We start from the raw sequence: 115,343 nt of genomic DNA on the forward strand, positions 1-115,343 counted from the left end.
ACCTACCGGACCCGTTCATACCGTCCGACGCGTGTCGCAGCGCGTCGGACGCTGCATGGAGTCGTCCGGTGTCCGTATTGTGAGTGACCGCACGACCCGGACGACCACGACCGGTCGACTACCCCGAAGGAGGATGCACCGTGCAGGGGCTGATTCTGCAGCTGACCCGAGCGGGATTCCTCCTCCTGCTCTGGTTGTTCGTGTGGGCGGTGTTGCGCACGCTCCGGTCCGACATCTATGCCGGCGCCGCGCGCCCGCTCCCTCGCTACTCCCCCAAGCAGTCGGTGCTGCCGACGCTGAGCCGTAACAAGACCGCCAAGTATCTGGTGGTCACGCAAGGCGCGCTGGCGGGCACCAGGATCACGCTCGGCACCCAGCCGGTTCTCATCGGCCGTGCCGACGACTCCACACTCGTGCTGACCGACGACTACGCATCCACGCGCCATGCGCGGTTGTCACCCCGAGGTTCCGACTGGTATGTCGAAGACCTGGGGTCGACGAACGGCACATATCTCGACCGCGCGAAGGTCACCACCGCCGTCCGTGTCCCACTCGGAACCCCGGTTCGGGTGGGCAAGACCGTGATCGAGCTCCGCCCGTGACCCTCGTACTCCGTTATGCCGCCCGCAGCGATCGCGGCCTCGTGCGCTCCAACAACGAGGACTCCGTCTACGCCGGTGCCCGCCTGCTCGCCCTCGCCGACGGCATGGGTGGGCACGCAGCAGGTGAGGTCGCCTCGCAACTGATGATCGCGGCGCTCGCCCATCTCGACGACGACGAGCCCGGCGGCGACCTTCTCGGCAAGCTCGCTGCGGCTGTCCGCGAAGGCAATGCCTCGATCGCCGATCAGGTGGAGGAAGAGCCCGAACTCGACGGCATGGGCACGACGCTCACGGCCATCCTGTTCGCAGGCAGCAAGCTCGGACTCGCGCACATCGGTGACTCCCGCGCGTATCTGCTGCGCGACGATCAGCTCACCCAGATCACCCGCGACGACACCTTCGTGCAGTCACTGGTGGACGAGGGCCGCATCACCCCGGAGCAGGCACACACGCACCCGCAGCGGTCGTTGATCATGCGGGCGCTGACCGGCAGCGAGGTCGAACCCACCCTCACCGTGCGTGAGGCCCGCGCCGGCGACCGCTACCTCGTGTGCTCCGACGGCCTGTCCGACGTCGTCAGCGACGAGACGATCGCCGACACCATGCGGCAGGGCACGCACGACGAGTGCGCCGACCGGCTCATCGAACTGGCGCTGCGCAGCGGCGGTCCCGACAACGTGACCGTCGTCGTCGCCGACGTCATCGATCTCGACTACGGCCAGTCGCATCCGATCGTCGCCGGTGCCGCATCGGCGGACGACGACGAGGACACTCCCCCGCCGAACACCGCAGCGGGTCGTGCCGCCGCGATGCGCCCGCCGCGCGCCACCCCCAAGCGGGTCATCAACAAGGCCCCGGAGCCGGCACCGAAGAAGAAGCGCAGCCGCCTGTGGTGGCCGGTCGCCGCCATCGTGGTGATCGCGGTGCTGGTCGGCGGTCTGTTCGTCGGCCGGCAGCTGATCCGCAACAACTATTACGTCGGCGCCGACGACGGTCGCGTGACCGTGCTGCGTGGCATCCCCGGCGACGTCTTCGGCTACTCGCTGCAGGAGGCGGCGCGCGTCGGGTGCATCACCGACGAGGGCGATCTCACGCTCGTCGATCCGAACAGCGCGTCGTGCCGGGTGATGCTCGTCGACGATCTGTGGCCCGCCGCCCGCGAGCAGGTCCGTGCCGGCCTTCCGTCGGGTTCGATCGACGACACCCGCGAGCAGATGCAGCGGCTCGCCGAACTGGATCTGCTTCCGGTGTGCACCCCGGAAGAACCTGCACCCGCCCCCGGCGAACCCGCCCCGGCCCCGGGAGAGCCGACGACGGCGCCCGGACCGAACGGCACCCCGACCACCGAGACACCTGCGGTGCAGCCTCCGCCGCCCGGCGAGCCCACGCCGCAACCGGGTGAGCCCGCCCCGGCCTCGCAACCCGGTGAACCCGCTCCGAACACGGAACCGGCTCCCGAACCCGCGCCCCAGATTCCCGGTCAGAACTGCAGGGTGGGCGCCTGATGTCGGTGTCCCATGGTGTGGGGGCCTTCCCGAGTCCTCCGGGAGGTTTCGCTCCGGCTCCGGTCCAGTCGACTCGGCGCAACACCGAACTGGCCCTGATCGTCGCGGCCATCGGTGTGACGACGGTGTCGCTGATGCTCGTCGAGGTCTCGATGGAGCAAGCACTCACCCTCGACCTGCTCAAGTACGGGGTGACCTTCGCGGCGCTGTTCCTCGCCGCGCACCTCGCGGTCCGGCGCTTCGCGAAGTACGCCGACCCCTTGCTGCTGCCGATCGTCGCGCTGCTCAACGGTCTCGGGCTCGTGCTCATCCACCGGCTCGACCTGTCCGACCAGGAGAACGCCCGCTACATGGGCCTGCCGCCGCCGTCGCCCGATGCGACGCAGCAGGTGCTGTGGACGGCGCTCGGCATCGGGTTGTTCATCGTCGTCCTCGTGTTCCTGCACGATTACCGGCTGCTCGCGCGCTTCAGCTACACGCTCGGTCTCGTCGGTTTGGTGGCACTCGCGATCCCGGCGCTGCTGCCGAGCCGCTTCTCCGAGGTCAACGGCGCGAAGATCTGGATCCGGCTGCCCGGTTTCAGCATCCAGCCCGGTGAGTTCGCGAAGATCCTGCTGATCATCTTCTTCGCGTCGGTCCTCGTGGCGAAACGCGATCTGTTCACCACCGCCGGCAAGCACTTCCTCGGCATGGACTTCCCCCGGGCCCGCGATCTCGGTCCGATCCTGGCGGCCTGGATCATCTCGATCGGCGTAATGGTCTTCGAGAAGGACCTCGGCACGTCGCTGCTGCTGTTCACCACGGTGCTGGTGATGCTCTACATCGCGACCGAACGCGTCGGCTGGCTGATCATCGGGTTCTCGCTGCTCGCCGTCGGCTTCTACGCGGCGTATCAGATGTTCGGCCACGTGCGGGTGCGCGTGGAGACGTGGCTCGATCCGCTCGCCGACTACAACAACACTGGCTACCAGATCTCCCAGTCCCTGTTCGGTCTCGCGACCGGCGGGGTCGCCGGCACCGGCCTGGGCAGCGGACGGCCGGGACAGGTGCCGTTCGCGAAGACCGACTTCATCGTCGCGGCGATCGGTGAGGAGCTGGGCCTGATCGGTCTCGCCGCCATCCTGCTGCTGTTCCTGATTCTCGTCGTCCGCGGCATGCGCACTGCACTGGCGGTGCGCGACAGCTTCGGCAAGCTGCTCGCCGCCGGCCTGTCGTTCACCCTCGCCGTCCAGCTGTTCGTGGTGGTCGGCGGGGTCACGAAGTTGATTCCCCTGACCGGTCTGACCACACCGTTCGTGTCCTACGGTGGCTCGTCTCTGCTCGCAAACTATCTGCTCCTGGCTCTGCTGATGAAGATCTCGCACGCTGCCCGCCAACCCGCGATCCCCCGTAAGAAGGCGCCCACGCCCATCGCCGAGGCCCGGACCGAAATGATGGGGCGCGAATGAACGGTCCGCTCCGCAAGGTCGCGATGGCCGTGATGTTCATGGTCGTCGCGTTGCTCGCAAACGCCACCTATGTGCAGGTCATCAAGGCCGATGATCTCCGTACCGATCCGCGCAATTCGCGTGTGCTGATCGACGAGTACTCCCGCCAGCGCGGACAGATCGCCGCGGCCGGACAGGCCCTGGCGGTGTCGGTACCCACCGACAGTCGCTACAAGTACCTGCGCGAATACCCGGCACCGCCGACCCAGCCGATGAGCCCGCTGGCCTATGCGCCGGTGACGGGCTTCTACTCGATGCAGTACGGCAGCACCGGACTCGAACGCTCCGAGGACTCGCTGCTCAACGGTTCCGACAGCCTGCTGTTCGGCCGTCGCCTGTTCGACCTGGTGTCGGGTCGCAATCCGCGCGGCGGCAACGTCGTGTCGACGATCGACCCGGTCGTGCAGCAGGTGGCCTACGACGAGCTGACCGCGAAGGGTTACACGGGCTCGGTGGTCGCGATCGAGCCGAGCACCGGCAGGATCCTCGCGATGGTGAGCACGCCGAGCTACGACCCCAACCGACTGTCGGGGCACGACGGCGCCGCCACCTCCCAGGCCTGGGACGAGCTGAACGCCGATCCCGACAAGCCGATGCTCAACCGCGCGATCTCCCAGACCTATCCTCCGGGCTCGACGTTCAAGGTCGTGGTGACCGCCGCCGCGCTCGAGAACGGGGTCACCCCCGACACGCAGTTCACCGCGGCACCGCAGATCACCCTGCCCGACACCGCGACCACCCTCGAAAACTACGGCGGGGCGGCGTGCGGCGACGCACCGACGGTGACGCTGCGGGAAGCCTTCGCGCGGTCGTGCAACACGGCCTTCGTCGAGATGGGCATCGACGACGGGCGTGAGGCCCTGGTCGACCAGTCGGAGAAGCTCGGTATCGGGGAGACCCTCGACATCCCGTTGCCCGTCGCGGCGAGCACCGTCGGCCCCATCCCGGACGGCGCGGCGCTCGGCCAGTCGAGCATCGGTCAGCGCGACGTGGCGCTCACTCCGCTGCAGAACGCGTCGATCGCCGCGACGATCGCCAACGGCGGGGTCCGCATGAAGCCGTATCTCGTCGACCGTCGGCAGGGCCCCGACCTGTCGGTGCTCGCGGAGACCAAGCCCGAGTCGCTCGGTCAGGCCATCTCGCCGGAGGTCTCCGCGACCCTCACCGATCTGATGATCGGCGCCGAGAACAACGCCGGCGGCGGCGGCGCGATCCAGGGTGTGCAGATCGCGTCGAAGACGGGCACTGCGGAGCACGGCAACGATCCGCGGAACACTCCGCCGCACACCTGGTACATCGCGTTCGCACCCGCACAACAACCCCGCATCGCTGTGGCGGTGCTCGTGGAGGACGGCGGCGACCGAGCTCTCGCCGCGACCGGCGGCTCGGTGGCCGCCCCGATCGGACGGGCCGTGATCTCGGCCGGATTACAGGGAGGCTGACATGGCTCTGAGCAGCGGCGCCATGATCGCCGACCGTTACCGTCTCCAGCGACTCATCGCGACCGGCGGAATGGGTCAGGTGTGGGAAGGACTCGACACCCGGCTCGACCGGCGGGTCGCGGTGAAGGTCCTCAAAGCCGAATTGTCCGGCGACGAGGACTTCCTCGCCCGGTTCCGGTTCGAGGCGCGCACCACCGCGCAGCTCAACCATCCCGGCATCGCCGGGGTGTTCGACTACGGCGAGACCACTGACGCCGAAAACCAGTCCATCGCGTATCTGGTGATGGAACTGGTACACGGCGAACCGCTCAACGCCGTCCTGTCGCGGCTGGGACGCCTGTCGCTGCCGCACGCACTCGACATGCTGGAGCAGACCGGACGCGCGTTGCAGGCGGCACACAACGCCGGCGTGGTGCACCGCGACGTCAAGCCCGGCAATATCCTCATCACCCCGACGGGTCAGGTGAAGATCACCGACTTCGGTATCGCGAAGGCGGTCGATGCATCCCCGGTCACCCGCACCGGCATGGTGATGGGCACCGCGCAGTACATCGCACCCGAGCAGGCACTGGGCCAGGAGGCCACGTCCGCGAGCGACGTGTACTCGCTGGCGGTCGTCGGTTACGAAGTGTTGTCGGGTCGACGTCCGTTCCTCGGCGACAGCGTGGTGACGGTCGCGATGAAGCACGTCCAGGAGACCCCGGCACCCCTGCCGACGGATCTTCCGGTCGAGGTGCGCGAACTCATCGAGATCGCGATGTCGAAGGACCCCGCCTACCGCTACGCGAACGGTGGCGAGTTCGCGAACGCCGTCGCCGCGGTGCGGTCGGGCCGGCCCGTGCCGCCGCCCGGCAACGTGCCGCCCGTGACCAGCGCCAACCGGGTTCTTCCGCCCGGCGTGCCCGGGACCACTGCCCCGACCTCCGCGACCCGCGCCCTGCATCCGACCCAGCAGTACGACCAGACCGCGTACTCGTCGGTGCCGCGCTCGGCTCAGCCGCCCACCGCCGGACGCCCGCCGGTGGCGGGTCCGCCGACCTCGGGTGCGCCCGCCGACGACGGCGGCCGGCGTATGCCGAGCCCCACCGCGCTGGCCTGGGCCGCGGGGGCAGCCGTCGTACTCGCCCTCGTGACCCTGGTCATCGTGCTGTTCGGCGGCGACGACGAGGAACCCGCACGCGCTCCGTCGCCGACGACACAGCTCACCACGACGCGCGCGACCACCACCACGACGACCCGGCCGCCGCAGACCACCACGACGACCTTCGTGCCGTTGCCACCGCCGGTCGAGACGGAGACCTTCGTCCCCACTCCGACGCCGACCACGACGGTGCAGCCGACGACCACGGTGGAACCGACGATCGTGCCACCCACGACCACGCAGCCCACCACCACGGCGGAGCCGACGACCACGGCACCGACGACCACCGCGGAGGACACGGGTGGTGGCGACGGCGGTACGGGCGGCGCGGAGGGTGACGGCGACGGCGAGACCGACCCCGAGGCCGCAAGTGGAGGGGACGACAATTCATCCGCAACCAGCAACGGTACGAACAACCAAGGAACGTCATGACCACACCCCGCAAGCTCTCCTCCCGCTACGAGCTGGGTGAGATCCTCGGCTTCGGCGGTATGTCCGAGGTGCACCTCGCGCGGGATCTGCGGCTCGGCCGGGATGTGGCCATCAAGGTGTTGCGTGCCGATCTTGCACGCGACCCCACGTTCTACCTGCGTTTCCGACGCGAGGCGCAGAACGCTGCTGCGCTGAACCATCCGGCGATCGTCGCCGTCTACGACACCGGTGAGGCCGAGACCGAGGCCGGACCGCTGCCCTACATCGTCATGGAGTACGTCGAGGGCGACACGCTGCGCGATCTTGTGCGCGCCGACGGACCGATGACCCCCAAGCGGGCGATGGAGATCATCGCCGACGTGTGCGCGGCCCTGGACTTCAGCCACCGCAACATGATCGTGCACCGCGACGTGAAGCCGGCCAACGTCATGATCAACAAGGCGGGCGCGGTGAAGGTCATGGACTTCGGCATCGCCCGGGCCATCTCCGACGCCGCGAGCCCGATGACGCAGACCGCCGCGGTGATCGGCACCGCGCAGTACCTCTCGCCCGAGCAGGCACGCGGTGAGCAGGTCGACGCCCGGTCGGACGTCTACTCGGTGGGTTGCGTCCTGTTCGAGATCCTCACCGGCGAGCCCCCGTTCAAGGGCGACTCGCCCGTCGCGGTGGCCTACCAGCATGTGCGGGAGGATCCGCCGCTGCCGTCGTCGGTGAATTCGTCCGTGCCGCCCGAGCTCGACTCGGTGATCCTCAAGGCGATGGCGAAGAACCCCGCGAACCGTTACCAGTCGGCCGCGGAGATGCGCAGCGATCTGATCCGAGTGCTGAGCGGACAGCGTCCGAGCGCACCGATGGTGATGACCGACGAGGACCGCACCACGCTGATCGACTCCGTCGACAACAACAACGGTCGGTACAGCCGCGTCGCGCCCGCCGGTGCGGCCGGGGCGCCCGCCGCCGATTCCGGTGGCGGTTCGGTTCTCAAGAAGGTGCTGCTCGGGATCGCCGCGGTGGCGGTCGTCGGCGTGGTCGGCGTCTTCCTGTGGTCGCTCGGACCCGGTTCGACAGCCGCCCAGGTCGCGGTTCCCGACGTCCGCAACGTCTCCGCCGAGGTCGCCGAGAGTCAGCTGCAGAACGCCGGCTTCCGGGTTTCGATCCAGCAGAAGAGCGATCCGGTGGTGGCGAACGGCAACGTCATCAACACCCGTCCCGTGCCCGGGAGTCAGGCCGAGGAAGGCTCGACCGTGACGCTCGAGGTGTCGAGCGGACCGGAGCAGGTGCAGATCCCACGGCTGGAAGGGATGACGCAGGAACGCGCGGCCCAGGAGCTGTCCGCCGTCGGTCTGCGGCTCGACCCGAACGTCGGCCGCGCTCCGTCGGCCGCCGACGACGAGGATCTCGTCGTCGAGCAGAGCCCCGATGCAGGCGCGAGCGTCGACCGCGACAGTCCGATCATCATCACGCTGGGGTCCGGCCCCGAGCTGGTGCGCGTCCCCAACGTGGTGGGCCAGACCGTCGAGGTGGCGAGCGACAACATCGAAGGCGCCGGATTCACGGTCGTCGTCGAGCAGATCGACTCCAGCGAGACCGAGGGCACCGTCGTGTCGACGAGTCCCGCCGGTGGCGCCTCCACCGAACAGGGTTCGACGGTGACGGTGCGGGTGTCCAACGGTGACCGCATCGAGATGCCCGTCATCACCAACCGTTCGGTCTCCGACGCGCTCTCCGCGTTGCGCAGCGCCGGTTGGACGGGCAACGCCTCCCAGCTCCAGCAGACGCGCGAGGCGACGCTCGACGTCGATCTCGTCGGCACGGTGATCACGCAGGCACAGCCGCCGGGTTCGGAGATCTCGAAGAACCAGCCCATCACCGTGGGAGTCGGTGTGCTCGGTATCCGCTGAGCAGCTCGTGAATCACGAAAGGCGCCGGTCCCCGAAGGGATCGGCGCCTTTCTCGTCGAACAGGGCCGGCTCAGGCGGCTCCACCGTCGAGCGCCCGGGCCATCTGCGCCTCGAGCCGCGCCACGAGCGCCTCGTCGGGGGCTTCACCGCAGGCTGTGAGCCAGTTCGCGAGCATCCGATGACCGCCCTGCGTGAGCACCGACTCCGGGTGGAACTGCACACCGTGGATCGGCAGCTCGGCGTGACGCAGGGCCATGACGATCCCGGTCTCCGTATGGCCGGTCGGCTCGAGTTCGGCGGGCATCGTCTCCGGCAGCACGGTCAGCGAGTGGTAGCGGGTCGCGGTGAACGGATTCGGCAGGCCGGCGAGCACACCCGCACCGGTGTGGCGGACCAGGCTGGTCTTGCCGTGCAGCAGTTCGGGGGCGCGGTCGACGGTCGCGCCGAACGCGACGCCGATCGACTGGTGGCCGAGGCACACGCCGAGCAGCGGGGTGCCGGTGTCGGCACACGCCTTGACCAGGTCGATGCTCACCCCGGCGCGTTCGGGAGTGCCCGGGCCGGGGCTGAGCAGGATGCCGTCGTACTCGCTCGCGACCCGCGTGAGAGCACCCGGTGCGGTGAGCTGCTCGTCGTCGTTGCGCCACACGTCGGCCGTCGTTCCGAGCTGACCCAGATACTGGACCAGGTTGAAGACGAAGCTGTCGTAGTTGTCGACGACGAGAATGCGCATGGGACGAGGGTACTCAGTGCTTCGATGAGGGCGACCCGCCCGGGTGCTCCGAAGAGGGCGACCCGCCCGGTGCCCCGAAGAGGGCGACCCGCCCGGTGCCCGGCTCAGCGCGCGGACGACCCACCGGTGTAGGCGGGAACCGACAGATCGGGCGACGCCTGCTGCCCGTAGCCGAGTTGATAACGCGCCGCGTACTGCTTGTAGATGCGGATACCGGGTTCGGCGTCGAGCGCGGCCTGCAGCCGCGCCGGGTCGCCGAGCGCGGTGACGACATAGGGCGGCGAATAGGTGCGTCCGTGCAGCAGCAGCGTGTTGCCGATACAGCGAGGCGCGGAGGTCGCGACGATCCGCTGGTCCTGCATGGCGACGGCCTCGGCACCGCCTGCCCACATCGCGTTGAGCACGCTCTGCACGTCCTGCTGGTGCACCACGAGATCGTCGGGTGACGCACCGGACGGATAACGCCCGTTCGCGTCGCGTGGTGCGTCTGTGAGGGTCACGGTCACGCCCGGGCCTCGCCGGGCCACGAGACCGGCCGGGTCCTCGATCGAAGACAGGTCGTCGAGCACCGCGGCGACGTCCTCATCCGTCACCGCGGCGCGGTTCTGGAGTTCGTCGATGCGGGCGGTGAGATCGTCGCGTGTGGCGGACAGCTCGTCGGCCTTCTCCTGCGCGGCGCGGACAAGATCGGACAGTCGCGGGGAATCGCCGGCGCGCAGTTCGTCGCCGTCGGACACTCCGCGGGTGGTGCCCACCAGCAGACCGGCCACGAGGCAGACGACGAGGGTCGCGACACCCCACACGGGTGCGCGCAGTCGTCGTCCCGACACGTCGTACCTCCGATCCTGGCCTTACGTTAGCGTTATCTCAACAGGTAGCCGACCGACCACTCCATCCGTATGCGACGGGTGGAGTCGTGAGAACGAGGACATCATGCCCAAGTCGAAGGTTCGCAAGAAGGACGTCTCCGCGACCCGGACGGTGAGCCGCACACCGGTGAAGGTCAAGGCCGGGCCGTCGAGCGCGTTGTACGTGACGGTGATGCTCGGCCTGATGGTCATCGGACTGCTGTGGCTGATCGTGTACTACCTCGCGGCCGAGCAGATCACCTGGATGAACGATCTCGGTGCCTGGAACTTCCTGATCGGCTTCGGGTTCATGGTCGTCGGTCTGATCATGACGATGAGATGGCGCTGACTTCCCATCCCACGGGTTACACCGATGTTATTCATCCCCACCTGGGGATAACACTGTGCACAACCCGCTGATCGGTCCCGCACGAGGACGCTGAAGAGGACGCGAATGCACCACGACACATCGCTGCGATGGTCGACCCCGCCCGCCGCGGTCGCGGCCCTGTCGGTCGCCGGTATCGCCCTCGCCGTCACGGCGGCGGTCGCGGTTCCCGACGCGGCCGGTCGCGTGCTGGTGGGTTTCGCGGCGACGCTCGTCCTCGTGACGGTCGCGCTAGCACTGCGGCAGCGTCCGCGTCTCGAGGTGCTACCGGGAGGGGCGGGGATCGCGACGATGCGGCTGACGGGTCGTCGCGAGTTCCCACGCGCGGCCCTGCACCGCGTGCGGATCGTCGAATACCCGCGGTTCGGGCGGCGCGTGCCGATGCTCGAGATCGACACGGTCGACCCCGCGACCGGCACCGAGAGCCTGATGATCTTCGGCCGGTGGGATCTGGGCACCGACCCGAGGACCGTCCATGCGGCCCTCGCGGTGCGCGATCTGGCGCCCGATCAGACGCCCAGCTGAGCGCGTAGCCGCAGCACGGCGAGCACGATCGCGACCAGCGTCACCACGACGACGGCGACCAGCGCGATCCATCCGGTGCGCACGATGCGTTCCCGGTCGTTGCCGGCACCGAGATATTGCGGGGCGTACAACAGGGCCGCGGTCGCGGCGGCACCGGCGACGAGACCACCCAGGTGACCCCACAGCGAGATGCCCGGGATCGTGATGCTGATGATCACGTTGAGGCCGACGATGGTGAGCACGGGTGCCGGGCTCCGGCGCAGACGCAGCAGGATGACGGCCTGCGCTCCGAGCAGGCCGAAGACCGCTCCCGATGCACCGGCGGTGACCGCACCGGTTTCCATGAACAGGACCGCGGCGGATCCGCCGAGGATCGACACGAGATAGACCGAGAGGTAGCGGACGCGTCCGAGCACGAGTTCGGTGTCGCGGCCGATCACCCACAGGGCGAACATGTTGACGGCCAGGTGGACCGGGCCGAAGTGCAGGAAGCCGCTGCCGAGGATCCGGATGTATTCGTCCTGCGCGGCGATGAGGGGCGGCCACAGCGCCCAGTCGAGGAACAGGGCCGAACCCTGCTCGTTGTTCAGCACGCTCGCCGACTGCGCGGCGGTGATGCCGAAGACGAGCACGTTCAGCGCGATGAGCACGTACGTCACGATCGGCGACGGCCGATCCGAACGAACGGGCGCGCCGGCGATCGTGCGGGCACGCGGTACCGACCGTTCGGCTGCGGCGACGCAGTCCACGCAGTGCTGTCCGACCGAGGCGTCGCGCAGGCACTCGGGGCACGAGGGGCGGCCGCACCGGGAACAGGCGAGAAGGGTGGGACGGTCGGGGTGGCGAACGCACCGCGGCTGGGGCTGCGGGCCACCACCCTCGGGCACGGAGCCCCAGCCGGGGTTCGTCATGGGAACTCTCTCAGGCGATGGTGATGCTGTTGATCACGACGTCGTCGACCGGGCGGTCCGCGCGGTCGGTGGCGGTGGTGGCGATCGCGTCGACGACCTTCTTCGAGTCGGCATCGACGACCTCACCGAAGATGGTGTGGCGGCGGTTGAGATGCGGGGTCGGTCCGACGGTGATGAAGAACTGCGAGCCGTTGGTGCCCGGGCCTGCGTTCGCCATCGCGAGCAGGTAGCCGCGGTCGAACTGCAGCTCGGGGTGGAACTCGTCGCCGAACTGGTAGCCCGGCCCGCCGCGGCCGGTGCCGGTAGGGTCGCCGCCCTGGATCATGAAGCCGTCGATGACGCGGTGGAAGACCGCGCCGTCGTAGAACGGGCCGCTGGTCTCGCCCTTGGCGTTCTGGGTCTTGTACTCCTTGGTGCCCTCGGCGAGGCCGACGAAGTTCTCGACCGTCTTCGGCGCATGGTTGCCGAAGAGAGCAATCACGATGTCGCCGCGGTTCGTGTGGAGCGTGGCCGTTGCTGTCTGATGCGGTGAAGTCACTCCACCATGGTGCCATTGCCCGCCTCCCGGGCAGGACAGGCGGCGCAGGACACGCGCTCCGGTCGCGGGGGCAGGTGCCCGCCGATGTGGAAGAGTGGACTCATGAGCAAGCTGATTCATGCCGAGACCGACGACGTGTGGCTTCCCGCCTTCGTGCGTCGCCACGACGAATCCGGCAATCTCGCGGGTGCTCTCCGCGTGGCCGGCGAGGGCGCTGTCGCACTCGCGCAGGGCTCGAGTGCTGCCGGACTGTTCGCGGCCCGCAAGGGTCTGGACGTCGCGGGCGGACTGCTCACGGCAGCGCGACGCACCGCGGCCGCGCGGTGCGCCACGAAATCGGCGGCGAGGCCCGAGCGCACGGGTAGGCGGACCGGTCTCGTCATCGCGGGCGCGGTTGCCGTCGCCGCGGCCGGAGGGGTCGTGCTCTACCGGCGACGCCGGCCGGCCCACCCTCCGATCGCTCCGGAACCGCCGCGCGTGCGGCCTGTGGAGTCGCAGGAGCCGACGGCCGGCTCGAAGCCTGTCTCCCCCGAGTCCACCGACGCGTCGGGCGACTGACCACCGGACCCGGCGGAAGCATTCTCCGTTCGGCCGAATTCTCGTTCTGCCGAACGGATCTCATAGTCGACGATGACGCACGCCGCACAGTAGAGCACGCCCAGCAGAGTGAGTAGGACGGGGACGAAGGCCAGGAATTCCATGGCCACCTCCGTTCCGATCCGCGGTGAGGATCGGCGAGTGACGGGCGGGCGCGTCGTCGATGACGATTCGAGCGTAGGCGCGCCCGGAAGAGCCGGCACGTCCCGAGCGGCCTCCCCCGCAGTGATCTCGTTCACATACCCACCGCTTCATGATCGACTTACCGGAATCTGTGATAAGCGACACATCCGGGTGCATACTCACCAGTAGGCACGCGACCCGGAGGCAGTCATGGCAGACAGCGCCGATGTCCGAACCCCACAGGTCACCGAGCGGCAGGCCCGGGAAGTGGCCGAGCAGGCCCGCGAAACCGAATGGAACAAGCCGTCCTTCGCGAAGGAACTGTTCCTCGGACGTCTCACCCTCGACCTCGTCCACCCCTTCCCACGCCCGACGCCCGACGAGGACGCCCGCACCGAGGAGTTCCTCACCCGACTCCGCGCGGCGTGCCGCTCGATGGACGGCACCCGCATCGAACGCGACTCGCGGATACCCGACGAGTACGTGCGCGAACTGGCCGAACTCGGCTGCTTCGGCATGAAGATCCCCGAGGAGTACGGAGGTCTCGACCTGTCGCAGGTCGCCTACAACCGGGCCCTGACGGTCGTCGCCGGGGTGCATCCCACCATCGGTGCGCTGCTGTCGGCCCATCAGTCGATCGGTGTGCCGGAACCACTGAAACTCGCCGGCACCCCCGAACAGAAGCAACGCTTCCTGCCACGATGCGCGCGCGGCGCCATCTCGGCCTTCCTGCTCACCGAACCCGACGTCGGTTCCGACCCCGCCCGACTCGCATCCACCGCCACCCCGATCGAGGACGGGAACGCCTACGAACTCGAGGGCGTCAAGCTGTGGACGACCAACGGGGTGGTCGCGGAACTACTCGTCGTCATGGCCCGCGTCCCGAAGAGCGAGGGTCACCGCGGAGGGATCTCTGCATTCGTCGTCGAGGCGGACTCCCCCGGCATCACCGTCGAACGCCGCAACGCCTTCATGGGATTGCGCGGTATCGAGAACGGCGTGACCCGGCTGCACGCAGTGCGGGTCCCGAAGGAGAACCTCATCGGGCGCGAGGGCGACGGCCTGAAGATCGCGCTGACGACGCTCAACGCGGGCCGGCTCGCCATTCCCGCGATGTGCGCGGGTGGCGGGAAGTGGGCGTTGAAGATCGCCCGCGAATGGTCGTCGGCGCGAGTCCAGTGGGGTAAGCCCGTCGGTGAGCACGAGGCCGTCGCCGCGAAGATCTCGTTCATCGCAGCGACCACCTACGCACTCGAGTCCGTCGTGGAACTGTCGGGACAGATGAACGACGAGCAGCGCAACGACATCCGCATCGAGGCCGCCCTGGCGAAACTGTGGGCGAGCGAGATGGGGTGTCTCATCGCCGACGAACTCGTGCAGATCCGCGGGGGCCGCGGTTACGAAACCGCCGAGTCGCTCGCAGCGCGCGGTGAACGAGCCGTTCCCGCAGAACAACTCGTCCGCGACCTGCGAATCAACCGCATCTTCGAAGGGTCGAGCGAGATCATGCGTCTGCTCGTCGCCCGCGAGGCGGTCGACGCCCATCTGCGTGCCGCCGGCGAACTCGCCGACCCCGACTCGACGGGCAAGGCCAAGGCCCAGGCCGCGGTACGAGCGAGCGGATTCTACGCCCGGTGGCTACCGAAGCTTGTCGCCGGTAAAGGACAACTACCACGGACCTACAGCGAATTCGGTTCCCTGGCACCACATCTGAGATACATAGAACGCAGTTCGCGCAAGCTCGCCCGCTCGACCTTCTACGGGATGGCCCGCTGGCAGGCCGGACTCGAGAAACGGGAGAACTTCCTCGGACGGATCGTCGATATCGGAGCCGAGCTGTTCGCCGCGACCGCCGTGTGTGTACGCGCCGAACGGCAACGCGTCGACGGACATCCCGGAGCCGATGCGGCCTTCGAACTGGCCGACGCCTTCTGCCGGCAGTCGCGGCTGCGGGTGGAGAGATTGTTCGACGCCCTGTGGACGAACACCGATTCCGAGGACCGGTACACCGCGGCCGGCGTTCTCGAGGGCAGATACGAGTGGCTCGAGCGTGGTGTGCTCGATCCGAGCGAAGGCACCGGTCCGTGGATCGCACGCTGGGAACCCGGTCCGTCGTCGGAGACGAACGTCGCGCGCCGGATCATCGACACCCGCCACTCGGTATAGATCCTTCGTACGGATCCGGCCCGCACCCCGGGAGGGAGTGCGGGCCGGATCGGCCGTGAATCGATCGGAGTGTCAGAAGGTTCCGCAGTTGGACGGTGCGGGCTCACCGCGCAGTCGCGCCTCGATGTACGTGACGGAGTCGGGCAGCCCGGCGATCATGGGCACCGCGTGGTTGATGACGAAGCCGGGGAGGATGGGCGGCGTCGTGTTGGGCAGGAACTGTACTGTCGCGCCCTTGTCGCACCAGTCCAGCGCCAACTCCCGGCCCTGACCGTAGGGGACGGTGTCGTCCTGCGTGCCGTGCTGGAGCAGGACGGGCACGGACGGGGTGCGCTTGCCGATGCGCTGTTCCTCGAGGATCTTCTGGACCTGGGGAAGTCGGTCGAGCACGACGTCGAGAGGCTCACCCGTGCGGGTGTAGTCGCCGGTGCGCTGGAAGGCGAAGTTCGCGACCGTCTCCGGGACGCACTGGTTCGCCACCGCGGCGAGCATCTCCCGGCCGCGATCGCTGACCTCGGCGTCGATCTCGTCGCGCAGTTCCGGGTACGCCTCGCCCAGACCGTTGATCGTGTAACCGATCGCTCCGGTGAGCAGCGTGCCGTCGATCTGCTTCAGCGTTGCCACGAGATCGGCGGGGGGAGCACCCACATAGGCACCGACGAGGTTCAGTTCGGGGGCGTATTCGGGAGCGAGCTCGACCGCCGCGCCCGACGCGCCACCGCCCTGCGAGTATCCGAACAGGCCGATCGGGCTGTTCTCGGTCACCGAGGCGTTCTCGAGCTTCAGTGCCGCACGGACCGAGTCCAGGACGGCATGAGCCTCGGCGGCCCGGTTCACGTAGGTGTGGTGCCCGGGTGTACCGAGCCCGTCGTAGTCGGTGACGACCACGGCGATGCCGCGCAGCAGCAACGCGTTGATCGACAGCACCTCGTACTCGGTGAAGAAGTCGAGAGGCGGGTTGTAGTTCACGAGCGCCCCGAGGTTCCGCGACGGCGCGCACTGATCACCCTGACCGTGGGTACCGATGGCCAGGGCGACGAGCGGCCGGTCGCCGGAACCGTTCCACGGCGTCGACGGCTCGATGTAGGTGCCGCTCACCGCGTTGGGAGCACCCTTGGCGTCGTTGCTTCGGTACAACAGCGTGGTGCCCTGGCCGGGGAAGACCCCCTCGGCGACCGGCACGCGCAGCGCCAGATCGGACGGTGCCGTGCGCAGGATGTCGCCGGGAGCACCCGTCGGCAGCGGATCGGGCGGGAGATAGAAGTCCGTCTCGGCTCCCGCTGTCGCCGCGCTTCCGAGAAGACCACCCGCAAGGACGGTCGTCGTCACCACCGCGGCCATCCACTTCCGAGCACGCCCCACCATGTTGTTCCTCCACCTGGATCCACCGGAGCCGTGTGTCCCTCGTCACGGCGGTACGGACTGTAACACGCACTTACCGGTAAGTAAGGTCGGCACTTCCCTCCCTGTCTGCCACAATCGTTCTTCGCGCCCGAAGCGGTGCATTTGTCCGGCGCACCCGGAGCGAGTCGGGTCCTCGGCAGCAAGACGGACGAGCAGGCTCTCGAAGAAGGGAAGACATGGCGATCGGTGTCGGACTCCGGATCGGGCGAGTCGTGTCCACAGCGGTCATCGCATCCAACGAACCCGGCACTCCCGACCCCGTCGTACTCGCGCGCGACACGGTCCTGCACGTCGACCACGACGGCACCACGTCGCTCGGTAGTGTCGCGCACGGAGACGAAGCACGCACCATCGCGGGCTTCCTCACTCGGGTCGGCGACGCCTCGGGCATCACCGCCAGTGACGGCCGCATGTACCGCGCCGAGGATGCGATGGCGACCGCCATCCACTGCCTGTTGCGGGAGTGCCACCCCCTGCCGACCTTCGGCGGCATGGACAGGGACAGCGATCCCGGTTACGCCGCGACCTACCCGTCGCACTGGGATCCGAACACCGTCGCGACGCTGCGCGCGGCCCTGGACTACGCGGATCTACGGCACGTCGATCTCGTGTCGGACGCCCAGGCGGCCGCTGCGTGGTACGCATCCGAGATCTCCGAGACCCCAGGGCAACTCGTAGGTGTCTTCCATCTCGACGATGGTGGTTCGACCGTCACCCTCGTCCGCTCGGGCGAGCCCGCCGGCAAGGCCTATCGCACCCCCGCCCAGGGTGCTCCGTCTCCGGCGGCCCAACTCGCCACGGCCCTCGGATCGTTCGGCTGGATGCCGAGCAATCTCGAGGCCGTCGTCGTCATGGGCGACGGTCTCGTCGCACGCGACCGCAGCCACATCCAGGAGATCGCGAACAGTCTCGCCACGAAGCTCACGGTGCGCAGCCTCGTAGGGCCGGGCCCGGAACAGACGGCGGCACTCGGCGCCGCGATCCTCTCGGCCGGGTTCACTCCCGCCCGCGAGACCAACAAGACCCGGATCGGGCTTCCGCCCTCCTACGACGAAACCGACGTACTCACCGGCGGTCTCGCGCGGCTGCGCGAACTCGAGGAGAAACATCTCGTGGCCGAGAGCACCGCGAAGGACCGCATGGCAGCGAGGGAGAAGGCCGCACCCGTTCCGGTGCTCACCGCCGACACCGCGGACGACGAGAAGACCGGCAACACGAGAACGGTCGTCATCGGAGTGATCGCCGTCCTCGTGCTGATCGCGATCCTCGTCGGCGTACTGCTCTGATCGAACCCCGCTCAGTCCGCCGGGGTGCGGTCGGGCGCGGGAACCGCCGCGAGTGCGGCGGCGTCCTCCTCCCCGAATCGGTCCTCGAGCACGGCGGGGGTGAAATCGAGATCGATCTCCTCCAGCGGACGGCCGCGCGCGGATTCGATTGCGCCGAGCCGTCTCCGGGCTCGGTCGGCGGCGTAGGAGATGAACTCGTCGTTGTCGAGACCGTAGGGTTGTTCGTCGAACTGCTCGTTCTGCCACTGGATCATGCCGGTCGCGAGAGGAAGCAATTCCTCCATGCGCTGCAACACGACGTTCCAGTTCGAGTCGTCCGCTGCCACGTGTCGACGGCAGGTGAAGGTTCCCCAGGCCATGTGCCGGCGCTCGTCGGACCCGATGCGGCGGATGATCTCCTGCATCCCCGGCAGGATCCCGAGCTTCGTGCACACCTGTTGCCACGCGTAGTAGCCCGTGAGCGCCAGACTGCCCTCGATGACGTGGTTGTAGGTGACGCTCGCCCGGACCTGGTTGGCCGGGGAGGGATCGCGTTCGAGGACCCGGAGACATCGAGGCAGTTCCTCGTAGAACAACCGCCGGTAGTAGGGATTCTCGGCGACGAACGGGTGCAGGTCGGACGTCAGTCCTACGGTGTCCATCCAGCGACGGAAGACCTGGACGTGCTTGGCTTCCTCGTAGCAGAACTGGGTCAGGTACATCTCGTCACCCAACCGGCCCTCCGATTCCATCGCGCGGAGGAACGGAAGGATGTCCTGCGTGACGGCCTCCTCGCCGGCGACGAACAACGCGACCAGATAGGTCGAACTGCGGCGTTGTTCGGAGTTGAGCGACGCCCAGTCCTCGGCGTCATGGGAGAAGTCGATGTCCATCGGGTCCCAGTGCGCTGCGTTGCCCTTCGCGAAGAGCCGGAGCGGGAAGGCGTCCCAGTTCAGGCCGCCTTCCCGCAGCGACGCGAAACCCTGACGTATCTGTGTAATCTCGGTCACATCATCGAGGCTAGACCTCGATTCCACATACGTCGCCGTCTTGTCTCAGACACCCAGCAGTCTGTCGCCGGGATACCCCTCCGGACCGAATCCCGGTGGGACGAGGAATACCGCCGACCCGATCGGGGTGATCCACGGATTCAGCGCGTCGTGCTCGGCGAGGCGCTGCTGCACCGGGACGAACTGACGGTCCACGTCCACCTGGTAGGCGGCGAACAACAGACCGGCGCCGTCCTGGTCGTCGTAGTTGTAACCCCGTCGCAGGAACTGCTCGTCGCCGGTGCGGGGACGTGCCCGCGCAACGTGCGATTCCGGCGGGATCACCGGGATACCGAACCGATCGGTGGCCTCGAAGTCGGCGTCGTCGCCTTCCTCGGAACCCGTCAGCGGGGCTCCGTTCGACAGTCGGCGGCCGACGGCGAGTTCACGAGCGGGGCGATCCAGCTCGTCCCACGTGTCGAGTTCCATGCGAATCCGGCGCAGAACCAGCGACGTGCCACCGGCCATCCACGGCGGGTCGCCCGGATTCCACACCTGACGGTCGAAGTCCGGGCTGTGTGGAACGGGATTGACGGTGCCGTCGACCTGTCCCATGAGGTTGCGCATCGTCGTGCCGTCGGGTCGCGTGCCGGCAGCCCGCCGGAATCCGCGCTGGACCCAGCGGATCGTCGCCAGCGACCTCACGCTCTTCGTGAGCGTGCGGACGGCGTGCGAGACCGTCACCGGGTCGTCGGCGCAGACCTGTAACAGCAGGTCGCCGCCCGACCACCGTTCCTCGAGCCGGTCGATCGGGAAGGCCGGCAGCGGCTTCAGCCATGCCGGTCGCAGGTCGGTCAGCCCCGCGGCGTCGAAGACCGCGGGACCGTAGCCGACCGTGACGGTCAGACGGGCCGGGTCGACGGCGAGTTCGGGTTCGGTGTCGCCCAGCGCCGGTGTCCCAATGGTGAGCCGCCGCGAATCCTCGGCCCATACCCGCATGATCCCGACGAGACCGTCACGGTCGACACCGTCGACGAGATCCAGCGCCACGAACGACGCGAACGACTGCGCGGAGGTGTCGATACCCGCCTGGTGGGGGCCGTGGATCCCGACGGTCCGCCCGCCGATCGGCTCGGGAACGCGGGATGCGACCGCCACCCCACCGCCGACCGCGCCGAGTCCCGCCGCACCCAGTGCGGCGGCCCCGCCGCCGAGCAGAGTGCGCCTACTGAACGTGGCCACCGTGCATCGCTTCCTCGGACGGCACGTACTCCTCCTGCGCCCCGGCGAAGTCGCGGACCTGGGCGGTGAACTCCTCGGTGGAACCGTCCGCGAACTCGAGCGTGACGCTCACCGCACTGCCGGGCCGGAGGGGTTCGACGAGGTCCATGAGCATGAGGTGATCGCCGCCGGGAGCGAGAGTGTGGGTCGTGCCGGCAGGGATGACGAGCCCGTCGCCCATCTCCTGCATGACCATCGACGTTCCTTCGGCGGACACCATCTCGTGCAGTTCCGTGGATGCGGAGGACGGGCTGGAGGCGCCCACGATGTGCACGTCGCCGCTGTCGGTGTTCTCGATCTCGGCGAAGGCGCCGGTCATCCCGGTGTCGGATGCCTTCACCCAGGCATCGGAGATGACGACGGCGTCCGCCGAGGTCGTGGGGGCGGTATCGGATCCGCAGGCGGTCGCGAGCAGTGCCGTCGCGACGACTGCGGTACAGAGCAGTGTCTTCTTCATGATTCTCCGTGATCGGTGGTGGCCGTCGGGCACACCGGACGAACGGTCGCCGACGACGGCGACCGACAGGGGACCTATCGGAGAACTGCGGGCGGCCCGCGGGATCCCACTCCACCGACGAGCCGGACTCCCGGACCCACGCGGGGACGGTCGGTGATGCGGATGGATTCCGCGACGGTCACGGGCAGCGCGCGGAACAGCGCGGGGATCATCCGGCACAGAGCCGTGAGGGCGACCTCGCAGCTCCTCTCTGCGCCCCGGACGAGCAGGGCTGCCACTGCGACGGCCACGGCGTGTGCGACGAGCATCCCGGGTGCCGGGGTGTGCAGGTGACCGTCGTGCAGTCCGAGCACGAGGTGTCCTGCAATCTGGCCGAGGACGAGGAGCAGCGGCACCGGGAGCCGGGTCTCCGCGGCGAGCATCCCTGAGGCGACCGCGAGCCCGGCGAGGAAGACCAGAGCGTCCTGCTGCGGCACGGCACCGCCGGCAACTGCGTGCGCGGCGATGCTCAGGGTTGCCGAGAGTCCGCACACGAAGACCGCGCGTACGCGCCTCACGGTCTCCACATCGACGGCCATGTGGCCAGAATACTTCCCTCACCTGCGATTACTACTCGATGTAGTAACCATCACCAAAGATAACGACAGCGCGTCGGTAAGATATCGACGTGCCGTCGAAAAGATCGAGGGCACATGTCCGGTCCAGCCCACGAAGGACTCCACATGTTTCTTGCCATGCGCGAACTGTGGTTCGCGCGCACCCGCTTCCTGTTGATGGGCGCCGTCGTCGCGCTCATCTCGATCCTCATGGTGATCCTGTCCGGCCTGTCGTCCGGTCTCGTCGTCGACGGCGTCTCCGCACTGCAGCGCACACCGGTCCAGGCATTCGCCTTCGCCGAAGGAACCAAGACCGACTCCGCGTTCTCCCGGTCCGTGGTCACGGAAGACCAGGCAGACACCTGGCGTGCCCGCCCGGACGTCGCTCGAGCCGAACTGTTCGGCAACACCATCGTCAACGCGAAGACCGACGGAGGGGTCCCCGTCGACCTCACGCTCTTCGGCATCCGGCCAGGCTCGTTCCTCGAACCCTCGGTCGCCGAAGGTGCACCGCTCGGCGGTGACACCGATGTCGTCCTCAGCGACAGCGCCCGCGACACCGGCGTCGAACTCGGCGACACGATCGTCGTCGATCGTCTCGGTACCCGGCTGAACGTCGTCGGGTTCACCTCGGACAAGCGCACCTTCGGTCACGTCGACGTCGCCTACCTGCCGCTGAACACCTGGCAGGAAATCCACGCCGGGGTCCGCCTCGGTGAGCAGGTCCCTCCGAGCGCGTACACCGAAGCCAGCGTGGTCGCGATCGAGGGTGTGGACGGAGCACTGCCCGACCTCGCCGCCGGCGACGCGGAGGCCGGCACAGCGTCGAAGACCCTGGAGGAATCGTTCGACTCCTCCCCCGGCTACAGCGCCGAGATGATGACGATGTCGATGATCACCGCCTTCCTCTACGCGATCTCAGCCCTCGTCGTGGGAGCGTTCTTCACGATCTGGACCGTGCAGCGCAGCCGTGAGATCGCCGTCCTCCGAGCCATGGGTGCCTCCACCGGATTCCTCCTGCGCGACGCCCTCCTGCAGGCCGTGATCGTGCTCGTCGGCTCGGTCGCCTTCGGTGTGCTCGTCGGTCTCGGCCTCGGGTCGGGTCTCGAGGGCAGCGGCATGCCGTTCGTTCTCGAATCCGGCCCCATCCTTCAAGGTGCCGTCCTGCTCGTCGTCCTCGGCCTGCTCGGCGCCGCCCTTGCCGTGGTCCGCATCGTCCGTGTCGATCCGCTCGCCGCCCTGGGAGAGAACAGATGACCGTCACCACCTCCACCGGTCTTGCACTGTCCGACGTCTGCCTGTCCTTCGGCGACGGCGACAGCACGGTCCGCGCCCTCGATCACGTCGACCTGGACGTCGGGTCGGGTGAACTCGTCGCCATCGTCGGGCCGTCCGGTGCCGGCAAGTCGAGTCTGCTGGCGGTCGCCGGTAGCCTCAGCCGACCCACGTCCGGCACGGTGAGCGTCGACGGCATCGACGTGACCGCGCTCGACCCGCGGGCGACGGCGAAGCTGCGCCGGGAACGGGTCGGCTTCGTGTTCCAGTCCGGCAACCTCCTCCCCGCACTGACCGCACGCGATCAGCTGCTCCTCGTCGAGAAGATCGCTGGACGCCCCGGACGGAACCCCGACGAGCTGCTCGCCTCGGTGGGCATGGAACACCGCGCCCACCGGCGGCCCGGGCAGCTCTCGGGCGGTGAGCGTCAACGTGTCGGCATCGCGCGGGCCCTGATGGCCGAACCGTCGTTGTTGCTCGTCGACGAACCCACCGCCGCACTCGATCGGAAACGCAGCCACGAGATCGTCGAGCTGCTGGCACGGGAAACCCATACCAGTGGAGTGGCTACGATCGTGGTCACCCATGACCACGACATCCTGCGGCACTGCGACCGCGTGCTCGAGATGGTCGACGGAAGACTTCGACCGCACGACTGAACGGTCGACAGCTGAACGAGGAGGGCCGGCGGTGCCGAAGATTTCCGCAGCGACGGTCGCGGAGCATCGTGCCGCGCAGCGTCGTGCCCTCCTCGACGCGGCGCTCGAACTCCTCGCCGAGAAACCGGAGCAGGCACCCTCGCTCGGCGATGTCGCCCGTCGTGCGGGTCTGGCCCGGTCGAGCGTCTACAACTACTTCGATTCGCGCGACGACCTGCTGCACGCGGTCGTCGTCGACATGTTCCCTCGCTGGAACACGCGCGTGGTCGAGGCGATGGATAAGGTGTCCGATCCGGCGGAGCGGGTGCTGACGTACATCGATGTCAATCTGCAGCTCGTCGCCGAGGGCGAGCACGCGATCGTCGGTGCGCTCGCCACCTTCACGCCTCAGGCGTTCAGCGACGAGAGCATGCACGCCATGCATCAGGACTTGGTCCTCCCCCTCGTCGAAGCGCTGCAGGCCCTCGGAGTCGCGGATCCCGAACTCGATGCCGAGCTCGTCACCGCGCTCGTGCACAAGGGAACGGAACTGATCGAGGCCGGTCGTGGACTCGACGACGTACGCGTCTCGATCCGGCGGGTTCTCACCATCGCACTGGCCTGATGTTTCACGTGAAACGGCGCACCGGTTAGGGACCGTTCACGATCCCCTCGGGATCGGAAGTTCCCTCAGTGGATCACCCCCGTCGACGAACAGGCGCGCATCCGGACGCGTCGCAGCAGCTATCCGCTCCAGAGCCGCCCTGCCCGCAGAGGGATGCCGACCGTCCAGCGCACCGACCCGGACCGCGAAGACGAGATCGAACGGCGCCTCGTCGTCGGCCGGGACGAAATCCTCCACGGCGACACAGCGCGCACGCAACCGGCCCGCAGCGATCAGAGCTCCCGACGACGAGGTCAACCGGTCGATCGCCGCCCGGGACCGGTCGATGGCGAGGATGTGCCCGGTGGTCAACCGGTCGGCGATCGCACGCGCTGCAGCCCCGGGTCCACAGCCGATCTCCAGCACCCTCAGGTGCGGCTCCAGAGGTAGGGCAGCGACGATCTCGGCGAGTCGCGGCGAGAGGCGGGAAGTCACCCTTCGAGTGTGGAATGTGGGCACACGGGCCGGGGCAGCAAAAGAGAAAGGGCGCTTCCGAAAGATCGGAAACGCCCTTACCTGTATTCATGTGATTGTGGAGCCTAGGAGATTCGAACTCCTGACATCTGCCTTGCAAAGGCAGCGCTCTACCAACTGAGCTAAGGCCCCGTCCGCCGCTTCAGCGACTGGGAACCACGTGCCATTCGTCTTCGCTCCGAAGCATGCGAGCGATTCCGAGAACGATCAGAATCCCGGTTCCCACGAGCGCGAGAACCTTCATTCCGATCATCCTTCCGGCACGGGAGTGGGCCTAGGAGGACTTGAACCTCCGACCTCTTCGTTATCAGCGAAGCGCTCTAACCGCCTGAGCTATAGGCCCTCGAACCGAGATGGAACACTACCCCACCGGGGCCGCCGGAAACAAATCGCCTCGGCGGGGCAGCGTTCCTGCAGGTCAATCCGGGTCGGCGAGGGTCGCCTGAACACCACCGACGAGATCGGTGCAGAGGTTGTAGATGAACGCGCCGAGGGTCGCGAGAGCCGTCAGCAGCACCGTGTTGGCGATGCCGATGATCGTCGCGTAGCCGAACACCTGGCCGGCCGAGACGAGCGCACCACTACCGGAGTCGGAGACGATGTCGGTGAACGCACTGTTGAGGCGTTCCCACACCCCCATACCGGCCAGCACGCCGTAGAGCAGGCCCACCGCGATCATCCATACGAAGAACAGCGACACCGAGATCACCGACGAGATCTTCAGCATCGACCACGGGTCGATACGGCGGATCTGGACGGTGGCCCGCAGCGGTCCGGTAGCAGGGATCGCCGTGGGAACCGCAGTCGTGGCGGCGGTCGCGCTCACCTGAGGGGTCTCCCCCGTGCTCGGCGAGCCGGACGACGGATGTTTCACGGCGGACAGATCCGGCAGATCCTTGGCGAGATCCTTGCGCTCGATGTGCCGGGTAGGGCCGTCGATGACCGCCGACTTCGCCTTCACCGCGGCAGCCCGATCCGCCTTCGCCGCGGCGACCCGGTCGGCCGCCGCGCGAGCGGCGTCTCCAGTACCGGCCGGGCGAGCCCCTCCGGTGGCCTTGGGAGCGGCCGTACCCGTCACGACGGGACGCGTCGACGGATTCGTACCGCCGGCCGCAGCGCCCTTACCCGCCGACGCAGCGGGACGCTGAGACGATCCGCCCTGTTCGGAGAGGCCGGGGCCGACACCGGGAACGTTCGTCTGCGGAGCGTTCTGCGGGGCACCCGACTGCGCCGAGGCCGTTCCCCGCTGCCAGGGAGGGGTCGGGCCGCCGGAGCGAGGCATCTGCCCTGTGCGCCCCTGACCGTCGGCCGCGGATGCACCACCGGACTTCGGGGCGTCGCCCTGAACAGACTTCTCCGGGGCCGCATTCGACGGCGCCTCGGCGGCCTTCTGCGCGGGTGCCGCATCTGCCGGGGGACGCGGCTGCGCCGGCGCTTCCGCTGTCGGACCGGACGAGCCCTGCGCCGGTACCCCGGTTGTCTGAGACGGGCGATTCCCCGGCGCCGGTTTCTGCTCCGGTGCCGGGCCCCGCTGCTCGCCCGGCTTCTCGGGCTTCACCTCGTTCTCTGTACGGTCCTCCGGCTTCCGACCGGGTTGCCCGCGATCGGCCCCGTTCGGTCCCTGGGGAGTGCTCACTTACGACTCCTTAGCTCCGGCTGCGTCGGCTTCGTCCGGCTCGTCGGCGTTGCGCGCGATCGCGAGCAATGTATCGCCCTCGGCCAGATTCATGAGCCGCACGCCCTTGGTCTGACGGCCTGCCTTGCGCACCTGCTTCGCCGCAGTACGGATGACACCGCCGCTCGAGGTGATGGCGTACAACTCGTCGTCGTCCTCGACGATGCGTGCGCCGACAAGGGTGCCACGTTTCCGGTCGTACTGGATCGTCAGGACGCCCTTACCGCCGCGACCCTGCACCGGGTAGTCCTCCATCGCGGTGCGCTTCGCGTAACCGCCGGAGGTTGCGACCAACAGATAAGTGCCTTCCTTGACGACGTTGAGCGAGAGCAACTTGTCGTCACCGTTGAACCGCATGCCCTGCACACCGGACGTCGCACGGCCCATCGGGCGGAGCGCCTCGTCGGTGGCCGAGAAGCGGATCGACTGGCCCTGCTCCGACACGAGCAGCAGGTCGTCGTCGGCGGAGCACAGCACGGCGCCCACCATCTCGTCGTCACCGCGCAGGTTGATCGCGACGATGCCACCCGAACGGTTGGAGTCGAAGTCCGACAGGCGCGACTTCTTCACCAGACCGTTGCGGGTCGCGAGCACCAGGTAGGGCGCGTCCTCGTAGGTCTTGAGACGAATGACGCCCTGGATGCGCTCGTCGGGCTGGAACGCCAGCAGGTTTGCGACGTGCTGACCACGCGCCGTGCGGTTGGTCTCGGGCAGCTCGTACGCCTTGGCCCGGTACACCCGGCCCTTGGTCGTGAAGAACAGCAGCCAGTCGTGGGTGGACGTCACGAAGAAGTGCTTGACGATGTCGTCCTGCTTGAGCTCGGCGCCCCTGACGCCCTTACCGCCGCGCTTCTGCGAACGATAGAGGTCGGTGCGCGTGCGCTTGGCGTAGCCGGTCTCGGTGATGGTGACGACGACGTCCTCGCGTGCGATGAGATCCTCGTCGTTGACGTCACCGTCGGCTGCGACCAGCCGCGTACGACGATCATCGCCGTACTTGTCGACGATCTCCTTCAGCTCGTCGCGGACGATCGCGCGCTGCCGCTCGGGCTTGGCGAGGATGTCCTTGTAGTCCTCGATCTCGCGCTCGATCTCGGCGAGGTCGTCGACGATCTTCTGCCGCTCGAGAGCGGCGAGGCGACGGAGCTGCATCGCAAGGATCGCGTCGGCCTGGATCTCGTCGACGTCGAGCAGGCGCATGAGGCCTTCACGAGCGATGTCGACGGTCTCGGACGCACGGATCATTGCGATGACCTCGTCGAGCGCGTCCAAGGCCTTGACGAGGCCACGCAGGATGTGGGCGCGTTCCTCGGCCTTGCGCAGCAGGTAGCGGGTGCGCCGGACGATGACTTCGACCTGGTGGTTGACGTACAACCGGATCATCTGGTCGAGGCGCAGCGTGCGCGGCACCCCGTCGACGATCGACAGCATGTTGCAGCCGAAGCTGGTCTGCAGCTGCGTGTGCTTGTACAGGTTGTTGAGGACGACCTTTGCGACGGCGTCGCGACGCACCGTGACGACGATGCGCATACCCACACGATCCGAGGACTCGTCGTGAATGTCGGAGATGCCGGCGATCTTGCCATCCCTGACCTGCTCGGCGATCGAGGTGATCAGGTTGTCCGGGTTGACCATGTACGGCAACTCGGTGATCACGATGGTGTTGCGGCCCTTGGCGTCCTCTTCGATCTCGACGACGCCGCGCATCTTCACCGAGCCACGACCGGTCGTGTACGCGTCGTGGATGCCCTGGCTGCCGGTGATGAGGCCGGCGGTCGGGAAGTCCGGTCCCTTGATCCGTTCCATCACGGCCGCAAGCGTGGTCTCTTCGTCGGCCTCGAAGTTCTCGAGCGCCCAGTAGATCGCCTCGGCGACTTCACGAAGGTTGTGCGGCGGAATGTTGGTGGCCATACCCACCGCAATGCCACCCGAACCGTTGATCAACAGGTTGGGGATACGGCTGGGGAGAACCGTGGGTTCCTGCGTGCGGCCGTCGTAGTTCGGCTGGAAATCGACCGTCTCGTGGTCGATCTCCCGCAGCATCTCCATCGCGAGCGGCGTGAGTCGGCACTCGGTGTACCGCATGGCGGCCGCGCCGTCGTTGCCGCGGGAACCGAAGTTGCCCTGGCCGTCGACAAGCGGATAACGCATCGACCACGGCTGGGCCAGTCGCACCAGCGTGTCGTAGATCGACGCGTCGCCGTGCGGGTGGTAGTTGCCCATGGTCTCGGCGACCGCGCGCGCCGACTTCACATACCCGCGATCGGGGCGGAAGCCGTTGTCGAACATCGCGTAGAGCACGCGACGGTGCACCGGTTTGAGACCGTCACGCACGTCGGGCAGAGCACGGCCCACGATCACGCTCATCGCGTAATCGATGTAGCTGCTCTGCATCTCCTGCTGGATGTCGACGGGCTCGATGCGGTCGTGCCCCGGCCCCTCCGGAGGCAACGTGGTGTCGGTCATGAGCTCCTTCTTCTACTCGGCTCGCACGCCCGGCTCCGGCCTTCGGCCCGACGGACGTCTCGCAACCACACGAGTCTATAGGTGCAGGTCAGCTGGTGCCGAGAAGGACAGGCACTTCACATGCCGAGATCTGTCCGGAACCGAGCTCTCACATGTGGGATCCGGTGACGGGGTCGCGGTCCACCTGCCGTTCCACCTCCGACGCCCACTGCTCGAGCCGGGCGTCGCGCACGGCGTCCTCCGGGTCGGAGGCGAGCAGCAGCGCTGTGATCGGCACGGCCAGGACGATGATGCCGAGAACGAACGCCGGGAAGAGCAGCGACATCACGGTCATGCCTTCCGGCGCGGGCATGCTCGGATCGAGAGTGACACGCACACCGGCCATCCCGGTGTAGTGCAACGCCGTGACAGCGCAGCCCATGACGAAGGCGGCGACCAATCGAATCTCGAGGCGCCGGGCTCGGCGGGCCAGTGCGAGCGCGACCGTGGACGCGACGACACCGATGATCACCGACGCGACGACGAAGCCGATCTCGTGCTCGATCGTGCCGCGGATCCGGATGGCGAACATCCCGCTGTAGTGCATCAAGCTCACGGCAGCACCCATCAGCAGACCGCCGACGAGCAGCCGCACCGATTCCGGCACGCGACGGGTACTGACGGCGTGCACGTCGGCGATCCTCAACCCCACGAGAGTCGCGATCACGGCGAGCACAACCGAGAAGACGGTCGGTGCCAGTTCGTAGCGGATGGCCGTGCCCGGTACGGAGAAACCCATCATGCCGATGAAGTGCATCAGCCAGATACCCACGCCCCCGATGGACAAGGACGCCATGACGAGCCACCAGTTACCGCTGCGCCGAGGCTCCTCGAGGGACCGGCGGACACAGGACAGTCCGACGAACGACCCCATCACTGCGGTGGCATAGGACAGGAAGAAGACCCACAATCCCATCGAGAAGTGGTGCACGTCGTGCGACACGAAACGTCCTCGCTACGGCACGCTGTCACCACCGCGCTCGGAGGGCGCGCGCCACGACCTACCCGATGCGAGCTGCACCCCGACTGTCAAGCAGCGTAAGAGACCTTATCGCACTGTGGGCGTTCACATCACATCAACGTTCCACACGTCGTTCGTCGGGACCGGACATAACATCGGGGTCGTTCTCACCCAGCCAGGTCGCCACTTCTCGTTCCTGCTCGAGATCCTGGGTGCTCGCCGACGCCATCAGAGCGACGACCGGGACAGCGAGCAGCGCGACACCGATGATGAATCCGGGGAACAGCAGAGTCATGATGGTCATCCCCTCCGGGTTCGGAGCGGACGGATCGACCGTCACCGCGATCCCGGCCATACCCGTGTAGTGCAACGCCACGACAGCACATCCCATGACCGCAGCGGCAGGGATCCGTACGGCGGGCCGTTCCGCGACCCGCGACAGCCACAGCGCCACGACCGACGCGACGACACCGATGACCACGGACGCTGCGACGTACGACCGCCCCTGCTCGAGTTCGCCCTGGACCCGCACCGCGGCCATGCCGCTGTAGTGCATGCCGGCGACGGCGAACCCCATGATCACTCCGCCGATGAGAATCCGCACGTCGGACGGCATTGCGCGGAGCCACTGCACGTCGGTGTCGACGATCCGCAAGCCGAACAGGGTGGCCGCGACGGCGAGCACGACCGACAGCAGTGTCAGTCCGAGGTCGTAGCGGATGGTGGAACCGGGTACATCGAATCCCATCATCCCGATGAAGTGCATCAACCAGATCCCGACACCCCCGATGGACAGGGCTGCCATGAGCGTCCATCGGGTTCGGGCGACCGATGTCCACGCGTTCGCGGCTTTGCGCGCGCAGGACAGACCGGCATAACACCCGACCACGGACGTAATGTAGGCGAGGGCGAAAACCCATGCACCCATGGAAAAATGGTGAACCTCGTGCGACATGTTGCCCCCCCCAGAAGAGCGGCACGCACGACGCATCGGTTCGTGTCGTGCCGAGTAGACCGACAGCGACCCCCGACGCTGCGCAGCAGCCTACTCCACTCTCCCGGTTTCAACCAGATATGTTGGTCGACAACATTTTCGGACGATTCTTAGACGACCCGCCCGTCGGCGGGTTCCACCGGGCCGTCCGCCGCCCATCGCTCGGACTCCGCTTCCAGTTCCGCCGCAACACGATCCGGCGCCTGGAGCACCAGCACGATGGGAACGGCCAGCAACAGCAGACCGACGACGAAGAGCGGGAACAGAATCGAGAAGACCTCGATCCCACCGGAGACCACCACCGCGGGATCGATCTCCACACGCACCGACGCGGCGGCGAGGAAGTGCACGGCGACCACGGCAGCACCGGCCAACGCACTGCTGAGCAGGCGTTTGGGCCAGGTGTCCGCGGTCTTCACCTGCGCCAGGAAGCCCACGGCGGTCACGACCGCCAACGCCACCGCCGCGGCGACCCAGACGACATCGAACGCGAGCGAACCCTGGATCCGCACCGCGACAAGGATCGTGAACGGCACGCCCGCCAGGCCGACGCCCAGCACGAGAGCACCCGTGACCGTCCGGCCGAGGACGGTCGCGCCGTCGCCGGGGATCGCGACGAGCAAGGCCACATACACCGACACCACCGCGACGAGCATCGAGAACACGATGGTGACGGTGTCGTACCGCACCACGCTGTCGTCGATGTTGAAGCCCGCCATCGGCAGGAACATGGCGAGCCAGACGCCCACGCCGCCGCTCACCAACGCCGCGAGAATCATCCAGTACGAACGCGATCGATCACTGGAGGTGGTGCGGACACGCCGAGCACCGGTGACTCCGACGAACACCCCGATCGCCGAGGTCAGATAGGCGAGGACCGTGACCCACGACCCCATCGTGAAGAGTTCGAGGCCCTCCCCCATTACTGGGTCACCGGCTGGTGCAGCTTCCGCAGGGCGTATTCGGTGACGGTGACCAGCGCCTGCTTCGCCGATTCCCGTGCTCGGGCGTCGATGGAGACGATCGGCACGTCCGCCGAGATCGCCATCGCCTGCCGGATGTCCTCGAGCGGGTACCGGGGAGCATCGTCGAATTCGTTGATGGCGACGATGAACGGGAGATTGCGTGCCTCGAAGAAGTCGACGGCGGCGAAGCTCTCGTCCAGGCGACGCGTATCGATCAGCACGATGGCACCGATGGCACCACGAATGAGGTCGTCCCACATGAACCAGAAGCGGTGCTGTCCGGGAGTGCCGAACAGGTAGAGGACGAGATCGTCGGCCAGACTGATACGACCGAAGTCCATGGCAACCGTAGTAGTTGCCTTCTGCGGTGTCGCAGAGAGGTTGTCGACGCCGTCGCTGGCGTTCGTCACGAGCGCCTCGGTACGAAGCGGCACGATTTCCGACACCGCCCCGACCAGAGTCGTCTTACCGACGCCGAAGCCTCCGGCGATGACGATCTTGGTCGAGGTCACGCGCTTCGTGGCGTTAGAGTTCGCGAAGTCCACTGAGGACCCTTTCAATCAGCTCACGACGCTCCGCGTCGCTCGAATCGTCTTTCAGCGTGGCCAGGATCTGTACGTGTCCGGCTTCGACGAGATCGGCGACGAGCACGCGTGCCACGCCGATCGGCACCCCGACGCGCGCGGCGATCTCCGCGACGGAGGGTGATTCCTTGCACAGCTCCAGGATCGTGGCGTTGATGTTGTCCAGATCCCGAGACCGATCGTCGGTACCCGGAATGGCCTGGATGAGCGCCTCCAACGCCAATTCGACCGCAGGACTCGTACGTCCCGAAGTCAGGGAGTAGGGCCGGACCAGACTGGGCTGATCCGGCACCGACTCCGGCTTCCGCGATTCCATGGCCACCTCGACGTCAGGACCCTAGACCGACCCGCGGAGTGGCTTCGACCGAAGCACCCACTCGATCGACCAGGAGCGCCATCTCGTAACCGACCTGTCCGATGTCGCACTCGGAGGCCGTCAGAGCCGCAAGGTGGGAGCCGTCGCCGACACTCATCAACAACAGGTAACCGTGCTGCATCTCCACGACGGACTGCAGCACACCTCCCCCGTCGAACAGCTGCGACACACCGTTGGACAGGCTCGCCAGACCCGAGGTCACCGCAGCGAGCTGCTCGGCACGATCCACCGGGAGGTGGGCGCTGGCGGCCATGAGGAGGCCGTCGGCGGACACGAGCACGGCATGCGAGACACCCGGGACTTCGCGCGCGAAGTTGGAAACCAACCAGTCCAATGGACGAGCTGCGTCGGATCCATGATCAATATTCATCGAACTCCCTGTTCGTCGTTCTCGCGATTGCTGGTATTCGCCGAGGCGCGTCCGTCGCGGACACCCTGCTGATGGCGGCTCAAGTTGGCCCGGATGGCTTCCGGGTCTCGACGTCGAATAGTCCTCGGCAGTTCACCCGTTGCCGGTGCCCGTACGGCACCCGGCACCAGACGTTCACCGGGAGCGCGCCGCGGAAGACCCGCGGTGGTGTGCTCGTCCACCGGGACTTCGGAAGCACGCTGAGCTGCTTCCCAACCGGCGTCCGCTGCGGAGTGCCACTCCCGCTTCCTGCGATCCTCCGGAAGGCTCGTCGGGTCGACGAGCCAATCCGACATCATCGTGGTGAAGATCGGAGTGTTCGCCGGCTGCGGACGGGCCGACGCCAGGTCGGACCGCGGCTGGAAGAACGACGCCGTCTTCGCCGAGTTGGTCCGGTAGCGGTGCCGGGCCGCCTGCTGCGCGTCGCTGTGCGGCGACACGGAGCCGCCGTCTGCGATGCTGGGCCCGGATCCTGCTGCGGCCGAATCGAGTTCGGAACCGTTGGTTGCCACAGCAGGTCGCTGCGGCAGCCCCGGGGTACTGCCCGGCTGACGACGCGGCAGACCGGGAGTGTTTCCGGGGCGGCGCTGCGGAAGACCCTGGAAGGGTTCCGGCTGACGACGGCCGGCATCCGGCGCCGGCACGCGCTGTGGCAGGTCGGAACGGCTCGGCGCCTCCGGCCGGCCCGCGGATTCGCCACCCGCGAGCGGGCCCGCCACCGGCTGCTGCGGCCGGTTCTGCGGAACCGAGGGGGACGATCCACCGGCCCGTCCCGGAAGCCCGGGAGTCGCGCCCGGCCGACGCTGTGGAAGGCCGGGGGAAGCGGGGCGCTGCTGCGGGGCGGGCGCACGATGCGCCGAGCCCTGTTGCGGCTCGCGGACCGGCAGGGACTGCGAGCCCCGTGCCTGCGACTGATCCTGCCGGCTGTCGCGTGCGGACGCGGAATCCGTCGGCGACAGACCCGGCGTGGCACCGGGACGACGCTGCGGAAGACCCGAAAGTCCTTCGCGACGAGCGGGATCGGTGTCGGGTCGCGGAGTGGAACCGTTGCGTCCCTCACCGTTGCGGCCGTCGAACGAGTACCCGTTGGTCTCCTCCGGTCCCCGGCGGGAACCGCGCGGGGGCAGGGACGACGCGAACGCTGCTGCGGCATCCGGCTCGATCCGGCGCGGCTGTGGCGACCTGGGCGGAGTCGGCAGACCCGGAGTCTCGCCCGGTTGACGAGTGGGCAGACCCGGAGTTCCGCCGGGGCGACGTTGCGGAAGACCCGACGGGCCGAATTCGCGGGAGGCCGCCGGAGTCCGGTCGTCGCGTGACGGTGCCTGAGAGTCGCGCTGCGGGAGCGCCTGGAGCGACGACGGGGGCGGGGTGAACTCGTGCCGTCCCGATTCGCGCTGCGACTCGTCCCGACGCTCGTCCTCGTAGGACGGGGCCGTATCCCGTGCAGCGAAGGAGGTTTCGTCGACATCGCTCGCGTAAGCGGCGCTCGCGTAGCCGGCTTTCGCGTAGGCGTCGTCGGACTCGTCGGCACGGACATCGTCGATCGCGGACTCCGCCGGCTGTGACGTCGCGTACTCCTGCCGATCGCCGGCCGCAAGAAGACCCTGCTGTGCGACGGGCGCCGAGATCGCCTGCGGTGCCGAGTACTCCTCGGGCTCCAGTTCGAGAGGGGGCTGAGGGCCGGTGTGCGACAACGCCAGCGGGGAGACCAGCAGCACGTCCGGGATGTGGACGCTCGCGGTGATACCCGGGTTGCGTGCGGTGTCGAAGGTCGGGCGCAGACGCACGGTGAGACCGTGCCGCTCGGCGAGTCGCGACACCACGAAAAGACCCATGTGGCGAGCGGTGTCCGGACCGACCTCGCCGCCCTTGGCGAGACGCTGGTTGATGGCCTCGAGTTCGTCGGCCGGGATACCGATACCTCGGTCGGCGATCTCGACGAGCAGGCCGCCGTCGACGGCACGCGCGAAGCTGAAGGTGACGTTGCTGTCGGGCGGTGACGCACGCAGCGAGTTGTCGACCAGCTCGGCGAGGAGATGCACGATGTCGGTCGCGACCGCGCCACTGAGGGCACCGTCGGGTGTCGAGCCGATCTGCACGCGCTGGTAGTCCTCGACCTCCGACATCGCGGCGCGCAGGATGTCGCCGAGCTGTACGGGCGCCGAGTGACCGCGACGCATGCGCGTACCGGAGAGGATCAGCAGGTTGTCGCCGTTCCGGCGCATACGCGCGGCAAGGTGGTCGAGGCGGAACAGGCTCTCGAGTCGAGCCGGATCCTTCTCCTCGTACTCGAGTCGTTCGATGAGGCCGAGCTGCTGTTCGACGAGCGACTTGGAGCGACGTGCGAGCGTCTCGAACATGTCGCTGATCTGCAGCCGGAGGTGCGCCTGCTCGCCGGCGAGACGCAGGGCCTGCCCGTGCATGTCGTCGACGGCGCGGGCGAGCTGGCCGATCTCCTCGGTGGTGTGCACCGGGACCCGGGTGAACTCGATGTCCTCGATGTTGTCGCCGACCTTGATGCGGTCGATGGCCTCGGGCAGCTCCTGCCGCGCAACCTTCAGCGTGCCGTAGCGCAGGCGACGGATCGGGCCGACGAGCGAACGGGACACGAGGAGGGCGAGCACGAGGGCCGCGAGCAGGGCTGCGAGCACGATCGCGGTGTCGCGGAGCGCAGCCGAGCGGGTTTCCGCGGCACGGTCCTGAATCGTGGTGCTGACCTGCATCGACGCCTCGTCGATGATGGTGCCGTAGATGTCGACACTGTTGAGCAGCGAGGCGCGGATGTTGAGGATCGGGAGCGGACCGGAACCGGCCGCGTCGACCATGTCGGCACGTTCCTGGACCCCGGCCCGCAGTTCGGCGATCTGCTGATCGGCCATCGGGTAGGAGCGCGCGAGCAGATCGAGCATCGCGAGCTCGGCGCCGGACGAGGACACCAGGGCGGTTCCCGGCTGGGTCGGATCGGCGAGGAGCTGGAGCACACCGAGCACCTGGCCGAAGAGATAACGCTGTGAGTACCAGGCGTTGATCAGCTGGTCGCCGTAGATGAGGATCTCGCGGTCGTCGACCTCGTCGAGGATCGCTTCGACGATGCGGTTGAGGCTGTCACGCACCTCATTGGTGACGGCGCTGATCTCTTCGACCGGAACCGGCCCGGCCTGCAGTTTGGTGTAGAGCGACTGGGCGGAGGCAGAGGTACGGCTCAGGTCGGCGGTCACGGCCGGATCGAGCTCCGGGTTCTCCGTGACGGAGGCGATCGTGCCGAAGGCGTCGCCGAGCGCCGCCATCTCCTCGGGGGTCACCGTACCGGCCGCAGCACTCGCGGTGGCGGTGGCGAACGCCGTCGAGAACTCGACGATGTCCGGCACGGCTGCGACCTGGTCGGCCGCGGACGAGAAGTGGACGGCGTTGCTGAGCTCGTTCTCGACACGGAGACCACCGAGGACCATTGCCACGGTCACGGGGACAGCGAGAACGGCGGTGACCTTCCGGCGAAGACCCCACCCCTCGATGTTCCACCACCGCTGCTGGGGCGGCGACTTGTCACTCATGGATTACAGCTCTCCTTCCACCCCGTCCGCGCCGGGCGACGAGCACCAGTCGGCACTGCACTCCGATGAGCGCATTTTCGATCGAGTGCAGTCGAACGAGACGTTTCGGGTGAGGGCACCTTATCGGGACATACAGCGGATACGGAAGAGTGAGTCCTTCCCGTACCCCCGCGCTGCCCCGGCCCCCTCTTCGGCAGCCACACGTACAGATGGCCGATAGGAGTGTACTCACGAGTAACGAGGAAGGCTAACGGCCCTTCCCGCTTTCGGCGGCGCGACATGCGAACCCCCGCCGTGATTTACGACACAGCGGGGGTTCGCACGCAGTCTCGACGCCGCTCGCAGCGGTACCGGCGGTGATCAGACGTCGAGGAAGCGGACATCCTTCGCGTTGCGGGTGATGAAGCTGCGTCGCGCCGCGACGTCCTCACCCATCAGGACGCTGAACAGCTCGTCGGCGGCAGCGGCGTCGTCGAGGGTCACCTGACGAAGGATACGGACGCTCGGATCCATGGTGGTCTCCCACAGTTCCTTGGCGTTCATCTCACCGAGGCCCTTGTAACGCTGGATGCCGTCGTCCTTGTTGATCTTCTTACCGGACTTCAGGCCGGCTTCGAGAAGAGCGTCGCGCTCGCGGTCGGAGTATGCGAACTCCGGTTCGCTGCGCTGCCACTTGAGCTTGTACAGCGGCGGCTGTGCGAGGAAGACGTGACCTTCCTCGACCAGCGGGCGCATGAAGCGGAACAGCAGCGTGAGCAGCAGCGTCGCGATGTGCTGACCGTCGACATCGGCGTCGGCCATCAGGACGATCTTGTGGTACCGCAGCTTCGCGATGTCGAATTCCTCGTGAATGCCGGTACCGAACGCCGTGATGATCGACTGGACCTCGGCGTTCTTGAGAACCTTGTCGATGCGGGCCTTCTCGACGTTGATGATCTTGCCGCGCAACGGAAGGATCGCCTGGTACATCGAGTCGCGACCCGACTTGGCAGAACCACCTGCGGAGTCGCCCTCCACGATGTAGATCTCGCACTTGCTCGGGTCCTTCGACCGGCAGTCGGCGAGCTTGCCGGGCAGACCACCGATGTCGGTCGCGCTCTTGCGACGGACGAGTTCGCGCGCCTTGCGGGCGGCGACACGTGCGTGCGCCGACGACACGGCCTTGGTGACGATCGTCTTCGCGTCGGCGGGGTTGGCCTCGAACCAGTGCGAGATGTGCTCGTTGCACGCTTTCTGCACGAACGACTTGACCTCGGTGTTGCCGAGCTTGGTCTTGGTCTGACCCTCGAACTGCGGCTCGCCGACCTTGACGGAGATGATGGCCGCGAGACCCTCGCGGATGTCGTCGCCCGTGAGGTTGGGGTCCTTCTCCTTGAGGAGCTTCTTGTCCTTCGCGTAGCGGTTGACCACGGTGGTCAGCGCCGCACGGAAGCCTTCCTCGTGCGTGCCGCCCTCGTGGGTGTTGATGGTGTTGGCAAAGGTGTGGACGGACTCGGAGTAACCCGAGTTCCACTGCATCGCGACCTCGAGTTCGTGCCCGGTGCCCTTGGCGGTGAACCCGACGACCGAGTTGTGGATGGGCGTCTTCGTGCGATTGATGTGCCGCACGTAGTCCTCGAGACCACCGGGGTAGTGGTAGGTGCGGACCTTGACCTTGTGGACCTCGGGTTCGGCGGCCTCGACCGCTGTCTCCTCCGCGGTCTTGGGTGCGTCAGCGGTGTCGGGGACGTCTTCCTCGGTGACCTCTTCGGGTGCGACCCGCTCGTCGGTCAGGGTGATGGTCAGTCCCTTGTTGAGGAACGCCATCTCCTGCAGGCGACGCGCGACGGTCTCGAAGTTGAACGTCGTGGTCTCGAAGATCTCGGGGTCGGGCCAGAACCGGACGGTGGTACCCGTGCGCTTGGTGGCCTCACCCTTGAGCAGCTCACCCGGCTTCGAGCCGGTGTACGTCTGCTCCCAGTGGTACCCGTCGTTGTCGATCTCGACCTGGAGGGTCGTGGACAGTGCATTCACCACGGAGATACCCACACCGTGCAGGCCACCGGAGACGGCGTAGGCATCCGAGTCGAACTTGCCGCCGGCGTGGAGCTGGGTGAGGACGACCTCGACGGTGGGGACACCGGACGCGTGCATGCCGACAGGGATACCGCGACCGTCGTCGACGACCTGGACGCCGCCGTCGGCGAGGAGGGTGACCTCCACCTTCGACGCGTGACCGGCCATGGCCTCGTCGACGGAGTTGTCGACGACCTCCCAGATCAGGTGGTGCAGGCCACGCTCTCCGGTGGAACCGATGTACATGCCGGGGCGCTTGCGCACCGCCTCGAGACCCTCGAGGACGGTGATGGACGACGCACCGTACTCACTCTTGTTGTTGTTCGACTTCTGGGCAGCCACGGGTGGGTAGCTCTCCTTCTCCGATCGGCCCCGCGCATGCGCGCGACGCATTCTTGTCCATCCTACGTGCCCGAGGGCCTTGTACCGGGGTCGACACGAATGCGGGCATCCGCACCGCTGGCGTCCCCGTAGCCGCCCCTTCGCGAGCAGAACGACGTGATTTCCTACGCGCTCCGATTTTCGCCCCGCGTACGGGCCGGGAGCGACCCGAGGATCACCCGTAGGTGTCGCGTGGTCCGCGTCCGCGGATGTGGCGTTCGCCCTTCCGCCAGCTCGGAGCCGTCGGGCCGGTGATCCGCAGTTCCTTCACCACTCCGTGCCCCACGGCCGCGGCGATCTTCGCGAGAATCTGCGACTGCATCATCCGCAGCTGCGTCGCCCAGGCCGTCGACTCGGCCGAGACATGCAGGATCCCGTCGCGCAGCGTGGTCGGCTGGGCATGGCTCGCGATGTCGTCGCCTACGACCCGCGCCCAGCTCCCCATGACGGTGCCCTCGGACACGTGCGTCGACCAGCCCCGCTGTTTGGACAGGGACTGCGCGAGCGAACCGAGCGTCTGGGGGTCGCGGTCGTCCGGCCCGGGCCCCGACCAGCCGCGACGCCGGCGTTTCGGGCGCAGCGGGCCGCGCGACGCGCGTCCCTGCCCGACGGCCTTACCGCTCGCCTTGGCGGCGGCTCGAGCCTCCTCGAGCGCGCGACGGGCCAGGTCGATGCCCTTCAGCTCCGGCTCGTTCGCACCGCCCTGAGGCTTGTTCGTGCCGCCCTCGGAACCTGTCCGTTCGTCGTTCATCCGACCTCCCCGGTAATCGGGTCCGTCTCCCGTTGCACCGATCCCAGCACAGAGATACGACCTTCTCCGGTGTCCTCGGCATGGACGGGAAACCGGGCACCGTTCAACTCGGCCGGTACGTCCTCCGGCACGGCCGCCGTGATCAGCACCTGTTCGGCCGTCGTGGCGACCTCGGCGAGCGCGGACCGCCGGCGACGATCGAGTTCGGCGAAGACGTCGTCGAGCATGAGAACCGGATCGGTGCCGTCGGTGCGCAGCAGGGCGAAGGCCCCGAGACGCAACGCGAGTGCGAACGACCACGATTCACCGTGGCTCGCATAACCTTTCGCCGGCTCGGCGCCGAGCATCAGCTCGAGATCGTCGCGGTGGGGTCCGACGAGGCAGACTCCGCGTTCGATCTCCCTGGACCGCATCTCTGCGAGGCGGTGGAGGAAGACGGTCTCGAGAAACTCGCGGTCGTCCGGCGCGGGCATCCGGGACGGATCGGAGAACTCCGGCGGCAGCGCGTCGCCGAGGCTGCTGCGGTAGTGCAGGCTCGCCGGACGCGACTCGGGGGCGATCGATCGGTACGCCCCGGACACATGCGGGGCAAGTTCGTGCAGCAACGCGATGCGCGCTGCGAGTAGTTCGGCCCCATGGGCCGCGAGGTGGCCGTCCCACACATCGAGGGTGGTCAGAGCACTCGCCCCGTCGTCGGAGCGGTTTCCCCGCCGCAGCGCCCCGCCCGCGGTCTTGAGAAGTGCGGACCGCTGGCGCAGCACCTTGTCGTAGTCGGCGCGGACCCCGCTCATCCGCGGGAATCGTGTGCTGAGCAGTTCGTCGAGAAACCGGCGGCGATCGCCCGGGTCGCCGCGGACGAGCGACAGGTCCTCCGGCGCGAAGAGCACCGTGCGGAGGATGCCGAGGATCTCACGGGGCCGGCGGGCCGGCGACTGGTTGATCCGCGCCCGGTTCTGCTTGCCCTCGTTGATCTCGATGTCGATGCCGAGCTCACGGCCGTTGTTGACGACCAGAGCTCCGGCGAACGCCCGTGACGTGCCGGCCCGCAGCAGCGGACCGTCGGAGGACACCCGGTGCGACGACAGCGTCGACAGATACCCGAGGGCCTCGAGCAGGTTGGTCTTCCCGTGTCCGTTGCGCCCGACGAAGACCGTCGCCCCCGGAGTGAGGTCGACGGAAACCGTTCTCCACGAACGGAAGTCGCGCAGCGAGAAGGTGCGAACGTACACAGGTGTCCAGTCTCGGAGCCGGTCAGCCCGGCAGGCGCACCGGCATCAGCAGATAGGTGTAATCGCTGTCCGGAGCGGCGAAGGTACCCGAGGAGTCCGGCACGGGCTCCTCGTCGAGCGCGGGCCGCAGCACGGCGGGCCGACTCGAGGTGGTGAACCCGAACGAGACCTTGTCGGTGTGCAGCGACGTGAGTCCGTCGAGCAGGTAACCCGGGTTGAACGCGATGATCAGCGGTTCCCCGAAGAACTCGGCGGGATGGGATTCCTCGGCCCGGCCCGCATCGTCGCCACCGGCCGAGAGCATCACGCTGCCCTCGGTGAACTCGAGTCGGACCTGTGCACCGCGCTCGGCGACCAGCGCCACACGCTTGATCGCGTCGACCAGCGGTGCGATCTCGACGGTCGCCATCGCGGTGTGCTCGTTGGGGAGCAATTGGCGGAACTTGGGGAATTCGGCGTCGAGCAGGCGCGTCGTGGTGCGGCGCCCCTCGGCGACGATGCCGAGCAGACCTTCGGCACCCACCGACGACCCGCTGCCGAGAGCCAGCTGGACCGGAGAGTTCGAGGACCCGCCAACAGTTTTCGCGGCCTCGGAGAGGGTCTTGGCAGGCACGAGCACCGCCGAGCTCGTGGACTCCGCGGTGGGCATCCACTCGAGCTTCCGCACCGCGAGACGGAACCGGTCGGTGGCCGCGAGCACCATGTCGGTGCCCTCGATCTCCACCCGGATGCCCGTGAGCATGGGGAGCGTGTCGTCCTTGCCGGCCGCGACGGCGACCTGGCTGATGGCCTCGGCGAACAGATCGCCGGACAGCGCACCGGTCTGCTGCGGGAGCTCGGGCAGCTGCGGGTAGTCCTCCACAGGCATGGTGGGGAGCGAGAACTTGGCGCTACCGCACGTGATCAGCACGCGGGTGCCGTCGAGCACGACATCCACAGGCTTGTGAGGCAACGAGCGGGTGATGTCGGCGAGCAGCTTGCCGGACACCAGCACCTGGCCCGGGGTGATGACCTCGGCCGAGACGTGGACCTGCGCGGATACCTCGTAGTCGAAACCCGAGACCGTCAGCCCGCGTTCGTCGGCACCGAGCAGGACACCGCCCAGAACGGGAACGGGGGGTCGCGACGGAAGGCTTCGGGCAACCCATGCAACGGAATCGGCGAAGTCCTCGCGAGGCACACGAAACTTCATACTTCCCAGCTCCATCGCCCGGTGGATCCCTTCGATCGTGGTCTCGACAAGTCTACGAAGTCTGTCACAGAACCCCGACACCGATGAGGCGGAGCCGGGGGATGCGGGTCCACGTTATGCCTTCCCTCGCTGCTTGGAAAGCCGGGAGGCTCGAGGCGCGACCCTCACTCGAGGGCCTGTGGACCGAAGCTCTCCACACACCTGTTTTGAAAGAAGATTTCTGAAGAGAACTCACAGAAGTAGTAATAGGGCCTGTGGAATCTGTGGACGAACGACCGTCTAGGCTGGTGGGGCGACGTTCTCGAGGGGTACGAACTCGAGGATGAACTCGAGGAGTTCTCGAGGACGAATGTGGATTCCTCGAGACTGTTCATCCTTTGTCCACCATTCGTCCACAAAGATCCCACGTTCTGCACACCCTTGTCCACAGGTGTGGGAAGCCGAAATTTCTCGAGATACGGGACAGGGAGCGCCCTGTGGACGCTCCCTGTGGATGGATACTCGAGGCTCGAGGATCAGCGCTTGGACCGCTGCTTGATGCGCGCGGTGAGCTCCTGCACCTGGTCGTAGACCTTGCGACGCTCGGTCATTTCCTTGCGAATCTTCTTGTCCGCGTACATGACTGTGGTGTGGTCGCGACCGAAGGTCTGGCCGATCTTCGGCAGCGACAGGTCGGTGAGCTCGCGGCACAGGTACATCGAGATCTGGCGTGCCTGCGCGAGCGGGCGTGCCTTCCCGGGGCCGCACAGGTCGTCGATCGACGTGCCGAAGTATTCCGCGGTCACAGCCATGATCGTGGCGGCGTTGATCTCGAGAGCGGACGAGTCCGGCATCAGATCACGCAGCACCACCTCGGCGAGGGTGAGATCGAGTGGCTGCCTGTTGAGCGAGGCGAAGGCTGTCACTCGGATCAGGGCACCCTCGAGTTCGCGGATGTTGCGTTCGATCCGGCTCGCGATCAGCTCGAGCACGTCGTGCGGCACGTTCAGGCCGTCCATGCGCGCCTTCTTCGACAGGATCGCGATGCGCGTCTCGAGTTCCGGCGGCTGGACGTCGGTGATCAGTCCCCACTCGAACCGGGTCCGCAGCCGTTCCTCGAGCGTCGCGAGCTGCTTGGGTGGGCGGTCGGACGAGACGACGATCTGCTTGTTGGCGTTGTGGAGGGTGTTGAAAGTGTGGAAGAACTCTTCCTGGATACCTTCCTTGCCCTCGATGAACTGGATGTCGTCGACGAGCAGGATGTCGGTCTCGCGGTAGCGCCGTTTGAACGCGACCTTGCGGTCGTCGCGGAGGCTGTTGATGAAGTCGTTCGTGAACTCCTCGGTGGAGACGTACTTCACCCGCATCCCTGGGAAGAGCCGCTGTGCATAGTGGCCGGCGGCGTGCAGCAGATGTGTCTTACCCAGTCCCGACGCACCCCAGATGAACAGCGGGTTGTAGGCCCGTGCCGGCGCTTCGGCGATCGCCACCGCTGCGGCGTGTGCGAACCGGTTCGACGCACCGATCACGAAGGTGTCGAAGGTGTACTTCGCGTTGAGGCTGCTGCTGCCCATGGGCGGCGTCTCGGGCGGCGGGGGCTGGGTGAAGTAGGACGGCCACGACTCGCGCACGGCGGTCATCGCCTCCCGGTCGTCGTCGACCTCCTCGAGTTCGCCGTGGTCGGCCTCGAGCATGTCGTGCTCCCGCGAGGAGAGCAGACGCCGCCGATAGGCGGCACTTTCACCGGGAAGCATGCCGTCGCGCGTGAATCCCCCATCCCTCGGTACGGCGCCGTCCCTCTGCCCGATGCCGTCCCTGGACACGGCCCCCTCCCGGGGCATCGCACCGTCACGCGGTCCGCCGGCATCGCGGGGCATCGGAGCTTCCCGGCGCAGATCACGGCTGCGTGACTCCGCGGTGCGCGGACTCACAGGCTGTGCATCGACCGGCAGGCCCTCGAGAGGCAGCGTGTCGCGAGGTTCGGCGTAGGGATCCTCGGCAGGGTCATCCATACGTTCCCGTGGTTCGACGCGCACACCGAGACCTTCGACCCGGTGACCGAGGTGCCGGTTGAGGGTGCGGAGGATGGGTTCGCGCAGATCGCGTTCGATCGACTGCTGGGCGAGCGTAGAAGGCACGGAGAGCAGGGCGAATCCCTGGGCGAGCGTGATCGGTTTGACGAGCGCGAGCCATGCCTTCTGGCTCTTCGTCAGCACTCCGTCGTCGATGGTCAGCTCGGATACGACGTCCGTCCACACATCGGCCAGCGCGTTCGGCTCGTCGCTCACGCAGCTTCCCTCCCTTTGATCACCGGTTTTCCACACGATTATCCACAGGTGTGGACAACCGGGGGAATCACCCGGTGGATGTGTGGATGGGAGGTGTGTATTCGCTCAGCGGGCTCGTCGGCCTGGCCGGTCTGCGGGGATCAGTGTGACACACGGTGCGATGCGATCCGGGCACGTACTCCGCGAATGTGCACCGGAGAGCTGCGCGACGGCGCCCGGGCAGGCGCGGGGCAGCGGGCCGTCACCGGCCGGCACATCGTCGTCGAACGGAGCGTGACGCGGGACTGCACAGGTAGTCGCGATGCGCCGTCGAAGACATGGCCCACAGCGTACCCGAGCTGTGGGACGGATCACATACCTTCTCGGGGTGTAGTTTTCGTCGACGTGCCCGGCGTGTCGCGTTGATTGCCGGTGATGGTCGCGGTTTGATTTCGCGCCCGCGTCCGAGTAGCCTCGAACAGTCACTCATACTGAGGTGATGGGTTCGTCCTGCTCTTCCGGGCAATCGGATCCTGCGAATTCACGTACACGTTGGAACGACGGTGCTCACCCGCGCCGTCGCAGAATTATCGAGGAGTGTCGACCGTGGCCAAGGGCAAGCGGACGTTCCAGCCGAACAACCGACGCCGCGCGCGCGTTCACGGCTTCCGTCTCCGGATGCGGACCCGTGCGGGTCGCGCAATCGTTTCGGCGCGTCGCCGTAAGGGCCGCGCTTCTCTCACCGCCTGATTCCCTAACGGGAGCTCGGGGTGCTACCTGAGCCGTATCGACTGCGGCGCCACTCGGATTTCTCGGACACCGTCCGCCGGGGGCGTCGTCAGGGGCGGCGGGATCTGGTCGTTCACGTTCTCGAACGCGATCGCACCGAGTCCTTGGTGAGTGTCGGCGGTCCGCGTTTCGGACTGGTCGTGAGCAAGGCTGTCGGGCCGGCGGTGATTCGACATCGAGTCGCACGCCGGCTTCGTCATATCTGTGCAGGTCTCGTCGACGCTCTGCCCTCCGAGACCGACATCGTGCTGCGCGCACTACCCGGTGCCGCCACCGCGGAGTCCCGCGAGCTCGACAAGCAGGTGCGGTCGGGCCTCGCCCGCCTCGGGTTGCTCGACTCCGCTGCTCCGGCCCCGGGTGGGAGTGTTCGCGCATGAACGAGCCGGAGCCGAGATCGTGGTGGCGATCGCTGCGGTCCGCCCCGGCCCGGGCACTGATCTTCTGTATCGAGCTCTATCGCACCTATGTGTCGCCCACGCGGATGCCGACCTGCCGATTCACCCCGACATGCAGTGAGTACGCCGTGGAGGCGCTGCGCACGCGGGGTGTCGTCGTCGGTTCGGTCCTGGCATCGGTGAGACTGCTCAAGTGTGGCCCCTGGCACCCTGGTGGGTGGGATCCGGTACCCGAACGGAAACATCGGTCGTCCCCAGTGGGTACCTGACCGGAGCCGAGACCCGAGACCGACGCCTCTTCGTGGCGATCATGGACGACCAGAGGAGTACATAGAGCCGTGCTCGACTTCATCTACTATCCCGTGTCCTGGATCCTGTGGGTCTGGCACAAAGTCTTCGCCGCGATCCCGTTCCTGGGTCCTGACAGCGGCTGGACCTGGGCGCTGTCGGTGGTGTTCCTCGTGTTCACCCTCCGCGCGATCCTGTACAAGCCGTTCGTCAAGCAGGTGCGCACCACGCGCCAGATGCAGGAACTGCAGCCGCAGATCAAGGCGCTCCAGAAGAAGTACGCCAAGGACCGGCAGCGCCAGGCACTCGAGATGCAGAAGCTCCAGAAGGAGCACGGCTTCAACCCGCTGATGGGCTGCCTGCCTGTTCTGCTGCAGGTTCCGGTGTTCATCGGCCTGTTCCACGTGCTGCGTTCGTTCAACCGCACCGGTACCGGTTTCGGCCAGCTCGGACTGACTCCCGAGCAGAATGCGCAGCTCGGTAACTACGCCTTCAGCCCGGAGGACGTCCAGTCCTTCCTCAGTGCCCGTCTGTTCGGCGCTCCGATCTCGTCGTGGATCACACAGCCGATGGCATCGCTCGAAGCCTTCGCGCCGTTCGGTGGCATTCCGTCTCGCTGGGAGATCGCTGCCGTCGCTGTGCCGCTGATGATCGTCGCCGGTGTCGCCACGCACTTCAATGCTCGCGCCTCGGTCTCGCGTCAGAGCGCACAGGCCGCCGCGAATCCGCAGGCCGCGATCATGAACAAGCTGGCCCTGTACGTCTTCCCGCTGGGTGTGCTCGTCGGTGGCCCGTTCCTGCCGATCGCCGTCATCATCTACTGGGTCAGCAACAACATCTGGACGTACGGACAGCAGCACCTCGTCTTCCGACGTATCGACAAGGAGGAAGAGGAGAAGAAGGCTGCGGCCCTGGCACGCCGGAACGAGAACGCACCGAAGCCGGGTGCCCGACCCGACAAGTCCAAGAAGAAGGGCACGGCCGCAGCGGCAGTGTCCGATGCCGGTGACGCCACGGTCGAGGAGACCGGCGAAGTGTCGCTGCAGAAGGACTCCGCGAGCGACGCGGACACGGCGGCGTCTGCGCCGAAGTCCGGTGCGTCCGCTCCCAAGCCGGGCAGCCGCCCCAAGAACTCCAAGCGCAAGCGGCGCTGACCGAAGTAGAAGAGAGCTGAACATGGCCAGTGACCTGGACAAGGTGGAAGAGGACCTCGCGGTGGCACCCGAGGAGAGCGACACCGCGGCGGACGCCGATCTCGATGACGACGATTACCTCATCGAAGAAGGCGAAATCGCCGGCGACTACCTCGAGCAGTTGCTCGATGTTCTCGATTTCGACGGCGACATCGACCTCGACGTCGAGGGCGACCGTGCGGTCGTGAGCATCGACGGCGGCAAGGATCTCACCAAGCTGGTGGGTCGCAACGGAGAGGTTCTCGACGCTCTGCAGGAACTCACCCGCCTCGCCGTGCAGCAGGCGACCGGCGAGCGCAGCAAGCTCATGCTCGATATCGCTGGGTGGCGCGCGGGTAAGCGCAACGAACTCTCCTCGCTGGGTGCGTCGGCCGCGAAGCGCGTGCTCGAGTCCGGTAAGCGCGAAGAGCTCGAGCCGATGACGCCGTTCGAGCGCAAGATCGTGCACGACGCCGTGGCGAAGATCGACGGTGTGTCCAGCGAGAGCGAGGGTGCGGAGCCGAACCGCCGTGTGGTGATCGTCAAGGATTGAGTCGGTCGGCCGAAGAGGGACTCTGCGTCGTCAGGGTCCCTCTTCGCTTTTCGTACTGATGCTGTGGACCCCGATGTTGTCTCGGGTGGACCGACAGGAAAGGATGTTTCACGTGGAACAGCACGAGGCGGAACTGTCGGCGATCGCGCAGCAGGTGTTCGGGGATCGAATCGAACTTGCCGAGCGGTACCACCAGTCGTTGTCGACGGCAGGCGTCGAACGGGGACTCATCGGGCCGCGCGAGGTACCGCGCCTGTGGGAACGACACATTCTCAATTGCGCCGTGGTGGGCGAACTCATCCAGGAGGGTGAGACGGTCGTCGACGTGGGCAGCGGTGCCGGCCTGCCGGGCATCCCTCTCGCGCTCGCCCGCCCCGACCTGCAGGTCACTCTCGTCGAGCCGCTTCTGCGTCGCACCGTCTATCTGGCGGAGTTCGTGGAATCCAACGGGATCGAGAATGTCCTCGTCGTCCGCGGCCGAGCCGAGCAGCCGAGCGTGCTCCAGGAAGCCGGCGGTGCGGACGTCGTCACCTCGCGTGCCGTTGCACCTCTCGCGAAACTCGCCAAGTGGTCGCTGCCCCTCGTCCATGAGGGAGGCCGGATGTTGGCATTGAAGGGATCGTCCGCTCGAGAAGAGATCGAACGGGATCACGACGAACTCACCCGCCTGGGCGCCGGCAATCTCGAGGTGCTCGAGTGCGGGGGTGATCTTCTTCCGGTACCCACGCTCGTCGTCAAGGCCGAGAGAATGGCGCGTCCGGCGAGGCGCCGCAAAAAGCGCTGATTCGGAATCGGTCGTTCAGCAGTTACTGCAACACCCTCCCCTCCCCCACCGGGTCGGGAGGGTGTTGTCGTTCCGAGGCGACTCGGTGCCGACTCGAGGACTTTACTCGAGTGCTTTTCCGGGTCGGAAGGGCCGTTCCGGGTGTTGTCACACCAGACCCATTCACCCCAGGGAGTTTCGTCACTGTGATGCTTCATGCAAGTTCGCATACGCATTCTCGGAAAGTGTTTCTGCACAATAGGTTTCGAAATAATTTCATGAATATTGTTGCAACACAGAATGTCTCTTTTTCACTCTCCATTCGTCCCGAGCTCTCAACTGAGTGCTCCTGTCGTTTCACGTGAAACATGACGCCTCCCCTCGATGTGTTTCACGTGAAACAATCGCCGCGTCGTTTCACGTGAAACCTCCCCCGGCCATGTCGCCGACGGATCCTGGAATGCGGATGGAATACTGAACCAAACCGAGAATGCGTGCGCGTGGTCGGGAGGCGGGGGCAGCTCCGGGTCCGGCACTCGCATTCTCTCTTCGGCGCCTCGACCCGGCCTTCGAAGTCGCGACCGGGAAGCGACGAGGATGTAGCGTGCGAACCGAGCGGATCTACGTGTAAGGAGTGTTCTATGACGGGTGGATCTGAATCCGCTGTTTCACGTGAAACCGGAGGCGTCGAGGACGATTTCTCCCCCGTGCCCTTCGACGGTTTCTCCGCTATCGACACACCTATCGGGGCGGCTGCTCATCGCGCCACCCAGGTCCTGCATCCGAGCGAGGCAAACTCTCTGCCCAAGCCTCGCGAGCGTCGAGTCTTCACGATCGCCAACCAGAAGGGCGGGGTGGGTAAGACCACTACGGCGGTGAATATCGCCTCCGCTCTCGCCGTTCAGGGTCTGTCCGTGCTCGTCGTCGACCTCGATCCGCAGGGCAATGCGAGCACCGCGTTGGGTGTGCCGCACCACTCCGGTATTCCCTCGAGTTACGAGATCCTCCTCGGGGAGATCAGCGCTGCCGAGGCCGTGCAGCAGAGTCCCCACAACGAGCGTCTCTTCTGCATCCCCGCGACCATCGACCTCGCGGGTGCGGAGATCGAACTGGTCTCGATGGTGGCGCGAGAGAACCGTCTCCGGAACGCCCTCACGAAGAAAGCTCTCGGCGATCGCGACTTCGACTACGTGATCATCGACTGTCCGCCCTCCCTCGGTTTGCTCACGGTCAACGCGCTCGTCGCCGCGAAGGAGGTCCTCATCCCCATCCAGTGCGAGTACTACGCACTCGAGGGTGTCGGGCAGCTCCTGCGCAACATCGAACTCGTCCAGTCGCACCTCAACCCCGAACTGCACGTCTCGACCGTTCTCCTGACGATGTACGACGGGCGAACCAAGCTGGCCGATCAGGTCGCCGCGGAGGTGCGTGCCCACTTCGGCAGCGCAGTACTGCGTGCCGTCATCCCCCGGAGCGTGAAGGTTTCCGAAGCTCCCGGTTACGGCATGACAGTTCTCGACTACGATCCTGGATCGCGCGGCGCGATGAGCTACCTCGACGCCGGGCGCGAGTTGGCGGCACGCGGGGCACACGAGAATCAGGGGAACGGATGAGCGCGACACGTAAAGGCGGGCTCGGTCGAGGTCTGGCAGCTCTCATCCCTACCGGGCCGCCGGTGGACGCCGAGCAGAAGCCGACCCCCGCTGCTACGACCGCTACGGCCACCGCTCCGGTCAAGACGGACTCGGTTGCCCCTGCGCCGACCGAGCCCGCAGCGTCCGTACCGGCGAAGCCTGCTGCGGGCGGGCAGCCCAAGTCGGCCGCTGCGCGTCGCGCGGCTTCGTCGGTCCTGAACCTGCCGTCGTCCGGTCTGGGCACGGCCGCTGCCGACGTCATCATCGGCGACGGCAAGCCGCCGGCGCCCGCCTCCCCGGCAGAGCCGGTCGAGGACGAAGCGGCACGAGCGTCCGGAGCGGCGTCCGAGAGCGAACTCCTCCCCTCCCCCACCGGAGCGGTCTATCTCGAGATCCCGATCGGCCGGATCGAACCCAATCCGAAGCAGCCGCGTCAGGTCTTCGACGAGGAAGCACTCGCGGAGCTCGTCCACTCCGTCCGTGAGTTCGGGCTCATGCAGCCGGTCGTGGTTCGCCGTCTCGACGGCGACCGCTTCCAGCTCGTGATGGGCGAACGTCGCTGGCGTGCCGTCCAGGAAGCAGGGCTCGACACGATCCCCGCGATCGTGCGCGACACCGAAGACGAGTCGTTGTTGCGCGACGCGCTGCTCGAGAACATCCACCGGGTACAGCTCAACCCACTCGAAGAGGCAGCGGCGTATCAGCAGTTGCTCGAGGAGTTCGAGGTCACCCACGAGGAACTTGCGGGCCGACTCGGGCGATCGCGCCCGGTCATCACGAACATGATCCGCTTGCTCAAGCTGCCGGTCGCGGTGCAGCGACGGGTGGCGGCCGGGGTGCTGTCGGCCGGGCACGCGCGCGCTCTGCTGGCGCTCGAGGCCGGTGCCGACGCCCAGGAAGCACTCGCCGCACGCATCGTCGCCGAGGGCCTGTCCGTGCGCGCGACGGAAGAAGCTGTCGTGCTCGCCAACCGCAACGACACCCCTGACGCTCCGCAGCAGAAGCGCCGGAAGCCCATCCAGATGCCCGGCTTGCAGGACGTCGCGGAGCGCCTGTCGAATTCCTTCGACACGCGAGTCACCGTGAGTCTCGGCAAGCGCAAGGGCAAGATCGTGGTGGAGTTCGGTTCGGTCGACGACCTCGAACGCATCGTGAAGATGATGGAGTCGCAGACCGACCTTCCTTGACTCCTCGTCGGAGCAGGACAACAGTCTGTAGACGAAAGACGTGGAGGCGAACTATCCCGTGTCGACTCGAGTGTCACCGCTCACGCTGAGTGGGATCGAGCAGTTACCTGCTCATGCGCGACGGTGCGTGTTCTGGGAGATCGATCCCGCCGCGTCACCCGACCTGCAACACTTCGCCGACCCCGAATTCGAGAAGGAAGCATGGCTGTCCATGGTCCTTCTCGAGTGGGGTTCGTGCGGCCAGATCGCGACGATCGGCGACAAGGCTGCGGGGTGCGCGCTCTATGCTCCCCCGGGAATGGTTCCTCGCTCTCAGGCCTTCCCCACCGCACCCGTCAGCGCCGACGCGATCCTGCTGACGTCCATGCGGACCGAGCCGCACGCCGCCGACCTGGACGTCGGAGCCGACCTCATCCGGGGTGTCGTCGCCGATCTCGTCCGACGCAATGTTCGTGCCATCGAAGCCTTCGGAATCCGGCGCGGCGCGGAGGCGGAGGCGAGCGATGTGCCGCACGCGACGGCCGCACTCGGATGTTCCGACACGGAATGCATGATCGACGCCGATTTCCTCGAAGACATGGGCTTCGAGGTCGTCGCACCGCATCACCGGTATCCGCGTCTGCGTCTCGAACTCGACCGTGACCACGAATGGAAGGTCGCCGTGGAGGCCGCGCTCGACAGGCTCCTCGAGGAGTCCTCCCTCACCGTCGCGGACCTGACCGCAGGTTCGCCGGTGGGCGCCCACTGACGTCCTCCCGAGCATCGACCGTCCTTTCGGACACAGACGAGAAAAGGACCACCCCGCAAACTCTGCGGGCGGTCCTTTTCTCGTCTGTGCGGGGGCCGGTCAGCGGCTGTCCGAGATGGAGAGCTCTTCGGCGAGCAATTCGGCGAAGGTGTAGGTGCCGGTCGGCTGGTCGTCCTGGCCGAGCAGGTACAGCCGCTTCACGGCGATGAGGATCGCCTCGGCGATGATGTCGCGGCTGCGCGGATCGGCGAGCAGCGAGGCGTCGTGCTCGTTGGTGAGGTAACCGAGATCGATCTGCACCGTGGGCATGTTGGTCAGGCGCAGCAGGTCCCAGGTGCGGCCGTGGCTACGGCAGTCCTGCAGGGTCGTGCGGGCGACGATCTCGCGCTGTATGTAGCCGGAGAGCACCTGGCCGATCATCGACTCGGAACCGTGCGAGTTGCCGTAGTGGAAGCTCGCGATTCCGTTCGCCGCAGGGCTACGGCTCGCATCGCAGCGCAGCGAGATCATGAGGTCGGCGCCGAAGGCATTGGACGTGCCCGCGCGTTCGATGTCGGTCGGATTCATGTGGTACGGCCGCGACAGGAAGGTCTCCATGCCTGTCGCCGCCATCCGGCCCTCGAGCCGGCGTGCGAGATCCCACAGGATGTCGGCCTCAGAGATGGGACCGTGAGGGCTCGGCACGATGATGCCGTGGGTGTTGCCCCCGAGACCGGGATCGATGACGATGCGCTTGCCGCTGAGCTGCGGCCCGGAGCGGCGGACGATCTCTTCCTCGCTGATCGCGTGGGGCGAACCGCCCGATACGCGGGTGCCGAGCAGTTCGAGCGCGCGCAGGGTCTCGGCACCGCAGATGCCGTCGGAGGCGAGGCCGATCTCGCGCTGGAAGGAGCACAGCCCTTCGTGCGTCTTCGGACCGAAGTAACCGTCCACCCGGTCGACGTAGAAACCGAGATCCTGCAGACGGGTCTGCAGGGCCGCGACATCGTCTCCGTAGAGCGGAGCGGAGAGCTGATACATCAGGGTGCGCGCACCGAGCTTGTACGACGCTTCCTTCAAGGAGCGATAGGTCGCGGGGCCGACGATCCCGTCGACGAGCAGACCGCGTTGCTGCTGGAACGCACGCACAGCTCCGTCGAGTTCACGATCGAATGGGACGTCCGATCCCATCCAGTCACCCGATTCCTCGGGCACGTTGTGGAGGAAGCCCAGGCCGGCCAAGGTGCTCCGGATCTCGGCGACAGCCGGACCGTGGTCGCCGTGACGAAGAGGGCGCATGTATCGGGCCTTTCCGTGCTGACCGGATCGGTGCCCGGCATGAGGGGCTGGGCAGCATCGAACGGGGGGTGGATGAAGGATGTGCCCGTGCAAACGGGCTCACGGGCACATCCGAGCGTTGATCCTGGGACGGTACTACAGGACGTCTGCGAGGTCCCGAAGCAACGCCGCCTTGCCCTTGGCCCCCACGATCGTCTTCGTGGGTTTGCCGCCGGAGAAGAGGATCATCGTGGGGATCGACATGACCTGGTAGTCGCGGGCGGCCGACGGATTGGCGTCGATGTCGAGCTTGGCGACGGTCAGCTTGTCGCCGTGCTCGGCCGCGATCTCCTCGAGAACCGGAGCGACCATTTTGCACGGACCGCACCAGGTGGCCCAGAAGTCGACGAGGACGGGCTTCTCGGACTGCAGTACGTCCTCGACGAACGACGAGTCGGTGATGGTGACGGTGTTGGCGTTGTTGTCGGCCACGTAGGTCTCCTGAATCTCGGGATGGAATGTGGAAGGGGGTGGATCAGGCTTCGGCGAGCGTGGGAGCCGCGACCTCGCGGTTCGCGACCAGCCAGCGCTCTGCGTCGATGGACGCCGAGCATCCGGTGCCGGCGGCGGTGATCGCTTGACGGTAGGTGTGGTCGACGAGGTCGCCCGCGGCGAAGACACCCGGCACGGACGTCGCAGTGGACGGCGCCGAGACCTTCACGTAGCCCTCGTCGTCGAGGTCGACCTGGCCCTTGACGAGCGAACTACGCGGGTCGTGGCCGACCGCCACGAACAGGCCGGTGACCGGGAGGTCGCTGCGCTCACCGGTGACCGTGTCCTCGAGGACGAGATTCGTGACGCTGTTCTCGCCCTGCACCTCGGCGACCTTCGCGTTGGTGACGAAGCGGATCTTCTCGTTGGCGCGGGCGCGCTCGAGCATGATCTTCGAGGCGCGGAACTCCTCGCGGCGGTGGATGAGGGTGACGCTGCGGGCGAAGCGTGTCAGGAAGGTCGCTTCCTCCATCGCGGAGTCGCCACCGCCGACGACGGCGATGTCCTGGTCGCGGAAGAAGAAGCCGTCGCAGGTGGCACAGGCGGAGACGCCGCGGCCGAGCAACTGCGACTCACCGGGCACGCCGAGATAGCGCGGCTCGGCACCCATCGCAAGAATGACGGCGTGGCTGCGGTAGGTCTCGCCATTGGCGACGACCGTCTTGACCGAACCCGTCAGGTCCATCTCGTCGACGTCCTCGGTGCGCAGATCGGCGCCGAAACGCAGTGCCTGCTCGCGCATCTGATCCATGAGCTCCGGGCCCATGATCCCGTCCTTGAAGCCCGGGAAGTTCTCGACCTCGGTGGTGGTCATGAGCTCGCCACCGAACTGGGTTCCCTCGAAGACGAGCGGGGAGAGTTCGGCGCGGGCCGCGTAGATCGCGGCGGTGTATCCGGCCGGTCCCGAACCGACGATGATGAGGTCGTGAATCGTGGGCGAGGTCGTCATGCGGCGGAGCCTTCCGGTTGGGTGATCGGGGGCGCAAGAACTGCCGGCGGTCCGGCCGAAACCGGACGGCAGCCTACAGATACTGTCAACACCAGGGTAAACGGTGTTGTTCCCCTCCGACCGTGCGTCCCGCCACAGACGCCCTGTACGGACCGGTCGGTCGCCCGACCGGTCCGCTCCCGATGCGAACCGGGACGGTCTCAGACCGCGCCGGGCACGTCCCGCAGCGTCTCGCGGATCACACAACGCGTGCCTGTGTAGATGGTCGGCATGCACTTGTTGCAGTGGATGCACAGACCTTCGTGTGCGGTCTTCTCCTCGAACTTGCGGACGAGATACGGATCACGCAGCAGAGCGCGACCCATGGCGACGAACTCGAAGCCTTCGTCGAGCGCCGTCTCGATGGTGTCGAGCCGGTTGATGCCGCCGAGCAGGATCAGCGGGATCTTCAGTTCCTCCCGGAACTGCCGGGCCATGGGCAGGAAGAAGGCCTCCTCGAACGGGAGCTTCGGGAAGATCTTCGGCCCGTACAGCTTCAGACCCCAGCCGACGACCTTCGGCTGCGACTCCTGGAATTCCTTCATCGGCACATCGCCGCGGAAGAAGTACATCCCGTTCAGCAGTGAGCTTCCGCCGGTGAGCTGCATGGCGTCGATGGTGCCGTCGGACTCGATGAGCTTGGCCATGGGCAGCGACTCGTCGAGCCACAAACCCTGGGGCACGCCGTCGGTCATGTTGAACTTCGCGATGACGGCCACTCCCTCCCCCACTGCCGTGCGGACGGCCTCGAGCACGCGACGAGGGAAGGCGGTGCGGCCCTCGATGCTGCCGCCGTACTTGTCGGAGCGCTTGTTGAGATTCGGACTCATGAAGGAGCTGAGCAGGTAGTTGTGGCCGAGGTGGACCTCGACGGCGTCGAATCCGGCCTCGACGGCGAAGCGCGCGGCACGTGCGTAGTCCTCGACCACCCGATCGAGCTGCTCGAGTGTCGCGCCGCGGACGAGCCCCATGGCGGGGGCGCTGATGCGCGTGGACGGCGCGAGCGTCTTCATCTTGTTGGAGATCTGGTTCGCGACGAGTCCGGCGTGGCCGATCTGCGCGGACGCCAGACCACCGGCGGCGTGCACGGCGTCGGTGAGCCGGGTCAGGCCGGGGACGGAGTCGGCGTCGAGTACGAGGGTGTCGCGGTGGACGCGGCCGTCGTGGGAGACCGAACAGTACGCGACGGTCGTGAGGGCGGTGCCGCCGCGGGCGACCTCGGCGTGGAATTCGACGAGTTCGTCGCTGACTGCGCCCCGGGGCATGACGCCTTCGAAGGTCGCCGCCTTGACGATGCGGTTGCGGAGGGTGAGCGGCCCGAGTCGGGCCGGTTCGAACACGGTGGGTCGCGGCGAAGACATGCCCCTACTTTCGATGCCAGTGGTACCGTAATTGCGCTTCGACTATAACGCTCGTCACACTCCGCGCCAGATCGATTCCCACTCGGTCCCGACATCACGGATCCCATGCCCAGCACCGCTCCGGGGCGCCCCCGCGACCCCCGAATAGACAACGACGTCCTCACCGCCACCCGCGAGATGCTCCGCTCCCACGGCTGGGACGGGCTGAGCCTGCGTGCCATCGCCGCCCGCGCCGGTGTCGGACGCGCCGCTCTCACCCGTCGATGGCCGACCAAGGCCCACCTGGTGCTCGACGCGCTGCTCGGATCGGCACCCGACCTGACGCCCTACGGCGGCATCGACCGGAAGGGCTGGATCGAATGGGTGGTCGCCGAGAGTATCGAGCTGTTCTCGCGGCCCGAGGTCCGCGCTGCGCTACCAGGGCTCCTCGCGGCGCTGCGCGACCACGACGACCTCCGCAACACGCTCTGGCGCACGTTCAGCGGGCCCAGCACCGCCCTGTTCGCCGACGGTGACGGTTCGGACGCCGAGATCGATGCCAAAGCGGTGCTCGTGATGGCGGCGGGGTCGGCGCTGTTCGCGGGACTCATCGCCGCGGAGGACGACACGCCGGCCCTGCGCACCCGAATCCTGGAGCTGCTCTCCACGGTCGCGGAACGCTGACCGGGCACTGCGCCGCCTCAGCCGATCGTCCTCCGGGCCAACGTTGCGGGATTGTCTGCGTCGCAGTCGATTCCGACCACCAGCGCTGTCAATGCGGGAGCGTCGGAGCCACTCATCAGGACGAGGACGGCATCGTCGTCCCCGAACCGCACCGTGCGCGAACCGAGGGGTGCTTGTCCGGAAAAACCGTTCGCGTCCAGACATTCCCGGAGGCGATCGGCGCCGCCGAGGAGACCGGGATCGGTCTCACCGATCATCGCCCGCAGGGTGGAGGGCTCGAGCAGGGCCTCGTCCTCGGCGGCCGCGACGGGAATCCGGGCCGGATCATCGCTGCCGAAAGCGGTTCCGCGCACGACCATCACGAGCATCACCGCCACCGCGGCCGCCACCCCCACACCGGCCATCGCCCACCATCGACGCTGCGCGAGCGTCCGGGACGGGGTGGGCCGGTCTTCCGCGAGCGCCGACTCGATCCGCGCGGCGATCTCGGGCGGAATCGATTCCTTCGACGAAGCATCGCGCAAGGCCGACAACCGTGCCTGCGTCGCGTCGAGCCGCGCCAGATACGCGACGGCCTCGGGGTCGCGACGTACGAGCGGCCACAACCGGTCCGCGAGCGCCTCGTCGAGGACACCCGCATGCAGATCGGCGAGCAACTCGGCAGAGTACGGCGGACGCATCCCGGCAGAGTACGACGGAGGCACCTCGGCCGAGTACGACGGACGCATCTCGTCCTCGTTCATGCGCGACTCCCCTCCGCGGCTCGGCATCCCTCACCAGAGTAAGACGGAGGCGGATCACAATCGGTTCCCGTCGGCACGAAGGTCGTCGAGGAGAACCGCGAGCCGGCTCCGCGCGCGGGCACACCGGCTCTTCACCGTGCCCTCGGGGATGCCGAGGCGTCGCGCTGCCTCCCGGACGGAAAAACCTTCGACGTCGACCGCGACGACGGCCGCCCGCTGCTCGGGTGGCAGTGTGAACAGGGCGGATTCGATGTCGAGTGCGATCTCGGCGTCGCGGATGGGATCGCGCGCCGTACGCAGGTCGTGCGAATCGTCCTCGAACAGCGGGACGGTCACGCGTACGCGATTGCGACGGATGCGATCGAGGCACGCGTTGACGACGATCGAATGCAGCCAGCTGCGTACCGCGGCGTCCTCCCGGAAGCTCGACGCCCGCCGATGCGCCGCCAGCAGTGCCTCCTGCAGGGCGTCGGCCGCGTCCTCGTTCGAATAACTGGTCCGCCGCGCGACCTGCCACAGATGATCGTGATGCCGTGCCAGCAAGGTGGAGAAGGCGTGCCGGTCGCCCGCGACGTGTGCTGCGAGCAGTTCGACATCCGACACCACACGATCGGACGCCACCCCGTCCGACACCTCACTGTCGTCGTTCACACCCCCGTCGGGCATGGCGACTTTTGCGATCCCCCCGAAAATTCGCACGCGCGGATGGTAGCCGATCCGGACGATTCCGCCCGGCTGTCCGCGGTCAGCGTGCGGTGGTGAATTCCACTTCGGAGATGGAACTCTTGTTGCTTCCGCCGCTCGAGCTCAGGTCGGTGATCCACAGCAGCACGTGCGAGGTCTGCCCGTCCGCCTCGACCGGGATGGTGGTCTCGCCGGAAGCCAGTGTGCCCGAACCGATCACCTGCGTTTGATCGAGCGACGTCGACTCGGAGGGAGCGCTGCGGACCTCGAGAACGGTGCCCGGCGTGTCGGTTGTCACGGTCACCGAGGAGAGCTCCGATGCGTCGGCGAGCGTGAACAGAAGTCCGACACCGTTCTTCAGCGACGGGAACGGATCGAAGTAGGCGTCGGTGCTCCACGAGGTGGACGGATCGCCGTCGATCGCCTGCGACGCGGTGGCGGGCGAGTCGGGTGTGCCTTGCGGGGAGAACACCGACACGGAGGTCGCCGAGACCGGAGCGGTCGCGGCGGGTCGCGGCGGCGCAGCGTCGGCCTGCTCGTCGCCCGGCCCGTCCTCTGCGGGTGCCTCGGCCGTGGGGGTCAGGCCGAACTCCTGGCTCGTCAGCGGAGCATCGTCGGCGTCGCCGGCGAGCAGGTTCGCGATCCACCATCCGATGAGCGCGAGCAGCAGCACCGTCGTGACACCGAGCGCGGCGAGCGCGGCGAGCATCCGCTGCGAGTGCTTCTTCTTCCGTTCCAGCGCTTCGGGATCCGCGAGCGCATGCGACTCGGCGGCGGCAGCGCGCTGCCCGATCCGCAGCGCCGGAATCATCTCGGTCTTCTGGTCGACGACCGAGGCCTGATCGAGGATGTGCTGCACGGTGGCTGCGGTACGGATGCCACCGTCTTCGGACAGGGCACGCACCGCGACCGCCGAGATCTCGAACGGGACATCGGGTCGCAGGACGCGCGGTTCCACCGGGACACCGTCCGCGTTGCGGTCGGCCTCCGGCATCCCGCCGATGGTGGCACCGCTGTGGTGCGGAACGGGGGCGCCGCCCGGAGCCGTCGGCTCGCCCAGCGGCCACCGCCCGGTCATGAGTCCGTAGAGGCTCGCGCCGAGACCGCGGACGTCGGCCATTGCGTCGGCATCGGAGAACGTCGTGGGGAAGGCCAACACGGCGTCGCCGGCGACACTGATCCGGATGCGGTCCGGGTGGTCGATCGACAGGGCGCTGCCCGCACGGTGCGTCGCCTCGGCCGCGGCCGCCAGGGCGCGGATCGCGCGGGCCGCACCGATCGGCGACGGCTCGGTGGTGGACATCTCCTTCAGCGACCGGCCGGGGGTCCACTCCGAGACGACGATGCCGCCGGAGCTGCCACGCACCACATCGAGGACGCGAGCGAGGCCGGGCGAGTTGATGCGACCGAGGCGCAGGGTGCGCGACAGCACGGCCTGCGGGGAGTCGGGCCCGGTGCCGTCGGCCGCGCGCTGTTCGGCGTCGACGAACGTCAAGGCGACCTCACGGTCGAGCTTGACGTCGAGTGCCTGCCAGAAGCGCAGACCGCGCGCTCCGCCGTGCGGCGCGAGAAGGCGGTAGCGACCGCCGGCGACCGAGGCGCCGGCGATGAGATCGGGACCGCGCATCGGGCGGCGCGGCTGGGAGGCCGGACCCGCGACGCGCATCGGCGGGAGCTGCGGGGATCCGACCGGGATGACACCCGTGTCGAGGTTCGGATCGCGCGGCGGACGGCCGCCGTCCTTGCCTGCGGGTGTCTGCCGCGCGGCGGCATCGATGGTGGACTTGCCGGCAGCGTGGTCGTCGCTCACCCTCACTCCTTCGTTGTCGACTCGTCCACTTCCGGTGTGCAGACGCGGGTCGCCGCTGGGGGCCGCGAAGAACCGTGGTCGCCGGCTCCCGGACCGTAGCTGCTGCTGATCAGGGTACGGGAGTTGTCCGTGCGCATTGCTGCGACCGGGCACGTCCCTGATGACGGGCATGACCTCTGTGATGGCGTCATAAGGTCCGACGCCGTACTCGCCGTAGTCGATACGCGGCAGGATGACGGTCTTCTCGGCATCCGATTCGGCGTAGCGCGGACGCGGGATGCGTGCGGGTGCCTCGGCGGCGGTGGTTCCTGTGTCGGGTTCGGCCGGTGCCTCCTCGACCGGGGCGGTACCGCGCAGCGCCGCGACCTTCCGTCGCACGGCGGCCTCGATCGCGAGGATCTCCGGCACCTTGAGCAGGTACATCCCGACGAGGGCGACGAGCACCATCAGCACACCGTTGAGCCCGACCCGCACCAGCGAGCCGATGCCCCCGAAGCGGTCGGCGAGCGCATCGAGTTGCAGGAGACGGTCGGTCACCAGGACCACGACCGCCGCGGCCAGCGACGCGAGCACGACATGCCAGACCGTGCGGCCGACGTTCGCCATCTGCAGGTTGCCGAGCGTGCGGTGCAACAGATAGCCGCCGATGAACGCTCCGACGGTGAACGCCACACCGGTGGCGGCGCCGAGGAGCAGCACCACCTGCTCGTCGTTCGCCGCCACGACGGGTGCCAGTGCGGACAGGCCGATCTTGACGGCGGTGATGCCGAGGATGATCCAGGTGGGTGTCCAGGCCTGTTCACGTGCGTAGAACACGCGCAGGTGGATGAGTACCAGGGCGTACGGGATGAGTGTGAACGCCGACCAGCTCACCGCCTGGCCGAGACGTTCGGCGTTGCTGCCGCCGAAGTTGCCGTAGCCGTACAGCGCGGCACCGACCTGCGAGCCCGCGATCGTCAGGAAGGTGACGATCGGGATGAGCGAGATCATGGTGAGGCGGGTCGCGACGGACAGGTCGTCGACGACGGCCGGGGTGTCGTCCGCGGCGGCGTTGCGGCTCAGCCGCGGCATGATCGCGGTGAGCACGGTGACACCGAGGACGCCGTAGGGCAGCTGCAGCAGCAGCCACGCGTTGTTGTAGATCGCGGGACCTGCCTCGTCGGCGCCCGACGACACGCGAGTCGCGAAGACCATGCCGGCCTGGCTGATCAGCACGTACAGCACGATCGCGGCGGCCATGCCCCCGAACTGCCGGAGCCGGTCGTCGAGGCCCCACAGCGGCCTGAGATTGATGCCCTCGCGGCGGAGCGCAGGTACCAGGCACATTGCCTGCGTGATCACGCCGAGAAGCACACCGACACCGAGGACGAGCAGTTTCGGATCGCTCATCCGTACCGGATCGAGGGTGATCTCACCCGGCATCAGGTAGTAGATCACCAGCACGGTGAGCACCACGAGGTTGTTGCACACCGGCGCCCACGCGCCCGGCTTGAACACCTGCCGGGTGTTGAGGATGCCTGTGAACAGGCCCGACAACCCGTAGAACATGATCGCGGGCAGGAGCAGGTACGACAGCGCCGTGGTCAGCGACGTCGACACCTTGCCGGACTCGTCGAGGAAGACGTGGGTGGTGAGGACCGGGGCCGCGGCGACGGCGAGAACTGTGGCGGTACCGAGCAGCACGAGCGCCGCGGTGAACAACCGGCGGACGAAGGCCTCACCGCCGTCGGGATCTTCCCTTTCGGCCCGTACCAGCACCGGAACGACGATCGAGGTCAGGACGGCACCGAGCACCAGCTCGGAGATCATGTTGGGGATCTGGTGCGCCACGGTGAAGGACGACGCGACGCTCGCACCGAGCAGGGTGAGGATGAGCAGCTGTTTGAGGAATCCGGTGATGCGGCTGACCAGGGTCGCGACGGCGATGGAGCCGGTCGCCGCCAGTAGGCTCTGCGGCCTGCGGCGACCCGCACCGGCACCCGTGACGTCCGGTGAGGTGGTGGTGGGAGAGTCGGGCGGGCCCGGGTTCGGGTGTGTCTCCACGTCGTCCCGTGTGGAGTTCCCGGTCATTTCTCATACCCTTCGTCGGCTGGGTCCGGCTCTCCCCGGAACCGGTGCAGAAGTCGCCTGCCCGCCAGGAACAGCAGGAGTGCTCCTGCACACCCCGTGACGACGGCGAGGATCTGGCCGTACGCATTGGAACGTACCGTCACCGTCGTCGGGCTGCCGAGAGGCAGGCCGGAGTCGGTGGTGAGCGCGAACTCCAACCGGAGGTTCCGTGAGTCGCTGATCTGTGCCGGCACCGTGAGGGTGCGGCTGCCGCGCGGCGGGAGCGGGGTCGGCCCGATATCGGTGATGTCCACTGTGTCGGGCACGTCCACCTGCAGTCGCACGGTGATGCCCACGGGCAGGTCGTTGCGCGCCGTCAGCAACAGCGGACTCTGTTCGGACGTCAGGGTGTAGACACCGCCGGTCGAGATCACCGTCACGGCGTCGTAGATGTCGTCGACGGCCTCCCGCACCTCGGTGGCGCGGTGCTCGCCGGTCGCGTAGGCGCCATCGGCGTCGTCGCCGCGACGACCGGCCAGGGTCATCGCGCGCAGCAGGTCCTCGCGCAGCGGGGCGGTGAACTGCTGCGGGGTCAGCTGGGCCTGCGGGTCCTCGACCAGCGCGGTCTGGATCGCGTCGAGACGGCGGATCTGTTCGTCGGCCTCGGAGACGACGGCGGCCGAGGCACCGTCGGTGATCGCCTGTTCGGGATAGACGAGCAGCGAGGCGGTCGGGTCGTTCGCGGTGCTCGCGGCCGCGTCGACGAGTGCGGCGAGGGGGCGGGGCGTGGTCAGACCCGACCGGACGAGTGTGGACAGCATGGACAGCACGGCGGCGGCGTCGTCCGGTGACGCCGACCAGTTCTGCGGTGGCGCGAACAGCACCGATCGACCCGTGGCCGGCGGTGCCGTCCCGGTGGCCTCGCTGACCGTCGGCACCAGGGCGGGCCAGGCCAGCGCCCCGAGGGAGTCCTGCAGGCGGGCCGTGGAGGAGTCGCGGGAGAGGTCGTAGCGCGCCGCGGTGGGGACGAAGGACGGTGTCTGCGGGTCGGTACCCATTCCCGCCAGTGCCGCGGAACCGGACGAGTCGAACAGGGCGGCGGTGAGGCCGGAGACACCGGAGATCCGGAAGCCGTTGCCACCGGGCGCGGTGGACGCCGGTGTCGTACCCGCGAGCAGGGCGCGACCGCCTTCGACGGCGTTGTCGGACAGCAGAGCGGTCACCGGGCCGTCGGCGGTGAGCATCGCTCCGGTCTTCTCGGTGAGGACTCCGGAGTCGGGCCACACCACGCGCGGGGTCGAGGTGATGCCGAGGATCGAATCGACGATCGCTGCCGGCGACCCGAGCGCCGATTCGGTGAGTGACGAGTCGGCGAGGTCGGCGAGGGCGGTGAGATCGACCTGGGCGAACGGCACCGCCATCGTGCAGGTCGTCGCGGCGAGGGCGCGCAACCGCTCGAGCCAGGCGACCGCAGCGTCCGTGCCTGTTCCCGGCCGCGCGTCGCCGGTCGGTTCGTCCGGGTCCTCGACCACCAGATAGTCGCGTGTCATGTTCGCCACGGTCACGAGGAGATCCGGGTCCACGGCCAGGCACAGTCCCTCGAGGACGCGGGGCTCGGTGCGGGCGGTGTCCTCGACGGCGCGCAGCAGGCCGTCCAGCCGTCCGCCCTCGGCGAGCGAGACGGCGAGGGCGTCGTCGATCAGGCGTACGGGTTCGGCGCCGGAACCGGCCACGCCGGCGGCGAGCCGGGGCCGGTCGGCCAACGGCCACAGCATCGTGACGGCGGCGGGGCGGGACACATCGGGAGGCACGGCGGGGAACGGCTTCTGGTCGCTGTCGAGCAGGCCGTCGTCGGACGAGCGGGTCGTGCCCCGCGACCCGCCGTTCCCGGTTTCGGTCTCCTCGGTGACCTCGTCGCTCGCGGGAACCGCGAGCACGGGCAGCAGGAAGCGTGCGTCGTCGAGCCGGGCCGCCCCGCCGTATTCGGGGACCCCGTTGACGTTCACCAGCAGCGGGTAGACACCGGGAGCATCGATGTCGAGCGAGGGAATCAGGTCGGAGCGCAGTGGCAGTTCGAGTTCGAAGTCGGCGCGCTCACCTTGTTCCAGCCTGTCGGCGACCTCCTCGAACTCGCCGACGGTGTCGAATCCGGCCTGGTCGAGGGACAGCGAGGTGCGCAGGGCCGTGGAATCCGAGATCACGGGTGCGCGCTGCAGTCGCACCCAGACGTCCTCGACGTCCCGGTCGCCGATATTCGTCACCGTGCCGCGGACCGTGACGACGGACCCGCTCGTGAGTGTGACGGTCTGCGGCGTCACCTCGTCGATGCTCAGCTCGAGGAAGCGCGGCTGATCGGGGTCGGTCTGCGCCGCGGCCGGATTCGCCGCCGCCGTCGGGAGAAGAGTCGTCGGCAGGAAAGGCGTCACACCTGCCGTTGTGAGGACGAGTACGAGCACGGCGAGCACCGCGGCGCCCGCCCGGGACACCACCACCGTCATCCGCGTGGGGCCCCCGGTTCGTCGACATCGGGCAGTCGCTTCTGATCCATCTCGGCGATGAGCCGATCGGCGATGTCCGCGAGCTTGCGCTCGTCGGCGTATGCCAGGCGGGTCCGCAGTTCCCGCAGCGGCACCCACGCCACCTCGGTGACCTCGACGTCCGCGTCGGAGAGTTCTCCGCCCAGATAGCGCAGCAGATAGTGGTGCACGGTCTTGTGGACCCGGCGACCTTCGGTGACGAACCAGTAGTCGATGCTGCCCAACTCGGCGAGGACCGTACTGCGCACCCCGGTCTCCTCGTGGACCTCGCGCATCGCGGTTTCCTCGGCGGTCTCGCCCTGCTCGATGTGGCCCTTCGGCAACGACCACAGCAGGCGGCCCCGCCGGTCGGTGCGGCCGATCAGCGCAGCGCAGAGTTTCTCGGGTGGACCTCCGAGTCCGTCGACCACCAGACCTCCTGCGGAGGTTTCGCGGACGGTCCGCATGCGGGGTCCGGGTGAAGCGGACGAACCGGGCGAAGCGCCGTGAGCGGTCTTCTTGGTGCCCGCGCCACGCCGCCGCGAGCTGCGGCGGTTACGGTTGGCACGTTCGGCGGGCGACACCTCATAGATAGTAGATGGACCGACGTCGGTCCCGGCTCAACCACACGAACGTGCTGCTCGGTAAGGTGCAAAGACGTGAACTCCCCCACCGCGGACACCGACCGTCGCACCCGGCTGCTCGCCGGAGCCGAGGCCACTCTGCGTGATCTGTCCGACATCCTCGCCCCGCTGGGTGCGCGGTTCGCCGACGCCGGCCACGAGCTGTATCTCGTCGGTGGCAGCGTGCGCGACGCGCTGCTCGGTCGCCTCGGCACCGATCTCGACTTCACCACCGACGCGCGTCCGGAGGTCGTGCAGGAGCTGCTGCGCGGATTCGTCGACCATCAGTGGGACACGGGCATCGACTTCGGCACGATCAGTGCGGTGAAGGGACTCGAGCAACTCGAGATCACCACCTTCCGCAGCGACGCCTACGACCGTGTCACGCGCCACCCCATCGTGAAGTACGGCACGAGTCTCGAGGACGATCTCGTGCGCCGCGACTTCACCGTCAACGCGATGGCCGTGCGCATCGGCGCGGACGGCGCGGGCGAGTTCGTCGACCCCCTCGGCGGCATGGACGCCCTGCTCGCCGGCGTGCTCGACACCCCCGCGAAGCCCGAGGACTCCTTCCACGACGACCCGTTGCGCATGCTCCGTGCGGCGCGCTTCGTCTCCCAGCTCGGATTCGCCCTCACCGAGCGCGTGCACACCGCGATCGTCGCCATGGCCGACGAGATCCTGCGGATCAGCGCGGAGCGGGTGCAGGCCGAGCTCGACAAGCTGATCCTCGGCGAATACCCGATCGAAGGTATCGACACGATGGTCGAGACGGGGCTCGCGCAGCGGGTGATCCCCGAGATCCCCGCGATGAAGCTCGAGATCGACGAGCACCACCAGCACAAGGACGTCTACTGGCATTCGCTGACCGTCCTGAAGCAGGCCATCGACCTCGAGGACGGCGACCCCGATCTCGTCCTGCGGTGGGCCGCCCTGCTGCACGACATCGGCAAGCCCGATACCAAGCGCAACGAGCCGCACGGCGGCGTCAGCTTCCACCACCACGAGGTGGTCGGCGCGAAACTCGTGCGCAAGCGCATGCGCGCGCTCAAGTACTCGAAGCAGATGATCGAGGACGTGAGCCGCCTGGTGTTCCTGCATTTGCGCTTCCACGGGTACGGCAAGGGCCAGTGGACGGATTCGGCGGTGCGGCGCTATGTGCACGATGCCGGGCCGCTGCTGCCGAAGCTCCACAAGCTCGTGCGCGCCGACTGCACGACCCGCAACAAGCGTCGTGCCGCTGCGCTGCGAGCCACCTACGACGGTCTCGAGGAACGGATCGAGCGGATCGCCGCCGAGGAGGATCTCGCCAAGGTGCGGCCCGACCTCGACGGCAATGCGATCATGGAACTTCTCGGGATCCCCGCAGGTCCGGCGGTCGGCAAGGCGTGGACCTTCCTCAAGGAACTCCGGCTCGATCGTGGTCCGCTCGAGCGCGACGAGGCCGAGGCCGCGCTGCTCGAGTGGTGGGCGCAACAGCAGAAAGCCTGACCTCACACCGCCGTGACGGCGTCACCTCACACCGCCGTGACGGCGTCACCTCACACCGCCGTGAAGCCGAGGTGAGCCAGATGTCACCGCGTGCTCACCGCGGTTGATGCCACCGCAACACCTCTTCTCCAGCATGGACACCGGCGTAGTCGAGACGGTGCCTAGGAGTTGCGGGATGCAGGACGAGATCACCACGGTGAAATCCACCTGCTCCTACTGCGGTGTGGGATGCGGGATGCTCCTCGACGTCGCCGTCGACCGGGCAACGGGTGATCGACGAGTGGTGAGGGCATACGGAGACAAGGATCATCCGACCAACAGGGGCCGGTTGTGTACGAAGGGCGCGACGAGTGCCGAGATGCTCGCGGCCGGGGGCCGGCTCGAGACGGCGTGGCTGCGTAGCAAGCGGCCCGGTGCCCCGCGTCCCGAGGATGCAGCCGACCTTGCACCGCTCCCCCTCGACGATGCGATCGCCGAGACCGCGCGACGCCTGAGCGATATCGTCGCGGCCCACGGCCCCGACGCGGTGTCCCTCTACGTCTCGGGACAGATGTCCCTCGAGGCCCAGTACCTCGCGACCAAGCTCGCGAAGGGTTATCTGCGCACGTCGCACATGGAGTCGAACTCGAGACTGTGCATGGCCGGCGCCGCCACGGGTTACAAGCAGTCGCTCGGATCCGACGGCCCACCCGGTTCGTACGAGGACTTCGACCACGCCGACGTCTTCTTCGTCTCGGGTTCCAACATGGCCGACTGCCATCCGATCCTGTTCCTCCGGATGATGGATCGGGTCAAGGCGGGAGCGCGGCTGATCGTCGTCGATCCGCGGCGCACCGCCACGGCCGACAAGGCCGACCTGTTCCTGCAGATCGCGCCGGGCACCGACCTCGCGTTGCTCAACGGACTGCTGCATCTGATCGTCGAGAACGGACACGTCGACCGCGCCTTCGTCGAGGAGTACACCGACGGCTGGGACGCGATGGAGTCCTTCCTCGCCGGCTATCCGCCACATCTCGTCGCCGAGATCACCGGCCTGGCCGAAGCCGACATCCGCACGGCGGCGCAGTGGATCGGCGAGGCCGGCGACTGGATGAGCTGCTGGACGATGGGCCTGAACCAGAGCACCCACGGCACGTGGAACACCAACGCCATCTGCAATCTGCACCTCGCGACCGGGGCGATCTCCCGCACCGGCAGCGGTCCGTTCTCCCTCACCGGCCAGCCCAACGCGATGGGTGGCCGCGAGATGGGATACATGGGGCCGGGTCTGCCGGGGCAGCGCAGCGTGCTCTCCGACGACGACCGTGCGTTCGTCGAGGATCGCTGGTCGCTGCCACGCGGCACGCTACGCACCGAGGGCGGCGGCGGCACCGTCGACATGTTCGAGCGGATGGCCGCCGGAGAGATCAAGGCGTGCTGGATCATCTGCACCAATCCCGTGGCGTCGATCGCGAACAGGGGCACCGTTCTCGAGGCACTCGGGAAGGCCGAACTCGTGATCGTGCAGGACGTCTATCTCGAGACCGAAACCGCCACGTACGCAGACGTTCTCCTGCCTGCTGCGTTGTGGGCCGAATCCGAGTACGTCACCGTGGGATCCGACCGCACCGTCAACCTCCTGCAGCAGGCCGTCGAACCTGTCGGCGAGTCGTTGCCCGACTGGGAGATCATCGCGCGGGTCGCGCAGGAGTTGGGCTTCGGCGACGCCTTCGACTACTCGAGTGCCGAGGAGGTCTTCGAGGAGATCACCGGGTTCGCCAATCCGCAGACCGGTTACGACCTGCGCGGCATGACCTACGACCGACTGCGGGAAGGACCCGTGCAGTGGCCGTGCCCACCGCAGTCGACCGACACACGTCATCCCCTCCGCTATCTCAACGACGGCACGAGCCGGACGCCGGTGGTGCGCGAGGACGGATCCAGACCGCGCCTGGCGTTCGCAACCCCCGACGGCCGTGCCCGTTTCTTCCCGCGACCACACATGCCCGCCGCGGAGATGCCCGACGATGAACACCCGTTCGTGCTGAACACCGGACGGGTCCAGCACCAGTGGCACACCCTCACCAAGACGGGGAAGGTCGAGAAACTCACCAAGTTGAATCCCGGGCCGTTCGTCGAGATCAACCCCGAGGACGCACAACACCTTTCGATCGTCGAGGGTGATCGCGTCGAGATCGCGTCGCGTCGGGGGCGAGCCGTGCTACCCGCCGTCGTCACCGATCGGGTGCTCTCCGGAAACTGCTTTGCACCCTTCCACTGGAACGACCTGTTCGGCGACGACCTCGCCGTCAACGCCGTGACGAACGACGCCGTCGACCCGGCCTCGCTGCAACCCGAGTTCAAGGTCTGCGCCGTGTCGGTGCGGAAGGTCGCAGGCGGGAACGGACCGGTACTCGAGGACGGTTCGGTGATCGACCGCCTCGAGGCCGCGCTGGGACTCGAGAGTGTTCCTGCGCCGACCTTCGACGACACCGAACGCGGTTATCTCGCCGGACTTCTCGCCGGGCTCAGGACAGCGGATATCACTGCGACACCCATACTTCCGGAAACAGCACCGTTCCCGGCCGACAAGCGCGCCTGGGTCGACGGCCTGCTCGCCGGAATGTACGCGCACTCGATTCCGGTGCCGGACACGGCGTCCGGTGAGACGGTGCCGGACGGACCGGCCGTCGTGGTGGCCTGGTCGTCGCAGACCGGCAATGCCGAATCCTTCGCGGCGAGTTGTGCACAACGTCTCCGCGACGCCGGTCGAACGGTGCGCCTGACGGGATTGAACGAACTCGATATCGCGACGCTGGCGGACATCGAGGAACTCGTGGTCGTCACGAGTACATTCGGCGACGGCGACCCGCCCGACAACGGTGGATCGTTCTGGCGGGCACTCGACGCCGACACCGCACCCGCTCTGTCCGGAACCCGCTACGCAGTGCTCGCTTTCGGTGACTCGAGCTACGACGACTTCTGTGGTTTCGGGCGACGTCTCGACGAACGTCTCGGTGGCCTCGGTGCGACCCGCCTGACCGCGCGGGTCGATTGCGAACCGGGAGAGGACGCACTCGCACAGAACTGGCTCGACACCCTCGTTCCGCTACTGGGTGGTTCGGCGACCCCGGCCGTGTCGGCCGCGTCCGCTCCCCCGGCTCCGGCGTACACCCGCACTTCACCGCTCGTCACCCGGATCACCCGCAACGTCGCGCTCAGCGGTGCCGGTTCGGCGAAGGACGTGCGCCAGTTCGGATTCGAGATCTTCGATCCCGCTTTCGAATACGAGGCCGGGGACGCGCTCGGGGTGATGCCGACCAACGGCCCGGAGGCCGTCGACGAATGGCTTCAGGTCACCGCACTCGACCCGGAGACCGCTGTCGAACTCGGCGACCGTCCCACCGTTCCGCTGATCGAAGCCGCGACCCGTCACCTCGACATCACCCGGGTCACACCGGAACTGCTGCGGTTCGTACAGAAGCAGAGCGGCAGCGCCGAACTCGCGAAACTTCTGCGACCGGGCAACAAGATCGAGCTGCAGCGGTGGCTGTGGGGACGGCAGGCGATGGACGTCATCGCCGAGTACCCGTTCAAGGCGCCCTGGGGCGAATGGAAGGAACTCCTCGGTCGCCTGCGTCCGCGCCTGTACTCGATCTCGTCGAGCCCCAGGACGAATCCCCGCGAGGTGCAGCTGACGGTGTCGGTGGTGCGCTACGAGTTCGAGGGTCGCTCCCGGGCGGGCGTGTGCTCGTCCTTCCTCGCCGATCACAGCAAGGGCGTGGACATTCCGATCTTCGTGCAGCGCAACGAACACTTCCGGCCACCGGCCCCGGAGACCGACATGATCATGGTCGGTCCGGGCACGGGCATCGCGCCGTTCCGCGGCTTCCTCCACGACCGTCGCGAGGCCGGGCACACGGGTCGCAACTGGCTGTTCTTCGGCGACCAGCGGGCCGAGACCGACTATCTCTACCGCGACGAGATCGAGTCGATGCACGACGACGGCTTCCTCACCGAACTGGGACTGGCCTTCTCCCGCGACCAGCGGCAGAAGATCTACGTGCAGGACCGGATGCGCGAGCACGGCGCGCAGGTGTGGAAGTGGCTGCAGGACGGTGCCCACTTCTACGTGTGCGGCGACGCCGGCCGTATGGCGAAGGACGTCGACGCGGCTCTGCGCGAGGTGGTGCAGGCGCACGGACGGCTCGACCGGGACGCCGCCGCGGCGTACGTCGAGCAGATGGCCGCCGACAAACGGTACGTCCGCGACGTCTACTGATTCCCTTGTTCGTCCGCGGATGCGGATATAACGTGTCGTTCATGACGCATTTGCGGAGACACCCGTGACCTCGATCCGGATCCGCGACGCCGCGTCGTTGCTGGGGGTCAGCGACGACACGGTACGTCGCTGGATCGACCAGGGGTTGCTGCGCGCCGGCAAGGACTCCGCCGGCCGCAAGACCGTCGACGGTCGCGAACTGGCCGAGTTCGCGCGCACCCAGGCGGACTCCGGTCCCGACCTGCTCGGGGTGGGCAGCTCTGCCCGCAACCGCTTCGTCGGACTCGTCACGCGCGTCGTCTCCGACACCGTCATGTCGCAGGTGGAGATGCAGTGTGGTCCGCACCGCATCGTCTCGCTCATGAGCACCGAGGCCGTGACCGAACTCGGTCTCGAGCCGGGCAGCATCGGTGTGGCCGTCGTCAAGGCGACCACCGTCCTCGTCGAGACGCCCGGAGGAGCCGAATGAAGCGCCGGGCGCTCGCCGCACTCGCCGGCGCTGCAGCACTGACGTCGTGCGGCACCGGCGGAGGGGGCTCGGACGTCCTCACGGTCTATGCCGCGGCCTCGCTCCGGGCTCCGTTCACCGAGATCGCCGAACGGTTCGAGGAGACGAAGCCCGGAGTGACGGTGGAGTTCTCGTTCGCCGGCTCGTCCGATCTCGAGACCCAACTCGAGCAGGGTGCGCCGGCCGATGTCTTCGCCTCCGCCGATACCCGCACGATGGACGCCGCCGTCGAGGCCGGGCTCGTTACCGGAGAGCCGATCCCGTTCGCGACCAACACGCTCACGATCGTCACCGAACCCGGAAACCCCGAGAACATCACGTCGTTCGCCGATCTCGCCGGCGAGGATGTCTCGGTGGTCGTGTGCGCGCCCCAGGTGCCGTGCGGTGCGGCCACCACGCGACTCGAGGAGGCCGCCGGTGCCGACCTCGAGCCGGTGTCCGAGGAGTCGTCGGTGAGCGACGTGCTCGGCAAGGTCACCTCGGGTCAAGCCGATGCCGGTCTGGTCTACCTCACGGACGCGATGAGTGCCGGTGACACAGTCACCGTCGTCTCCGTTCCGGAGGCCGCGGAGATCATCAACGTCTATCCCATTGCGAGTCTGTCCGATTCCCGCAACTCTACTCGCGCAGACGAGTTCGTGCGCTTCGTCACCGACGCGGACGGCCGGGCCGTCCTCGCCGATGCAGGCTTCGGTACACCGTGAGCGCGACGGGACTGCCCCGGTGGTTGTTCGTCCCCGCCGCGCTCGGGTTGCTGTTCGTCGTCGTGCCCCTGATGGCGATGCTGCTCACCGTCGACTGGACGACGTTCCCGTCGCTCGTGACGTCCCCGGCGTCCCTCGACGCGCTCGCGTTGAGTCTGCGCACCTCCGCGGCCGCCACGGCACTGTGCCTCGTGCTCGGTGTTCCTCTCGCTGTAGTGCTGGCGCGCAGCACCTTCCGGTGGATATCCGTCATCCGCGGGTTCGTCCTGCTGCCGCTCGTGCTGCCACCGGTCGTGGGCGGTATCGCCCTGCTCTACACCTTCGGACGTCGGGGGCTGATCGGTGAGCATCTCGACGCGCTCGGCGTGCAGATCGCTTTCACGACCACGGCGGTCGTGCTCGCGCAGACCTTCGTCGCGCTGCCCTTCCTCGTCACGAGTCTCGAAGGGGCACTGCGCAGTGCAGGTTCACGCTACGAGGATGTCGCGGCCACGCTCGGGGCGCGCCCCACCACGGTATTCCGGCGTATCACCCTGCCCCTCGTGCTACCCGGTCTCGTCTCGGGCTCGGTGCTCGCATTCGCCCGTGCCCTGGGCGAATTCGGCGCGACCCTCACCTTCGCCGGCAGCCTGCAGGGCGTGACCCGCACGCTGCCGCTCGAGATCTACCTGCAGCGGGAAACCGATCCGGACGCCGCCGTCGCACTGTCACTGGTACTGATCCTGGTGGCCGTCGTGATCGTCGTGGCCGTGTACTCGCGACGGAAGGACCGGGCGCTGTGAGCCTGACGGTGCAGGCCCGGGTCGCCGCCCGCGACGTGGACGTCGAACTGGAGGTCGCGCAGGGCGAGATCGTCGCGGTGCTCGGCCCCAACGGAGCCGGAAAGTCGACGCTGCTGGGTGTGGTGTCCGGACTGCTGCGACCCGATACCGGTCGCGTCGAACTCGACGGACGCGTCCTCACCGACACCGCGACCGGCGTCGCCGTGGCTCCGCATGACCGGTCGGTGGTGCTGCTCGCTCAGCAGGCCCTGCTGTTTCCGCACCTGACGGTCGCGGGCAACGTCGAGTTCGCGCCGCGCAGTGCGGGGGTGGGTCGGAGTGAAGCCCGGGCCCGCGCCGAGACATGGCTGCGGGAGGTCGATGCCGCAGACTTCGCCGATCGCCGTCCGCACGAACTGTCGGGCGGGCAGGCGCAGCGGGCCGCGCTCGCGCGTGCCCTGGCGGCCGAACCGCACCTGCTGCTGCTCGACGAGCCGATGGCCGCGCTCGACGTCACCGGGACGCCGGTGCTGCGGTCGTTGCTGCGACGCGTCCTGCGCGACAGCGGACGCACGGCGCTGCTCGTCACCCACGACCCGCTGGACGTGCTTGCACTCGCCGATCGGGTGATCGTGATCGAGGCCGGCCGCATCGTCGAGGACGGGCCGGTGCGCCAGGTGCTGACGCGGCCGCGCAGCGCGTTCGCCGCCCGCATCGCAGGGGCCAACCTCGTCACCGGGACCGTGCGCGAGGAGGCGCTGGAATCCGCCGGTGGTCTCGTCCACGGACGCGTCCACGCCGACTGCGTCCCGGGCGCGCCTGCTGTCGCGGTCTTTGCGCCGTCGGCGGTCGCCGTCTACACCGAACCCCCGCACGGAAGTCCGCGCACTGCCTTGCATGTGACGATCGCGGAACTCGAGGCGCAGGGTTCGACGGTGCTCGTGCGCTCCGACACCGGCATCGCCGCGGAGATCACGACGGCGGCACTCGCCGATCTGGACGTCCATCCGGGCGACTCGGTGTGGTTCGTCGTCAAGGCCACCGAAGTGGGGATCCATCCCGCCACGTTGCGCTCATGAGCGATACCACGCTGGACGCGTGATCAGCACCGCACGCGGCGCACGGCGAACACGGCGACGAGGCCGACCAGGTACACGACCCCACCTGCGACGGCCAGTGCGGGCGTGCGCCCATCGGGATCGATCATGAAGGCCGCCACGACGATCGCACCGAGGAAGGCGATGTTGAAGACGGTGTCCTGCAGTGCGAAGACGCGTCCTCTGCGGGCGTCGTCGATGTCGATCTGCATCGCCGCGTCGCCGGTGAGCTTGATGGTCTGACCGGCGAGGCCGAGCAGGAATGCCGCGGCGAGCAGTGGTCCGGCCGCCACGGTGGTGACGAGCGTGAACTGGACGATCGCGGCGGCGATCAAGCCGACCGTGACGGTGCGTGGACGGCCCAGTCGCGGGATCAGGATCGGTGCGAGCACCGCTGCGAGGAGCATGCCGGCGGCGGTGCAGGCGACCGCGACACCGAATCCGGAGAAGCCTGCAAGCAGATCGGAGTTGCTGTCCCCGGCCGGAGCGCCGGAGTTGTCACCCCCGGCACGCAGTACGAGCACCATGATGAGTGTGTCGATGCCGAACACGATGCGATGCGCGCCGATTCCGAGCATCGCGATCGTGACACCCGGCGCGTCGAGCACGGCACGCGCACCGGTCCGCAGACCCGACAGGACGGTGCGGATCACGGCCCGCGGGCGTATTCCCTCGGGTCCGAGCGCATTCGCGGCGAATCCCGATGCGGCGACCGCTCCGACGATCGAACCACTCACACCGAGAAGCACGGCCGTGCCCGAACCGGTGTCGCCCGCGCCCACGAATCCGATGGTCGCGACCGCCACGGCGGCCCCGGCCGCCGAGACACCCGAACCGACTGTGGCCAGAACGGAATTGACGGGGACGAGCCATGATTGGGACACCACGTGCGGAAGCGATGCCGATATGCCGGCCAGGACGAATCGGCTCACTCCGACGGCGGCGAGCGCGAGCAGCATGAGCGGGGTCTGCGGTCCTCCGAGGAGCAGGACGGCTGCGGCTGCCGCGATGAACACTCCGCGCAGCAGGTTGGCCCACACGAGGACGAGACGCCGGTCCCATCGGTCGAGCAGGGCGCCGGCGAACGGGCCGATCACCGAGTACGGCAACAGCAGCACCGCGAAACCGGCCGCGATCATCACGGGATCGGTGTGACGTTCCGGGTTGAACAGGATCGCCCCGCCGAGTGCGGCCTGGAACAGTCCGTCGCCGAACTGGCTCGCGAAACGCACCCCGGTCAGTCGGACGAGACCCGGCGAGTGCCGCAGGGCGGTCGCGGTCGATCGCCACGCCCGCTGCCTGGACTGCTGCCCGGTGTCTCGCACAAGCACGACACTATCGGCTCCGCCACCATTCGACCGTGCGGGCGGCCGCCTCGTCGAGCGGGGTCGGGGCCAAACCCAGCACCTGTTCCGTGCGCGTGGAGTCCATGACGAACGGGGCGGTGAACTGGTAGAGCATCTCGGCGAGTTCCTTCATGTCCTTGTTCACGGCGGCGCCTGCCCGCACCAGCCAGGACGGGATCGTCCCCACCGCGGGCGCGGGCAGGCCGGCTGCCCCGGCGAAGGCGCCGGCGATCTCGCGCTGCGTGACGGCCGGTCCGGTGGGTGCGTGGAGCACGGAGTTCCACACCGCCGGCTCCCCCGCCGCCGCGATCATCGCCGCGGCCAGGTCGGGCACGTAGGTGAACGAGTGCGGGAGATCGGCGGAACCGAGCACCCGCACCTTCCTGCCGGCGAGCACTGTGGGCACCATGCGTTCTCCGGCCATCGCGTTCAGTGCCCGGGGACCGAAGAAGTCCGATGCCACGACGCTCACCGTCGGTGCACGATGGGCGGCGCGGGCAGCGAGAAGTTGCCGCCGGACACCGCGCTTGCCGGTGTCGGCCGAGCGGGGTGAGTCCTCGGTCATGAGCCGGTCGGGTTCGCTGTACGAGTAGAGACTTTCGGGGAAGACGACGACCGTCTTGTCCGACAGTTGCGCGGCGGCGTCGAGGACGACCCGTTCGGCGACGGGGAGCTCGCGGGCCCACACGTCGGCGCGGTAGGCGGACCCGTGGACGCACATGTACACGGTGTCGGCGGGAAGCCCGTCCTCGTCGGCGAAGGCTGCGGCCACGGCCTCGGGGTCCGTGACGTCGACGCGCAGGCGTTCGATGCCGTCACCTTCCGGGCCGCTGCCCGATCGGGTGAGAACCCGCACGCGATGTCCTTGTGCGGCAAGTTGTTCGGCCACGGTCCAGCCGACGGGTCCGGCTCCTGCGACCACCCGGAGATGCGACATGATCCCTCGATTCGGAAAAGTGTGAGCACTGCTCTCTGATGGATGCGACGATCCTCCTCGCACTCGGGATTGTCAAGAGCAGCGCTCTCTTTTGTTGACGGTGCTCACTGATCGACGGCAGAATGGCCCGGTGACGACACCACGAGCCCGTGCACGCGCGCAGACGATGACCGACATCCTCCGGATCGGCCGCGAGCATCTCGCAACGCACGGCGCTGCTGCGCTGTCCCTGCGGGCTGTCGCCCGCGACCTCGGCGTCGTCTCCTCCGCCGTCTATCGCTACGTTTCGAGCCGCGACGAACTGCTGACCCTGCTCGTCGTCGACGCCTACGAGGAACTCGGCGACACCGTCGACCGTGCCGTCGAGGCGGTCGACCCGTCCGACCACCGCGAGCGTTTCCTCGCTCTCGGGCGAGCCGTACGCGCGTGGGCCCTGGCCGAACCGGCCCGCTACGGGCTGCTGTTCGGCAGTCCCGTGCCCGGTTATGCAGCCCCCGCCGAGCGCACCACCGCACCCGGTATCCGTGTCGTCCTGCGACTGGCACGGATCCTGGACGAGGCGCACGCCGCGGGTGACCTGGACGTCACGACCGATACTCGACCTCCGGAAAGCCTGGGCGAACCCTTCGGGAAGATCAGGAACGAGTTTTCCCTCACTGTCCCGGATTCCGTACTGGCACGAGGCATCTGGGCGTGGCCGTCGCTGTTCGGAGTCGTGAGTTTCGAGGTTTTCGGGCAGTACGGCCCCGACACTTTTCCGGACCGCGGGGTCCTGTTCGAGCACCATCTCGACCTGTTGGCACATACCGTCGGGTTCCGGCCCACGCGCCGGTGACGGCGGTGACAGAATGGCTGACGTGGCGCAGCATCAGGACGAACCCGAGGATCGCACCGCACCCTCGACACCCAGGGTGCGGGCCGGCAGCCTACTCGTCTCCGCCACCGACCTCACCGAGCCGACCTTCCGCCGCACCGTCGTCTACATCATCGAGCACACCGATGCGGGCAGCTTCGGCGTCGTCCTGAACCGCATCAGCGACACCTCGGTCGACGCCATGCTGCCGCAGTGGTCGTGGCTCGCCACCGAACCGAAGTCCCTGTTCGTGGGTGGTCCCGTCCACCGCAGTTCCGCACTGTGCCTCGGCACACTGCGGGTGGGGGCCGACATCACGGACGTGCCGGGCATCCGCCACGTCGACGGCCGTGTCGCGATGATCGACCTCGACGCCGATCCCGGGCACATCACCCACTACGTCGAGGGTGTGCGGATCTTCGCGGGCTATGCGGGATGGAGTGCCGGTCAGCTCGACGGCGAACTGCGCAACGACGACTGGATGGTGGTTTCGGCACTACCCGGAGACGTGCTCGCCCCCGCGCATCTCGACCTGTGGGCGAGGGTGCTGCGACGCCAGCCGCTGCCGATGGCTCTGCTCGCGACCCACCCCATCGAGGTCGAGCGCAACTGAGCGGCCTCAGCGGTCGTCGGCGAGAGTGTTGAGCGCGCCGGCCATCTCCTCGGCCCTCGTTGCGGTCACGGTGAACTCGTGTCCCGAGGCCGTGGTCACCACGACGGCGGGTCCGGTGCGGGTGACCAGGCCGTACCGTTTGCCACCCTTGGCACGCAGCCCCCAGCCACCCCAGTCCTGGAAAGGCCGGGTCTCGGTAACCTTCGCGCCGACGATCTCGTCGAGGTCGTAGCCGAGGGCGTCGGTCGCCAGGTTCGACACCCGGATCCCGTCCGAGTCGACCACCACGGTGTAGCGCAGCAGACCCAGGACGAGGAGACCGACCGGGGCGATCAGGCCCAGGGGCCACCAGCTCTGCACAGCGGCACACACGAGGAACGCCGGGATCAGGACGAGCAGCGACAGTGCCGCCGTCGTGCCCGCACCGGTACCCACCTGCTCGACGATCGGCAGTTCGGCCCGGCCGCGCGGGAGTGCCGGATCCGGAGCGGCGGTCGCCACCTTCCGTTCCCGGCCGTCGCGCAGGAGTCGACCACCGAACCAGCCCGTCGCGATACCCGTCCACATCCCGAGTACTGCGGGCCACCCCTCCAGCGGTGCCTGCGTGGCGTCGGTCGTGTCGAGCTGTCCTGCGAGACCGGCGAGGAACAGCGCGGTGATCGTGCCGGTCACTCCGAGACCGATCGCGAGCATGTAGCGGCGCATGAGCAGCTGCGCCTGCGCGAGCGCGGCGATCGCGCAACAGCCACCCCCGACGAGCACGATCAGCAGGGCGGCGGTCCACGCCGAGGTCATGGGCGACCCGAACGAGTCGGGGGTCGTGCCCGACCAGTGCGTCGCGATCTCACCGGGCAATCGTGGGAGCCACGAGCGGGTGAGCACGAGTACGGACACGGCGCACAGCACCGGAACGGCCAGTCCGAGCAGCGCCCCCACAAGGTCGACCTGACGCGTCGTCGTCATGGGGTCAGCCTAGGGGCGTACCTCCACCGCTGCCGTCTTCGTTCCGTTCTCGTCGAACCATCCGTCGGGTCGCAGGTCCGCACCGAACCGGGGCATGTACTCGGTACATGCGAGTCGCGAGACGAGGCTGCGACGACTGTTCACGCCGGTCTTGGTGAAGATGCTCTTCAGATGGTCCTGCACCGTGTACGGGCTGATGAACAACCGGCTCGCGATCTCGTTGCGCGACCGTCCGGCGAGAACTTCGACGAGTACTTCCGATTCGCGTGGCGTCAGACCGTAGGCGGCGGTGACCAGGGTGACGATCTCGGGCAGACGTGCCCGTTCGAAGGTCATGACGACGCGGCCGGTCTCGTCGAAGATCGCGGCCCGCAATACTGCCCACTCACCGTCGAGGGTGCGTAGGCGCACGGTCGCGGGAGTGGGTCGTGTCCTGCGGACCTGGCGGGCGATCACGTGCGCCGGTCCGGGGCGACCCTGGGCGGGACTGCCCCAGCCGAGTCGTTCGAACCAGACCGCCGCCGATGTGGTGACGGAATCGAACTCGTCGTCGGCCCCGATCACGACCACGGCCGGACCCGGGCACCCACACGTGGTGCCGGCGACCTCCGCGCCTCGTGTCCGCTCGGACGCGTCCCGGATCAGCGTGGAACGGAAGCCGTTCGCGATGTCGTGGAGGACGTCGTCGAGCATTGCGAGTTCGGCATCGGTGAAGCCTCGGCCCGGTCCGCGCAGGAGCTCTCCGACACCCCAGCACCGACGGCCGCTGTCACGGAAGACCAACTGCAGCTCGTGCCCCATGCCCAGTTGCGACACGAGTTCGAGATAGCGGCGGGTGCCGTGTCCCGCTCCGGGTCCGGAGGGCTCCTCGATGCGGCGCACCCCGGCCGGGCGATGAATGAGCACGTAAAGGCTGTCCGGATCGAGATCCGGGCCGTACTCGATCTCGATCGACAGCCGGAGAACCCCCACAGGGTCGTCGAGACCACGGGTGGTGAAGCCGGTGGGGACCACGACGGCCGGGTCGACGGGTGCCAGACAGCCACCGTCGTACGGAACGAAGGCACCGAGCACGTCCATCACGAACTCGCGGAACTGTGCCCCGTCCGCCGCTGCGGACGCTGCGTCGTGGATACCTGCCCTCAATCGCTGCGCGGAGCGCATATCCCGAAGTATCCCCCTCGAATGTGGGATTGAGAACATCTCGCGAGGTGACGACGCTCGTAACACGGGGAGATTCATCCGAAAGTCGAGGTGCCCGTCATGACTACCACCCACGCTGCACCGATGTCCGAGGAAGACCTCGAGGTCGTGCGATTGATCCATGCCGCCCTGCGCCGCGACACAGAACGTCTGGCCGACTTCGCAGAGACATGGCGGACCGCCGACCCCGGAAAGCACGACGCGTTGCTCCTCGGGTGGCACGGCTTCAGCACCGAACTGCACACGCACCATTCCATCGAGGACGTCTACGTCTGGCCGTTCATGCGGCCGCGGCTCGCCCACGATGCGGGGGCGATGGAGGTGCTCGATGCGATGGAGGCCGAACATTCCGTGATCGATCCGGCGCTGGCGGAGATCGAGAACGCGCTCGACGACCGCGACACGGGGACCGAGCGGCTCGGCGGTCTGCTCGACGGTCTCGTGACGTCGCTGGGTGCTCATCTCGCACACGAGGAGCGTGACGCCTTCCCCCTGATGGAGCAGTCCATCACCCAGGAGGAATGGCACGACATCTCGATGCGGGCGTTCGGGCAACTGGACAAACGCGAGGTCTCCGAGATGCTGCCCTACCTCTTCGAGGGAGCACCGAAGGACCGCGTGGCCATCGTGCTGAAGAGTCTCCCGGTACCGGTACGGGTGCTCAACCGGTTCTGGTGGACCCCGCGCTACGCACGGGCGCGCCGTTGGGAGTGAAGGACGACCTCAGGCGGTCGGCTCGCACGCCCCGCGCAGGCTGCATGCACCGCACGAGGTACCGCAGCCGGCCGTCTCCTCGGGCTTGGTCGCCGCGGCGACCCGCGCTGCGACGGATCCACCGGCCCCGGCGGTGAGCAGGGCGGCCACCACGGTGACGATCACCGCGATGATCCCGGCGACGGTGGGCAGGGTCAGCGACGCGACCGCGCCGACGGCGAGCAGTACCGCAGAACCCAGCATGCTGGGTGCGGCGACCTTGTTGGCCAGCGCGAACGCGTCGTCGTCACGCAGCGACTCCGGGGTGCGCACACCGGCCCAGCGGTTGCGCGGGAGCTTGCCGGTCAGTGCCGCGACACCCACCGCGCCGACGACGAGAGCGAGCACGAAGAGCAGGACAGCGACGATGAGCACCCGACCAGGATACGCGTCGGGCGGTGCCACCGGTCCGTGCGGGTGGGGGCACGTTCTACCCTGGTGGGAGCCCTCACACGCCCGGCCGAGTAGATAGTGATCATCGTGACCCGTCCCGTACAGACTTCCCAGCAGGAACCCGGCAGCACCCCACAGCATCGGTACACCGCCGAGCTCGCGGGGCGGATCGAGCAGCGCTGGCAGGAGCTGTGGCGCGAGCGCGGCACCTTCCATGCCCCCAATCCGGTCGGCGATCTCGCCGGCGACGTTCCGGCCGACAAGCTGTTCGTGCAGGACATGTTTCCGTATCCGTCGGGCTCGGGTCTGCACGTGGGCCATCCGCTCGGCTACATCGCCACCGACGTGTACGCGCGGTTCCATCGCATGCAGGGCCGCAACGTGCTGCATGCCCTCGGCTACGACGCCTTCGGTCTGCCGGCCGAGCAATACGCCGTGCAGACGGGCACGCACCCGCGCACGACCACCGAGGCGAACATCACGAACATGAAGCGCCAGCTCGGTCGCCTCGGGCTCGGGCACGACGACCGTCGCTCGGTCGCGACCACCGACGTCGACTTCTACCACTGGACGCAGTGGATCTTCCTGACGATCTACAACGCCTGGTACGACCGCGAGGCCGGCCGTGCCCGCCGCATCTCCGAACTCGTGGCCGAGTTCGAGGGTGGCACCCGCAGCCTCGAGGACGGCCGCGGCTGGGCGTCGCTGTCGGAGGCCGAGCGCGCCGACGTCATCGACTCGTATCGTCTGGTGTACCGGTCGGATTCGCTCGTCAACTGGTGCCCCGGCCTGGGAACGGTGCTCGCGAACGAGGAGGTCACGGCCGACGGACGTTCCGAGCGCGGCAACTTCCCCGTCTTCCGGAAGAACCTGCGGCAGTGGATGATGCGCATCACGGCGTACTCCGACCGCCTCATCGACGATCTCGAGTATCTGGACTGGCCCGAGAAGGTCAAGTCGATGCAGCGCAACTGGATCGGCCGTTCGCACGGTGCGCAGGTGAAGTTCGCTGTTGCCGAACATGATTCGGCGATCGAGGTGTTCACCACCCGCCCCGACACCCTGTTCGGGGCCAGCTACGTGACCCTCGCTCCCGAACACGAGCTCGTCGACCGGATCGCCGGTGCGTCGTGGCCCGAGGGCGTGGACGAGCGGTGGACCGGCGGTGCCGCCGATCCGGCTTCCGCGGTCGCGGCCTACCGCGCCTCGATCGCCGCGAAGTCCGATCTCGAGCGGCAGGAGTCGAAGGAGAAGACCGGTGTCTTCCTCGGCGCCTATGCCGTGAACCCGGTCAACGGCGAGAAGCTGCCGATCTTCATCGCCGACTACGTCCTCACCGGCTACGGCACCGGCGCGATCATGGCCGTGCCCGGCCACGATCAGCGCGACTGGGAGTTCGCGACCGCTTTCGGTCTGCCGATCCGTGAGGTCATCGCCGGTGGCGACGTCACCGTCGAGGCCTACACCGGCGACGGTGCACTGGTGAACTCCGGGCTGCTCGACGGTCTCGACGTCGCCGAGGCGAAGAAGACGATCGTCGCGAAGCTCGAAGCGGACGGTGCCGGTCGCGGCACCATCCAGTACAAGCTCCGCGACTGGCTGTTCGCGCGGCAGCGGTACTGGGGCGAGCCGTTCCCGATCGTCTACGACGAGCAGGGACGTGCGCACGCGCTCCCCGAATCGGCTCTGCCGGTGGAGCTTCCGGAGGTGGAGGACTACGCGCCGGTCTCCTTCGATCCGGACGACGCCGACTCCGAGCCGTCGCCTCCGCTCGCGAAGGCCACCGACTGGGTGAACGTCGAACTCGACCTCGGCGACGGCCTGCAGCGCTATACGCGCGACACGAACGTCATGCCGCAGTGGGCCGGCAGCTCGTGGTACCAGCTGCGTTACATCGACCCCACAAACTCGGATGCCTTCTGCAACAAGGAGAACGAGGCCTACTGGACCGGTCCCCGGCCGGAGGCGCACGGCCCTGACGATCCGGGCGGTGTCGACCTGTACGTCGGCGGTGTCGAGCACGCGGTGCTGCACCTGCTGTACGCGCGGTTCTGGCACAAGGTGCTCTTCGACCTCGGTTACGTCACCTCCTCGGAGCCCTACCGTCGCCTGTTCAACCAGGGCTACATCCAGGCCTACGCCTACACCGACTCGCGTGGTGTGTACGTGCCGGCCGACGAGGTCGTCGAACGCGACGGCACGTTCTACTGGACGGGCCCGGACGGTGAGCAGGAAGTCGCCCGTGAGTACGGGAAGATGGGCAAGTCGCTCAAGAACTCTGTCGGCCCCGACCAGATCTGCGACGACTACGGTGCCGACACCCTGCGCGTCTACGAGATGTCGATGGGTCCGCTCGACCAGTCGCGTCCGTGGGCGACCAAGGATGTCGTCGGTGCGCAGCGGTTCCTGCAGCGTGCGTGGCGTCTCGTCGTCGACGAGGAGAGCGGCGACCTGCGCGTCACCGACGAGTCCCCGGGCGACGACACTTTGCGGGCGCTCAACAAGGCGGTGGAGGGTGTGTCCGACGACTACGCCCACCTGCGCGACAACACGGCGATCGCCAAGCTCATCGAGTACACGAACCACCTGACGAAGCAGTACCCGTCGGGTGCTCCGCGTAGCGCCGTCGAACCGCTCGTGCTGATGCTCGCGCCGGTCGCCCCGCACCTCGCCGAGGAGCTGTGGTCGCGGCTCGGCCACACCGAATCGCTTGCGCACGGCCCGTTCCCGGTCGCCGATGAGAAGTGGCTCGTCGAGGACACCGTCGAGTATCCGATCCAGGTCAACGGCAAGGTGCGCAGCCGCATCACCGTCCCGGCCGACGCCACCCCCGACGCGATCGAGGCAGCCGCGCTCGCGGACGAGAAGATCGTCGACCTGCTCGGCGGTGCCGCACCGCGCAAGGTGATCGTGGTTCCCGGCAAGATGGTCAATGTCGTGAAGTAGCAACTGCTTCCGAGGGACGAGACCCCCGGCGCGCACGATGCGCCGGGGGTCTCGTCGATCTGCGGCCGGGGATCAGGGATGCTTGTGCTCGATCTTCTCGAACTCGGCGACCTCGCCCGCATCGTGTGCGCGCTCCTCCGCTTCCTTCGCCTCGAGCTGCTTGGCGACGGCGTCCTTGAGGGAGACCTTGGCAGGCTCGGCGGCCTCCTCCTCGGCCCTGCGAATCCGCTCCTCGTCCTTCTTCTTCGCGGTCTCGGCGGCGCTACGCTTCGCGGCGGCCTCCTGATCGGCCTTCGCGGTCTCGGCGGCCTTCTTCTGCTCCGCCTCCTTCTCCGCCTGCTTCGCGCGTGCCTGCGCACGCTCCCGGGCCTGCTGGACTTCCTTCTCGCGGTCGCGCCGCGCGGCTTCCTGCTCGGCAGCGGCACGTTCACGGGTCCGACGGAGTTCGGCGTCCGCCGCGCGCTTCTCGGCCGCGGCCTGGGCGTCGAGCTTCTCGGCGCGCTTCACCGCGTCGGCGCGTTCGGTGGCGAGGGCCCCGCGCGTGGCGATCTCCCGATCGTCGAGCACGCTGCCGACGATGCCGTCCAGCATGCCCAGTCCCCGCTCGTACATCAGGCGCGGCGGGGCGTCGGTGGGCAGGAACCGCAACTGCTGTTCGATCAATCCCAACGGGAAACGGGCGATCTTGTACTGCAGCCGCAGGACGCTCTTGGGCAGGGTGGTGAGGTTCATGGGCGCATCTCCAACTTCGATGGGGGTACAGCTCCGGTAGGGAATAGCGGTGGTGGGTTCGTCAGCGATCCCGCTCGTCGGTGTCCTGCTCGGTCAGGGCGTGATCGAGGGCTTCGGCCTTGCGCCGTTCCTGCTCGGCCTCGAGACGGGCACGTTCGGCGTCATGGGAGGCTGCGCGGTGGTCTTCCTGTGCCGCCGAGACCTCCGCAGCGGCATCCGTGACCTGGGCATTCTCCTCGCGACGTGCCTGCGCTTCCGCAGCCGTGGCCTCGCGGGCGGCGTCGGACTGCTCCCGGACCACTTTCTCCTGATGTTCGAGTTCGGCGGCCTGTTTGCGGATCCGTGCCTCCCGCTCGGCCTGCGACTCCGCGACCTCGGTCCGGTGCTGCACGGCCTCGCGTTCCTGCTGTCCGGCTTCGCGCACGGCGTCGAGTCGTTCCACAGCCTCGGCGCTCTCGGCCTCCGCCATATGGGAGAGGGTGTCGGCCTTCCGGGTCTGCCGGGCCTGCTCCTGCTCGAGACGGCCTTCGGTGGTGAGGGAATCGTTGCCGGTCAGGGCCCCGGCGACCTCCTTCGCCTTGCCGACCACGGTCTGCTTCAACCCGAGACGTGCCTTGTCGGATGCGCTGTCTTCGGCCACGGTCATCTCCTTCCGTACGGGACACGAAGGGGACGGGCCCCATGGGGTGGGGTAGCCAGGCGCGACGGCCTTCAATCCTCGAGAGACTCGAGAGGCTGGATGTGTGCGCCGACGAAGTCGACGACATCACCCAGGACCTCGTCGCGATTCGTCTCGTTGAAGATCTCGTGCCGCGCGTGGGGATAGGTCTTCGACGAGGACCCGCGACCTGCGAACGACGACCATCCGGTCGCGCTGCCGTCCAAGGGAACGAGCCGATCGTCCTCGCCGTGCAGCCACAGCACGGGCACGTCGTCGACGGTGCCGGCGGCGGTGATGGTGTCGATGCAGGACTTCAGCGCCTGCACGGTGGTGCGCTTGAACGGCCCGTGCCAGACGAGCGGGTCGGCCACGTAGGCGCGACCCACCTCGGGGTCGCGGGAGAGGGTCGACGGGTCGATGGGGGTATCCGGGATCTCCTCGGCCGCGAGCAGGGCATCGGCCGCCGCCCACCTGCCGAGTACCGGACCGGACAGGACGACGGCGGCCAGCTCCGAACCGTATCGCTGCGCGTACCGGGCGGCGATCATGCCGCCCATCGAGTGCCCGATGAGCACGACCGGCAGGTCGGGATGCTCGCGTCGCGCCGTGAGATCGAGCAGCCGGAAGTCGTCGACCACCTTCTCGAAGTCGTCGATCAGTACACGTTCGCCGTCGCTGAGACCGTGACCGACGTGGTCCACCGCGTAGACGGCGGCTCCGTCGGCGACGAGGCGCGTAGCTACGTATTCGTAACGTCCGCAGTGCTCGCCGTAGCCGTGGCACACCAGCGCCACGTAGCGCGGGGCCTCGCCGACCCATGTGCGCGCTGCGAGAGCGCCGGCGTGTCCGTCGAGGGTGAAGGCGACAGCGTCGATCATCGGTTCTCCGATCGTTCCGGGTGATGGCGATGTCATCGTCCTCCGGCGCGGGGTCTTCCGAGTGGGAATCGCGAGTGCATCCGCAGATCCCCTCCACTACCGTCGAATTGAAACGTGTTCCAGATTCGAACGAGCGAAGGGGACCACATGGCACCGAGCAGGGACGCGATCCGCGCCACCGTCGAGAATTACGTCAAGGCTGTGGCCACGGGCACCGTGGACGACGTTCTCGCCCTGTATGCGGCGGACGCCACGGTCGAGGATCCGGTCGGCACGCCCGTTCGCACCACCGAGGCCGAGATCCGCGAGTTCTACGGAGTGGTCGAACCGCTCACTCAGACCGGTGGAGTGATCACCCTCAAGATCGCGGAGAACAACGCGGCCTTCGTGTTCCGCCTGGTCACGCACCTGGGTGAGCAGGATCTCGTCATGGAGGTGATCGACGTGATGACCTTCGACGACGACGCGAAGATCACGAGCATGAGGGCGTTCTGGAGCCAGGAGGACATGCAGACCGTTCCCGCCTCCTGATGGGAAGCCGCATCGTCGAAGTCGATGGTTTCACGTGGAACATCGACGATCACGGCGACGGACCCGCGGTCGTCCTGTGCCACGGATTCCCCGGACTCGGGTACAGCTACCGGCACCAGATCACCCCGCTCGCGGACGCCGGATACCGTGCCGTCGCCCCCGACATGCCCGGCTACGGCCGCACCGATCGCCCCCGGGAGATCCAGGAGTACACGAATGTCGCGGTCGCCGAGCGCCTCGTCCGTCTGCTCGATGTGCTCGGGATCGACCGCGCGGTCTTCGTCGGGCACGACTTCGGTGCGCCCGTCGCGTGGACCGTGGCTCTGCGGCATCCGGAGCGCGTGACGGGTCTCGTCCTGCTCGCCGTGCCCTACGCACCCGACCACATGCCGGCGCGGCCCAGCGAGATCTTCCGCGCGCTCGCCGACAAGCACTTCCTTCATCTGCACTACTTCCAGGAACCGGGAGTGGCGGAAGCCGAGCTGGATCCACGGTCTCGCGAATTCCTGCAGCGGCTGTTCTTCGCCCTCTCCGGTGGTTACCGATATCTGGACGTGTGGACCCATCCGTCCGAGGGGCGCGGTTATCTCGACGTGTTGCCCGTTACCCCCGACCTGCCGTGGGACTGGCTCGACGAGGACGAACTCGCGCACTACGCGGCCGAGTTCGCGCGCACCGGATTCGGTGGCGGTCTGTCCTGGTACCGCGCCTACGACGCGAACTGGGAGGTGTCGCGTCCCTACGAAGGCGCGAGTGTGCACGTACCGACACTGTTCGTGGCCGGCGACCGCGATCCGGTCATCACGATGTCGGGGCCGTCGGCGCTCGACCGGATGCGCGCCGCCGTCCCTGATCTGCGGGGTGTGCACCTGCTCGAAGGGGCGGGGCATTTCGTGCAGATGGAGCGCCGCGACGAGGTGAACGAGCTGCTCGTACGCTTCGTCTCCGACGTCGCGCTACCGACGAGAACCGCCGAACAGCCCTTTCGCCGCCGATCATCGACCTAGCATGGCGGCGTGACCAGCGACACGGTTCGTGGACTCGGGCTGGCACTCGCACTGACGGCACTGGTGGCGGGTGCCTGCTCGTCGGGCGGTTCGGTCGATACGTCGACGCCGGTACAACTGCAGATCGCCACCGCGCAGGACGACCCGTGGACGCCGCGGCTCGTACCGCCGCAGGTGCCGGTCGCGGTACCGCCACCTCCCCCGGAGGTGGTCGAGGACGCCGGCGACCCGGTCACCGCCGTCTCCGGAACGCCGGCGGTCCCGGGTGATCGCACCGCGCTCTACGGGGGAAGTCTCGACCGGCCCCTGTGCGACCGCGAAGCTCTCATCGTTCACCTCGAGGAGGATCCGGCCAAGGCCGAGGCATGGCGCGGTGTCCTGGACGTCGCCGACGTCCGCGGCTACACCGACACCCTCACCGCGGTCCTGTTACGTGCCGACACCCGGGTCACCATGTACGAATACCGCGACGGTGCCGCGCGTCCCGTGCAGTCGCTGCTCGAGCGCGGCACGATCGTGCTCGTCGACGAACTCGGTGTCCCCCGCGTGCGATGTGTGCGTGGCAACCCGCTGTCCGCGCCGGTGCTCACGGGGAACGACGAACTCGAAGGTCCGAAATGGCCCGGACTGAACACCGAGCGGTTGTTCGTCGTCCAACCCGCTGCGGCACCCGTGCGCGAGTTGAGGGTCGTCGACATCACGACGGGTGCGATGGTCCCGGTTCCGGTCGGCGACGCTCTGCCGAAGACCACGCCTCCGGTCGCCCCGGAAACCTCGGAGGAAGCGCTGCCGCAGACCGAGGCGCTGCAGGCGCCCGTTCCCGAGCCGCGGCGCGCCCCGGTGCCGGAAGTCGCTCCACCACCGCCGCCCCCGGCTCCGGAACCGCCACCGCCACCGCCACCGCCACCCGCACCGGAACCGCCACCTCCGCCTCCTCCGCCGGCCCCGGCCCCGGCACCGCCTCCGGCGCCTGCCCCTGCGCCACCGGCACCTGCGCCGCCACCCCCACCGCAGATCCAGATCCAGATTCCGGGCGGTCCTCCGGTGGTGATCCCGCTACCGTTCTGACCGGTTCAGCGGGGGCGCAGAACGATCTCGGTGGGATGTGCGTCCACGGGCGCTTCGACCACCTGCCGCACCGCGCGGGCCACCGACCCGGGGGTGAGGAACTGCGACGGGTCGTACTCGCGACCCTCCGACGCGACGATCGCGCGCTGCATGTCGGTATCGATCCGGCCGGGGTGGATCGAGGTGACCCGCAGAGCGGGTTCCTCCTCACGGAGCGCGTCGCCGAACGCTCGCAGCGCGAACTTGCTCGCGGCATAGGCGCCCCAGCCGGGACGAGCGCGCAGACCGGCCCCCGAATTGATGAGCACCACGTGCCCCTTCGCCGCCCGCAGGGCCGGCAGCAGCAGCTGGGTCAGTGCGACGACGGCGACCACGTTCGCCTCGAACGTCTCGCGCCACTGCTGCGGCTCGCTGTCGGCGACGGTGCCCAGTTCGGCGACCCCGGCGTTGTGGACGAGCACGTCGAGCCGGTCGATGTCCGCGACGGCCGCGGCGACGGCGTCGTGATCGAGCAGATCCACCGGCCACGGCGTGGCGTCCGGCAGTTCCTCGAGGATCGCGTCGAGCGACTGGCGACGTCGGCCGCCGAGGAGCAGATCGTGGGTGGGTGCGAATTCATGAGCGATCGCGGCACCGAGACCGCGACCCCCTCCGGTGACGAGAGCTGTGGGACGCATGGAGACGAGCCTAGGAATCCGACGGCGGGGCGGCCACCGCACCGTGCTCGAAACCGGACAGGATCTCGGCCAGCCGGTCGTCCGGCGGGGTCGACACCGCCGGGTCGCGGGGGAAACGGAGCTCGAGGAACGCCTTGGGCCGCGACAGCACGTACTCGCGCGCCAGATTCCTGATCCGTGTGCGTGGCCGCACGTCGTTCGCGGCGCGAACCCCGGCGATGTCGATTCCCGCGCGCCTGCACAACGCCACCGCACGCGGCAGGTGGAACGCCTGGGTCGCGATCAGTGCCTGTCGCACTCCGTAGGTGGCGACGGCACGCCGGGCGGTGTCGTAGGTGTCGAGACCGTACGGATCGGCGACGATCCGCTCGCGGTTCACGCCCTGCTCGACAAGATACGAGATCATCGCCTCGATCTCGTCGCCCGAGGTGCCCGCCGCATCGCCCGAGACGAGCACGGCCTGCACCCGTCCCCGCTCCATCAGCGCGACCGCGACGTCGAGGCGGCTGCGGAGCACCCGCATGGGACGTCCCCGGTGCACCCGCGCGCCCGGCACGATCACCACCGGCGCGGCCGGCGCGTCGTCGACCTCGTATACGAGATCCTTCGCCTCGGCCGCGACACGCGCGGAGACGAGTGTCAGCGCGGACACTGCGCCGACGGCCAGTGCGGAGACCGCACCGAGAGGAGACGACGACCGGACGGATTCGAGCATGCGTCCCAGATTACGGACGCCCCGCGGCCACAATGGAGGGGTGGACCCCGTCGACGCACTACGCGAAGTCGCTTTCTGGCTCGAACGCGAACATGCCGACACCTATCGCGTGCAGGCCTACCGTCGCGCGGCCGAGGTGCTCGCCGAGGTGAACGAACACAAGCGCGAGGTGCTGCGGAAGACCGACTCGTGGACGGACCTGCCGGGTGTCGGGAAGAAGACCGCGACGGTCGTCCGCGAATCCTTCGACGGCGTGCCCGCCTATCTCGCGCAGTTGCGTGAGGAGGCCGAACCGATCGGGCGCGGCGCCCGCGACCTGCTCGAGTCGCTGCGCGGAGATCTGCACACCCACTCGAACTGGTCGGACGGCGGCAGTCCGATCGACGAGATGCACCGTGTCGCGTCGACGATGATCGGGCACGAGTACTTCGCTCTCACCGACCACTCCCCTCGGCTGAAGGTCGCGAACGGCCTGACCGCGGAGCGACTGCGTTCACAGCTCGGCATCGTCGCGCAGATCAACGAGAACACCGACGGTGCACGGATTCTCACCGGAATCGAGGTCGACATCCTCGACGACGGTTCGCTCGATCAGGACGAGGGCCTGCTCGCCGAACTCGACGTCGTCGTCGCGAGCGTGCACTCGAACCTGCGGGCCGACCGGTCGGTGATGACGAAACGCATGCTGCGTGCGGCGGCGAATCCTCACGTCGACGTCCTCGGGCACTGCACGGGGCGGCTCGTCGCCGGTGGCCGTGGAAGCCGGCCCGAATCGAAGTTCGACGCCGAGAAGGTCTTCGCTGCGTGTCGTGACCACGACACCGCCGTCGAGATCAACTGCCGGCCCGAACGACGCGACCCGCCCTCGCGCCTCATCGATCTCGCACTCGAGACCGGGTGCCTGTTCTCCATCGACACCGACGCGCACGCACCCGGGCAGCTCGACTGGCTCGGGTACGGTTGCGAACGTGCCGCCGAGCGGGGTGTCGAACCCGAACAGGTGATCAACACCTGGGAGGTCGACGACCTGCTGGCGTGGACCGACAGCTAGGGGATGCGCATGGACCACGTCGACGTACTGATCGTCGGAGCCGGACTGTCCGGCATCGGTGCCGGTTACCGGCTGCAGACACAGTGCCCGGATCTCGAGTACACGATCCTCGAGAGTCGCGAGGCGATCGGTGGTACGTGGGATCTGTTCCGGTACCCCGGAATCCGGTCGGACAGCGACATGTACACGCTCGGCTTCCCGTTCCGCCCGTGGCGGGGCGAGAAGTCCATCGCCGACGGCCCCGACATCCTGCAGTACATCCGTGACACCGCCGCCGAGTTCGCCATCGACAAACGGATCCGATTCGGCCACAAGGTGATCGACGCATCCTGGTCCTCGGAGAACGCCCGTTGGACGGTTCGCGCCACGACCGGGGACGGCACCGTCGAGATCTCCTGCTCCTTCCTCTACATCTGCAGCGGCTACTACAGCTACGAGTCCGGCTATCTCCCCGACATCCCCGGCCTGCAGGATTTTGCCGGAACGATCGTGCATCCGCAGTTCTGGCCCGACGATCTCGACTACGAGGGCAGGAAGGTCGTGGTGATCGGCAGCGGCGCCACGGCCGTCACGCTCGTGCCCGCGCTCGCGGAGAAGGCCGAGCACGTGACGATGCTGCAACGCTCCCCCACCTACATGATGTCGCTGCCGGCCCGCGACCCGATCGCCGCGCGGATACGGCGTGCACTGCCGGATTCCGTGGCCCACCGCGCGGTGCGGGCGAAGAATGTGGTGCTCAATCTCGGCTTCTACCAGTTCTGCCGGCGATTCCCATCGGCGGCGAAAGGCGTGCTGCGCATGCTCACCGAGCGTCGTCTGCGCGGCCGCGTCCCGGTCGATCCGCACTTCTCACCGCGCTACGACCCGTGGGATCAGCGGCTGTGCGTGGTCCCCGATTCCGACCTGTTCCGCACCCTGCGCGCCGGGAGGGCCGAGATCGTCACCGACCGGATCGACACCGTCACCGAGAAGAGTGTGCGGCTGAAGTCCGGGCGAGAACTCGAGGCCGAGATCCTGATTCCCGCAACCGGTCTGCAGTTGGTGCCGGCGGGGGGAATCGAGTTCGTCGTGGACGGCGAGACGATCGACCTCTCCACCCGGTTCATCTACCGGGGCATGATGCTCGACGGCGTTCCCAATGCCGCGATGTGCCTCGGCTACACCAATGCGTCGTGGACACTGCGCGCCGATCTCGCGTCTCTCTACGTGTGCCGGGTGCTCCGGCACATGCGCCGCAACGGCTACCGCTCGGCGGTTCCGAGATATTCGGGCGACGGACGCACCCGTCCGCTCCTCGGTCTCGACTCGGGCTACATCCACCGGGCGGAAGGTGCTCTCCCCAAGCAGGGTTCGCGCAGTCCGTGGCTCATGCGGCAGAACTATCTCCTCGACCTGCCCACCATGCGGTTCGGGCGTATCGACGAGTCGATGGTGTTCGTTCCCTGACCGTCGGCGCCGTCGTGTGGTCGAGCTCGACCACCTCGCCCGGAGTATCCGTGGTCCGGCCCGCGATGAGTTCGACTCCGCTTGCAGGTCCTACTACCGACGGACAGTTACCACGGCAGGGGAAACCATGATCATCGTCGCAGGACATCTCACCATCGACGCCGAGCGGCGCGAGTCCTATCTGGAAACCTGCAAGGCCGTCGTCGAGGCGGCCCGCAGAGCACCGGGCTGCCTCGACTTCGCCGTCACCGCAGACCTCATCGAATCCGATCGCATCTGTGTCTACGAACGGTGGGAGTCACAGGCACACCTCGACGACTTCCGTGGCAGCGGACCCGACGACGATCAGGCCCGATGGATCCGGTCGATGGCGGTGTCCGAGTACCTCATCCCGGATATGCAACCGTCGAACGAGTAGTTCTCGTCGCAGATCCCGCCGGAGATCGACAGGATCTGCGCACTCGGTCAGCGCTCCTCGAGCTTCTCGTCGGGATACCGCGCGAACCGCCCGGCGTCCCGGTCGTGCACGGGACCGTCGCTGTTCCACGGCCATCCGCCGAAGCCGGTGCGACGGTAGTCCTCGAACGCCTGGCGGACGCCGGCCTCGTCGTTGAGCACGAACGGGCCGTACGAGACGACAGGTTCGCCGATCGGTCGGCCCTGCAGCATCAGGATCTGCGTGCCCTCGTCGCCACCGGTGAGGTGCACCGGCACCGACGCGTCGACGACGGCCCCGTGCCCGGACTCGATCACCCGGTCGCCGATCCGCACCGGAGAGCCGCTGTACACGTACAGGACTCGCTGCGTCCGGTCGCCGCGTGCGGCCGGCAGCTCCCAGCGCGCACCGCACGACAGGTCGATGTTCCAGATCGCCACGTCCGTGCCGGGTCGGGACGCCCACGAGTTCGGCGGGGGCGGCGGCGGAGTGAGGCCGTCGAGCTCACCTGCGAGGACCCGGACGGAGACCGCGCGACCCTCCTCGTCCGCGACCGTCACCGTGGGAGTGTCCTCGTTCCACAGCATCGAGAAGTACGGGTCGGCGGTCTTCGATTCGGCCGGCAGGTTCAGCCAGATCTGGAACAACTCGAGCGGGTTGCCCGAATCCTTGTTCAGCAGAGGGAACATCTCGCTGTGCACGATCCCGTTGCCGGCCGTGAGCCACTGCGTGTCGCCCTCACCGAAACGCGCCGCCGCACCCACGGAATCGGAGTGGTCGACGAATCCGGACCGCACGAAGGTCACCGTCTCGAAGCCGCGGTGCGGATGTCCGGGGAAGCCGGGGACTGTGGTGCCGTGGTACATGCTCCACCCCGCCGGGTTGCCGAAGTCCTGGCCGAGCGGGCGGCCGTCGAGCGACGCGTCGGGTCCGAGATCGTCGTTGCCCGCCGGATAGGCGTCGAGGTGGTGCACGGCGAACAGGAACGGATCGAGCGTCTGCCAGGGCGAACCCAGCCGGAATACCTGGAGTACCGGAGTGGAGGCTGCTGAGGTCATGACCGGTGCAACTCTGTGCCCGTGCTCTTTGTTCCGGGTGGTGTGGTGGCCTCACTGTCGTCGAGTACCCGCGACCCGGCGGCGAACTTCACCACCTGGTCACCCAGCCGTATCTGTGCGGGCACGGCACCGCCGAGCAGGTCGCGGGCCAGGGCCGGGGAGTCGCCGAGCGGCAGGTCGCTGCCGGCGATGACGACGTTGCCGTAGCGACGTCCCTTGAGCATCGCGGGGTCGGCGATGATCACGGTGTGCTCGAAGACCTCACCGATCGTCGCGGCCTCGCGTTTCGCGACGGCCAGGTCCCGGAAGTCGCCGCAGTTGACGACGTAGACACCGCCGGGAGCGAGCACGCGCCGGGCGTGCTGCGTGAACTGGAGAGTCGTGAGCGCGACGGGAGTGCGGTTGTAGGCGAAGACATCCCGCACGATCACGTCGCGGCTCGCGTCGGAGAGCGAGGCGAGGACCTGGCGGGCCTCCCCCACCCGGATGCGCAGCAGCGGTGCGCGGGGCAGGTCGAACCAGTGACGGACGAGTTCGGCGAGGCGACCGTCGATCTCGACGACCACCTGCCGCGCGTCGGGATAGACGGCGGCGAAGTAGCGCGCCATCGTGCACGCACCCCCGCCCAGATGCAGCACACGCAGTCTCGAGTCACGTTCGAATCTGCTCTCGACGAGCATTGCCATCCACCGCATGTACTCGAACTCGAGCAGAGCCGGATCGCTCAGGTCGATGTGCGAGCTGGGCACCCCGTTGATCTCGAGTACCCAGCCGTCGGCAAGGTAGCGATCCTTGACGAGCTCGCACGTGCCCGTGTCGATGTCGTACAACCCCTCGACCGGGCCACCCGGTGCACCCGTCTTCTCCTTGCGCGGCGACGATGCGGCGCGGCCACCTCGTTGCCTGCTCATACGACGAGCCTAGTACCGCCCGATCGGCATCGGATCAGAGGTGGAGGTCCTCCTTGCGCATCATCGCGGTTGCAATGACGCTGATCACGGACGTGAGGACGAGGTAGCCGCAGGCGAGCCACGGACCGCCGGCCACGGCGATGAGCGCGGTGAGGATCATCGGTGTGACACCCGACGCGTAGATGCCCGAGAACTGGTAGACGACCGACAGGCCCGTGTAGCGGATCTCCGCCGGGTACAGGCTCGCGTACAGCGTTCCCTGCGCGCCGTAGAACAGGGCGTGGACCACGCCGAAGACGAGGATCATCGCCACGGCGAACCAGAACAGGTCGTTCGTGCCGAACAGGGCGAAGGTCGGGAACACCGCGACGCCGTAGGCGGCGATGCCGACGGTGTAGACCTGCTTCGCGCCGAACCGGTCCACCAACAGACCCGAGACCGGGAGCAGTACCGCCATGACCAGGGCCGCGAGAGTGACGACGAGGAGCACCGGCACCTTCTCCAAGTCCAGGTCCTTGGTGGCGTAGGTGATGGCGAACACGCCCCACGTGTTGAACGCCGCGCCTTCGCCCCACCGCGACAGCAGACCCAGGACGGTGCTGCGTCGCACGCCGGGCCTGAATACGTCCACGAGCGGCGCCGACGACTTCTTCGCGAGCTCCTGCACCTCGCGGAAGGCAGGGGTCTCGTCGACCTTCAGGCGCACGACGAAGCCGACGGCGACGAGCACGAGGCTGAGCAGGAACGCGATCCGCCAGCCGTACGACAGGAACTGCTGCTCGTCGAAGATCACCTGGAGCGCCGCGAAGACCGCAGTACCCAACGCGAGACCGAGGGCGAGGCCCACCTGCGGGATGCTGCCGAACAGACCACGCTTCTTCTCCGGGCTGTGCTCGACGGCGAGTAGCACGGCCCCGGCCCACTCGCCACCGAGGGCGAAGCCCTGCAGGATGCGCAGCAGGAGCAGCAGGATCGGTGCGACCACACCCACCTGCGCGTGGGTGGGCAGGACACCCATCAGCGCCGTGGCGATGCCCATGATGAACATCGTCAGCGCGAGGGTCTTCTTGCGGCCGATCCGGTCGCCGATGTGGCCGAAGACGACACCACCGATGGGGCGGACCACGAAGCCGACGGCGAAGGTGGCGAAGGCCAGCATCGTCCCGACGAACGAACTCTGGTCGGGGAAGAACAGCTGGTTGAAGACCAGGCTCGCGGCCGTGGCGTAGAGGAAGAAGTCGTACCACTCCACCGTGGTGCCGAGCAGGCTCGCCGCGACTACAGTGCGTAATCGCTTGCGGCGATCGAGATCGGACTCGGGTGCGGAACTGGGCTGCGACAGCGTGGTCATGGACTCGATTCCCGGTGGTGGACAGCGTGCAACCCGGCGACGCTAACCACGTAGGACGCATTCACACACGGGTTCCGATCATGTTGATTGCAAATGTTGCCGCGCCCGGTTGCGGACTGTTTTCCTGGACGTCACGCTCTGCCGTCGACTCGAGGACTTCGTCTTGTCTCTGCATATGCACTGGTTCCTGCCCACCTACGGCGATTCGCGAAATCTGATGGCAGGGGGCCACGGCAGTTCGATGTCGGGCGATCGTCCGGCGACGCTGCGGTATCTGAACCAGATCGCCTCGGCCGCGGAGTCGAGCGGCTTCGAATCGGTCCTCACTCCCACCGGTGCGTGGTGTGAGGACGCCTGGTTGACGACGGCGATGCTGATCGACACCACGGAGTCGCTCAAGTTCCTCGTGGCGTTGCGTCCTGGGCTGATCAGCCCCACGCTGGCCGCGCAGATGGCTGCGACCTTCCAGTGGCAGTCGCAGGGACGCCTGCTCCTCAACGTCGTCACCGGCGGGGAGGACCACGAACAGCGCACTTTCGGTGACTTCCTCGACAAGAACCAGCGGTACGCGCGCTGCGGCGAGTATCTCGATGTGCTGAAGCGTCTGTGGGCGGGCAACGGCCCGGTCGACTTCGAGGGCGAGTACATCCGGGTCGAGAACGCGCAGCTCCAGCGCATTCCCGATCCGGTGCCGCCGCTCTTCTTCGGTGGCTCCTCCCCTGCGGCCGGCACCGTCGCGTCACAGTTCTGCGACACCTACCTCACCTGGGGTGAGCCGCCGGTCGCCGTCGCCGACAAGATCGCGTGGATCCGCGGCCTCGCCGACATCCAGGGACGCACCCTCGACTACGGCATCCGCCTGCACGTCATCACCCGCGACACCTCCGAGGAGGCGTGGGCCGAGGCCGATCGTCTGCTCTCCGCGCTCGACCCCGCGACCATCGAGAAGGCCCAGCAGAGCCTGGCCCGTTCCGGTTCCGAGGGTCAGCGCCGGATGGTCGAACTGCACGGTGGCGGCAGTGCCTACGCCGCGAGCAAGGACGCCCGCACCCTCGAGGTCTCGCCCAACCTGTGGGCGGGTGTCGGACTCGTCCGCGGCGGCGCGGGCACCGCGCTGGTCGGTTCTCACGAGGAGGTCGCCGACCGCATCGCCGAGTACGCCGAGATCGGTCTCGACCACTTCGTGCTGTCGGGCTACCCGCATCTCGAGGAGGCCTATCGCTTCGGTGACGGCGTGCGTCCGATCCTCGAGCGCCGCGGGCTCATTGCTCCGGCCTCCCATCATTCGGGCGACCTGTCGGGTTCGACGGCCTTCCTGCCCGCCGCTCACTGACCGCAGGTCGCGCCGAATGTGTCGGCGCTGTTACAGCTGCGGCCCTCGTCGTGCGGATCCGTCCGCAGGACAGAGAATGGGGCCATGCCGGACCGAGGATTCACTTCCACACAGCTCGCCGCGCGCGCGGCGTACCTGTTGCGTGGCAACGACCTGGGCACCATGACGAGTGCCGCTCCCAAGCTCTATCCACACATGTGGAGCTGGGATGCGGCGTTCGTCGCCGTGGGCCTCGCGCCGCTGAGCGTCGAACGAGCGGTGGTCGAACTCGACACCTTGCTGTCGGCGCAGTGGAAGAACGGGATGATCCCGCACATCGTCTTCGCCAACGGCGTCGATGGCTACTTCCCCGGCCCGGCGCGCTGGGCGGTCTCCGAGCTGGCGACGCACGCACCGGGTCAGGTGCAGACCTCGGGCATCACCCAGCCTCCCGTGCACGCCATCGCCGTGCAGCGCATCCTCGAACATTCGAGGCGGCACGGTCGCTCGACGCGTGCTGTCGCCGAGGAGTTCCTGGACCGCCGGTGGGCGGATCTGGTGCGTTGGCACCGCTGGCTCGCCCACGCGCGCGATCTCGACGGCAACGGCCGGATCGCGCTGTACCACGGGTGGGAGTCGGGCATGGACAACTCCCCGCGCTGGGATGCGGCATACGCCAACGTCGTCGCCGGACCGGTGCCACCCTTCCACCGCGAGGATCTCGAGCACGTCGCCGACGCCACTCAGCGACCCAGCGATCGCGAGTACGCACGCTATCTGTGGTTGCTCGAGGAGATGAAGACTGCACGATACGAGGACGGCGTGCTCGCGAAGGCCATGAGTTTCGCAGTCGAGGACGTCTTCGTCAGTGCGGTGTTCTCGTTGTCGTGCGAGGTGCTCGCGACCATCGGCGAAGAGCATTCCCGACCCAACGCCGATGTGCGCGAACTGTATTCATGGTCCGAGCGGTTCCGGAAGGGCGTGATCGCCACGACCGACTCCCGTACGGGCGCTGCGAAGGACTTCGATCTGCGCAGCGGGAAGTGGGTGGCCACCGACACTCTCGCGATGTTCGCACCGCTGTTGTGCGGTGGTCTCGACCGGCAGGCCGAGCGGGCACTGCTGCGCACCTTCGAAGGGCCGAAGTTCTGTGGGCATCCGGACCTGCGTTATGCGGTGCCGCCGTCCACCTCCCCGGTCTCGGGCGACTTCCGTTCCCGCGAGTACTGGCGCGGGCCGGTGTGGCCCGTGATGACCTGGTTGTTCTCGTGGGCCTTTGCCCGTCGAGGGTGGGCCGAACGCGCGAACGTGCTTCGCGCGGAAGGTCTCCGACAGGCGAGCGACGGTACCTTCGCCGAGTACTACGAACCGTTCACCGGCGATCCCCTCGGCAGCATGCAGCAGTCGTGGACCGCCGCAGCGGTATTGGACTGGCTGGGTTAGGCCGCTCCGCGGCCCGTGCGTGGTTTCGGTAGCCACGACTACCGAAACCACGCACGAGGGCATCAGACCCCGATTCGTCCGCCGTCCGACTTCCACGCCGCGACCACGGCAGGACGCGGCTGGGTGTCGCCTCCGTCGGGCCAGTGCGAGGCCGGCGACGCCCACGACGCGTCGTCCGTCTCGCCGGGATGCTGCACGCACACCACGACACGGCCGTCCTGCACGATCGGGCCACACGTCTCCGCGCCGATCGGCACGGTGAGGAACTGCTTCGTCTCGCCGCGGCGCGGTCCGTCGAGGACGACGCTGAACAGGCCGTCGTTGGAGCCGAGTGCGTTGCCGTCGGTGGAGATCCACAGATTGCCATGTGTGTCGAACGCGAGGTTGTCGGGGCACGAGATCGGACTGACCTGCGACTTGTCGAAGCCGCCGAAGTAGGTGTCGGCCTCGTCCGGATCTCCGCACACGAGCAGCAGTGTCCAGATGAACGACGTACCGGCGTGGTCGTCGTCGATCTCGAGGACCTGGCCGTTCTTGTTGTTCACGCGAGGATTTGCCTCGTCGGCCGGCGCAGCGCCGTCGACGCCGCGCTTGGAGTTGTTGGTGAGGGCGACGTAGACCTTGCCGGTGACGGGATTGGGTTCGAAGTCTTCGGGTCGGTCCATCTTGGTCGCGCCGACCTTGTCGCCTGCGAGGCGCGTGAACACCGCGACTTCCTCCGCGTTCATGCCGTCGACCAGTGACTCGGAACTGCCGTCTTCGTTCGCGCGCAGCAACGGGATCCACTCGCCCATGCCGGAGAACTCCCCGCCCTCGGGGAGCTTTCCGGTCCCGTCGATCGCGTCCGGATGATCACCGGTCAGCTTCGCCACGTAGAGCGTCCCGGCATCGAGCAGGGTCATGTTGTGCCGCACGGCAGCCCGGGAGTTCCCGTTCTGCATCTTCCTCGACGAAACGAACTTGTACATGTAGTCGAAACGCTCGTCGTCGCCGCTGTAGGCCACGACGGTGCCGTCCGCAGTGACGTGGATGGTGGCCGCTTCGTGCTTGAAGCGCCCGAGTGCCGTGTGCTTGACCGGCACCGACGTCGCGTCCCAGGGGTCGATCTCGACGATCCACCCGAATCGGTTGACCTCGTTGGGTTCTGCCGCGATGTCGAAGCGTGGGTCGAAGCGTTCCCACTTGCGTTCGGTTTCCGTGCCCTCGACTCCGTACCGGGCCAGACGCTCTGCGGTGACCGGGTCGGTCACGGTGTCCGCGTTGGCGAAATACTGGTCGAAGTTCTCCTCGCCGGAGAGCACGGTGCCCCAGGGGGTGACGCCGCCGGCGCAATTGTTCAGCGTGCCCGCGACCCGCGTGCCCGTCGGGTCGGCGGTGGTCTTCAGCAGATCACTGCCCGCGGCCGGACCGGTGACGAGGAACTCCGTGGTGCCGGTGATCCGTCGGTTGTACGGTCCGAATTCCGGTGTGAGGCGTCCTGTCCCGGATTCGCCCTTCACCTGGACCACGGACAGGCCGTGGTTCGCGATGCCGATACGTACCTGTTCCTCGGTGGGATCGTCCGCATCGTAACCGGCGAACATGAACGGCTCGGTCGTGTACTCGTGGCTGACGACGAGCAGATGGGTGTCGGGCGATCCGTCCACCGGGAGGAGGCCGGCGAAATCGTTGTTGAATCCGAACTGCTTCTCCTGTGCTGCCGCGGACTGGTTGCCGATGTCGAAGGTGGGTGCATCGGGTAGTACCGGATCGCCCCACCGGATCACGACCGCCTGCTCGTAGCCCTCCGGCACGGTGACCGCGTCGTCGGTGTTCGGCGCGACCGGGGAGAAGTTCGTGCCGTCGGGCACCGGCCCGAGATCACCGGATCCGGCTGCGGCACCGTCGCCCACCGGAGCTGCGGCCGAATCGTTTGCACAGGCGGTCAGAACGCCCCCTGCACCCACGGCGAGCACTGCCATGGCACCGCCCCGCAGAACCCCGCGCCGCGAGACGGCGGCTCGAACGATGTCGCCGAAGTATTCACTGCGCGAGGTGTTGGGAACGGCGTGCGCACAGGCGTCCCCGCACTTGTACTTGCACGTGATGTTCGAGCGCGACGATATGCCGTCATGCGTGACGAACAGGGGCAGGATCTTACGGGCCACGGCTATCTCCTCGGAATCGGTTCGACGCGGGAACCGTAGGAGCGTCAGACGAGTCGGACGGAACGAGAAGGTGAACACCCGATGAGCATTCGACTACCGTGAGAGGGCGGTCACAGAAAAAGTGCGAACATCAGCCCGGGGCGATGCGGTCGAGGTCCACGATCGGCCGGACGCCGGAACGTTCGTCGTCGAAGAACTCGTCGTCCGGCGGTTGCGCGCCCTCGTCCTCCACCTCACCGGGCCTGGCGTCGACGAACGGCACCACGCGGTCGGTGATTGCGTCGTTGTACGATTCGGGCGCCTGGATGGGATTGGCGTGCCCGGTGCGGTCGAGCTTCGACACCAGAAGTGTGCCATCGATGCCACCGGATTGGTCGACGAGAATCCGGTGACTGTACTCGACATCTACGACATTGTCGGCCAACGCATTCCGTGGTCGAAGGAACACCACGGCCGGCCGGATCTTGTCGTCACGTTCGTCGGCCAGTGCCTTCAGGTTGTCGATCGCACCGGATGCGACGATCGCCCGGAACTGCGACTCGATCAACCCGTTGCTGGCGGCGTCCGTCGAGAAGATCTTGTCGTGGAGCACTTCGACCGCGGCCTTCCGCAACTCCTCGGTGTCGATGCGGCGATACCATGTGTCGGAGGGCACGACGAAACGGTTCTTCCGAGCGGCGATCTCGACGAGCATCCGCATGCCGCGGCTCTCCCGCGCACCGGGTAGCCAACCGATCCAGCGCAACAGATCCTCACCGGCATCACGTGCGTCGGCCCGTACGGCGTGCAGGTCCAGCGGAGTGCAGTCCAGGATCACGCCGGTCACTTCCAGCGAGGTGTCCTGGTACAGATGCTGGGCGACCTCGAGCGCGATGATCCCGCCCATGCTGTGGCCGGTGAGCACGATGTTCTCTATGCCGGTCCACGCCGCCCGCTCCTGGATCAGACGGCTGACGACGGCGGTGTCGAGACCGCTGTTGTCGTATTCGACCGCCCACACCTGTCCCAGTTCGCGTAGTGCGGGCAGCGCCGTGGCAGTGTCGGTCGCGTCGAGGTTGCCGAGACCCACGAGGTCGACCACGGCCGTGTCGCGATCCTCCCGTGCCGCCGCGTCGTAGATCGGATGCAGCTGAGGTTGGGTGAGGGCGAGCCGCTCACGGACCGGCGCGACGTCCCATGCCCAGTACTGGGTGAACAGGGCGACGAGCGGGAGCGCCGCGACGGCCGTGCGTGCGAGGACTCGCCGGAGCCGGCCGAACCGGACCCAGTGATGGCCGGTGCGGGTGTCACGGAGACGCCGCCGCCGGCGACTGTCGTCCCAGTCGTCGGCGGTGCAGGGCGGAAGCGATGATGCGTTCGACATGCACCACCGATGGTACTGACGACGAAGATCAGCTGAGCCCTGTCAGCGGCGGTGCGGAGTTCTCGTCGCGCCACGCGATCGCTTCCCGCAGTTCGGTGAGGTCGTAGTCGGGGCCACCGACACCCACGGTGAACTGCGTGATTCCGAGATCGACGTAGGACGGTGCGGCCTCGGCGCCGGGCCACGAAGTGGACCGCTCGATGTCCTCGGGACGACGACCGGTCTCGGCGCAGCGCTGCGCGAGGATCCCGGACTTCTCGGCGTGCGTCTCCATCTCGCCGAAGCTGTGCCAGATGTCGGCGTACTTCGCGACCATCGGCAGCGTCTTCTTCGGGCCGCCGCCACCGATGAGGATGGGAATGTGCCGAGTGGGCTGCGGGTTCAGCTTGCCGAGGCGGTTCACGATACGGGGCATGTACTCGGCGAGCAGGTCGAGCCGGGAGCCCTTGGTGCCGAATTCGTAGCCGTACTCGTCGTAGTCCTTCTCGAACCAGCCCGAGCCGATACCCAGGATGAGACGGCCGCCGCTGATGTGGTCGACAGTGCGGGCCATGTCGGCGAGCAGATCGGGGTTGCGGTACCCGCCACCGGTGACGAGTGCGCCGATCTCCACCCGTTCGGTCTGCTCGGCCCATGCGCCGAGCATCGTCCAGCATTCGAAGTGGGCGCCGTCGGGATCGCCGTAGAGCGGGTAGAAATGGTCCCAGTTGAACACGATGTCCGCGCCGGCGTCCTCGGCGCGGAGCACGGTGTCGCGGATGACCCCGTAGTCGGGTTGCTGCTGGGGCTGGAGCTGAAGGCCGATACGAATAGGTCGCGTCATGGATCCCACGTTATGCGGATGATCGCGGTGACGCAGGTGGATCGGTTCGGAGGTCGGGGTCCGGCCTCATCCCGATCTGTGTCACGCCGGTCGGGCGCCGTCGAACAACGAACCGCGGATCAACAGGCCGATTGCGTGGTGCGTTGCTGCGTATTGCTCCGGGGTAGCTGTGGCCGCATGGTCGTACAGGCCGCGAAGCATCGAGAAGATCGCATCGGTGGTCCCGTTCGCGTCGGCGCCGGCGTGGAGTACGCCTTCGTTGCGAGCCTGCTCGACAATTCCGGCGACCACGTGCCGGAGTGACACGAAGATCAGGTCGCTGTCCTCGTCCAGTCGGAGATGGGCCGCACCTTCGCTTCGGAGGGCGCGGTCGAAGGCCACCGCGTACGGGTTCTCTCGCACCAGCGTCGCGCCCTCGTCGAGGACCGCCATCAGTTTGTCCAGGACACCGTCGACCCCGTCCGCGGCAGCAGCGAGTCGTGGGAGCGACACTTCGGCGATGTCAGCGAATGCTGCCCGGACGAGTTCTCCCTTGTTGGGGAAGTAGTGGTAGAGCGTGCCGCTGGTGATATCGGCTGTGCGCGCGATCTCACGGATGGTGGCACCGGAGTAACCCACCTCCGCAACGCAGCGCATGGTGGCGGTGAGGATGCGGCGGCGCGTCTCGTCGCTTCTGGCCCCTACGGGCCTGCCCAGCTGCGTCGACGTGGACGGCACGATACCTCCGAGTATCTGGTAGTCGCTGTCGAGCATGGCATGCATCGACCGCGGACGTCGGACGCAAGTAGGCGACCCATGTCGGAAACAAGGTTCTCTATTCGACATATCGCAATTCGAAATACCCGAGATGGGCCATTGACAGTCCTGAATGTGAGCTGCATCATATGGAACCAATCACGTGATTGATTTTGCTCCAGATCGACCGCAGCGCGTGCCGAGCGGATCCCGATCGGTGTCTTTGCGACGGTGTCTCCGCCAACTCGCGCCCGTACCCTGCCGGCTGCTTCACATCCGAGTCACAGCACTTCCGAGTCACAGCACTTCCGAGTCACAGCACTTCTGAATCCAGCACTGCGTTGCCCACGTGAACGGAGTACGAACATCATGACGTCCACACAACCCCGCACCGAGCGGGACCCTTCCGGATTGCCCGGAAGCTGGGTCGAGACCGCCGAAGGACTCGCCGATATCGAACCGGGCCGCTACAACATGAAGATCCCGACCGACCGCTACGTGTCGCCGGAGATCCACGAACGCGAACGCGAGGCCGTCTGGGAGAAGGTGTGGCAGGTCGTCGGTCGGGAATCGGACCTGCCCGCGGCCGGTGACTGGAAGGTCTTCACACTGTTCGACCAGTCGTACATCATCGTCCGCGGAAAGGACGACCGCATACGAGGTTTCGTCAACGCATGTAGGCACCGAGGGAATCCGCTGTGTGCCGGGAGCGGAAATTCCAAGCGCTTCCTGTGCCAGTACCACCTCTGGTCCTACGACCTGGACGGAACCCTTCGCGGAATCCTGCACGAAAAGGCCCTCGACCCCGTCGACAAGTCCGAGAACTCCCTGCTCCAGGTATCGGTCGACGTCTGCGCCGGCTTCATCTTCCTCAACCCGGATCCCGACGCCGAACCCCTCGCCGACTACCTCGGGGCGGAGGTGCTCGAGATGCTCGCACCGTATCGGCTCGACGAGATGATCACCGTGATGGACGTGCGTGAAGCGCTCGACTGTAACTGGAAGGTGGTAGTCGACGCCTTCTCGGAGGGTTACCACATCTCCGGAATCCACCCGGAGTTGTTGCGTGCGATCACTATCGAATCGGAAGCCAGTCGCTACCGGCTTCTGGATCGGCATTCGGTGGCCTGTTCACCGTTCGAGGTCGCCAACGTCGACAAGTACGGACCGCAGGAACAGGTCGACGGAATCCACGAACTTCCCGAGACCTTCCCCTCCCTCATGCGCGTACTTCCCAGATTCGACGAGCTCGTCGACGAATACCGGGTCGAGGGAGAACCTCTCGAGTTTCCCGAGAAAATCACCGCGCGGACGATCCTGCAGAAGGCAACGCGCGAGGTCCTGACCGAATCGGGGCTGGACGTCAGCGGACTCACCGACGCTCAGATGAGCGACAACCACGGCTGGGTCCTGTTCCCCAACTTCTTCATGACTGTTCGTGCCGGCGAAGCGACCGTCATCCTCGCGCAACCCGACCCGGGAGGTGACCCCAACCGCTGTGTCTGGCAGATCATCAGCCTGATGTGGCTTCCCGAGGAGATGAAGGACGCGCTTCGCGCCCAACCCCTCGAAGTGAAGGAACCCGGGGAGTTCAAGTATTTCCTCGCGCTGCAACAGGACTACGAACAGATGCCCCGGCAGCAGCGCGGTCTGCGCAACAAGCGACTCGACCACATGATGCTGGTATCCGAGGAGGTGGTTGTGGCCCATTTCCATTCGGTCCTCGACAGATACCTCGCCACATCCTCCCGCTCGTGACCCGGCGCCGTCCGCAACACCCACCCCAGCTCATGGAGATACGAATGGAACTGCGCGAAATCGCCGAGGTGATCGACGGTCACACAGGCCGTGCACGCACGGTACTCGAGTACGGTCTGATCACGAAGTCGCTGGTCGATCGTGCCAAGGAGCCCGGCTTCACCACCGAGAGCTGGGCACCGCTCGCCGAACTCGTCGCCACCGACGAATTCGTTCGGGTCGGCAACTTCAAGGAAGTGATGAACTGGACCGAGTACGTGGACTTCCTGACCAGTTGGGCCGCGGCTTCGCAGTGGGAAGGCCTCTTCAAGCGCGTTACGGAAACCGCTGACCTGGTGTTTCTCGAGCTCGAGGAGCGAAGCACCATAGGCGATTTCAGCAACGTCGTGAACTCTGTGTCGGTCTACGAGTTCGACGAGACGGACAAGATCCGCCGCATCGACGTCTACCTGCAGATGGCTCTGCCCGACAACGCCATGCTGGGTAGTTACGAAGACGTACGTATTTCGGAATGACCTCTCGGCGATCCGGCCTCTTTCCGGGGCCGATCCCGTCCCTCCCCCCATCCAGGAGAACATCGATGAACATCGACGAGCGCATCGCACACCACACTCGCATGGCGAAGGCCTACGGCAACGCGTATCTGCGTCAAGGTGTGCAGGACGGTGAAGAGTATGTCGACGAAAGTGGCCAGGATGCGTGGCGATTCGCCGACGACGCAATCTACACCTCCCCTTACTTCACGGGTGACGAGGTCATTCTGATGCGGGAGGCTCTCGCCGACACCGGCCGCGCGGCCACAATGGAAGCCAAGGCGTATTCCCTCACCTTTCCCGACTGGAAGCCGGCCGACTTCAAATACTGGCCGGCCGCAAACGGTCTGGTGATGAAGACACGATGGCAAGGCACCGCCACCGATGGAACCACCATGGGTTTCTATTCCTACAGTTTCATCGAGACGAACGATCTCGGTGAGATCACCCGCTGGGAAACACATGTCAACGACGAGTACGGTCCGTTTCTCGATGTCGCGATCGGCAGGAGTGGACCGTTCCACGGCAACGCCGAGTACCTCGACGCACTCACCGCATGTCTCGAGCGAGCCGGGGTCACCGTCTGACTTCGCCAGGATGCGAAGGTCACCTACCTCGTCGTACGAAAGGACATCTCCGACATGGAGTCCGTAGCAATCACTCCGCTCTTCGGTACGGAGTTCAGAGGAATCGACAACCTCGACGACGAGATCGTCGTCGCCCGGATCGCCGAGGCGCTGCGATGGCGCGGAGTCGTTCTCATCCGCGGGGCGAACCTCGACAACGAGACGCAGATCGCGTTCAGCCGTCGTTTCGGCGAACTCGTCAAACCGCTGCCGAACGAGGAGATCATGACGGTCTCGCTCGATCCGACGAAAACGGTTGCCGCCGAGTACCTCGAGGGAACGTTCAGCTGGCACATCGACGACACGACCAACGACATCCCGGCCAAGGCCACCACCCTCACCGCACGGCAGGTGGCGGAGGAGGGTGGCGGTACAGAGTTCGCGAGTACCTACGCGGCCTACGAAAATCTGCCGGAGCACGAGAAGAAGCGCTACGAGGGGCTCCGTGTGGTCCATTCTTTCGAGGCCGCGCAGAGGACGGTCTATCCGGACCCCACCGACGAGCAGGTTGCGTTCTGGCGCACCCTGCCGAAGCGCGAGTCGTCACTGGTGTGGAAGCGGCGTGACGGCCGGCGCTCGCTCGTGGTCGGCGCTACCGCCGACCATATCGTCGGCATGGATCCCGACGAAAGTCGTACGTTGCTCGACGACCTGTTGACCTGGACCACGCAGAAGCAGTTCTCCTACCTTCACGAATGGGAGGTCGGTGACTTCGTCATGTGGGACAACACCGGCATGCTGCACCGCGCACAGAGATACGACTCCGACTCTCCGAGACTGATGCAACGCACCACGATCGTCGGCGACGAGGCCTGGTCGTGAGGACTGCTGTCGTCACCGGAGGGGGATCCGGGATAGGGCAGGCGGTCGCCGAGCGACTGCGTAAGGACGGTCATCAGGTCGCCGTGTTCGATATCCGGCCCTCCGGAGGCGAGCTCGAGTTCGCCGTCGACGTCACCGACCGCGCGCAGATCGACGACGCGGTCGCGCAGGTACACGACCGGCTCGGCCCGGTGACCATCCTTGTCAACGGGGCCGGGGTCGAGGTCTACAGGCGGTTCCTCAACTTGTCCTTCGAGGACTGGAATCGCGCGATCGACGTCAATCTGCACGGTGTCTTCCACTGCACCCAGGCGATACTGCCGGACATGCTCGATGCGGGCTGGGGGCGCATCGTCAACATCTCTTCGTCCAGTACCCATTCGGGGCAACCGTTCATGTCCGCCTACGTCGCCGCCAAGACGGGGGTCAACGGACTCGCGAAATCGCTCGCACTCGAGTACGGACCGTCCGGCGTCACCGTCAACGCGGTGCCTCCGGGCTTCGTCGATACCCCGATGTTGCGCCGGGCAGAAGGTAAGGGCCTGCTCGGCGGCACCATCGACGAACATATCCAGAGAACACCGGTCCGCAGAGCGGGCCGCCCCGAGGACATCGCGGCGGCATGCTCATTTCTCACCTCGGACGAGGCCGGTTACATCACCGGCCAGATTCTCGGCGTGAACGGCGGCCGAAATACCTGAGACCTCGTGCTCCCACACGACCGGCCTCGCCGGAGCCCGGCGGGGGTCGGTCGTCATGTCTCGTCGTCCCCTTCGGAGACTTTCGCCGCACCAGGGGATCCGGAGGTGGTCAGGCGGTCCGGCGTCAGCGTCTCGAATCGGCGGGTGAGCTCGTGCAGGAACGATTCCAGAATGAGATCGAAACTGTCCGAGTCGATCTCGGCAGCGTACTCGCGGAGCCGATGCGCCTGCGACAGATGCGGATAGCGCTCGTTGTAGGTGTCGATGTGATCGTCGAATCCCCCCGCGAACGACGTGATCGCGGAGCCGATGACGATGTACTTGATCGAGGCGCCGATCATCGTCGCGAACCGTGGTGGCCAGCCGGCGCGCGTGAGACCGCCGTGGATGGCGTCGGACGCCTGGAGGGAGACGGGCCGGGTGCCGGGGCTCGCGGCGAGAAAGGGAACCATGTTCGGGTGCGCGGCGAGCGCGTCCCGGTAGGTGCGGGCCCAGCGGCGTAGTGCTTCCTGCCAGTCGTCGCCGGCGAACGCGCTGACGTCGACCGATTCGCCGATGGCGTCGGCGATGTCGTCGAGCAGTTGTTCCTTGGTGGCGTAGTGGCTGTAGAGCGACGGGGCGCGCACACCGAGTTCGGCGGCGATCCGGCGCATCGATACGGCATCGAGGCCGTGTTCGTCCACGAGTCGCAGCGTGACGTCGCGGATGAGTTCACGGCTGAGCAGAGGCGTGCGTGGGCGCGCCATCCGTGGTCCTCCTTCCGGGCCGGCCTGGACGAGCTAACAATGTAAGGTTAGTTTGGAATCGCGAGAAGCGCTACGGCGCCGGCATCCCTGGAAGGTCTCTCCATGAACCTGAAGCTCACCGAGGAGGAGCGCGCGTTCCGCGACGAGCTGCGCACCTTCTTCACCACCGAGATCCCCGCCGACGTGCGCGCGAAGACCGCGTCCGGCACCCCGCTGGGCAAGGACGACTACGTCGCTGTCCAGCGCATCCTGCATTCACGGGGACTCGCCGTCCCCAACTGGCCCGTCGAGTGGGGCGGCCAGGACTGGACGCCGATGCAACGCAACATCTGGCTCAGCGAGCTGCAGCTCGCGTCGGTACCCGACCCGTTGCCCTTCAACGCGTCGATGATCGGCCCGGTCATCGCCCAGTTCGGTTCGCAGGAGATGAAGGAACGCTTCCTTCCCGCCACCGCGAACCTCGACATCTGGTGGTGCCAGGGCTTCTCCGAGCCCGAGGCCGGTTCCGACCTCGCCTCCCTCAAGACCCGCGCCGTCCGCGACGGTGACGACTACATCGTCAACGGGCAGAAGACGTGGACGACGCTCGCGCAGCACGCCGACTGGATCTTCTGCCTCGTGCGTACCGATCCGAACGCGAAGAAGCAGGCCGGCATCTCGATGCTGCTCTTCCCGATGGACACCCCTGGTGTCACCCGTCGTCCGATCAAGCTGATCGACGGAGGTTACGAGGTCAACGAGGTCTTCTTCGAGGACGTGCGGGTTCCCGCCGAGAACCTCGTCGGCGAGGAGAACACCGGCTGGACGCAGGCGAAGTTCCTGCTCGGCAACGAGCGCACCGGCATCGCCCGGGTCGGTGCCACCAAGGTCAAGCTCGCGCGGGCGAAGTCCTTCGCGGCCGAGACCCGCCTCGGCAGCGGATCGCTGCTCGACGACCCGATCTTCGCGGCACGCCTGGCCGAACTCGAGAACGAACTGCTCGCTCTCGAGCTCACCCAGTTGCGCGTCGTCGCCGGCTCCGCCGACGGCAAGCCCAACCCGGCGTCGTCGCTGCTCAAGATGCGCGGTTCCGAGCTGCAGCAGGCTGCGACCGAGCTGCTCGTCGACATCGCCGGTCCTGATTCGCTGCCCGCCGGTGAGGCCGATATCGACTCGCCCGACTGGGCGCGGCTCACGACGCCGACCTACCTCAACAACCGCAAGGTCACCATCTACGGTGGATCGAACGAGGTCCAGCGTTCGATCATCGCTTCTTCGATTCTCGGACTGTGAGGCCCCGGACATGAATTTCGAACTCGACACCGAACAGGACATGCTCCGCGCGACCGTCCGCGACCTGCTCTCGGGCGCGTACGACGTCGAGTCGCGCAACCGGGTAGCCGAGAGCGACCTGGGATGGAACCGCGACGTGTGGAAGCAGCTCGCCGAACTCGGCGTGCTCGGCCTGCCCTTCGCGGAGGAGCACGGCGGTATGGGAGCCGGACCGGTGGAGGTCATGGCCGTCATGACCGAGATCGGTCGTGCCCTCGCACCCGAGCCCGTCCTCGACTGCGTCTACCTCCCAGGCCGGCTCGTCGCCGAGGTCGGCACCGACGCGCAGCGCTCCGACATCATCCCGCGACTGTCCGAGGGCACCGCGCTCCTCGCGTTCGCACACGACGAGCCGGGCAGCCGCTGGCCGCACACCGAGGTGGCCACCACCGCAGCGCGCGACGGCGACTCCTGGACGTTGTCCGGACGCAAGAACCCTGTGCTGCACGGTGATTGCGCCGACACACTGATCGTCTCCGCGAAGCTCCCGGAGGGCGGCATCGGCCTGTTCGTCGTCGACGCAGGAGCCGACGGTCTCACCCGCACGCCGTACCGCACCCACGACGAGCGTCGCGGTGCGCAGGTGGTGCTCGAGAACGTCGCGGCCACCTCGCTCGGCGAGGGGGCCGACGCGTCGACGGCGATCATCACAGCGCAGGTGCACGCGCAGGCGGCGCTGTGTGCCGAGACGGTCGGTGCACTCGACTCCTCGGTGCAGCTGACGACGAGCTACCTCAAGCAGCGCAAGCAGTTCGGTGTGCCGCTGTCGATGTTCCAGGCACTCACCCACCGTGCAGCCGACATGTACGTGCTGTACGAGCTGGCGTCGAGCATGAGCCTGTATGCGACGATGGCGCTCGCCGACGGCATCGTCGACCCGACCATCGCGTCGCGTGCCAAGCTGCAGGTCGGTCGGTCCGCACGCAAGATCGGCCAGGAGTCGGTGCAGATGCACGGCGGTATCGGCGTCACCGCCGAGCACTCCATCGGCCACTACCTGAGTCGCCTGACCGCGATCGAGCACACCCTCGGCACCATGGACGATCACCTTCGGGTGCTCGCCGGCGGTGTGAAGGACTACGAACTCGTGGAGATCGCCGGAATGTGACCGCTCGGGCTCACTCCCGGGGCAGCAGTGTCCCCAGCGGACCGAGATCGATATTGAGATCCTCGGGGGTGAGCCCGAAATGGTCGCGCAGCTCCGCCATGCGCTGCTCGAGCAGCATCAGCGTCGTTCCGAGGCGCTCGATCTGCTCATCGGTGAGATCCCCTGCGTCCACGCGGTGCAGTGCCTGGCGCTCCATGAGTTGCCGGAGCAGTTCGACCAGTGTGAGCACCAGGGTCACCAGGCCCCGTTCCACGGATTCGGGATCGGCGTCGATACGTGACGGGAAGCTCGCGGATTCGCTCACGTGCCCTCCCTCGCCCCTCGGGGCACCGGGGCGTCGATTCCCGGAACGGACAGGGTGCTGATCGACGAGATCAGTGCGCGCAACGAGATCCGCACGAGATCGATGTCAGCGATCGACAATGTGATGTCGCCGGTGATGACCACTCCCCCGGACAGCACTCGATCCAGCAGATCGATCAGTGCGATCCGCCGCTCCTCGTCCACCGACCCGTCGGCATACCTCACGGTGATATCCGTTCTGCTCCGGCGAACGAATAGGGGGGCCACGGGCCACTCATCTCGAGACGTATTCCCGGAAACCGCGACCCGAGTTCCTCTACTACGGAGCGGAATTCGTCGGCCCGATCGTCGTCGACGAGATACGTCCCGTTGAGCAGCATCCATTCGTGGCTTCCGCTCAGCGCCGGATCGGTCGGTGCGCCACGGCGGCCCGCCGCGGATGTCCGCAGCAGCCGATCGTGGATCTCGTCCGCACGCGCGGCAGCGTCGCGTTCCACGCTCTCCTGCGCGGCCAGTTGGGCGCGGCGTCGGAGCAGATAGGCCGTGCCGCTTCCGGAACCTGCTTTGCCCGCGTCGGATTCGGCAACGGCCGCGGTCAGCGTCTTTCGGTCCGCGAACGCCTTGACACCCCACTCGGTGCGTCCCGTGACGAGGGTGAGCGCCGACGAGAACTGCTCCCTGTGCTCGGCCAGGAGGGCGCGCACTCGTGCGTCGTCGAGACATACGGTCGCGAGTCGGAGCGGTACGACCGATACGTGCCGCGCCAGATCGGCGACAACCGAATCATGGGCACGCGCCACCTTTTCCAGCCAGTCCAGGTCCTCCAGATTGCGGGCCAGCGCGGCCTCGCCGAAGTCGTCCAGAGGTACCGTCCCGACCACGGCGGTCAATCCCCCTTCGTGCACCGTGCGGACCTGTTCGCCGGCCACACCGGAGGCGGCCTCGGTCTCGTCACCGGCGAGCGTTCCGTCGGTCACGGCGTACATCCACACGCCGGTCGTATCAGTCACGGTCCTCCTCGTCCACGATCTCCGCCGGTTCCGCTTCCGTGGCCGCCTCGAGCGCGGCCAGCCGCTCGCGCAGTTGCCGGTTCTCCAACTCGAGTTCCGCCCGGCTCGAATCGACCTCGGGTGTGCGTGGTTTGCTCGTCAACCACGGATCGCTCTCCCACCAGTCGATTCCGACGGCCTTGGCCGTCTCGAGCGAGGCGATGACGAGGCGGAGTTTGATGGTGAGTAGCTCGATGTCGAGCAGGTTCACCTGGATGTCGCCGGCGATCACCAATCCCTTGTCGAGGACTCTTTCGAGGATGTCGCCGAGATTGGTCGATCGTCCGCCGCCCCCGTAGGGTTGCGGCGACGACGTGCCGCCTCCACCCACGACCGTCATGTCCCGGCCCTCGCGCCGATATCGCTGCTCCCGCGTCCGTAGCGCCGGGTTCGCCGATACGCGAGCAGCTCACCGTCCAGATCGATCTCCACCTCGTAGAGCGCGAGCATGTCGGCCGACGAGGGTATCCGCCTGTCCTCCACGACTTCCACCTCGACGACCCATCCGTCCTCGGTGGGTTCTATGGAGGTGACACCCTGAGCTTCCTTCGAGGTCAGCTCCTTCAGGTGGGTGAGGGCCGCCGATGCGGCCTCGGCCGCCGAGATCGCGGGCGGACCGGTATCTCTCGCCACGGAATCACCCCTTTCCCTCGCCGGGAGCGGATCCACCGCGGGAGATCATCCGGTTGAGCACGGCCTGCTGCGCCTCGTCCTTCTCCTCGGGCGTCAGTTCGCCGGCTTCCGCCGCCTCCTCGATCTGCTCGAGTTCGCGTCGTACGTTGGCCGGATCGTGCAGCTGCTGTTCGACCTGCTCCTGGATGATCTCTCCGAGCCACATCACGCCCTTCACCGGAGCGAGAGGCAACGTGAACAGGGATGACAACAGTCCCATGCGTCACCCCTCCTCTCCCGGCTCCGATTTCGCCACGAAGTCGTAGGCCGCCATCGGTCCGATCAACGAGATGTCCACTCGGCCTTCCCATTCCTGTCCCAGCTCTCGGAGAATCCGCTCGAGTTCGTCCTGCCGCTCGAGCTCGACGAGGATGGCGATGTGGACTGCGTCCTGCTCGTGCGTGGGTTGCCGTTCGTTGACCATCGGGTCGAGAGAGGACAAAGCCTCGACCGTGCGACGCGTGTCCTCGTTCCGCTTGGCTTCGATCGTCGCGTTGATGATCTCCCCGAGTGCCATCCGGGCCTCGCGGGTTGCATCCTCGGACTGTCCCCGGATCTGTTCCCGCAACTGTGCGGCGTCGGAGTTCTCTTCGAGAATCTCCTGGAGGATCGACCTCTCGTCGTACCGCCCCTTCACGACGAACTGGGCGAGACCCTCGAGTTGCTCCAACGCCGAGGCGAGTTCGTCCTCGTGCCCCTCGAGCAACTCCTCGGCCACCGCATCTCGGTCGGTGAGGACAGCACCGAATCTGAGCGGCAGGACCGGTGCGACGGCCACGGTCCCGTCGAGCAGTGCGGCATGTGCCTTGAGGTCATCCGGTGTGCCCAGTGCCCGGTCGGTCGGAATCTCGCTCACCAGAGCGGCGATACCTCCGGAGCGGACGACCGAGATCTGCGCGGGTGGATTGCCCACGCCCTCCGCGTGATCTTCCGGTTCCACATCCGACGGCACGATTCCGTACACGTATATCGCAGTGGTCGTGACGGTTTCGTCGTTGCCATCCTGATCGGATCGTTCGGTCTGTTCGGTGGACATCAATCATCACCCCTGCGTGATCGCCGAGCAGGCTGCCGTTGTTCCTGCACGTCCCCGAGAAACTCGCTGACCTTCTCCCCCGCAGCCTCGAGTGCTCCCTTCGTCTTGTGTTTCGATCCGCCCGACGTGATGTCGCCGACGAGATCCGGCAGACCTTTCGGCTCGTTGTCGGAGATCTCCAGCCGGTTGACCGCTTCCGCGAACCGCAGATATGTGTCGACACTGGCGACGACGACGCGGGCGTCGATGGTGAGCAGTTCGATACCGACGAGTGAGACTCGCACGAATGCGTCGATGACGAGTCCCTTGTCCAGGATCGTGTCGATGACGTCGGCGAGGCCGGACGAGTTGGGGCGGGCCATGCCACCCCCGCCGCCGCCTCCTGCAGGTTGGATGGTCATGAGCGGGATCCTCTCGAGCGTGCCGAACGCGTACCGGTGGACTTCGTCGCCCGGGCACGTTTGGCGGGAGCA

109 protein-coding genes and 2 tRNA genes (1 of these 111 running past the window's edge) are annotated in these 115,343 nt (G+C 67.4%); 49 read left to right on the top strand and 62 right to left on the bottom strand.

All coding sequences use genetic code 11. From position 1 onward, the window contains the following. Positions 1–140 precede the first annotated feature (140 nt). From GON09_RS17570 to pknB, 6 genes are read left to right on the top strand one after another with little or no spacing between them, the layout of a single operon-like run. Positions 141–602 (top strand): FHA domain-containing protein FhaB/FipA, encoded by a 462-nt coding sequence (locus tag GON09_RS17570; RefSeq protein WP_006550946.1) that lies wholly within the window; start codon positions 141–143, stop codon positions 600–602. Then, positions 599–2,107, top strand: a complete 1,509-nt coding sequence (locus GON09_RS17575) for a PP2C family protein-serine/threonine phosphatase (RefSeq protein WP_213932903.1) — start codon at positions 599–601, stop codon at positions 2,105–2,107. Before GON09_RS17570 ends, GON09_RS17575 begins: the two co-directional genes overlap by 4 nt. Further along, entirely contained in the window at positions 2,107–3,555 is a 1,449-nt protein-coding gene (locus GON09_RS17580) for an FtsW/RodA/SpoVE family cell cycle protein (protein ID WP_213932904.1), read from the top strand. The genes GON09_RS17575 and GON09_RS17580 overlap by 1 nt, the downstream gene beginning before the upstream one ends. Next, complete coding sequence (locus GON09_RS17585; protein WP_213932905.1) at positions 3,552–5,036, top strand: peptidoglycan D,D-transpeptidase FtsI family protein; 1,485 nt, start codon at positions 3,552–3,554, stop codon at positions 5,034–5,036. Before GON09_RS17580 ends, GON09_RS17585 begins: the two co-directional genes overlap by 4 nt. A 1-nt stretch (position 5,037) precedes the next feature. Beyond that, positions 5,038–6,609: a serine/threonine-protein kinase gene (locus GON09_RS17590; RefSeq protein ID WP_213932906.1), complete on the top strand. Its 1,572-nt coding sequence runs from the start codon at positions 5,038–5,040 to the stop codon at positions 6,607–6,609. Further along, positions 6,606–8,510, top strand: coding sequence for a Stk1 family PASTA domain-containing Ser/Thr kinase (pknB, locus tag GON09_RS17595; protein ID WP_213932907.1), 1,905 nt, complete (start codon positions 6,606–6,608; stop codon positions 8,508–8,510). The genes GON09_RS17590 and pknB overlap by 4 nt, the downstream gene beginning before the upstream one ends. Before the next feature lie 70 nt (positions 8,511–8,580). On the opposite strand, the gene GON09_RS17600 is transcribed toward pknB, so the two are convergent. Beyond that, positions 8,581–9,243, bottom strand: a complete 663-nt coding sequence (locus tag GON09_RS17600) for an aminodeoxychorismate/anthranilate synthase component II (RefSeq protein WP_213932908.1) — start codon at positions 9,241–9,243, stop codon at positions 8,581–8,583. A gap of 104 nt (positions 9,244–9,347) precedes the next feature. Beyond that, positions 9,348–10,073: a DUF881 domain-containing protein gene (locus GON09_RS17605; protein ID WP_213932909.1), complete on the bottom strand. Its 726-nt coding sequence runs from the start codon at positions 10,071–10,073 to the stop codon at positions 9,348–9,350. Positions 10,074–10,176: 103 nt separating this feature from the next. On the opposite strand from GON09_RS17605, the gene crgA reads away from it, so the two are divergent. Beyond that, positions 10,177–10,440 (top strand): cell division protein CrgA, encoded by a 264-nt coding sequence (crgA, locus tag GON09_RS17610; RefSeq protein WP_213932910.1) that lies wholly within the window; start codon positions 10,177–10,179, stop codon positions 10,438–10,440. 105 nt (positions 10,441–10,545) lie between these two features. Next, positions 10,546–11,004 carry a PH domain-containing protein gene (locus GON09_RS17615; protein WP_213932911.1) on the top strand — a complete coding sequence of 153 codons (459 nt, stop codon included), beginning with the start codon at positions 10,546–10,548 and terminating at the stop codon, positions 11,002–11,004. Here GON09_RS17615 and GON09_RS17620 read toward each other — a convergent pair. Continuing rightward, complete coding sequence (locus GON09_RS17620) at positions 10,989–11,915, bottom strand: rhomboid family intramembrane serine protease (protein WP_213932912.1); 927 nt, start codon at positions 11,913–11,915, stop codon at positions 10,989–10,991. The two genes, GON09_RS17615 and GON09_RS17620, sit on opposite strands and share 16 nt — an antisense overlap. A 10-nt stretch (positions 11,916–11,925) precedes the next feature. Then, positions 11,926–12,453 carry a peptidylprolyl isomerase gene (locus GON09_RS17625; RefSeq protein WP_213932913.1) on the bottom strand — a complete coding sequence of 176 codons (528 nt, stop codon included), beginning with the start codon at positions 12,451–12,453 and terminating at the stop codon, positions 11,926–11,928. A 102-nt stretch (positions 12,454–12,555) separates the two neighbouring features. Here GON09_RS17625 and GON09_RS17630 point away from each other — a divergent pair, with 102 nt between their 5' ends. Together GON09_RS17630 and GON09_RS17635 are read left to right on the top strand one after the other, a co-directional pair. After that, the gene (locus GON09_RS17630) at positions 12,556–13,011 is read left to right on the top strand and encodes a hypothetical protein (protein ID WP_213932914.1); all 456 of its coding nucleotides are present in this window, start codon (positions 12,556–12,558) and stop codon (positions 13,009–13,011) included. A 372-nt stretch (positions 13,012–13,383) separates the two neighbouring features. Then, positions 13,384–15,339, top strand: coding sequence for an acyl-CoA dehydrogenase family protein (locus GON09_RS17635; RefSeq protein ID WP_213932915.1), 1,956 nt, complete (start codon positions 13,384–13,386; stop codon positions 15,337–15,339). 72 nt (positions 15,340–15,411) lie between these two features. On the opposite strand, the gene GON09_RS17640 is transcribed toward GON09_RS17635, so the two are convergent. Beyond that, on the bottom strand, positions 15,412–16,704 hold the full coding sequence (locus tag GON09_RS17640; protein WP_213932916.1) for a lipase family protein: 1,293 nt from the start codon (positions 16,702–16,704) through the stop codon (positions 15,412–15,414). Positions 16,705–16,919: 215 nt separating this feature from the next. On the opposite strand from GON09_RS17640, the gene GON09_RS17645 reads away from it, so the two are divergent. Next, positions 16,920–18,029, top strand: coding sequence for a hypothetical protein (locus GON09_RS17645; RefSeq protein WP_213932917.1), 1,110 nt, complete (start codon positions 16,920–16,922; stop codon positions 18,027–18,029). An 11-nt stretch (positions 18,030–18,040) separates the two neighbouring features. Here the strand turns inward: GON09_RS17645 and GON09_RS17650 are convergent, their stop codons facing one another. The 4 genes from GON09_RS17650 to GON09_RS17665 form a co-directional block, all read right to left on the bottom strand. After that, positions 18,041–19,018 (bottom strand): R2-like ligand-binding oxidase, encoded by a 978-nt coding sequence (locus GON09_RS17650; protein ID WP_213932918.1) that lies wholly within the window; start codon positions 19,016–19,018, stop codon positions 18,041–18,043. A gap of 45 nt (positions 19,019–19,063) precedes the next feature. Continuing rightward, on the bottom strand, positions 19,064–20,239 hold the full coding sequence (locus GON09_RS17655) for a Dyp-type peroxidase (RefSeq protein WP_213932919.1): 1,176 nt from the start codon (positions 20,237–20,239) through the stop codon (positions 19,064–19,066). After that, positions 20,223–20,735 carry a copper chaperone PCu(A)C gene (locus GON09_RS17660; protein ID WP_213932920.1) on the bottom strand — a complete coding sequence of 171 codons (513 nt, stop codon included), beginning with the start codon at positions 20,733–20,735 and terminating at the stop codon, positions 20,223–20,225. The genes GON09_RS17655 and GON09_RS17660 overlap by 17 nt, the downstream gene beginning before the upstream one ends. A 74-nt stretch (positions 20,736–20,809) precedes the next feature. Then, positions 20,810–21,313 carry a hypothetical protein gene (locus tag GON09_RS17665; RefSeq protein ID WP_213932921.1) on the bottom strand — a complete coding sequence of 168 codons (504 nt, stop codon included), beginning with the start codon at positions 21,311–21,313 and terminating at the stop codon, positions 20,810–20,812. A gap of 144 nt (positions 21,314–21,457) precedes the next feature. Between GON09_RS17665 and GON09_RS17670 the strand changes: the two genes are divergently transcribed. Genes GON09_RS17670 through GON09_RS17680 form a run of 3 tightly spaced genes read left to right on the top strand, consistent with a single transcriptional unit; the run spans position 21,458 to position 23,869 of the window. Then, positions 21,458–22,588 (top strand): ABC transporter permease, encoded by a 1,131-nt coding sequence (locus GON09_RS17670; protein ID WP_213932922.1) that lies wholly within the window; start codon positions 21,458–21,460, stop codon positions 22,586–22,588. Then, entirely contained in the window at positions 22,585–23,265 is a 681-nt protein-coding gene (locus GON09_RS17675; RefSeq protein WP_213932923.1) for an ABC transporter ATP-binding protein, read from the top strand. The genes GON09_RS17670 and GON09_RS17675 overlap by 4 nt, the downstream gene beginning before the upstream one ends. 31 nt (positions 23,266–23,296) lie before the next feature. Then, positions 23,297–23,869 (top strand): TetR/AcrR family transcriptional regulator, encoded by a 573-nt coding sequence (locus tag GON09_RS17680; protein ID WP_213932924.1) that lies wholly within the window; start codon positions 23,297–23,299, stop codon positions 23,867–23,869. Between the two features lie 36 nt (positions 23,870–23,905). Here the strand turns inward: GON09_RS17680 and GON09_RS17685 are convergent, their stop codons facing one another. The 17 genes from GON09_RS17685 to dnaA all read right to left on the bottom strand — a co-directional run bounded on the left by GON09_RS17685 (position 23,906) and on the right by dnaA (position 44,277). Continuing rightward, positions 23,906–24,343: a class I SAM-dependent methyltransferase gene (locus GON09_RS17685; RefSeq protein ID WP_213932925.1), complete on the bottom strand. Its 438-nt coding sequence runs from the start codon at positions 24,341–24,343 to the stop codon at positions 23,906–23,908. Between the two features lie 98 nt (positions 24,344–24,441). Next, positions 24,442–24,514: transfer RNA gene (locus tag GON09_RS17690), tRNA-Ala, on the bottom strand. 137 nt (positions 24,515–24,651) lie between these two features. Beyond that, positions 24,652–24,725 (bottom strand) — tRNA-Ile (locus GON09_RS17695). Positions 24,726–24,800: 75 nt separating this feature from the next. Then, positions 24,801–26,018 (bottom strand): DUF3566 domain-containing protein, encoded by a 1,218-nt coding sequence (locus GON09_RS17700; protein ID WP_213932926.1) that lies wholly within the window; start codon positions 26,016–26,018, stop codon positions 24,801–24,803. Continuing rightward, positions 26,019–28,523 carry a DNA gyrase subunit A gene (gyrA, locus tag GON09_RS17705; protein WP_213932927.1) on the bottom strand — a complete coding sequence of 835 codons (2,505 nt, stop codon included), beginning with the start codon at positions 28,521–28,523 and terminating at the stop codon, positions 26,019–26,021. Positions 28,524–28,671: 148 nt separating this feature from the next. Continuing rightward, entirely contained in the window at positions 28,672–29,505 is an 834-nt protein-coding gene (locus tag GON09_RS17710; RefSeq protein ID WP_213932928.1) for an MHYT domain-containing protein, read from the bottom strand. Positions 29,506–29,638: 133 nt separating this feature from the next. Then, entirely contained in the window at positions 29,639–30,478 is an 840-nt protein-coding gene (locus GON09_RS17715) for an MHYT domain-containing protein (protein ID WP_213932929.1), read from the bottom strand. Between the two features lie 149 nt (positions 30,479–30,627). Further along, positions 30,628–31,440: an MHYT domain-containing protein gene (locus GON09_RS17720; protein WP_213932930.1), complete on the bottom strand. Its 813-nt coding sequence runs from the start codon at positions 31,438–31,440 to the stop codon at positions 30,628–30,630. Beyond that, positions 31,440–31,994 carry a GTP-binding protein gene (locus GON09_RS17725; protein ID WP_016691076.1) on the bottom strand — a complete coding sequence of 185 codons (555 nt, stop codon included), beginning with the start codon at positions 31,992–31,994 and terminating at the stop codon, positions 31,440–31,442. The genes GON09_RS17720 and GON09_RS17725 overlap by 1 nt, the downstream gene beginning before the upstream one ends. Before the next feature lie 13 nt (positions 31,995–32,007). Beyond that, the gene (locus GON09_RS17730) at positions 32,008–32,382 is read right to left on the bottom strand and encodes a DUF742 domain-containing protein (protein ID WP_006550918.1); all 375 of its coding nucleotides are present in this window, start codon (positions 32,380–32,382) and stop codon (positions 32,008–32,010) included. 13 nt (positions 32,383–32,395) lie between these two features. Beyond that, positions 32,396–32,812, bottom strand: coding sequence for a roadblock/LC7 domain-containing protein (locus GON09_RS17735; RefSeq protein WP_006550917.1), 417 nt, complete (start codon positions 32,810–32,812; stop codon positions 32,396–32,398). After that, positions 32,809–36,402, bottom strand: coding sequence for a sensor histidine kinase (locus GON09_RS17740; protein WP_213932931.1), 3,594 nt, complete (start codon positions 36,400–36,402; stop codon positions 32,809–32,811). Before GON09_RS17740 ends, GON09_RS17735 begins: the two co-directional genes overlap by 4 nt. Positions 36,403–36,762: 360 nt before the next feature. Continuing rightward, positions 36,763–38,799, bottom strand: a complete 2,037-nt coding sequence (gene gyrB / locus GON09_RS17745; protein ID WP_213932932.1) for a DNA topoisomerase (ATP-hydrolyzing) subunit B — start codon at positions 38,797–38,799, stop codon at positions 36,763–36,765. Between the two features lie 214 nt (positions 38,800–39,013). Then, positions 39,014–39,589, bottom strand: coding sequence for a DUF721 family protein (locus GON09_RS17750; RefSeq protein WP_213932933.1), 576 nt, complete (start codon positions 39,587–39,589; stop codon positions 39,014–39,016). Further along, a complete protein-coding gene (gene recF, locus GON09_RS17755) occupies positions 39,586–40,818 on the bottom strand; it encodes a DNA replication/repair protein RecF (protein WP_213932934.1) in 1,233 nt (410 codons plus the stop codon). Before recF ends, GON09_RS17750 begins: the two co-directional genes overlap by 4 nt. A 22-nt stretch (positions 40,819–40,840) precedes the next feature. Continuing rightward, on the bottom strand, positions 40,841–42,025 hold the full coding sequence (gene dnaN / locus GON09_RS17760) for a DNA polymerase III subunit beta (RefSeq protein ID WP_213932935.1): 1,185 nt from the start codon (positions 42,023–42,025) through the stop codon (positions 40,841–40,843). A gap of 500 nt (positions 42,026–42,525) precedes the next feature. Next, positions 42,526–44,277 carry a chromosomal replication initiator protein DnaA gene (dnaA, locus tag GON09_RS17765; protein WP_307854406.1) on the bottom strand — a complete coding sequence of 584 codons (1,752 nt, stop codon included), beginning with the start codon at positions 44,275–44,277 and terminating at the stop codon, positions 42,526–42,528. A gap of 585 nt (positions 44,278–44,862) precedes the next feature. On the opposite strand from dnaA, the gene rpmH reads away from it, so the two are divergent. From rpmH to GON09_RS17810, 9 genes are all read left to right on the top strand, one after another. Then, a complete protein-coding gene (gene rpmH, locus GON09_RS17770; RefSeq protein WP_006550910.1) occupies positions 44,863–45,006 on the top strand; it encodes a 50S ribosomal protein L34 in 144 nt (47 codons plus the stop codon). Positions 45,007–45,026: 20 nt separating this feature from the next. Next, on the top strand, positions 45,027–45,422 hold the full coding sequence (rnpA, locus tag GON09_RS17775) for a ribonuclease P protein component (RefSeq protein ID WP_213932936.1): 396 nt from the start codon (positions 45,027–45,029) through the stop codon (positions 45,420–45,422). Next, positions 45,419–45,709 carry a membrane protein insertion efficiency factor YidD gene (gene yidD / locus GON09_RS17780; RefSeq protein WP_213932937.1) on the top strand — a complete coding sequence of 97 codons (291 nt, stop codon included), beginning with the start codon at positions 45,419–45,421 and terminating at the stop codon, positions 45,707–45,709. Before rnpA ends, yidD begins: the two co-directional genes overlap by 4 nt. 69 nt (positions 45,710–45,778) lie before the next feature. Continuing rightward, positions 45,779–46,882, top strand: coding sequence for a membrane protein insertase YidC (gene yidC, locus GON09_RS17785; protein WP_213932938.1), 1,104 nt, complete (start codon positions 45,779–45,781; stop codon positions 46,880–46,882). Positions 46,883–46,904: 22 nt separating this feature from the next. Then, positions 46,905–47,453, top strand: a complete 549-nt coding sequence (locus GON09_RS17790) for a Jag family protein (RefSeq protein WP_213932939.1) — start codon at positions 46,905–46,907, stop codon at positions 47,451–47,453. A 103-nt stretch (positions 47,454–47,556) separates the two neighbouring features. Next, positions 47,557–48,237: a 16S rRNA (guanine(527)-N(7))-methyltransferase RsmG gene (gene rsmG / locus GON09_RS17795; protein WP_213932940.1), complete on the top strand. Its 681-nt coding sequence runs from the start codon at positions 47,557–47,559 to the stop codon at positions 48,235–48,237. A 620-nt stretch (positions 48,238–48,857) separates the two neighbouring features. Continuing rightward, the gene (locus tag GON09_RS17800) at positions 48,858–49,829 is read left to right on the top strand and encodes a ParA family protein (protein WP_213932941.1); all 972 of its coding nucleotides are present in this window, start codon (positions 48,858–48,860) and stop codon (positions 49,827–49,829) included. Further along, a complete protein-coding gene (locus tag GON09_RS17805) occupies positions 49,826–51,037 on the top strand; it encodes a ParB/RepB/Spo0J family partition protein (RefSeq protein WP_213932942.1) in 1,212 nt (403 codons plus the stop codon). The genes GON09_RS17800 and GON09_RS17805 overlap by 4 nt, the downstream gene beginning before the upstream one ends. Positions 51,038–51,095: 58 nt before the next feature. Beyond that, positions 51,096–51,785, top strand: coding sequence for a GNAT family N-acetyltransferase (locus tag GON09_RS17810; RefSeq protein ID WP_213932943.1), 690 nt, complete (start codon positions 51,096–51,098; stop codon positions 51,783–51,785). Positions 51,786–51,884: 99 nt separating this feature from the next. Here GON09_RS17810 and GON09_RS17815 read toward each other — a convergent pair whose 3' ends face one another. From GON09_RS17815 to GON09_RS17830, 4 genes are all read right to left on the bottom strand, one after another. Further along, on the bottom strand, positions 51,885–53,063 hold the full coding sequence (locus GON09_RS17815) for an N-acetylmuramoyl-L-alanine amidase (RefSeq protein WP_213932944.1): 1,179 nt from the start codon (positions 53,061–53,063) through the stop codon (positions 51,885–51,887). Between the two features lie 135 nt (positions 53,064–53,198). Further along, a complete protein-coding gene (gene trxA, locus GON09_RS17820; protein ID WP_016931535.1) occupies positions 53,199–53,534 on the bottom strand; it encodes a thioredoxin in 336 nt (111 codons plus the stop codon). Between the two features lie 43 nt (positions 53,535–53,577). Next, on the bottom strand, positions 53,578–54,543 hold the full coding sequence (gene trxB / locus GON09_RS17825; protein WP_213932945.1) for a thioredoxin-disulfide reductase: 966 nt from the start codon (positions 54,541–54,543) through the stop codon (positions 53,578–53,580). A gap of 200 nt (positions 54,544–54,743) precedes the next feature. After that, positions 54,744–55,943 carry an NADH:flavin oxidoreductase gene (locus GON09_RS17830; RefSeq protein WP_213932946.1) on the bottom strand — a complete coding sequence of 400 codons (1,200 nt, stop codon included), beginning with the start codon at positions 55,941–55,943 and terminating at the stop codon, positions 54,744–54,746. A 105-nt stretch (positions 55,944–56,048) separates the two neighbouring features. On the opposite strand from GON09_RS17830, the gene GON09_RS17835 reads away from it, so the two are divergent. Beyond that, positions 56,049–56,606 (top strand): TetR family transcriptional regulator, encoded by a 558-nt coding sequence (locus GON09_RS17835; protein WP_213932947.1) that lies wholly within the window; start codon positions 56,049–56,051, stop codon positions 56,604–56,606. 17 nt (positions 56,607–56,623) lie between these two features. Here the strand turns inward: GON09_RS17835 and GON09_RS17840 are convergent, their stop codons facing one another. From GON09_RS17840 to GON09_RS17860, 5 genes are all read right to left on the bottom strand, one after another. Then, positions 56,624–57,349, bottom strand: coding sequence for a hypothetical protein (locus GON09_RS17840; protein WP_244865553.1), 726 nt, complete (start codon positions 57,347–57,349; stop codon positions 56,624–56,626). A gap of 54 nt (positions 57,350–57,403) precedes the next feature. Beyond that, positions 57,404–57,952, bottom strand: a complete 549-nt coding sequence (gene sigM, locus GON09_RS17845) for an RNA polymerase sigma factor SigM (RefSeq protein WP_213934510.1) — start codon at positions 57,950–57,952, stop codon at positions 57,404–57,406. Positions 57,953–58,094: 142 nt separating this feature from the next. Next, positions 58,095–61,913, bottom strand: a complete 3,819-nt coding sequence (gene murJ, locus GON09_RS17850; RefSeq protein WP_213932949.1) for a murein biosynthesis integral membrane protein MurJ — start codon at positions 61,911–61,913, stop codon at positions 58,095–58,097. Beyond that, complete coding sequence (locus GON09_RS17855; protein WP_213932950.1) at positions 61,910–64,390, bottom strand: DUF6049 family protein; 2,481 nt, start codon at positions 64,388–64,390, stop codon at positions 61,910–61,912. Before GON09_RS17855 ends, murJ begins: the two co-directional genes overlap by 4 nt. Continuing rightward, positions 64,387–64,992: an NUDIX hydrolase gene (locus tag GON09_RS17860; protein ID WP_213932951.1), complete on the bottom strand. Its 606-nt coding sequence runs from the start codon at positions 64,990–64,992 to the stop codon at positions 64,387–64,389. The genes GON09_RS17855 and GON09_RS17860 overlap by 4 nt, the downstream gene beginning before the upstream one ends. A gap of 75 nt (positions 64,993–65,067) precedes the next feature. Between GON09_RS17860 and GON09_RS17865 the strand changes: the two genes are divergently transcribed. The 6 genes from GON09_RS17865 to GON09_RS17890 all read left to right on the top strand — a co-directional run bounded on the left by GON09_RS17865 (position 65,068) and on the right by GON09_RS17890 (position 73,835). Continuing rightward, positions 65,068–66,522, top strand: a complete 1,455-nt coding sequence (locus tag GON09_RS17865) for a CCA tRNA nucleotidyltransferase (protein ID WP_213932952.1) — start codon at positions 65,068–65,070, stop codon at positions 66,520–66,522. A 175-nt stretch (positions 66,523–66,697) separates the two neighbouring features. Further along, complete coding sequence (locus tag GON09_RS17870; RefSeq protein ID WP_213932953.1) at positions 66,698–70,783, top strand: bifunctional nitrate reductase/sulfite reductase flavoprotein subunit alpha; 4,086 nt, start codon at positions 66,698–66,700, stop codon at positions 70,781–70,783. A gap of 64 nt (positions 70,784–70,847) precedes the next feature. Next, positions 70,848–71,252 carry a TOBE domain-containing protein gene (locus GON09_RS17875; RefSeq protein WP_213932954.1) on the top strand — a complete coding sequence of 135 codons (405 nt, stop codon included), beginning with the start codon at positions 70,848–70,850 and terminating at the stop codon, positions 71,250–71,252. Then, positions 71,249–71,995 (top strand): molybdate ABC transporter substrate-binding protein, encoded by a 747-nt coding sequence (gene modA / locus GON09_RS17880; RefSeq protein WP_213932955.1) that lies wholly within the window; start codon positions 71,249–71,251, stop codon positions 71,993–71,995. The genes GON09_RS17875 and modA overlap by 4 nt, the downstream gene beginning before the upstream one ends. Next, positions 71,992–72,777 (top strand): ABC transporter permease, encoded by a 786-nt coding sequence (locus GON09_RS17885; protein WP_213932956.1) that lies wholly within the window; start codon positions 71,992–71,994, stop codon positions 72,775–72,777. Before modA ends, GON09_RS17885 begins: the two co-directional genes overlap by 4 nt. After that, a complete protein-coding gene (locus GON09_RS17890) occupies positions 72,774–73,835 on the top strand; it encodes a sulfate/molybdate ABC transporter ATP-binding protein (RefSeq protein ID WP_213932957.1) in 1,062 nt (353 codons plus the stop codon). Before GON09_RS17885 ends, GON09_RS17890 begins: the two co-directional genes overlap by 4 nt. Positions 73,836–73,858: 23 nt before the next feature. On the opposite strand, the gene GON09_RS17895 is transcribed toward GON09_RS17890, so the two are convergent. Beyond that, entirely contained in the window at positions 73,859–75,178 is a 1,320-nt protein-coding gene (locus GON09_RS17895) for a hypothetical protein (RefSeq protein WP_213934511.1), read from the bottom strand. A gap of 10 nt (positions 75,179–75,188) precedes the next feature. After that, positions 75,189–76,136 carry an NAD-dependent epimerase/dehydratase family protein gene (locus GON09_RS17900; protein WP_213932958.1) on the bottom strand — a complete coding sequence of 316 codons (948 nt, stop codon included), beginning with the start codon at positions 76,134–76,136 and terminating at the stop codon, positions 75,189–75,191. Positions 76,137–76,302: 166 nt separating this feature from the next. On the opposite strand from GON09_RS17900, the gene GON09_RS17905 reads away from it, so the two are divergent. Both GON09_RS17905 and GON09_RS17910 read left to right on the top strand, forming a co-directional pair. Beyond that, positions 76,303–76,971 (top strand): TetR/AcrR family transcriptional regulator, encoded by a 669-nt coding sequence (locus GON09_RS17905; protein ID WP_213934512.1) that lies wholly within the window; start codon positions 76,303–76,305, stop codon positions 76,969–76,971. A gap of 13 nt (positions 76,972–76,984) precedes the next feature. Then, on the top strand, positions 76,985–77,602 hold the full coding sequence (locus tag GON09_RS17910) for a YqgE/AlgH family protein (RefSeq protein WP_213932959.1): 618 nt from the start codon (positions 76,985–76,987) through the stop codon (positions 77,600–77,602). 6 nt (positions 77,603–77,608) lie between these two features. Here the strand turns inward: GON09_RS17910 and GON09_RS17915 are convergent, their stop codons facing one another. Beyond that, positions 77,609–78,565, bottom strand: coding sequence for a DUF1648 domain-containing protein (locus tag GON09_RS17915; RefSeq protein WP_213932960.1), 957 nt, complete (start codon positions 78,563–78,565; stop codon positions 77,609–77,611). A gap of 9 nt (positions 78,566–78,574) precedes the next feature. Next, positions 78,575–79,729, bottom strand: coding sequence for a helix-turn-helix transcriptional regulator (locus GON09_RS17920; protein WP_213932961.1), 1,155 nt, complete (start codon positions 79,727–79,729; stop codon positions 78,575–78,577). Positions 79,730–79,828: 99 nt separating this feature from the next. Between GON09_RS17920 and GON09_RS17925 the strand changes: the two genes are divergently transcribed. Next, positions 79,829–80,482, top strand: a complete 654-nt coding sequence (locus tag GON09_RS17925; RefSeq protein ID WP_213932962.1) for a hemerythrin domain-containing protein — start codon at positions 79,829–79,831, stop codon at positions 80,480–80,482. A gap of 9 nt (positions 80,483–80,491) precedes the next feature. On the opposite strand, the gene GON09_RS17930 is transcribed toward GON09_RS17925, so the two are convergent. Next, complete coding sequence (locus GON09_RS17930) at positions 80,492–80,896, bottom strand: SdpI family protein (RefSeq protein WP_213932963.1); 405 nt, start codon at positions 80,894–80,896, stop codon at positions 80,492–80,494. Positions 80,897–81,001: 105 nt separating this feature from the next. Between GON09_RS17930 and leuS the strand changes: the two genes are divergently transcribed. Further along, positions 81,002–83,860, top strand: coding sequence for a leucine--tRNA ligase (leuS, locus tag GON09_RS17935; protein WP_374195339.1), 2,859 nt, complete (start codon positions 81,002–81,004; stop codon positions 83,858–83,860). A 72-nt stretch (positions 83,861–83,932) separates the two neighbouring features. On the opposite strand, the gene GON09_RS17940 is transcribed toward leuS, so the two are convergent. The 3 genes from GON09_RS17940 to GON09_RS17950 form a co-directional block, all read right to left on the bottom strand. After that, complete coding sequence (locus GON09_RS17940) at positions 83,933–84,592, bottom strand: IF2 family translation initiation factor (protein WP_213932965.1); 660 nt, start codon at positions 84,590–84,592, stop codon at positions 83,933–83,935. Between the two features lie 61 nt (positions 84,593–84,653). Beyond that, positions 84,654–85,238, bottom strand: a complete 585-nt coding sequence (locus GON09_RS17945) for a CsbD family protein (protein ID WP_213932966.1) — start codon at positions 85,236–85,238, stop codon at positions 84,654–84,656. A gap of 65 nt (positions 85,239–85,303) precedes the next feature. Beyond that, positions 85,304–86,131, bottom strand: coding sequence for an alpha/beta hydrolase (locus tag GON09_RS17950; protein ID WP_213932967.1), 828 nt, complete (start codon positions 86,129–86,131; stop codon positions 85,304–85,306). Between the two features lie 147 nt (positions 86,132–86,278). On the opposite strand from GON09_RS17950, the gene GON09_RS17955 reads away from it, so the two are divergent. The 3 genes from GON09_RS17955 to GON09_RS17965 are packed head-to-tail and all read left to right on the top strand — an operon-like array spanning position 86,279 to position 88,737. After that, positions 86,279–86,662, top strand: coding sequence for a nuclear transport factor 2 family protein (locus tag GON09_RS17955; protein ID WP_213932968.1), 384 nt, complete (start codon positions 86,279–86,281; stop codon positions 86,660–86,662). Continuing rightward, positions 86,662–87,669 (top strand): alpha/beta fold hydrolase, encoded by a 1,008-nt coding sequence (locus tag GON09_RS17960; protein ID WP_213932969.1) that lies wholly within the window; start codon positions 86,662–86,664, stop codon positions 87,667–87,669. The genes GON09_RS17955 and GON09_RS17960 overlap by 1 nt, the downstream gene beginning before the upstream one ends. 9 nt (positions 87,670–87,678) lie before the next feature. After that, positions 87,679–88,737 (top strand): DUF6777 domain-containing protein, encoded by a 1,059-nt coding sequence (locus tag GON09_RS17965; protein ID WP_213932970.1) that lies wholly within the window; start codon positions 87,679–87,681, stop codon positions 88,735–88,737. Between the two features lie 5 nt (positions 88,738–88,742). On the opposite strand, the gene GON09_RS17970 is transcribed toward GON09_RS17965, so the two are convergent. Then, on the bottom strand, positions 88,743–89,414 hold the full coding sequence (locus tag GON09_RS17970) for an SDR family oxidoreductase (protein ID WP_213932971.1): 672 nt from the start codon (positions 89,412–89,414) through the stop codon (positions 88,743–88,745). 10 nt (positions 89,415–89,424) lie between these two features. Continuing rightward, on the bottom strand, positions 89,425–90,129 hold the full coding sequence (locus GON09_RS17975; protein WP_213932972.1) for a SanA/YdcF family protein: 705 nt from the start codon (positions 90,127–90,129) through the stop codon (positions 89,425–89,427). A gap of 40 nt (positions 90,130–90,169) precedes the next feature. Between GON09_RS17975 and GON09_RS17980 the strand changes: the two genes are divergently transcribed. The 3 genes from GON09_RS17980 (at position 90,170) to GON09_RS17990 (ending at position 93,044) form a co-directional block, all read left to right on the top strand. Further along, a complete protein-coding gene (locus GON09_RS17980; RefSeq protein WP_213932973.1) occupies positions 90,170–91,180 on the top strand; it encodes a PHP domain-containing protein in 1,011 nt (336 codons plus the stop codon). A 3-nt stretch (positions 91,181–91,183) separates the two neighbouring features. Then, positions 91,184–92,626: a flavin-containing monooxygenase gene (locus GON09_RS17985; protein WP_213932974.1), complete on the top strand. Its 1,443-nt coding sequence runs from the start codon at positions 91,184–91,186 to the stop codon at positions 92,624–92,626. Positions 92,627–92,753: 127 nt separating this feature from the next. Then, complete coding sequence (locus GON09_RS17990) at positions 92,754–93,044, top strand: putative quinol monooxygenase (protein WP_213932975.1); 291 nt, start codon at positions 92,754–92,756, stop codon at positions 93,042–93,044. 47 nt (positions 93,045–93,091) lie between these two features. Here GON09_RS17990 and GON09_RS17995 read toward each other — a convergent pair whose 3' ends face one another. Genes GON09_RS17995 through GON09_RS18005 form a run of 3 tightly spaced genes read right to left on the bottom strand, consistent with a single transcriptional unit; the run spans position 93,092 to position 96,382 of the window. Beyond that, positions 93,092–94,120, bottom strand: coding sequence for a pirin family protein (locus GON09_RS17995; RefSeq protein ID WP_213932976.1), 1,029 nt, complete (start codon positions 94,118–94,120; stop codon positions 93,092–93,094). Continuing rightward, positions 94,117–95,031: a spermidine synthase gene (locus tag GON09_RS18000; protein WP_213932977.1), complete on the bottom strand. Its 915-nt coding sequence runs from the start codon at positions 95,029–95,031 to the stop codon at positions 94,117–94,119. Before GON09_RS18000 ends, GON09_RS17995 begins: the two co-directional genes overlap by 4 nt. Before the next feature lie 34 nt (positions 95,032–95,065). Then, the gene (locus GON09_RS18005; protein ID WP_213932978.1) at positions 95,066–96,382 is read right to left on the bottom strand and encodes an MFS transporter; all 1,317 of its coding nucleotides are present in this window, start codon (positions 96,380–96,382) and stop codon (positions 95,066–95,068) included. A gap of 163 nt (positions 96,383–96,545) precedes the next feature. On the opposite strand from GON09_RS18005, the gene GON09_RS18010 reads away from it, so the two are divergent. After that, a complete protein-coding gene (locus tag GON09_RS18010) occupies positions 96,546–97,715 on the top strand; it encodes an LLM class flavin-dependent oxidoreductase (RefSeq protein WP_213932979.1) in 1,170 nt (389 codons plus the stop codon). An 84-nt stretch (positions 97,716–97,799) separates the two neighbouring features. Next, positions 97,800–99,137 carry a glucosylglycerate hydrolase gene (gene ggh / locus GON09_RS18015; RefSeq protein ID WP_213932980.1) on the top strand — a complete coding sequence of 446 codons (1,338 nt, stop codon included), beginning with the start codon at positions 97,800–97,802 and terminating at the stop codon, positions 99,135–99,137. Positions 99,138–99,199: 62 nt separating this feature from the next. Here ggh and GON09_RS18020 read toward each other — a convergent pair whose 3' ends face one another. The 4 genes from GON09_RS18020 to GON09_RS18035 form a co-directional block, all read right to left on the bottom strand. Further along, entirely contained in the window at positions 99,200–101,284 is a 2,085-nt protein-coding gene (locus tag GON09_RS18020) for a PhoX family protein (RefSeq protein ID WP_213932981.1), read from the bottom strand. Between the two features lie 130 nt (positions 101,285–101,414). After that, positions 101,415–102,647, bottom strand: coding sequence for a lipase family alpha/beta hydrolase (locus GON09_RS18025; RefSeq protein ID WP_213932982.1), 1,233 nt, complete (start codon positions 102,645–102,647; stop codon positions 101,415–101,417). A 28-nt stretch (positions 102,648–102,675) separates the two neighbouring features. After that, positions 102,676–103,470 carry an LLM class F420-dependent oxidoreductase gene (locus GON09_RS18030; RefSeq protein ID WP_213932983.1) on the bottom strand — a complete coding sequence of 265 codons (795 nt, stop codon included), beginning with the start codon at positions 103,468–103,470 and terminating at the stop codon, positions 102,676–102,678. Between the two features lie 81 nt (positions 103,471–103,551). Continuing rightward, on the bottom strand, positions 103,552–104,223 hold the full coding sequence (locus GON09_RS18035; RefSeq protein ID WP_213932984.1) for a TetR/AcrR family transcriptional regulator: 672 nt from the start codon (positions 104,221–104,223) through the stop codon (positions 103,552–103,554). A gap of 351 nt (positions 104,224–104,574) precedes the next feature. Between GON09_RS18035 and GON09_RS18040 the strand changes: the two genes are divergently transcribed. The 5 genes from GON09_RS18040 (at position 104,575) to GON09_RS18060 (ending at position 108,645) form a co-directional block, all read left to right on the top strand. Beyond that, positions 104,575–105,963, top strand: coding sequence for an aromatic ring-hydroxylating oxygenase subunit alpha (locus GON09_RS18040; protein WP_213932985.1), 1,389 nt, complete (start codon positions 104,575–104,577; stop codon positions 105,961–105,963). 44 nt (positions 105,964–106,007) lie between these two features. Beyond that, the gene (locus tag GON09_RS18045; RefSeq protein WP_213932986.1) at positions 106,008–106,478 is read left to right on the top strand and encodes a hypothetical protein; all 471 of its coding nucleotides are present in this window, start codon (positions 106,008–106,010) and stop codon (positions 106,476–106,478) included. Between the two features lie 65 nt (positions 106,479–106,543). Then, positions 106,544–107,083: a hypothetical protein gene (locus GON09_RS18050; RefSeq protein WP_213932987.1), complete on the top strand. Its 540-nt coding sequence runs from the start codon at positions 106,544–106,546 to the stop codon at positions 107,081–107,083. A 54-nt stretch (positions 107,084–107,137) separates the two neighbouring features. Further along, positions 107,138–107,944, top strand: a complete 807-nt coding sequence (locus GON09_RS18055) for a TauD/TfdA dioxygenase family protein (RefSeq protein WP_213932988.1) — start codon at positions 107,138–107,140, stop codon at positions 107,942–107,944. Next, positions 107,941–108,645 carry an SDR family NAD(P)-dependent oxidoreductase gene (locus GON09_RS18060; RefSeq protein WP_213932989.1) on the top strand — a complete coding sequence of 235 codons (705 nt, stop codon included), beginning with the start codon at positions 107,941–107,943 and terminating at the stop codon, positions 108,643–108,645. The genes GON09_RS18055 and GON09_RS18060 overlap by 4 nt, the downstream gene beginning before the upstream one ends. Positions 108,646–108,698: 53 nt before the next feature. Here GON09_RS18060 and GON09_RS18065 read toward each other — a convergent pair whose 3' ends face one another. Continuing rightward, complete coding sequence (locus GON09_RS18065) at positions 108,699–109,391, bottom strand: TetR/AcrR family transcriptional regulator (RefSeq protein WP_213932990.1); 693 nt, start codon at positions 109,389–109,391, stop codon at positions 108,699–108,701. Between the two features lie 102 nt (positions 109,392–109,493). Between GON09_RS18065 and GON09_RS18070 the strand changes: the two genes are divergently transcribed. Further along, on the top strand, positions 109,494–110,663 hold the full coding sequence (locus GON09_RS18070; RefSeq protein ID WP_213932991.1) for an acyl-CoA dehydrogenase family protein: 1,170 nt from the start codon (positions 109,494–109,496) through the stop codon (positions 110,661–110,663). A gap of 10 nt (positions 110,664–110,673) precedes the next feature. Further along, entirely contained in the window at positions 110,674–111,810 is a 1,137-nt protein-coding gene (locus tag GON09_RS18075) for an acyl-CoA dehydrogenase family protein (RefSeq protein ID WP_213932992.1), read from the top strand. A 10-nt stretch (positions 111,811–111,820) separates the two neighbouring features. Here the strand turns inward: GON09_RS18075 and GON09_RS18080 are convergent, their stop codons facing one another. The 9 genes in view from GON09_RS18080 to GON09_RS18120 are tightly spaced (at most 4 nt apart) and all read right to left on the bottom strand, a layout consistent with a single transcriptional unit that may run on beyond the window. Next, positions 111,821–112,114 carry a gas vesicle protein K gene (locus GON09_RS18080; protein WP_213932993.1) on the bottom strand — a complete coding sequence of 98 codons (294 nt, stop codon included), beginning with the start codon at positions 112,112–112,114 and terminating at the stop codon, positions 111,821–111,823. Next, positions 112,111–112,338: a gas vesicle protein gene (locus tag GON09_RS18085; protein WP_213932994.1), complete on the bottom strand. Its 228-nt coding sequence runs from the start codon at positions 112,336–112,338 to the stop codon at positions 112,111–112,113. Before GON09_RS18085 ends, GON09_RS18080 begins: the two co-directional genes overlap by 4 nt. Then, a complete protein-coding gene (locus tag GON09_RS18090; protein WP_213932995.1) occupies positions 112,335–113,123 on the bottom strand; it encodes a GvpL/GvpF family gas vesicle protein in 789 nt (262 codons plus the stop codon). The genes GON09_RS18085 and GON09_RS18090 overlap by 4 nt, the downstream gene beginning before the upstream one ends. After that, complete coding sequence (gene gvpJ / locus GON09_RS18095; RefSeq protein WP_213932996.1) at positions 113,116–113,502, bottom strand: gas vesicle protein GvpJ; 387 nt, start codon at positions 113,500–113,502, stop codon at positions 113,116–113,118. Before gvpJ (GON09_RS18095) ends, GON09_RS18090 begins: the two co-directional genes overlap by 8 nt. Further along, positions 113,499–113,795, bottom strand: coding sequence for a gas vesicle protein GvpO (gene gvpO / locus GON09_RS18100; protein ID WP_213932997.1), 297 nt, complete (start codon positions 113,793–113,795; stop codon positions 113,499–113,501). The genes gvpJ (GON09_RS18095) and gvpO overlap by 4 nt, the downstream gene beginning before the upstream one ends. A gap of 4 nt (positions 113,796–113,799) precedes the next feature. Then, positions 113,800–114,054 (bottom strand): gas vesicle protein GvpG, encoded by a 255-nt coding sequence (locus GON09_RS18105; protein ID WP_213932998.1) that lies wholly within the window; start codon positions 114,052–114,054, stop codon positions 113,800–113,802. A gap of 3 nt (positions 114,055–114,057) precedes the next feature. Further along, the gene (locus GON09_RS18110; protein WP_213932999.1) at positions 114,058–114,870 is read right to left on the bottom strand and encodes a GvpL/GvpF family gas vesicle protein; all 813 of its coding nucleotides are present in this window, start codon (positions 114,868–114,870) and stop codon (positions 114,058–114,060) included. Further along, entirely contained in the window at positions 114,870–115,271 is a 402-nt protein-coding gene (gene gvpJ, locus GON09_RS18115) for a gas vesicle protein GvpJ (protein WP_213933000.1), read from the bottom strand. The genes GON09_RS18110 and gvpJ (GON09_RS18115) overlap by 1 nt, the downstream gene beginning before the upstream one ends. Further along, positions 115,268–115,343: the end of an SRPBCC family protein gene (locus GON09_RS18120; protein ID WP_213933001.1), read on the bottom strand. 1,265 nt of this gene lie beyond the right edge of the window; the window shows 76 of its 1,341 coding nt (coding positions 1,266–1,341); the start codon falls outside the window, past its right edge — the gene reads right to left on this strand; the stop codon is at positions 115,268–115,270. The genes gvpJ (GON09_RS18115) and GON09_RS18120 overlap by 4 nt, the downstream gene beginning before the upstream one ends.

The organism is Rhodococcus sp. B50, assembly GCF_013602415.1.
In the GTDB taxonomy this organism is placed as follows: domain Bacteria; phylum Actinomycetota; class Actinomycetes; order Mycobacteriales; family Mycobacteriaceae; genus Rhodococcus.

What these genes read in the sequence shown, in the direction of transcription:
- GON09_RS17815 (WP_213932944.1), bottom strand. Translation starts at nt 53,063, where the DNA reads ATGCGCCCTCTTCGTCACGGCGACCACGGTCCGGCTGTCGCCGAGATC.
- GON09_RS17900 (WP_213932958.1), bottom strand. Translation starts at nt 76,136, where the DNA reads ATGTCGCATCTCCGGGTGGTCGCAGGAGCCGGACCCGTCGGCTGGACC.
- GON09_RS18110 (WP_213932999.1), bottom strand. Translation starts at nt 114,870, where the DNA reads ATGTCCACCGAACAGACCGAACGATCCGATCAGGATGGCAACGACGAA.
- modA (WP_213932955.1), top strand. Translation starts at nt 71,249, where the DNA reads ATGAAGCGCCGGGCGCTCGCCGCACTCGCCGGCGCTGCAGCACTGACG.
- ggh (WP_213932980.1), top strand. Translation starts at nt 97,800, where the DNA reads ATGCCGGACCGAGGATTCACTTCCACACAGCTCGCCGCGCGCGCGGCG.
- GON09_RS17715 (WP_213932929.1), bottom strand. Translation starts at nt 30,478, where the DNA reads ATGTCGCACGAGGTTCACCATTTTTCCATGGGTGCATGGGTTTTCGCC.
- GON09_RS18030 (WP_213932983.1), bottom strand. Translation starts at nt 103,470, where the DNA reads ATGACGCGACCTATTCGTATCGGCCTTCAGCTCCAGCCCCAGCAGCAA.
- GON09_RS18075 (WP_213932992.1), top strand. Translation starts at nt 110,674, where the DNA reads ATGAATTTCGAACTCGACACCGAACAGGACATGCTCCGCGCGACCGTC.
- GON09_RS17800 (WP_213932941.1), top strand. Translation starts at nt 48,858, where the DNA reads ATGACGGGTGGATCTGAATCCGCTGTTTCACGTGAAACCGGAGGCGTC.
- GON09_RS17615 (WP_213932911.1), top strand. Translation starts at nt 10,546, where the DNA reads ATGCACCACGACACATCGCTGCGATGGTCGACCCCGCCCGCCGCGGTC.
- GON09_RS18045 (WP_213932986.1), top strand. Translation starts at nt 106,008, where the DNA reads ATGGAACTGCGCGAAATCGCCGAGGTGATCGACGGTCACACAGGCCGT.
- GON09_RS18105 (WP_213932998.1), bottom strand. Translation starts at nt 114,054, where the DNA reads ATGGGACTGTTGTCATCCCTGTTCACGTTGCCTCTCGCTCCGGTGAAG.
- GON09_RS17750 (WP_213932933.1), bottom strand. Translation starts at nt 39,589, where the DNA reads ATGAACGACGAACGGACAGGTTCCGAGGGCGGCACGAACAAGCCTCAG.
- GON09_RS17640 (WP_213932916.1), bottom strand. Translation starts at nt 16,704, where the DNA reads ATGGTGGGGCGTGCTCGGAAGTGGATGGCCGCGGTGGTGACGACGACC.
- GON09_RS17830 (WP_213932946.1), bottom strand. Translation starts at nt 55,943, where the DNA reads ATGTCTTCGCCGCGACCCACCGTGTTCGAACCGGCCCGACTCGGGCCG.
- GON09_RS17735 (WP_006550917.1), bottom strand. Translation starts at nt 32,812, where the DNA reads ATGAATATTGATCATGGATCCGACGCAGCTCGTCCATTGGACTGGTTG.
- trxB (WP_213932945.1), bottom strand. Translation starts at nt 54,543, where the DNA reads ATGACGACCTCGCCCACGATTCACGACCTCATCATCGTCGGTTCGGGA.
- GON09_RS17580 (WP_213932904.1), top strand. Translation starts at nt 2,107, where the DNA reads ATGTCGGTGTCCCATGGTGTGGGGGCCTTCCCGAGTCCTCCGGGAGGT.
- GON09_RS17600 (WP_213932908.1), bottom strand. Translation starts at nt 9,243, where the DNA reads ATGCGCATTCTCGTCGTCGACAACTACGACAGCTTCGTCTTCAACCTG.
- GON09_RS17920 (WP_213932961.1), bottom strand. Translation starts at nt 79,729, where the DNA reads ATGCGCTCCGCGCAGCGATTGAGGGCAGGTATCCACGACGCAGCGTCC.
- GON09_RS17910 (WP_213932959.1), top strand. Translation starts at nt 76,985, where the DNA reads ATGGCTGACGTGGCGCAGCATCAGGACGAACCCGAGGATCGCACCGCA.
- GON09_RS17665 (WP_213932921.1), bottom strand. Translation starts at nt 21,313, where the DNA reads ATGGCCGTCGATGTGGAGACCGTGAGGCGCGTACGCGCGGTCTTCGTG.
- GON09_RS17905 (WP_213934512.1), top strand. Translation starts at nt 76,303, where the DNA reads ATGACCGACATCCTCCGGATCGGCCGCGAGCATCTCGCAACGCACGGC.
- GON09_RS17670 (WP_213932922.1), top strand. Translation starts at nt 21,458, where the DNA reads ATGTTTCTTGCCATGCGCGAACTGTGGTTCGCGCGCACCCGCTTCCTG.
- GON09_RS17805 (WP_213932942.1), top strand. Translation starts at nt 49,826, where the DNA reads ATGAGCGCGACACGTAAAGGCGGGCTCGGTCGAGGTCTGGCAGCTCTC.
- GON09_RS17730 (WP_006550918.1), bottom strand. Translation starts at nt 32,382, where the DNA reads ATGGAATCGCGGAAGCCGGAGTCGGTGCCGGATCAGCCCAGTCTGGTC.
- GON09_RS17790 (WP_213932939.1), top strand. Translation starts at nt 46,905, where the DNA reads ATGGCCAGTGACCTGGACAAGGTGGAAGAGGACCTCGCGGTGGCACCC.
- crgA (WP_213932910.1), top strand. Translation starts at nt 10,177, where the DNA reads ATGCCCAAGTCGAAGGTTCGCAAGAAGGACGTCTCCGCGACCCGGACG.
- GON09_RS17975 (WP_213932972.1), bottom strand. Translation starts at nt 90,129, where the DNA reads ATGCTCGAATCCGTCCGGTCGTCGTCTCCTCTCGGTGCGGTCTCCGCA.
- GON09_RS17925 (WP_213932962.1), top strand. Translation starts at nt 79,829, where the DNA reads ATGACTACCACCCACGCTGCACCGATGTCCGAGGAAGACCTCGAGGTC.
- GON09_RS17995 (WP_213932976.1), bottom strand. Translation starts at nt 94,120, where the DNA reads ATGACCTCAGCAGCCTCCACTCCGGTACTCCAGGTATTCCGGCTGGGT.
- GON09_RS17990 (WP_213932975.1), top strand. Translation starts at nt 92,754, where the DNA reads ATGATCATCGTCGCAGGACATCTCACCATCGACGCCGAGCGGCGCGAG.
- rsmG (WP_213932940.1), top strand. Translation starts at nt 47,557, where the DNA reads ATGTTTCACGTGGAACAGCACGAGGCGGAACTGTCGGCGATCGCGCAG.
- GON09_RS17945 (WP_213932966.1), bottom strand. Translation starts at nt 85,238, where the DNA reads ATGACCGTGGCCGAAGACAGCGCATCCGACAAGGCACGTCTCGGGTTG.
- GON09_RS17590 (WP_213932906.1), top strand. Translation starts at nt 5,038, where the DNA reads ATGGCTCTGAGCAGCGGCGCCATGATCGCCGACCGTTACCGTCTCCAG.
- GON09_RS18065 (WP_213932990.1), bottom strand. Translation starts at nt 109,391, where the DNA reads ATGGCGCGCCCACGCACGCCTCTGCTCAGCCGTGAACTCATCCGCGAC.
- GON09_RS17915 (WP_213932960.1), bottom strand. Translation starts at nt 78,565, where the DNA reads ATGACGACGACGCGTCAGGTCGACCTTGTGGGGGCGCTGCTCGGACTG.
- GON09_RS18025 (WP_213932982.1), bottom strand. Translation starts at nt 102,647, where the DNA reads ATGTCGAACGCATCATCGCTTCCGCCCTGCACCGCCGACGACTGGGAC.
- pknB (WP_213932907.1), top strand. Translation starts at nt 6,606, where the DNA reads ATGACCACACCCCGCAAGCTCTCCTCCCGCTACGAGCTGGGTGAGATC.
- gyrA (WP_213932927.1), bottom strand. Translation starts at nt 28,523, where the DNA reads ATGACCGACACCACGTTGCCTCCGGAGGGGCCGGGGCACGACCGCATC.
- GON09_RS18070 (WP_213932991.1), top strand. Translation starts at nt 109,494, where the DNA reads ATGAACCTGAAGCTCACCGAGGAGGAGCGCGCGTTCCGCGACGAGCTG.
- yidD (WP_213932937.1), top strand. Translation starts at nt 45,419, where the DNA reads ATGAACGAGCCGGAGCCGAGATCGTGGTGGCGATCGCTGCGGTCCGCC.
- GON09_RS17960 (WP_213932969.1), top strand. Translation starts at nt 86,662, where the DNA reads ATGGGAAGCCGCATCGTCGAAGTCGATGGTTTCACGTGGAACATCGAC.
- GON09_RS17870 (WP_213932953.1), top strand. Translation starts at nt 66,698, where the DNA reads ATGCAGGACGAGATCACCACGGTGAAATCCACCTGCTCCTACTGCGGT.
- GON09_RS17740 (WP_213932931.1), bottom strand. Translation starts at nt 36,402, where the DNA reads ATGAGTGACAAGTCGCCGCCCCAGCAGCGGTGGTGGAACATCGAGGGG.
- GON09_RS18000 (WP_213932977.1), bottom strand. Translation starts at nt 95,031, where the DNA reads ATGAGCAGGCAACGAGGTGGCCGCGCCGCATCGTCGCCGCGCAAGGAG.
- dnaN (WP_213932935.1), bottom strand. Translation starts at nt 42,025, where the DNA reads ATGGAGCTGGGAAGTATGAAGTTTCGTGTGCCTCGCGAGGACTTCGCC.
- GON09_RS17635 (WP_213932915.1), top strand. Translation starts at nt 13,384, where the DNA reads ATGGCAGACAGCGCCGATGTCCGAACCCCACAGGTCACCGAGCGGCAG.
- GON09_RS17950 (WP_213932967.1), bottom strand. Translation starts at nt 86,131, where the DNA reads ATGATCGACGCTGTCGCCTTCACCCTCGACGGACACGCCGGCGCTCTC.
- GON09_RS17675 (WP_213932923.1), top strand. Translation starts at nt 22,585, where the DNA reads ATGACCGTCACCACCTCCACCGGTCTTGCACTGTCCGACGTCTGCCTG.
- GON09_RS17630 (WP_213932914.1), top strand. Translation starts at nt 12,556, where the DNA reads ATGAGCAAGCTGATTCATGCCGAGACCGACGACGTGTGGCTTCCCGCC.
- GON09_RS18040 (WP_213932985.1), top strand. Translation starts at nt 104,575, where the DNA reads ATGACGTCCACACAACCCCGCACCGAGCGGGACCCTTCCGGATTGCCC.
- gvpJ (WP_213932996.1), bottom strand. Translation starts at nt 113,502, where the DNA reads ATGACGGTCGTGGGTGGAGGCGGCACGTCGTCGCCGCAACCCTACGGG.
- GON09_RS17720 (WP_213932930.1), bottom strand. Translation starts at nt 31,440, where the DNA reads ATGGGGGAGGGCCTCGAACTCTTCACGATGGGGTCGTGGGTCACGGTC.
- gvpJ (WP_213933000.1), bottom strand. Translation starts at nt 115,271, where the DNA reads ATGACCATCCAACCTGCAGGAGGCGGCGGCGGGGGTGGCATGGCCCGC.
- GON09_RS17660 (WP_213932920.1), bottom strand. Translation starts at nt 20,735, where the DNA reads ATGAAGAAGACACTGCTCTGTACCGCAGTCGTCGCGACGGCACTGCTC.
- GON09_RS18050 (WP_213932987.1), top strand. Translation starts at nt 106,544, where the DNA reads ATGAACATCGACGAGCGCATCGCACACCACACTCGCATGGCGAAGGCC.
- GON09_RS17620 (WP_213932912.1), bottom strand. Translation starts at nt 11,915, where the DNA reads ATGACGAACCCCGGCTGGGGCTCCGTGCCCGAGGGTGGTGGCCCGCAG.
- GON09_RS18035 (WP_213932984.1), bottom strand. Translation starts at nt 104,223, where the DNA reads ATGCTCGACAGCGACTACCAGATACTCGGAGGTATCGTGCCGTCCACG.
- GON09_RS17585 (WP_213932905.1), top strand. Translation starts at nt 3,552, where the DNA reads ATGAACGGTCCGCTCCGCAAGGTCGCGATGGCCGTGATGTTCATGGTC.
- GON09_RS17840 (WP_244865553.1), bottom strand. Translation starts at nt 57,349, where the DNA reads ATGAACGAGGACGAGATGCGTCCGTCGTACTCGGCCGAGGTGCCTCCG.
- murJ (WP_213932949.1), bottom strand. Translation starts at nt 61,913, where the DNA reads ATGACCGGGAACTCCACACGGGACGACGTGGAGACACACCCGAACCCG.
- GON09_RS17955 (WP_213932968.1), top strand. Translation starts at nt 86,279, where the DNA reads ATGGCACCGAGCAGGGACGCGATCCGCGCCACCGTCGAGAATTACGTC.
- GON09_RS17985 (WP_213932974.1), top strand. Translation starts at nt 91,184, where the DNA reads ATGCGCATGGACCACGTCGACGTACTGATCGTCGGAGCCGGACTGTCC.
- GON09_RS18005 (WP_213932978.1), bottom strand. Translation starts at nt 96,382, where the DNA reads ATGACCACGCTGTCGCAGCCCAGTTCCGCACCCGAGTCCGATCTCGAT.
- GON09_RS17855 (WP_213932950.1), bottom strand. Translation starts at nt 64,390, where the DNA reads ATGACGGTGGTGGTGTCCCGGGCGGGCGCCGCGGTGCTCGCCGTGCTC.
- GON09_RS17835 (WP_213932947.1), top strand. Translation starts at nt 56,049, where the DNA reads ATGCCCAGCACCGCTCCGGGGCGCCCCCGCGACCCCCGAATAGACAAC.
- GON09_RS17970 (WP_213932971.1), bottom strand. Translation starts at nt 89,414, where the DNA reads ATGCGTCCCACAGCTCTCGTCACCGGAGGGGGTCGCGGTCTCGGTGCC.
- GON09_RS17940 (WP_213932965.1), bottom strand. Translation starts at nt 84,592, where the DNA reads ATGAACCTCACCACCCTGCCCAAGAGCGTCCTGCGGCTGCAGTACAAG.
- GON09_RS17645 (WP_213932917.1), top strand. Translation starts at nt 16,920, where the DNA reads ATGGCGATCGGTGTCGGACTCCGGATCGGGCGAGTCGTGTCCACAGCG.
- GON09_RS18055 (WP_213932988.1), top strand. Translation starts at nt 107,138, where the DNA reads ATGGAGTCCGTAGCAATCACTCCGCTCTTCGGTACGGAGTTCAGAGGA.